This is a genomic window from Paraburkholderia mimosarum LMG 23256 = NBRC 106338 (genome assembly GCF_000739815.1).
GTDB lineage: Bacteria > Pseudomonadota > Gammaproteobacteria > Burkholderiales > Burkholderiaceae > Paraburkholderia > Paraburkholderia mimosarum.
Genome location: NZ_BBJJ01000024.1, coordinates 1 through 111916 on the forward strand (window position 1 = coordinate 1; position 111916 = coordinate 111916).

107 protein-coding genes, 1 pseudogene and 1 riboswitch (1 of these 109 cut by a window edge) are annotated in these 111916 nt (G+C 66.1%); of the genes and pseudogenes, 42 read left to right on the forward strand and 66 right to left on the reverse strand.

What is annotated here, in order from left to right; all coding sequences use genetic code 11:
• The 4 genes from BMI01S_RS43975 to BMI01S_RS18665 all read right to left on the reverse strand — a co-directional run.
• The coding region (locus BMI01S_RS43975) for a 2-C-methyl-D-erythritol 4-phosphate cytidylyltransferase (protein ID WP_174480112.1) at positions 1-86 on the reverse strand (86 nt) is incomplete at its 3' end.
• Between the two features lie 190 nt (positions 87-276).
• Positions 277-1272, reverse strand: coding sequence for a tRNA 2-thiocytidine(32) synthetase TtcA (ttcA, locus tag BMI01S_RS18655; RefSeq protein WP_028231384.1), 996 nt, complete (start codon positions 1270-1272; stop codon positions 277-279).
• Between the two features lie 3 nt (positions 1273-1275).
• Positions 1276-1671, reverse strand: coding sequence for a dihydroneopterin aldolase (locus tag BMI01S_RS18660; RefSeq protein ID WP_028212085.1), 396 nt, complete (start codon positions 1669-1671; stop codon positions 1276-1278).
• A gap of 210 nt (positions 1672-1881) precedes the next feature.
• Positions 1882-2706, reverse strand: coding sequence for an SDR family oxidoreductase (locus BMI01S_RS18665; protein WP_028231383.1), 825 nt, complete (start codon positions 2704-2706; stop codon positions 1882-1884).
• 52 nt (positions 2707-2758) lie between these two features.
• Between BMI01S_RS18665 and BMI01S_RS18670 the strand changes: the two genes are divergently transcribed.
• Both BMI01S_RS18670 and BMI01S_RS18675 read left to right on the forward strand, forming a co-directional pair.
• Positions 2759-3961 (forward strand): class I SAM-dependent methyltransferase, encoded by a 1203-nt coding sequence (locus tag BMI01S_RS18670; protein ID WP_028231382.1) that lies wholly within the window; start codon positions 2759-2761, stop codon positions 3959-3961.
• 19 nt (positions 3962-3980) lie between these two features.
• The gene (locus tag BMI01S_RS18675; protein WP_028212082.1) at positions 3981-4175 is read left to right on the forward strand and encodes a DUF2905 domain-containing protein; all 195 of its coding nucleotides are present in this window, start codon (positions 3981-3983) and stop codon (positions 4173-4175) included.
• A 39-nt stretch (positions 4176-4214) separates the two neighbouring features.
• Here BMI01S_RS18675 and BMI01S_RS18680 read toward each other — a convergent pair whose 3' ends face one another.
• From BMI01S_RS18680 to BMI01S_RS18695, 4 genes are all read right to left on the reverse strand, one after another.
• Complete coding sequence (locus BMI01S_RS18680; protein ID WP_028231381.1) at positions 4215-5468, reverse strand: multifunctional CCA addition/repair protein; 1254 nt, start codon at positions 5466-5468, stop codon at positions 4215-4217.
• A complete protein-coding gene (locus BMI01S_RS18685; RefSeq protein WP_028212080.1) occupies positions 5465-6115 on the reverse strand; it encodes a glutathione S-transferase family protein in 651 nt (216 codons plus the stop codon). Before BMI01S_RS18685 ends, BMI01S_RS18680 begins: the two co-directional genes overlap by 4 nt.
• Positions 6116-6162: 47 nt before the next feature.
• A complete protein-coding gene (locus BMI01S_RS18690; protein WP_028212079.1) occupies positions 6163-7119 on the reverse strand; it encodes a complex I NDUFA9 subunit family protein in 957 nt (318 codons plus the stop codon).
• 147 nt (positions 7120-7266) lie between these two features.
• A complete protein-coding gene (locus BMI01S_RS18695) occupies positions 7267-9240 on the reverse strand; it encodes a lytic transglycosylase domain-containing protein (protein WP_028212078.1) in 1974 nt (657 codons plus the stop codon).
• A 20-nt stretch (positions 9241-9260) separates the two neighbouring features.
• On the opposite strand from BMI01S_RS18695, the gene BMI01S_RS18700 reads away from it, so the two are divergent.
• Positions 9261-9875, forward strand: a complete 615-nt coding sequence (locus BMI01S_RS18700; protein WP_028212077.1) for a 5-formyltetrahydrofolate cyclo-ligase — start codon at positions 9261-9263, stop codon at positions 9873-9875.
• A 29-nt stretch (positions 9876-9904) separates the two neighbouring features.
• Here the strand turns inward: BMI01S_RS18700 and BMI01S_RS18705 are convergent, their stop codons facing one another.
• Complete coding sequence (locus tag BMI01S_RS18705; RefSeq protein ID WP_028212076.1) at positions 9905-10417, reverse strand: winged helix DNA-binding protein; 513 nt, start codon at positions 10415-10417, stop codon at positions 9905-9907.
• A 209-nt stretch (positions 10418-10626) separates the two neighbouring features.
• Between BMI01S_RS18705 and pxpB the strand changes: the two genes are divergently transcribed.
• From pxpB to BMI01S_RS18730, 5 genes are all read left to right on the forward strand, one after another.
• On the forward strand, positions 10627-11286 hold the full coding sequence (gene pxpB / locus BMI01S_RS18710; RefSeq protein WP_036019022.1) for a 5-oxoprolinase subunit PxpB: 660 nt from the start codon (positions 10627-10629) through the stop codon (positions 11284-11286).
• Positions 11283-12350: a 5-oxoprolinase subunit C family protein gene (locus BMI01S_RS18715; RefSeq protein ID WP_028212074.1), complete on the forward strand. Its 1068-nt coding sequence runs from the start codon at positions 11283-11285 to the stop codon at positions 12348-12350. The genes pxpB and BMI01S_RS18715 overlap by 4 nt, the downstream gene beginning before the upstream one ends.
• Before the next feature lie 40 nt (positions 12351-12390).
• Positions 12391-13146, forward strand: a complete 756-nt coding sequence (pxpA, locus tag BMI01S_RS18720) for a 5-oxoprolinase subunit PxpA (protein WP_028212073.1) — start codon at positions 12391-12393, stop codon at positions 13144-13146.
• 219 nt (positions 13147-13365) lie between these two features.
• Positions 13366-14118: a DUF969 domain-containing protein gene (locus BMI01S_RS18725; protein WP_028212072.1), complete on the forward strand. Its 753-nt coding sequence runs from the start codon at positions 13366-13368 to the stop codon at positions 14116-14118.
• Positions 14115-15068: a DUF979 domain-containing protein gene (locus BMI01S_RS18730; protein ID WP_028231380.1), complete on the forward strand. Its 954-nt coding sequence runs from the start codon at positions 14115-14117 to the stop codon at positions 15066-15068. Before BMI01S_RS18725 ends, BMI01S_RS18730 begins: the two co-directional genes overlap by 4 nt.
• A gap of 177 nt (positions 15069-15245) precedes the next feature.
• On the opposite strand, the gene BMI01S_RS18735 is transcribed toward BMI01S_RS18730, so the two are convergent.
• The 11 genes from BMI01S_RS18735 to BMI01S_RS18790 form a co-directional block, all read right to left on the reverse strand.
• Positions 15246-16547 carry a TraB/GumN family protein gene (locus BMI01S_RS18735; protein WP_028212070.1) on the reverse strand — a complete coding sequence of 434 codons (1302 nt, stop codon included), beginning with the start codon at positions 16545-16547 and terminating at the stop codon, positions 15246-15248.
• Entirely contained in the window at positions 16525-17559 is a 1035-nt protein-coding gene (locus tag BMI01S_RS18740) for a peptide ABC transporter ATP-binding protein (RefSeq protein ID WP_028212069.1), read from the reverse strand. Before BMI01S_RS18740 ends, BMI01S_RS18735 begins: the two co-directional genes overlap by 23 nt.
• Positions 17556-18554 (reverse strand): ABC transporter ATP-binding protein, encoded by a 999-nt coding sequence (locus tag BMI01S_RS18745; protein WP_028231379.1) that lies wholly within the window; start codon positions 18552-18554, stop codon positions 17556-17558. Before BMI01S_RS18745 ends, BMI01S_RS18740 begins: the two co-directional genes overlap by 4 nt.
• Positions 18555-18556: 2 nt before the next feature.
• Positions 18557-19474 (reverse strand): ABC transporter permease subunit, encoded by a 918-nt coding sequence (locus tag BMI01S_RS18750; RefSeq protein ID WP_028212067.1) that lies wholly within the window; start codon positions 19472-19474, stop codon positions 18557-18559.
• 54 nt (positions 19475-19528) lie between these two features.
• Positions 19529-20542 carry an ABC transporter permease subunit gene (locus tag BMI01S_RS18755; protein WP_028212066.1) on the reverse strand — a complete coding sequence of 338 codons (1014 nt, stop codon included), beginning with the start codon at positions 20540-20542 and terminating at the stop codon, positions 19529-19531.
• 130 nt (positions 20543-20672) lie between these two features.
• Positions 20673-22307 carry an ABC transporter substrate-binding protein gene (locus BMI01S_RS18760; RefSeq protein WP_028231378.1) on the reverse strand — a complete coding sequence of 545 codons (1635 nt, stop codon included), beginning with the start codon at positions 22305-22307 and terminating at the stop codon, positions 20673-20675.
• Between the two features lie 314 nt (positions 22308-22621).
• A complete protein-coding gene (gene metF, locus BMI01S_RS18765) occupies positions 22622-23452 on the reverse strand; it encodes a methylenetetrahydrofolate reductase [NAD(P)H] (RefSeq protein ID WP_028212064.1) in 831 nt (276 codons plus the stop codon).
• A gap of 31 nt (positions 23453-23483) precedes the next feature.
• Positions 23484-23837, reverse strand: coding sequence for a phage holin family protein (locus tag BMI01S_RS18770; protein ID WP_028203399.1), 354 nt, complete (start codon positions 23835-23837; stop codon positions 23484-23486).
• 134 nt (positions 23838-23971) lie between these two features.
• Positions 23972-25390 (reverse strand): adenosylhomocysteinase, encoded by a 1419-nt coding sequence (gene ahcY / locus BMI01S_RS18775; protein WP_028231377.1) that lies wholly within the window; start codon positions 25388-25390, stop codon positions 23972-23974.
• A 33-nt stretch (positions 25391-25423) separates the two neighbouring features.
• A riboswitch (S-adenosyl-L-homocysteine riboswitch) is annotated at positions 25424-25542 on the reverse strand.
• A gap of 293 nt (positions 25543-25835) precedes the next feature.
• On the reverse strand, positions 25836-26558 hold the full coding sequence (locus BMI01S_RS18785; protein WP_028212062.1) for an LrgB family protein: 723 nt from the start codon (positions 26556-26558) through the stop codon (positions 25836-25838).
• Positions 26559-26598: 40 nt separating this feature from the next.
• On the reverse strand, positions 26599-27078 hold the full coding sequence (locus tag BMI01S_RS18790) for a CidA/LrgA family protein (protein ID WP_028212061.1): 480 nt from the start codon (positions 27076-27078) through the stop codon (positions 26599-26601).
• A 154-nt stretch (positions 27079-27232) separates the two neighbouring features.
• Between BMI01S_RS18790 and BMI01S_RS18795 the strand changes: the two genes are divergently transcribed.
• Entirely contained in the window at positions 27233-28180 is a 948-nt protein-coding gene (locus tag BMI01S_RS18795; RefSeq protein ID WP_028231376.1) for a LysR family transcriptional regulator, read from the forward strand.
• Between the two features lie 40 nt (positions 28181-28220).
• On the opposite strand, the gene BMI01S_RS18800 is transcribed toward BMI01S_RS18795, so the two are convergent.
• Positions 28221-29861: a GMC family oxidoreductase gene (locus tag BMI01S_RS18800; RefSeq protein WP_028231375.1), complete on the reverse strand. Its 1641-nt coding sequence runs from the start codon at positions 29859-29861 to the stop codon at positions 28221-28223.
• 385 nt (positions 29862-30246) lie between these two features.
• Here BMI01S_RS18800 and BMI01S_RS18805 point away from each other — a divergent pair, with 385 nt between their 5' ends.
• Positions 30247-31995, forward strand: a complete 1749-nt coding sequence (locus tag BMI01S_RS18805) for an isovaleryl-CoA dehydrogenase (protein WP_028231374.1) — start codon at positions 30247-30249, stop codon at positions 31993-31995.
• Between the two features lie 83 nt (positions 31996-32078).
• Positions 32079-33569, forward strand: coding sequence for a coniferyl aldehyde dehydrogenase (locus tag BMI01S_RS18810; protein WP_081723450.1), 1491 nt, complete (start codon positions 32079-32081; stop codon positions 33567-33569).
• Here BMI01S_RS18810 and BMI01S_RS18815 read toward each other — a convergent pair.
• The 5 genes from BMI01S_RS18815 to fliE form a co-directional block, all read right to left on the reverse strand.
• Complete coding sequence (locus BMI01S_RS18815) at positions 33547-33978, reverse strand: EscU/YscU/HrcU family type III secretion system export apparatus switch protein (RefSeq protein WP_042290146.1); 432 nt, start codon at positions 33976-33978, stop codon at positions 33547-33549. The two genes, BMI01S_RS18810 and BMI01S_RS18815, sit on opposite strands and share 23 nt — an antisense overlap.
• A complete protein-coding gene (gene fliK / locus BMI01S_RS18820; protein ID WP_028231372.1) occupies positions 33975-35513 on the reverse strand; it encodes a flagellar hook-length control protein FliK in 1539 nt (512 codons plus the stop codon). The genes BMI01S_RS18815 and fliK overlap by 4 nt, the downstream gene beginning before the upstream one ends.
• 144 nt (positions 35514-35657) lie before the next feature.
• Positions 35658-35990 carry a flagellar protein FliT gene (locus BMI01S_RS18825; RefSeq protein ID WP_028231371.1) on the reverse strand — a complete coding sequence of 111 codons (333 nt, stop codon included), beginning with the start codon at positions 35988-35990 and terminating at the stop codon, positions 35658-35660.
• Positions 35987-36433: a flagellar export chaperone FliS gene (fliS, locus tag BMI01S_RS18830; protein WP_028212054.1), complete on the reverse strand. Its 447-nt coding sequence runs from the start codon at positions 36431-36433 to the stop codon at positions 35987-35989. Before fliS ends, BMI01S_RS18825 begins: the two co-directional genes overlap by 4 nt.
• Before the next feature lie 144 nt (positions 36434-36577).
• On the reverse strand, positions 36578-36913 hold the full coding sequence (gene fliE, locus BMI01S_RS18835; RefSeq protein WP_028212053.1) for a flagellar hook-basal body complex protein FliE: 336 nt from the start codon (positions 36911-36913) through the stop codon (positions 36578-36580).
• Between the two features lie 296 nt (positions 36914-37209).
• Here fliE and fliF point away from each other — a divergent pair, with 296 nt between their 5' ends.
• The 13 genes from fliF (at position 37210) to fliR (ending at position 49413) form a co-directional block, all read left to right on the forward strand.
• Positions 37210-39015, forward strand: a complete 1806-nt coding sequence (gene fliF, locus BMI01S_RS18840) for a flagellar basal-body MS-ring/collar protein FliF (RefSeq protein ID WP_028212052.1) — start codon at positions 37210-37212, stop codon at positions 39013-39015.
• A complete protein-coding gene (gene fliG / locus BMI01S_RS18845) occupies positions 39005-40000 on the forward strand; it encodes a flagellar motor switch protein FliG (RefSeq protein WP_028212051.1) in 996 nt (331 codons plus the stop codon). Before fliF ends, fliG begins: the two co-directional genes overlap by 11 nt.
• Positions 39993-40670 (forward strand): flagellar assembly protein FliH, encoded by a 678-nt coding sequence (fliH, locus tag BMI01S_RS18850; protein ID WP_028212050.1) that lies wholly within the window; start codon positions 39993-39995, stop codon positions 40668-40670. Before fliG ends, fliH begins: the two co-directional genes overlap by 8 nt.
• Positions 40664-42364 (forward strand): flagellar protein export ATPase FliI, encoded by a 1701-nt coding sequence (gene fliI, locus BMI01S_RS18855; protein ID WP_081716003.1) that lies wholly within the window; start codon positions 40664-40666, stop codon positions 42362-42364. The genes fliH and fliI overlap by 7 nt, the downstream gene beginning before the upstream one ends.
• Positions 42361-42813, forward strand: coding sequence for a flagellar export protein FliJ (fliJ, locus tag BMI01S_RS18860; protein ID WP_028212048.1), 453 nt, complete (start codon positions 42361-42363; stop codon positions 42811-42813). The genes fliI and fliJ overlap by 4 nt, the downstream gene beginning before the upstream one ends.
• A 21-nt stretch (positions 42814-42834) precedes the next feature.
• The gene (locus BMI01S_RS18865) at positions 42835-44460 is read left to right on the forward strand and encodes a flagellar hook-length control protein FliK (protein ID WP_028231370.1); all 1626 of its coding nucleotides are present in this window, start codon (positions 42835-42837) and stop codon (positions 44458-44460) included.
• 352 nt (positions 44461-44812) lie between these two features.
• A complete protein-coding gene (fliL, locus tag BMI01S_RS18870) occupies positions 44813-45325 on the forward strand; it encodes a flagellar basal body-associated protein FliL (RefSeq protein ID WP_028212046.1) in 513 nt (170 codons plus the stop codon).
• A 46-nt stretch (positions 45326-45371) separates the two neighbouring features.
• On the forward strand, positions 45372-46370 hold the full coding sequence (gene fliM, locus BMI01S_RS18875) for a flagellar motor switch protein FliM (RefSeq protein ID WP_028212045.1): 999 nt from the start codon (positions 45372-45374) through the stop codon (positions 46368-46370).
• Positions 46363-46821: a flagellar motor switch protein FliN gene (gene fliN, locus BMI01S_RS18880; RefSeq protein WP_028212044.1), complete on the forward strand. Its 459-nt coding sequence runs from the start codon at positions 46363-46365 to the stop codon at positions 46819-46821. Before fliM ends, fliN begins: the two co-directional genes overlap by 8 nt.
• A gap of 161 nt (positions 46822-46982) precedes the next feature.
• A complete protein-coding gene (gene fliO, locus BMI01S_RS18885; RefSeq protein ID WP_042290169.1) occupies positions 46983-47477 on the forward strand; it encodes a flagellar biosynthetic protein FliO in 495 nt (164 codons plus the stop codon).
• Between the two features lie 102 nt (positions 47478-47579).
• Entirely contained in the window at positions 47580-48323 is a 744-nt protein-coding gene (fliP, locus tag BMI01S_RS18890) for a flagellar type III secretion system pore protein FliP (protein WP_244145366.1), read from the forward strand.
• 10 nt (positions 48324-48333) lie between these two features.
• Positions 48334-48603 (forward strand): flagellar biosynthesis protein FliQ, encoded by a 270-nt coding sequence (gene fliQ / locus BMI01S_RS18895; protein WP_028212041.1) that lies wholly within the window; start codon positions 48334-48336, stop codon positions 48601-48603.
• An 18-nt stretch (positions 48604-48621) separates the two neighbouring features.
• Positions 48622-49413 carry a flagellar biosynthetic protein FliR gene (gene fliR / locus BMI01S_RS18900; protein ID WP_028231367.1) on the forward strand — a complete coding sequence of 264 codons (792 nt, stop codon included), beginning with the start codon at positions 48622-48624 and terminating at the stop codon, positions 49411-49413.
• 78 nt (positions 49414-49491) lie between these two features.
• Here fliR and BMI01S_RS18905 read toward each other — a convergent pair whose 3' ends face one another.
• The 14 genes from BMI01S_RS18905 to BMI01S_RS18970 all read right to left on the reverse strand — a co-directional run bounded on the left by BMI01S_RS18905 (position 49492) and on the right by BMI01S_RS18970 (position 63410).
• The gene (locus tag BMI01S_RS18905) at positions 49492-49917 is read right to left on the reverse strand and encodes a hypothetical protein (protein ID WP_028231366.1); all 426 of its coding nucleotides are present in this window, start codon (positions 49915-49917) and stop codon (positions 49492-49494) included.
• Positions 49918-49928: 11 nt separating this feature from the next.
• Positions 49929-50915 carry a hypothetical protein gene (locus tag BMI01S_RS18910; protein ID WP_154671292.1) on the reverse strand — a complete coding sequence of 329 codons (987 nt, stop codon included), beginning with the start codon at positions 50913-50915 and terminating at the stop codon, positions 49929-49931.
• 241 nt (positions 50916-51156) lie between these two features.
• Positions 51157-52401 (reverse strand): flagellar hook-associated protein FlgL, encoded by a 1245-nt coding sequence (flgL, locus tag BMI01S_RS18915; protein WP_028212039.1) that lies wholly within the window; start codon positions 52399-52401, stop codon positions 51157-51159.
• Positions 52402-52412: 11 nt separating this feature from the next.
• Entirely contained in the window at positions 52413-54440 is a 2028-nt protein-coding gene (gene flgK / locus BMI01S_RS18920) for a flagellar hook-associated protein FlgK (RefSeq protein WP_028231365.1), read from the reverse strand.
• A 212-nt stretch (positions 54441-54652) separates the two neighbouring features.
• Positions 54653-55414 carry a flagellar brake protein gene (locus BMI01S_RS18925; RefSeq protein ID WP_028212037.1) on the reverse strand — a complete coding sequence of 254 codons (762 nt, stop codon included), beginning with the start codon at positions 55412-55414 and terminating at the stop codon, positions 54653-54655.
• Between the two features lie 238 nt (positions 55415-55652).
• A complete protein-coding gene (flgJ, locus tag BMI01S_RS18930) occupies positions 55653-56651 on the reverse strand; it encodes a flagellar assembly peptidoglycan hydrolase FlgJ (RefSeq protein ID WP_028212036.1) in 999 nt (332 codons plus the stop codon).
• Between the two features lie 10 nt (positions 56652-56661).
• Positions 56662-57861 (reverse strand): flagellar basal body P-ring protein FlgI, encoded by a 1200-nt coding sequence (locus BMI01S_RS18935; RefSeq protein ID WP_028231364.1) that lies wholly within the window; start codon positions 57859-57861, stop codon positions 56662-56664.
• Positions 57855-58568: a flagellar basal body L-ring protein FlgH gene (locus tag BMI01S_RS18940; protein ID WP_028212034.1), complete on the reverse strand. Its 714-nt coding sequence runs from the start codon at positions 58566-58568 to the stop codon at positions 57855-57857. The genes BMI01S_RS18935 and BMI01S_RS18940 overlap by 7 nt, the downstream gene beginning before the upstream one ends.
• A 35-nt stretch (positions 58569-58603) precedes the next feature.
• Positions 58604-59392, reverse strand: a complete 789-nt coding sequence (flgG, locus tag BMI01S_RS18945; protein ID WP_028231363.1) for a flagellar basal-body rod protein FlgG — start codon at positions 59390-59392, stop codon at positions 58604-58606.
• A 64-nt stretch (positions 59393-59456) separates the two neighbouring features.
• Positions 59457-60215, reverse strand: coding sequence for a flagellar basal-body rod protein FlgF (gene flgF, locus BMI01S_RS18950; protein WP_028212032.1), 759 nt, complete (start codon positions 60213-60215; stop codon positions 59457-59459).
• A 27-nt stretch (positions 60216-60242) separates the two neighbouring features.
• Positions 60243-61481 carry a flagellar hook protein FlgE gene (gene flgE, locus BMI01S_RS18955; RefSeq protein ID WP_028231362.1) on the reverse strand — a complete coding sequence of 413 codons (1239 nt, stop codon included), beginning with the start codon at positions 61479-61481 and terminating at the stop codon, positions 60243-60245.
• A 26-nt stretch (positions 61482-61507) separates the two neighbouring features.
• Entirely contained in the window at positions 61508-62164 is a 657-nt protein-coding gene (locus tag BMI01S_RS18960; protein WP_081716005.1) for a flagellar hook assembly protein FlgD, read from the reverse strand.
• A 199-nt stretch (positions 62165-62363) separates the two neighbouring features.
• Entirely contained in the window at positions 62364-62789 is a 426-nt protein-coding gene (gene flgC / locus BMI01S_RS18965) for a flagellar basal body rod protein FlgC (RefSeq protein ID WP_028212029.1), read from the reverse strand.
• 99 nt (positions 62790-62888) lie between these two features.
• Entirely contained in the window at positions 62889-63410 is a 522-nt protein-coding gene (locus BMI01S_RS18970) for a flagellar basal body protein (RefSeq protein ID WP_028212028.1), read from the reverse strand.
• 246 nt (positions 63411-63656) lie between these two features.
• Between BMI01S_RS18970 and flgA the strand changes: the two genes are divergently transcribed.
• The 3 genes from flgA (at position 63657) to BMI01S_RS18985 (ending at position 66103) form a co-directional block, all read left to right on the forward strand.
• Positions 63657-65054, forward strand: coding sequence for a flagellar basal body P-ring formation chaperone FlgA (gene flgA / locus BMI01S_RS18975; protein WP_051381438.1), 1398 nt, complete (start codon positions 63657-63659; stop codon positions 65052-65054).
• 193 nt (positions 65055-65247) lie between these two features.
• Positions 65248-65610: a flagellar biosynthesis anti-sigma factor FlgM gene (flgM, locus tag BMI01S_RS18980; RefSeq protein WP_028231360.1), complete on the forward strand. Its 363-nt coding sequence runs from the start codon at positions 65248-65250 to the stop codon at positions 65608-65610.
• Between the two features lie 49 nt (positions 65611-65659).
• Positions 65660-66103 (forward strand): flagella synthesis protein FlgN, encoded by a 444-nt coding sequence (locus BMI01S_RS18985; RefSeq protein WP_028212025.1) that lies wholly within the window; start codon positions 65660-65662, stop codon positions 66101-66103.
• 165 nt (positions 66104-66268) lie between these two features.
• On the opposite strand, the gene BMI01S_RS18990 is transcribed toward BMI01S_RS18985, so the two are convergent.
• The 3 genes and pseudogenes from BMI01S_RS18990 to flhF all read right to left on the reverse strand — a co-directional run bounded on the left by BMI01S_RS18990 (position 66269) and on the right by flhF (position 70281).
• A complete protein-coding gene (locus BMI01S_RS18990; protein ID WP_028212024.1) occupies positions 66269-67000 on the reverse strand; it encodes an RNA polymerase sigma factor FliA in 732 nt (243 codons plus the stop codon).
• A 424-nt stretch (positions 67001-67424) separates the two neighbouring features.
• Positions 67425-68207 (reverse strand): annotated as a pseudogene (locus tag BMI01S_RS18995) (MinD/ParA family ATP-binding protein); the annotation flags it as partial.
• Positions 68200-70281: a flagellar biosynthesis protein FlhF gene (gene flhF, locus BMI01S_RS19000; RefSeq protein ID WP_028231359.1), complete on the reverse strand. Its 2082-nt coding sequence runs from the start codon at positions 70279-70281 to the stop codon at positions 68200-68202. The pseudogene BMI01S_RS18995 and the gene flhF, both read right to left, overlap by 8 nt.
• A 440-nt stretch (positions 70282-70721) precedes the next feature.
• Here flhF and BMI01S_RS19005 point away from each other — a divergent pair, with 440 nt between their 5' ends.
• Positions 70722-71066, forward strand: coding sequence for a type II toxin-antitoxin system RelE/ParE family toxin (locus BMI01S_RS19005; RefSeq protein ID WP_028231358.1), 345 nt, complete (start codon positions 70722-70724; stop codon positions 71064-71066).
• The gene (locus BMI01S_RS19010; RefSeq protein ID WP_028231357.1) at positions 71063-71377 is read left to right on the forward strand and encodes a helix-turn-helix domain-containing protein; all 315 of its coding nucleotides are present in this window, start codon (positions 71063-71065) and stop codon (positions 71375-71377) included. The genes BMI01S_RS19005 and BMI01S_RS19010 overlap by 4 nt, the downstream gene beginning before the upstream one ends.
• Positions 71378-71419: 42 nt before the next feature.
• Here BMI01S_RS19010 and flhA read toward each other — a convergent pair whose 3' ends face one another.
• From flhA to flhD, 17 genes are all read right to left on the reverse strand, one after another.
• On the reverse strand, positions 71420-73519 hold the full coding sequence (gene flhA / locus BMI01S_RS19015) for a flagellar biosynthesis protein FlhA (RefSeq protein WP_028231356.1): 2100 nt from the start codon (positions 73517-73519) through the stop codon (positions 71420-71422).
• Positions 73516-74901, reverse strand: coding sequence for a flagellar biosynthesis protein FlhB (flhB, locus tag BMI01S_RS19020; protein ID WP_081716002.1), 1386 nt, complete (start codon positions 74899-74901; stop codon positions 73516-73518). The genes flhA and flhB overlap by 4 nt, the downstream gene beginning before the upstream one ends.
• Positions 74902-75189: 288 nt before the next feature.
• Positions 75190-76458, reverse strand: a complete 1269-nt coding sequence (locus BMI01S_RS19025) for a DUF3443 domain-containing protein (protein WP_028231355.1) — start codon at positions 76456-76458, stop codon at positions 75190-75192.
• 16 nt (positions 76459-76474) lie between these two features.
• Positions 76475-76975 carry a DUF2844 domain-containing protein gene (locus BMI01S_RS19030; RefSeq protein ID WP_042290177.1) on the reverse strand — a complete coding sequence of 167 codons (501 nt, stop codon included), beginning with the start codon at positions 76973-76975 and terminating at the stop codon, positions 76475-76477.
• 330 nt (positions 76976-77305) lie between these two features.
• Positions 77306-78004: a protein phosphatase CheZ gene (gene cheZ, locus BMI01S_RS19035; RefSeq protein WP_028231354.1), complete on the reverse strand. Its 699-nt coding sequence runs from the start codon at positions 78002-78004 to the stop codon at positions 77306-77308.
• A 76-nt stretch (positions 78005-78080) separates the two neighbouring features.
• Entirely contained in the window at positions 78081-78476 is a 396-nt protein-coding gene (cheY, locus tag BMI01S_RS19040) for a chemotaxis response regulator CheY (RefSeq protein WP_028212018.1), read from the reverse strand.
• Positions 78477-78606: 130 nt separating this feature from the next.
• The gene (locus tag BMI01S_RS19045; RefSeq protein WP_028212017.1) at positions 78607-79740 is read right to left on the reverse strand and encodes a protein-glutamate methylesterase/protein-glutamine glutaminase; all 1134 of its coding nucleotides are present in this window, start codon (positions 79738-79740) and stop codon (positions 78607-78609) included.
• Positions 79737-80567: a chemoreceptor glutamine deamidase CheD gene (gene cheD, locus BMI01S_RS19050; RefSeq protein WP_028212016.1), complete on the reverse strand. Its 831-nt coding sequence runs from the start codon at positions 80565-80567 to the stop codon at positions 79737-79739. Before cheD ends, BMI01S_RS19045 begins: the two co-directional genes overlap by 4 nt.
• Positions 80564-81520 carry a CheR family methyltransferase gene (locus BMI01S_RS19055; protein ID WP_028212015.1) on the reverse strand — a complete coding sequence of 319 codons (957 nt, stop codon included), beginning with the start codon at positions 81518-81520 and terminating at the stop codon, positions 80564-80566. Before BMI01S_RS19055 ends, cheD begins: the two co-directional genes overlap by 4 nt.
• A 230-nt stretch (positions 81521-81750) precedes the next feature.
• Positions 81751-83640, reverse strand: a complete 1890-nt coding sequence (locus BMI01S_RS19060; protein ID WP_028212014.1) for a methyl-accepting chemotaxis protein — start codon at positions 83638-83640, stop codon at positions 81751-81753.
• Between the two features lie 200 nt (positions 83641-83840).
• Positions 83841-84380: a chemotaxis protein CheW gene (gene cheW / locus BMI01S_RS19065; protein ID WP_028212013.1), complete on the reverse strand. Its 540-nt coding sequence runs from the start codon at positions 84378-84380 to the stop codon at positions 83841-83843.
• A gap of 57 nt (positions 84381-84437) precedes the next feature.
• A complete protein-coding gene (cheA, locus tag BMI01S_RS19070) occupies positions 84438-86693 on the reverse strand; it encodes a chemotaxis protein CheA (protein ID WP_028212012.1) in 2256 nt (751 codons plus the stop codon).
• Positions 86694-86747: 54 nt separating this feature from the next.
• Positions 86748-87122, reverse strand: coding sequence for a response regulator (locus tag BMI01S_RS19075; protein WP_028212011.1), 375 nt, complete (start codon positions 87120-87122; stop codon positions 86748-86750).
• A gap of 13 nt (positions 87123-87135) precedes the next feature.
• A complete protein-coding gene (gene motB / locus BMI01S_RS19080; protein WP_028212010.1) occupies positions 87136-88203 on the reverse strand; it encodes a flagellar motor protein MotB in 1068 nt (355 codons plus the stop codon).
• Positions 88204-88213: 10 nt separating this feature from the next.
• Positions 88214-89074: a flagellar motor stator protein MotA gene (motA, locus tag BMI01S_RS19085; protein WP_028212009.1), complete on the reverse strand. Its 861-nt coding sequence runs from the start codon at positions 89072-89074 to the stop codon at positions 88214-88216.
• A gap of 343 nt (positions 89075-89417) precedes the next feature.
• Positions 89418-89960, reverse strand: a complete 543-nt coding sequence (gene flhC / locus BMI01S_RS19090; protein WP_028212008.1) for a flagellar transcriptional regulator FlhC — start codon at positions 89958-89960, stop codon at positions 89418-89420.
• 98 nt (positions 89961-90058) lie between these two features.
• Positions 90059-90376 (reverse strand): flagellar transcriptional regulator FlhD, encoded by a 318-nt coding sequence (flhD, locus tag BMI01S_RS19095; RefSeq protein ID WP_028212007.1) that lies wholly within the window; start codon positions 90374-90376, stop codon positions 90059-90061.
• 575 nt (positions 90377-90951) lie between these two features.
• Here flhD and BMI01S_RS19100 point away from each other — a divergent pair.
• Positions 90952-92019 carry a glycosyltransferase family 4 protein gene (locus BMI01S_RS19100; RefSeq protein ID WP_028212006.1) on the forward strand — a complete coding sequence of 356 codons (1068 nt, stop codon included), beginning with the start codon at positions 90952-90954 and terminating at the stop codon, positions 92017-92019.
• Positions 92020-92215: 196 nt separating this feature from the next.
• Here BMI01S_RS19100 and BMI01S_RS19105 read toward each other — a convergent pair whose 3' ends face one another.
• Entirely contained in the window at positions 92216-92512 is a 297-nt protein-coding gene (locus BMI01S_RS19105; protein WP_028212005.1) for an H-NS histone family protein, read from the reverse strand.
• 288 nt (positions 92513-92800) lie between these two features.
• On the opposite strand from BMI01S_RS19105, the gene aqpZ reads away from it, so the two are divergent.
• Complete coding sequence (aqpZ, locus tag BMI01S_RS19110; RefSeq protein WP_028212004.1) at positions 92801-93547, forward strand: aquaporin Z; 747 nt, start codon at positions 92801-92803, stop codon at positions 93545-93547.
• 166 nt (positions 93548-93713) lie between these two features.
• The gene (locus tag BMI01S_RS19115) at positions 93714-94448 is read left to right on the forward strand and encodes a histidine phosphatase family protein (RefSeq protein WP_238327817.1); all 735 of its coding nucleotides are present in this window, start codon (positions 93714-93716) and stop codon (positions 94446-94448) included.
• 74 nt (positions 94449-94522) lie between these two features.
• Here BMI01S_RS19115 and BMI01S_RS19120 read toward each other — a convergent pair whose 3' ends face one another.
• Together BMI01S_RS19120 and BMI01S_RS19125 are read right to left on the reverse strand one after the other, a co-directional pair.
• Complete coding sequence (locus BMI01S_RS19120) at positions 94523-95344, reverse strand: Cof-type HAD-IIB family hydrolase (protein ID WP_028231353.1); 822 nt, start codon at positions 95342-95344, stop codon at positions 94523-94525.
• A 153-nt stretch (positions 95345-95497) separates the two neighbouring features.
• Positions 95498-96394: a glucosamine kinase nucleotide-binding domain-containing protein gene (locus BMI01S_RS19125; RefSeq protein ID WP_028212002.1), complete on the reverse strand. Its 897-nt coding sequence runs from the start codon at positions 96392-96394 to the stop codon at positions 95498-95500.
• A gap of 179 nt (positions 96395-96573) precedes the next feature.
• On the opposite strand from BMI01S_RS19125, the gene BMI01S_RS19130 reads away from it, so the two are divergent.
• Positions 96574-97170, forward strand: coding sequence for a DNA-3-methyladenine glycosylase I (locus BMI01S_RS19130; RefSeq protein ID WP_028212001.1), 597 nt, complete (start codon positions 96574-96576; stop codon positions 97168-97170).
• A gap of 26 nt (positions 97171-97196) precedes the next feature.
• Complete coding sequence (locus BMI01S_RS43070; RefSeq protein WP_255217813.1) at positions 97197-97322, forward strand: hypothetical protein; 126 nt, start codon at positions 97197-97199, stop codon at positions 97320-97322.
• A 122-nt stretch (positions 97323-97444) separates the two neighbouring features.
• Here the strand turns inward: BMI01S_RS43070 and rpsU are convergent, their stop codons facing one another.
• Positions 97445-97657 (reverse strand): 30S ribosomal protein S21, encoded by a 213-nt coding sequence (gene rpsU / locus BMI01S_RS19135; protein WP_004198205.1) that lies wholly within the window; start codon positions 97655-97657, stop codon positions 97445-97447.
• Positions 97658-98072: 415 nt separating this feature from the next.
• Entirely contained in the window at positions 98073-99014 is a 942-nt protein-coding gene (locus tag BMI01S_RS19140; protein WP_028212000.1) for an aldo/keto reductase, read from the reverse strand.
• A gap of 361 nt (positions 99015-99375) precedes the next feature.
• Between BMI01S_RS19140 and BMI01S_RS19145 the strand changes: the two genes are divergently transcribed.
• From BMI01S_RS19145 to BMI01S_RS19170, 6 genes are all read left to right on the forward strand, one after another.
• A complete protein-coding gene (locus BMI01S_RS19145; RefSeq protein WP_028211999.1) occupies positions 99376-100572 on the forward strand; it encodes a flagellin in 1197 nt (398 codons plus the stop codon).
• Positions 100573-100716: 144 nt separating this feature from the next.
• A complete protein-coding gene (gene fliD, locus BMI01S_RS19150; RefSeq protein ID WP_028211998.1) occupies positions 100717-102294 on the forward strand; it encodes a flagellar filament capping protein FliD in 1578 nt (525 codons plus the stop codon).
• 23 nt (positions 102295-102317) lie between these two features.
• Positions 102318-102617 (forward strand): flagellar protein FliT, encoded by a 300-nt coding sequence (locus BMI01S_RS19155; protein ID WP_028211997.1) that lies wholly within the window; start codon positions 102318-102320, stop codon positions 102615-102617.
• Between the two features lie 270 nt (positions 102618-102887).
• On the forward strand, positions 102888-106010 hold the full coding sequence (locus tag BMI01S_RS19160) for an O-linked N-acetylglucosamine transferase family protein (protein WP_081723447.1): 3123 nt from the start codon (positions 102888-102890) through the stop codon (positions 106008-106010).
• An 82-nt stretch (positions 106011-106092) separates the two neighbouring features.
• Positions 106093-106770: a class I SAM-dependent methyltransferase gene (locus BMI01S_RS19165; protein WP_081715998.1), complete on the forward strand. Its 678-nt coding sequence runs from the start codon at positions 106093-106095 to the stop codon at positions 106768-106770.
• Positions 106771-106800: 30 nt separating this feature from the next.
• Entirely contained in the window at positions 106801-107481 is a 681-nt protein-coding gene (locus tag BMI01S_RS19170; RefSeq protein WP_036019004.1) for a CmcI family methyltransferase, read from the forward strand.
• A gap of 1036 nt (positions 107482-108517) precedes the next feature.
• On the opposite strand, the gene BMI01S_RS19180 is transcribed toward BMI01S_RS19170, so the two are convergent.
• A complete protein-coding gene (locus BMI01S_RS19180; protein ID WP_028231351.1) occupies positions 108518-108790 on the reverse strand; it encodes a helix-turn-helix domain-containing protein in 273 nt (90 codons plus the stop codon).
• A gap of 95 nt (positions 108791-108885) precedes the next feature.
• Between BMI01S_RS19180 and BMI01S_RS19185 the strand changes: the two genes are divergently transcribed.
• The gene (locus BMI01S_RS19185) at positions 108886-109893 is read left to right on the forward strand and encodes an AAA family ATPase (protein WP_028231350.1); all 1008 of its coding nucleotides are present in this window, start codon (positions 108886-108888) and stop codon (positions 109891-109893) included.
• 81 nt (positions 109894-109974) lie between these two features.
• Positions 109975-111916 carry the 5' portion of a S8 family peptidase gene (locus BMI01S_RS19190; protein WP_028231349.1) on the forward strand. It continues 605 nt past the right edge of the window, so the window shows 1942 of its 2547 coding nt (coding positions 1-1942); it begins with the start codon at positions 109975-109977; its stop codon lies off the right edge, out of view.

Consider the following 111916-nt stretch of genomic DNA (forward strand, 5'->3'; position numbering starts at 1 on the left):
GGCCTGCCGGCGAGCGGATGCAGGACCTTGGGCAGCGCGGAGTGCATGCGTTTGCCCATGCCTGCCGCGAGGATCACGATGTTCATTGCATCGGTGAGCGAATGGGGAATGAAGCGGCCGATTTTAGCATGCGGGGTATGCCCGACACGCCCGCAGGACGGGCCGCCAAGTCCTCAATAAACACTCTTTTACAACGGCTTTTCAAAACTGTCCGGCGCAAAGCAAAACGCTCCGATGCAGGGTCGGAGCGTTTCAGGCAAACCGCAGCGGCGGCGCTCAAATGTCGTCGAATGGGGTGAACTTGATCGTCGTGCCATCGGCGGGCGCCGGATCGGTCGAACACGGCTCCTCGTCGAAAGCGATATCGCCCGCCGGATCGGCCACGCCCGTCGCGCGCAGCCCTGCGAAGTCGAACAGCTTCGCGTCCATGAGGTGCGAAGGCACGACGTTGCCGAGCGCGTTGAACATGTTCTCGATGCGACCCGGGAAGCGCTTGTCCCACTCGCGGATCAGCGCCTTCATCTCCGCGCGCTTCAGGTTCGGCTGGCTGCCGCACAGGTTGCACGGAATGATCGGGAATTCGCGCAGCACCGCGTACTTCTCGAGATCGGTTTCCTTCACGTAGGCGAGCGGGCGGATCACGACGTTCTTGCCATCATCCGATTGCAGCTTGGGCGGCATACCCTTGAGCTTGCCGCCGTAGAACAGGTTCAGCAGCAGCGTCTGAAGGATGTCGTCGCGGTGGTGACCGAGCGCGATCTTGGTCGCGCCCAGTTCGCCCGCCACGCGGTACAGGATGCCGCGCCGCAGGCGCGAGCACAGCGAGCACGTGGTCTTGCCCTCGGGCACGAGGCGCTTGACGATGCTGTACGTATCCTGATTCTCGATGTGATACGGCACGCCCACGCGGTCGAGGTACTCGGGCAGCACGTGCTCCGGAAAGCCCGGCTGCTTCTGGTCGAGGTTCACGGCGACGATGTCGAAGTCGATCGGCGCGCGCTCGCGCAGGCGCAAGAGCACATCGAGCAGCGCATAGCTGTCCTTGCCGCCCGAGAGGCAGACCATCACCTTGTCGCCGTTCTCGATCATGTTGTAGTCGCCGATCGCCTGGCCGACCTGGCGCACGATGCGCTTGAACAGCTTGTTGTTCTCGTAGGCTTCCTTCTGCTCGCGGCGCGTGAGCGCGCGGCGGCCCGCTTCTTCGTTGTGCGCGTCGTTGTGCGCTTCGCTCGTGGCGTGCTCGCCGACGGGCAGCGTTTCGGGGGCGTTCATGAATCAGTCCTCTTTGATACGAAAGACCTCGACGCCCACCGCGTCGCAGTCCGGATAAACGTCGGGCTTCTCGGTCGAGACGCGCACCGCGCGCACCTGTTCGTGCGAGAGCAGCGCCGCGGCCAGATCGTCGCAGAGCGTTTCCTGCAGATGGATATGGCCTTTGCCCACGCGCTCGGCGACGGTCGAACGCATGAAGTCGTAGTCGACGACTTCGCGCAGCTTGTCCTCGCGCGGCGTGGTCAGCGCGAGCGGCACGAACAGGTCGATGTTGATGACGACACGCTGTTCGCCGCGCTTTTCGAAGTCATGCACGCCGATGTTGATGTGCACTTCGTAGTCGCGCAGGAAAAGCCGGCGGCAGTCGGCGAGCCGGGGGTGAAGCAAAACGGTGGACATGTATCTTCCAGTCGATAAAAGCGTGCGTCTTCTCGCACGTATGCGGGCGCCGGGCGCCCGGCGTCATTGGAGCCGGTCTGCGCAACCGCTCGTGCGCGGCGGTTCGCGTTCCTTCGTGTTCGTCAGTACCGCTGGCTCGCGGTTCTGCGCTCGGCGGCGCTATGCATTTAGTTGCAAATGCGGCGTCGCGCGCGATGCAACCACGGTACTTCAGCCGCCCGTCAAAAACATCACGTCGCGTGGCAGCGGCACGAGGTGCTGGCCGCCGTCCACGACGAGCGTCGTGCCGGTCACGCCGGAAGCCCCGGCGAGATACAGCGCGGCTTCCACGAGATCGGCGGGCCGCGACGCGCGTTTGAGCGGCGTGACCCGGTGCGCGGCGGCGAAGGTTTCCGGTGTCTGGTCGCCAGACTGCATCGTGAGGCCGGGCGCGAGCCCCACCACGCGCACCTTCGGCGCGAGCGCCTGGGCGAGCGCGACGGTGGCGTTCTGCAACGCGGCCTTCGTCAGCGTGTACGACAGATAGTCCGGATTCATGTTGTACAGCTTCTGGTCGAGCACGTTGATCACACAGGCGCGCTGCGTCTCGTCGTCCACTGCCGCTTCGGGCGTGGCCTCGTACAGCGTGCGCGCCAGCACGAGCGGCGCGCCCACGTTGATCGCCATGAGCTGCAGCAGCTTCGCATAGCCTACGTCGCGCGCGGTGTCTTCGTCGAAGCGCGAGGCGTTGTTCAGCACGCACGCCGGCCGGCCGAGCGCCGCGGCGCAGTCCTGCACGAGCCGGGCCACTTCCGCTTCGTTGCCCAGATCGGCGTGCAGCGCCACGGCCTTGCGGCCCAGCGCCGCGATCTGGGCGACCACTTCATCGGCGGCTTCGCGCGACTCGCCGTAATGCACCGCGACGTCCCAGCCGCGCGCCGCGAAGCCGAGCGACAGCTCGCGGCCAATGCGGCGCGCCCCGCCCGTCACCAGCACCACAGGCGCTTGCTGATTGGCGTCTGAATTGGGGTGCGATGCCCGGAGGGTGGCGGACATGCCGGCGTCAGCCGGGCGGATGCCGGGAGTTGCGCTCATTTACAATGCCGGGATGAATCCGAAAGCTCACGAACCCGATAGTTTACCTGTTCCCGAGCCGATCGCGCTCGCGCAGTCCGAAGCGCTCGCGGCCACGCTGCGCGCCGAGAGTGCGGCGGCGGGCGGCTGGCTGCCGTTCGACCGCTACATGGAACGCGCGCTGTACGCGCCGGGACTCGGCTATTACGGCGGCGGCGCGCGCAAGTTCGGCCTCTTTGCCGCCGATGGCAGCGACTTCGTGACCGCGCCCGAGCTTTCGCCGCTCTTCGCCGCGACGCTCGCACGCGCCGTGGCCGAAGCGCTGGCCGCCAGCGGCACGCGCCGCCTGATGGAGTTCGGCGCGGGCACCGGCCGTCTCGCGGCGGGCGTCATGCTCGCCCTCGACGCCGCGGGCGTGCCATTCGATTCCTACGCGATCGTCGATCTGTCGGGCGAGTTGCGCGAACGCCAGCGCGAGGCCCTCGCGAAGCTCGCGCCCGCGCTGCTCCCACGCGTGACCTGGATCGACGCGCTGCCCGCGCAGTTCGAAGGTGTCGTGATCGGCAACGAAGTGCTCGATGCGATGCCGGTGCGCCTCTTCGCTCGCAAGGACGCCGTGTGGCACGAGCGTGGCGTGGGCGTGAACGCCGCAGGCGCGTTCGTCTTCGCCGATCAGCCCGCGAATTCGGGCCGCGACGCCAACTGGCCCGAAGGCGCGCTCGCGGGCGTGGAAGGCAGCGAAGACTACGTGACCGAAACGCACGAAGCGGCGCTCGCGTTCACGCGCACCGTATGCGCGATGCTCCAGCGCGGCGCGGCCTTCTTCATCGACTATGGGTTTCCGCGCCACGAGTACTACCACGCGCAACGCACGCAAGGCACGCTGATGTGCCACTACCGGCACCGCGCGCACGGCGACCCGTTTCTGTACCCCGGCTTGCAGGACATCACCGCGCACGTGGAATTCACGGGCATTGCCGAAGCCGGCGTCGAAGCGGGCGCGGACCTGCTCGGCTACACCACGCAGGCGCGTTTTCTGATGAACGCGGGCATTACCGAAGTGCTCGGCGAAATCGATCCGCGCGATCCGCAGCGCTTCCTGCCCGCCGCGAACGCGGTGCAGAAGCTCGTGTCGGAAAGCGAGATGGGTGAACTCTTCAAGGTGATCGCGTTTTCGCGCGGCATCGACGAAACCATCACGGCGTTCGCGCGCGGCGACCGCAGCCACACGCTATGACGCTTACGCCGAGGCGTTCATGATCCGCTGGTTCCTCACCACCTTCATCGCCGTCGCGATTCTCTCCAGCGCCCAGCCGTGGCTCAGGAAGCTCGGCATCGGGCGCCTGCCCGGCGACATCACGCTGCGCATTTTCGGCCGCGAGTACCCGTTGCCATTCATGTCGACGCTCGTGCTTTCCATGGCGCTCTCGTTGCTCGTACGCGCGCTCTGAGGGCCATCGCACGAACGCCCCGAAGCGGCGCGCCGCGCGTCAGGCACAAGCGAGCGCACCTTCCACGGCCGCGATGCGCGCCTCGTGCACGGCTAGCTTGATCTTCTCGGCGCCGCCCTTCGCGCCCGACTCCGCGATCGAGCGGGCGATCGCCCCTGCATCCACGCCGCGCGCGGCCACGAGCGCCACGCGCAGCCGCTCGGCCTGCGGATAAGGCGCGTTCTCCCAGTTCAGCCGCCCGCGCAAGTCCGACTCGCAGGCCTGCAGCGCCTCGGCGAAACGCGCGGGCTTGCGCAGTGCGTCGCAGCGTTCGAGCATGCGCACGAGCGCGGCCGCGCCCATGTCCATCACGCGATGGATGTTGCCGTGCTCGCGCGCGACGAGCACCGCGAGTTCGCGGCAGTCGTTGGGCACGCGCAGGCGGTCGCAAAGCGGCTTCAGCAGTTCGACGCTGCGCCCTTCGTGGCCGATGTGGCGCGGCAGCACGTCCTCGGGCGTCGTGCCCTTGCCGAGATCGTGCGTGAGCGCCGCGAAGCGCACCGGCAGCGCGTAGCCCTGCGCCGCGGCATGGTCGATCACCATCATCACGTGCACGCCCGTGTCCACTTCCGGGTGATAGTCGGCGCGCTGGGGCACGCCCCACAGCGCATCGACCTCGGGCAGCACGCGCGCGAGCGCGCCGCAATCGCGCAGCACCTCGAACATGCGCGAGGGTTTCGCTTCCATGAGCCCGCGCGAGATTTCCTGCCACACGCGCTCCGGCACGAGCGCATCGACTTCGCCCGAGGCGACCATTTCGCGCATGAGTTCGAGCGTTTCAGGCGCAACGGTGAAGTCGGCGAAACGCGCAGCGAACCGCGCGATGCGCAGGATGCGCACGGGGTCTTCGAGAAACGCTTCGCTCACGTGACGAAACACGCGCGTTTCCAGGTCGCGCGCGCCGCCGAACGGATCGACGACCGGCCCCGTGAGCACGCCGCCCGGCTGCACTTCGCGCGCCATCGCGTTGATCGTCAGGTCGCGGCGCGCAAGATCTTCTTCGAGCGTCACGTCGGGCGCGTAGAAGAACTGGAAGCCGTGATAGCCCGCGGCCGTCTTGCGCTCGGTGCGCGCCAGCGCGTACTCCTCCTGGGTCTCGGGATGCAGGAACACCGGAAAATCCTTGCCCACCGGACGATAACCCTGCGCAGCCATCTGCTCGGGCGTCGCGCCCACCACGACATAGTCGCGGTCGCGCACGGGCAGCCCGAGCATCTCGTCGCGGATCGCACCGCCTACGACATAGATCTTCATTCGTCGTCGCGTTCGTCGTCGGCGACGATGTGCGTTTCGCGGCGCGCGGCTGCGACCCACTCGGCCACGGCGGGCAGCGCGCTCACGCGCTGCGCGTAAGCCGCCGCTTCCGGCGAGAGCTTCGGCGCATAGCTATTGAAGCGCATGACGACCGGCGCATACATGGCATCGGCAATGCCGAATTCGCCGAACAGGAAGGGGCCGCCGCTCGCTGCAAGACACTCGCGCCAGAGCGCGTCGATGCGGGCGATATCGGCGAGCGCGCCAGGCGTCGCGCCGGCGCCTGGCTTCACCTTGCGGATGTTCATCGGCATGTGGTTGCGCAATTCGCCGAAGCCCGCATGCATTTCGGCGCTCACGCTGCGCGCGCGGGCGCGGGCGTTCGCATCGCGCGGCCACAGCGCATGCTGCGGGAAGCGCTCGGCGAGCGTCTCGGCAATCGCGAGCGAATCCCACACGGCAAAGCCGTCTTCGGAGACGAGGCACGGCACCTTGCCCGAGGCCGAAAACGCGAGGATCGAGGACCTGGTGCCCGGCTCGTCGAGCTCGATCAGCACTTCCTCGAACGCGATGCCGAAGTGCCTGAGCAGCACCCACGGGCGCATCGACCACGACGAATAGTTCTTGTCTCCGATAACGAGCTTCATTGTTCCAATGACCGTAGTGAGTTGAAGGGAAACCAGCCAGCGGCGAATCAGCGGTGCGCGCTGGCGCGAAAGATGTTCAGCCGCGAGCGCAGCGAGGCGTCGGCGAGATAGAGCGGCGCGATCGTCTCGATGCTCGCCGGGTCGATATCGAGTTCGGGTGCGAGCGGCCCGGTCATCACGCTGTCCACCTTCATCGAATCGAGATTATCGCGCGTGAGCACCGGCACGCCGGGCGCCATCTCGAAAGAAAGCGCCTGCAGACGCCCGAAGGCATCGGGCAGCCGCACGATACGCGCGCGCCGGCCGATCACTTCGCCGCAGTACTGCACCAGCTGCTCGAGCGTATAGACCGTCGGGCCGCCGAGTTCGTAAGTGTGCCCGCTCGCGGCATCGAGATCGAGCACGTTGACGATCGCCTTTGACACGTCGCCGACGAACACCGGCTGGAACTTCGCATCGGGCATCGCGAGCGGAATGATCGGAAAGAGCCTTTGCAGGAGCGCGAAGCGGTTGAGGAACGTGTCCTCGGGGCCGAACACCACCGAAGGCCGGAAGATCGTCGTGGCGAGCGACGTGGAGGCGTGCACGGCTTTTTCGCCGTCGCCCTTCGAGCGCAGATACATGCTCGGCCCGCGCGGGTCGGCACCGAGCGAGCTCACGTGGATGAGCCGGTGCACGCCCTTGCCCTCGCAAGCGGCGACGATCTTCGTGGGCAACTCGACGTGCAGCTTCGCGAAGCCCGGGCCGTAGGGATCGCCGCGGCCGCCATTGAGCGTGCCGACGAGATTGATGACCGCGTCCGCGTTCTCGACGAAGGCGGCGAGCGCGACCGGATCGGACACATCGGTCTCGATCACGTCGATGGGCAGCAGGGTGAGATGGCGGGCGTTGTAGCGGCGGCGGGTGGCGATGCGTACGTCCTTGCCCGCCTCGACGAGCGCGTTGACGAGGTGGCTGCCGATGAATCCCGAACCGCCGATGACCGCAATGGCTTGATGTCTCATCTTCGACCTCCTCGGGCAGACGGCGCCGCCGCGTACGAGGTCCGGTTCGTCCCGCAGCGCGCCGGCCAGAAGGCGCAGCACGCCGCGTGCCGTCATGCCGCGCGCGGTCCACAAGTAGGGAAGCGGCGCGGCGTGACGACCCGGCGCTTACGGCGAGATATAGCCGAGACGCGCCTTCAGCGATTGCGGACGGCCCTCGAACAGCGCCGCATAGTAGACCGTGTTCGACAACACGTTTTTCACGTAATCGCGGGTTTCCTGGAACGGGATGGTTTCCGCGAAGATGGCGCCTTCGACGCCGCCCTGCAACGACTGGCGCCACGCGCGCGGGCGCCCCGGCCCGGCGTTGTAGCCCGCGGTGGCGAGCACGGCCGAGCCGTCGAACTGATTGTAGATCATCGACAGATAGTTCGTTCCGAGCAGGATATTGGTGTTCAGATCGTCGAGCTGGTCACGCGAGAGCGGGCCGAGGCCGATCTTCTTCGCCACCATTTGCGCCGTGGCCGGCATGATCTGCATGAGGCCGCTCGCGCCCACGCCCGACTTCGCGTTGAGGATGAAGCGCGATTCCTGGCGGATGAGGCCGTAGGCCCATTCGACGTCGAGCCCGTTGGTCTGCGCGTCGCGCTCCACCACGTCGCGGAACGGCGCGAGGTAGCGCAGCGAGAAGTCGTGCTCGGTTTGCGTGCGATCGGCGGTGTTGACGGTGCGGTCGAGCAGCTGGATGCGTTTCGCGTATTCGGCGACGGCGAGGAGCTGGCGATCGCTCATGCCGCGCAGTGGCCAGTTCCATTCGCGGTTGCCTTCGAGCCGCAGGTTCAGCGCGTAGAAGCGCTGCGCGAGCGCGAAGCCCGGTGTTTGCGCGGCCTGGGCAATTTCCGCGTCGCTCACCGTCGTCCTGGCCGGAATCGTGATCTTCTGGCCGAGTTCTTCGGTGGCGAGCTGGCCGTAGAAGTTATAGCCCTGCGAGATCGACGCGAATTCCTGGTTCGCCTGCCCCGTTTCGCCCGCCTGCTTGAGCGCGCGCGCGTGCCAGTAGACCCACGAGGGTTGCGTGCGCAGCGCCGCCGGCATCTGCTCGATCGACCAGCGCACCATCGTCCAGTCGCCGCCCAGCAGCGCCGCGCGGGTGCGCCATTCGTACGCGGGGCTCGAGAGCGGCGCGTTGACCGAGAGGCGATACCAGCCGAGCGCGGCGGGCAGGCGCTTGAGCGCGCCCTGATAACCGATCGTGCCCCAGCCGATCGCGCGCTCCGGCGAACTGAGCTGTGGCGCGACGGTGGCGAAGGTCGCCGCGGCCATGGCCGGGTCTTTGCTCGCCATCACCGTCACGGCGAGCAGCGCGAGCTGGTGCGATAGCGGATCGGCGGTGACGCCTTGCGCGAGCGTGAGCGGCGGCGTGCTGACGGCCTGGCTGAACGCCGTGGGGTCGGGGCGCTGCGCGAGGCCGTCGAGCAGCTTCGCGCCGGTCGACGTCTGGTTCTGCTCATACGCGATGCGGATCTGCTGCCACACGTCGTCGCCCGAAAACTGGCCCTTGATGGCGAGCGCCGTGATGAGATCCACGCAGCCGTCGCCGTAATAGCGCGGGTCGGTGAGCAGCGCGCGCGCATCGTCCGCGACGCTCTCGCCGCGCGCGGCGCGCGACTCGAGCGCGTAGCACTTCACCTGCGTGTCGTCGTTGAGCACGAAGCGCGCATACTGCCGGTCGAAGTTCGCCCAGTCGTGGCGCGCGCCGAGCACGAGCAGATAGTCGTTGCGCAGGCGGTCGGCGATCGCCTGGCCGTCGTAGCGCTGCAGGAACGACTGCACCGGTGCATCGGGCGCGTCCACGCGCGCATGGCCCTGCGAGTCGAAGAGCTGCGGCTTGAGCTGGAAGTATTCGAGATACGAAGGCGCCGGGTAATCGGGGATCGTCGCAGCGAGTTGCGCGGCGCGCGCGGGATCATTGTTGCGCGCGGCTTCGCGAAGCTGGATGAAGGTCTGATCGTCGTTGGAAAGGACGGCGCCTACGGGCAGTGCGACGGGGCGCACGGCGGACGCCGTGCTGCATGCTACGAGTGCCGCGCCGGTCAGTGCGAGACCGACCACGCGATATACTCGGACGAGGCGTTTGGACATCGTTATTTCTGGAGCGCGAAGTGACCCAAAGGATAGCACGCAACCCCCATGCGGAATCCAAAAAGGACTGGCGTGCAAGGCTCCTTCCCCGGCGAATCGAGGCGGCTTCCAACGCGGCAATCGGTGAGGCATTGACGGTTCGTCTCGAAGCGCTCATCGCGCAATTTGCGCCGCGTTCGATCGGGTTCTATTGGCCCTTGCGCGGCGAGTTCGATGCGCGCGCCTGGATCGCCGCATGGCTCGCACAGGATGCCTCGCGCCGCGCCGCCCTCCCCGCCATTGCCGAGCGCCACGCACCGCTCGTCTTCCACGCATGGACGCCCGATGCGCCGATGCGCGAAGGCCATCACGGCATTCCCGAGCCGCTGGCGCAAGAGGCGCTCACGCCCGAGCTCCTGCTCGTGCCTTGCGTGGGTTTCGATCGCGACGGCTACCGGCTGGGTTACGGCGGCGGCTACTACGACCGCACGCTCGCCGCATGGCCGGGCGCGGCCTTGCCCGTCACGGTTGGCATTGCATATGAAGCGTGCCGCATCGACGACGGCGTGCTCGCGCGCGAGGCGCACGACCTGCCGCTCGACGCCGTGGTGACGGAAGCCGCCACGCACCTTTGTCAACGTTCGCGCGCTCGCTGAAAGCGCGTGCACGCATCAGACGAATCGCATCAAAGCGAAGCCGCCGCGCGTGCGGCCGTGTCGTAGAGCCCAGACGCATTGCGCATGAGCTGCGCGGCGTCGCCGATCTGCTGGTTCGTGAGGCCGCTTTCCTTGAGCGTCGCAATGAGGCAGCTCTCGCGCACGTCGCGATAGCGCAGGCACAGCGCCTGGCCTTCCGGCGTGACCGAAAAGAACACTTCCTTGCCGGTCTTTTCGCTTTTTACATACCCTCTGGAAACAAGCTTCTTCAACGCGTACGTGGCCACGTGCGTGTCCTCGATGTTGAGCACGAAGCAGATATCCGCGAGCTTCTTGCGGCGCTCGCGATGGCCGACGTGATGAAGCAGCGACACCTCGATCGGCGTCATGTCCTTCACGCCCGCCGCCGACATGCAACGCACCATCCAGCGGTTGAACGCGTTGCTCGCCATGATGAGCGCGTACTCGAACTCGGAAAGCTCGGCGCTCGACTCGGAGACGAGATGTTCGGACGAAACGATCTTGGTCGGCTGGCGCGACATGGCAGATAACCCGGTAGTCGGTGGTCGATGAGTCAAAGCGGTGTGCGTGAGTGTAATTGCAGGGCGTTCCGCATGCGCCTGGCGAAAACGCGTATTGATAATTTGTAGATAATTTATCGACAATGTACGCTATAAAGGAACGCCGCCGGCCGGCCACTGCCCTGCGCCGTTCTTTCGACCGGCCGAACCGCCCCCTGATCGATCCCGACATGCCGAATTCCGCTCCCCGCATCTTTCCTCTCGGTGACGAGGCGCTCGTCTGCGAAGCGCCGCCGCCCGCCACGCTCGACGTGCAGCGCCGCGTCTGGGCCGTCGCCGCGCTCGTGCGCGGCTGGGCGCCCGTGCGCGAAGTGGTGCCCGGCATGAACAACCTGACGATCACCTTCGACCCGCTCACCGCCAACGCCGCGGCGCTCGCCGGCGCGCTCAGGGACGCATGGCGCGACGCCGAAGACGCGCCCGAGGCGGGCCGCGAAGTCGAGATACCCGTGGTCTACGGCGGCGAGGAAGGTCCCGATCTGGAAGCGGTCGCGCACCAGTGCGGGCTCGCAGCGGCCGACGTCGCCGCGCGCCATGCCGCAGGCGCTTATACGGTGTTCTTCCTCGGCTTCCAGCCGGGCTTCGCGTATCTCGGCGGCCTCGAACCCGCGCTGCACGCGCCGCGGCGGCGCGAGCCGCGTCTTGCCGTCCCGGCGGGCTCGGTGGGCATCGGCGGGGAGCAGACGGGCATCTACCCGGCCGCCTCGCCGGGCGGCTGGCAACTGATCGGCCGCACCGCGCTCAAGCTTTTCGACCCCGCGCGCAATCCGCCCACGCTGCTCATGCCCGGCGACCGCGTGCGCTTCACCATCGCGGAGCTGCACGCATGATCGAAGTCCTGCGCGCGGGCCTGCTCACCACGGTCCAGGATCTCGGCCGCCCCGGCTACCGGCATCTGGGCGTCGCCAGCGGCGGCGCGCTCGATGCGCTCTCGCTCGAAGTGGGCAATCGCCTCGTCGGCAACCGGCCCGACGCGGCCGGCATCGAAATCACCTTCGGCCCCGTCGCGCTGCGCTTCGCGCGCGCCACGCGCATCGCCATCACCGGCACCGACTTCGGCGCCACGCTGGGCGCGCGCCCCGTCTGGTCGTGGTGGAGCCTGCCCGTGGCCGCGGGCGAGGAACTGGTGCTCAACGGCGCGAAGCGCGGCATGCGCGCCTATGTGTGCGTGGCGGGCGGCATCGACGTGTTGCCCATGCTCGGCTCGCGCAGCACCGATCTCGCAGCGGGCTTCGGCGGCCTCGCGGGCCGTGCGCTCAAGGACGGCGACCGCCTCGCCACGGGCGCCTCGTTCGCGCCGGGCCGCGATCGCGCCGCGCTCGATCCGCGCGCGCCGGCCTTCGGCGTGAAGGCGCCCGTGTGGTGCAACTTCGCGCTGGTGGACGAACCGCATCACCGGCGCGGCCGCCACCCGGACGGCATGGCCTGGGCCGTGCCCCTGCGCGTGCTGCGCGGCCCCGAGTACGACAGCTTCACGGCCGAGGCGCAGCGCACGCTCTGGTCCGACGAATGGCAGGTCACGCCCAACAGCAACCGCATGGGCTTTCGGCTTGCGGGCACGCCGCTCGCGCGCACGAGCGGCGCGGACCTGCTTTCGCACGCCGTGCTGCCCGGCACGATCCAGGTGCCGCCGAGCGGCCAGCCCATCGTCCTGATGGCCGATGCGCAGACCACGGGCGGCTACCCCAAAATCGGCTCCGTGATTCGCGCCGATCTCTGGAAGCTGGCGCAAGTGCGTCTGAGCGCGGGCGTGCGCTTCGTGGAAGCGACGCCAGCCGCCGCGCGCGCCGCGCTGGAAGAGGAACGGGCGTATCTGCGGCAGATCGACGCCGCGATCGCCATGCACGACGAGCGCTACGCGAGCCGCCGCGCGAGCGCGGCCGCCGGCGCGTGATTCATGCCCCATCCGTAGCAAGCGCAGTAAGAGGAACACCATGACCACCATCGATCTGAACGCCGATCTCGGCGAAGGCTGCGGCTCCGACGAGGCGCTGCTCGACCTCGTGAGCTCCGCCAACATCGCGTGCGGCTGGCACGCGGGCGGCGCCAATGCGATGCGCGAATGCGTGCGCTGGGCCGTGGAAAAAGGCGTGTCGATCGGCGCGCACCCGAGCTTCAACGACCCTGAGAACTTCGGCCGCAAGGAGATGAACCTGCCGGCCGAGGAAATCTACGCGGGCGTGCTCTATCAACTGGGCGCGCTCTCCGCGATTGCCCAGGCCGAAGGAGGCCGCATTGCCCACGTGAAGCCGCATGGCGCGCTCTACAACCAGGCCGCGCGCGACCCCCGGATCGCCGAGGCGATCGTTTCCGCCGTGCACGACTTCGATCCCTCGGTGACCGTGTTCGCGCTCGCGGGCAGCGGGCTCGTCACGGCGGCACGCGAGGCGGGGCTCGTGGCGGTGGAAGAAGTGTTCGCGGACCGCGGCTATCGCGCGGACGGCTCGCTCGTGCCGCGCAGCGAGCCCGGCGCGCTGCTCGACGACGAAGACACGGTGCTCGCGCGCACGCTCGCGATGATCCGCGAGCAGCGCGTGCAGGCCGTCGACGGCGCCTGGGTGGCGCTCAATGCGCAGACCATTTGCCTGCACGGCGACGGCCCGCATGCGCTCGCGTTCGCGCGGCGCATCCGCACGGCGCTCGACGAAGCCGGTATCGGCGTGCGCCCCGCGGGGGCGGGCGAAGTCTGACGCGCTCCCGCACCCATACACTGGAACGCGCGGCATGGCCGCGCGTCAGTGGAGCCGCATCGCAGAAGCTTTTCGCAAGGCAAACCTTCGGGTAGCCGAGGCTTGCCAGGCATAGTCATACCAAGCAGGTTCGTAGTAGTACGAACGGCCGTCAGAGCCGCGAAGTCAGAGCCGCGACCCGCGGCAAACCACGACAAGCCAATACGTTTGGAGATCCACATGCAGAGCACCGTCAACCTATGGCCGCTAATCGGCGTGGCCGTCATCATCGCGGGCTTCCTGTTGCGCTTCAATCCGATGCTGATCGTCGCCGCGGCGGCCGTCGTCACCGGTTTCGCCGCGGGCTTCGAGCCCGGCAAGATCCTCGCCGCCATCGGCACCGGCTTCATCAAGACCCGCAACATCCCGCTCATCATCCTGCTGCCGCTCGCCGTGATCGGCCTGCTGGAGCGCCACGGCCTGCGCGAGCGCGCGCAGATCTGGATCGGCAGCATCAAGGCCGCGACCGCGGGGCGCCTTCTCATCGTCTATCTGCTCGTGCGCGAGCTCACGGCGGCAGTCGGCTTGACGGGCCTCGGCGGCCATCCGCAGATGGTGCGTCCGCTCATCGCCCCCATGGCCGAAGGCGCCACCGAAAACCGCTTCGGCAAGATTTCCGACGCCGTGCGCTACAAGCTGCGCGCGTACTCGGCCGCCACCGACAATGTCGGCCTCTTCTTCGGCGAGGACATCTTCGTGGCGTTCGGCGCAATCGTGCTGATGGTCACGCTGCTCAAGGAAGCGGGCGTCTCCGTCGAGCCGATCCACGTGGCGTTCTGGGGCATCCCCACGGCGATCTGCGCGTTCGTGATACACGGCACGCGGCTCTGGCTGCTCGATCGCAAGCTCGAACGCGAGCTGGGCGGCGCGCGCAAGCCAGCCGGCAACGGCAGCGCGGTGGCCTCCGCGACCCGCTCGGGAGACGAAGCATGACGCTCACACTCAACTGGCTCTTCTGGCTGGTCGGCATCGTTCTGCTGATCGTGGGCGGCATGATCGCCGTGGATCGCGCGCATCCGCGCCGCTTCACGGCGGGTGGCTTCTGGCTGCTCTACGCGCTCATCTTTCTGACTGGCGACCGGCTGCCCGCCCAAGTCGTGGGCGTACTCGTGCTGGCCATGGCGCTCATTGCGGGCTGCTGCGGTGTGACGGCCGCGAAACCCAAGGTGCTCGCGCTCGAGACGCGCATGGCGAGCGCGAAGCGGCTGGGCAACAAGCTCTTCGTCCCGGCACTCACGATTCCCGTCATCACCGTCGCACTCACGCTCGCGGCGAGCCATCTCGTCTTCGGCGGCACGCCGCTCATCGACCCCAAGAACGTCACGCTGATCGGCTTCGGCGCTGGCTGCGTGATCGCGCTCGTGATCGCGTGCATCATCACGCGCGACGGCGTCGGCCAGTCGATGCAGGAAACGCGCCGCCTCGTCGACGCGCTCTCGTGGGCCGCCGTGCTGCCGCAAATGCTCGGCATGCTCGGCCTCGTGTTCTCGGACGCGGGCGTGGGCAAGGCGGTCGCGCACATCACGACGTCCTGGATCAACATGGACGTGCGCTTCGTCGCCGTGGTGGTGTATTGCGTCGGGATGGCGCTCTTCACCATCATCATGGGCAACGGCTTTGCGGCGTTTCCGGTAATGACGGGCGGCGTGGGCGTGCCGGTGCTGGTGGGCGTGTTCCACGTCAATCCGGCGATGATGGCGGCCATCGGCATGTTTTCGGGCTACTGCGGCACGCTCATGACGCCGATGGCCGCGAACTTCAACATGGTGCCCGCGGCGCTGCTGGAACTGCCCGACAAGAACGCGGTGATCCGCGTGCAGGTGCCCACGGCGCTGGGCATACTCGCGGCCAATATCGTGCTGCTGAACGTGTTCGGGTTTTGACGCGCGCGCCCGGTCGCGAAACAGGACGAAAAAGCCGGTGCGAGCCGGCTTTTTTACTGCAATCAAGGCAACGGTGATTGGGCAACGAAGCCGCGTCGAGCGTCCCTGCCGAGGCTCGACCAAGCGTGTTCGCGCCAGCGCGAACGCCTCGCGTCAGGAACGCAGGGTATCTGCCCTTCAGCCCGGCTCGACCGTGAAGCCGCGCTGGCGCAGCAGTTCGAGCACGCCCCTCGGGCCGCCCAGGTGAAGCGCGCCGACCGCCACGAAGAGCGGCTTGTTGGGCGCCACGTATTGCTGCATGCGCGAAACGAAGCGCCGGTTGCGCTCGTAGACGATGCGGTTGTCGACCGATGCCGCCACGCGCGCATCGTGCGAGAGCTTTTCGGTACGCGCCGAATCCCACGCGGCGATCGCGTCGGCGTCGCCCACGCGCCACAGGTGCAGGAGCGTCTGGACGTCGGCGACGTTTTGCGCCGGCGTCTGCGCCAGATCCTGCGCGAGCATTTCGCGTTGCTGCGCGAGGCTCAGGTTCGTGAAGGTGCGCATCTGCTCGGCGAGCGTCTCCAGTCCGACGATGCGGCGGTCCTTCCAGCGCAGGAACACGTTCTGCAATTGCGCCTCGGTGCCGTACTCGGTCTGCAGGCCGGCGCTCAGCGAATCGTAGGTCTCCACGAGCAGCGAGGCGAGCCACGGCCGCATCTTGCGGATCTCGGCAAGCGCTTCGGGATTGCCGCGCATGCGCGCCGCCAGTTTCTGCCAGAGCGGATCGGGCAAGAGACCGGGCAGGCAGGGCCGCCGGCAGACGCCATATTTCGAGACGTCGTCCTGGGAAACGAGCAGATCGTCGGGGGAAAGCTCCAGCGCGAGAATGGGCGAGGCGGCCAGCGCCGCGAGAATCTGCGGACGAAACGGCTGGCCCGGCGGATAGTCGGCGGGGTCGCCCACGTGCAGCGTGCCGAGCAGATAGAGGGTGAGATTGCCGCGCGTGGCGACGTAGAACGGCATGCGCGCCGGTTGCGTGCGCACCGGGCCGCCAGCCGTCGTGCCCGAGGCATAGCTCGGCACGGCGGGCGCGGCGTGAAAGCCGGGAATGCCGCCGCTCGAGCCACGCGGTACGGGCACGGCAGGGCGCACGCCCGGCGTATGGGCGGCGGCACCCGCGGCTAAGGCGACGCCAGGCAATGCCGCCAGGGCGCTGCATGCGAGCGCCAGCACGAGCGCCGCGCTCGGCGCCATCCTCAGCAACGCACGGAACGCCACACTAAAAGGCACGCCACAAGCCAAACCGAATGTCACCCGACGAGCCGCGCACCGCCCCGCAAACACGGCGAGAGCAGCCAGCGCGACGGTAGATAAAGCGGTGAAAAAAACGGTGGAAAAAACAACGAAAAAGGCGGCGCGACGGCCGCCCCACAGCAGGCGGCGCGCAAACATAAAACGACGCGCCGCCGTCGCTTCAGGCCGGCATGGGCCGCCCATCCTCTTCCCCCACCTCCTCTGCACGATGGCAGGATACCTGACGGCCATCGACTTCGCGAAGTGCGGGGACTTCCTTACGACATCTCTCGATCGCGTATGGACACCGTTGATGGAACGTGCAACCAGATGGCGGATTGAGCGGCGAAGGCAATTCGCCCTCGAGCTTGATCTTCACGCGGCGATCCTCTTCGAAGATCGCGGGCGTGGCCGAGAGCAGCGAGCGCGTGTACGGATGGCGCGGACGCGAGATCACCGTGTGCTTGTCGCCGAGTTCCGCCACGCCGCCCAGGTACATGACCATCACGTCGTCGGCGATGTGCTCGACCACGGCCAGGTTGTGCGAAATGAACACGTAGCTCGTGCGGAACTGCTCCTGCAAGTCCATGAACAGATTGAGGATCTGCGCCTGGATCGAGACATCGAGCGCGGAGACCGGCTCGTCGGCCACGACGATCTGCGGGTCGAGGATCATCGCGCGCGCGATCGCCACGCGCTGGCGCTGGCCGCCCGAAAACATGTGCGGGTAGCGCTTGGCGTGCTCGGGACGCAGGCCCACGATGCGCATCATGTGCGCGATGCGGTCCGCGCGCTCGCTGGCCGTGAGCCGCGTGTTGATCGCGAGCGGCTCGCCGAGCGTCTGCTCCACGGTCTTGCGCGGGTTGAGCGAGGCGAACGGGTTCTGGAACACCATCTGTACGCGGCGGCGCAGCGCGGCGATCTTCGCGGTGTTGGCGTGCGCAACGTCTTCGCCGTCGATGGTGAGCTTGCCCGAGGTGGGCGGCTCGATCATCGTGAGCTGGCGCGCGAGCGTCGATTTGCCGCAACCCGACTCGCCCACCACGGCGAGGGTGCGCCCGCGCGTGAGCGAAAACGATACGCCGTTGAGCGCCTTCACGGTGCCCGAGCCGAACATGCCGCGCTTGACGGTGTAGTGCTTCTTGAGATCTTCCGCGACGAGAACCTTGTCTTCCTTGTGGTCCTCATGAGCCGCGTGTTGCTGGACTGCGTTCATCGCGCGCCTCCTTGGGAAAGATTCACCGCCGCGTTCAGCGGCTTGATGCAGCGCACTTGCGCGTAGCCGCTCTCATCCGCCACCGCGTCGAGCGCGGGGCGCGCCTTCATGCAGTCGTCCACCACGTATTTGCAGCGCGGCGCGAAAAGACAACCGCCCGGCCGGTCGTCGCGTCCGGGCACCATGCCGGGCAGCGCGGCAAGCCGCATCGCCCCCTTGTTGTGCTCGGGAATGGCGGCGAGCAGCGCCTCCGTGTACGGATGATGCGGACGCGAGAAGATATCGGGCACGCGGTTCGTTTCGATGATCTCGCCCGCGTACATCACGGCCACGCGCTGCGCGACTTCCGAAACCACGGCCAGATCGTGCGAAATCAGCACGAGCGCCATGCCGCGCTCCTTCTGCAGGCGCACGAGCAGCTCCATGATCTGCGCCTGGATCGTCACGTCGAGCGCCGTGGTGGGCTCGTCGGCGATCAGCAGCTTCGGGTTGCAGGCCACGGCCATCGCGATCATCACGCGCTGGTTCATGCCGCCCGACATCTGGTGCGGAAAGTTGTCGATGCGGTTCTTCGCGTCGGGAATGCCGACCTGATCGAGCAGCTCCAGGGCGCGCGCGTGCAGCGCGGCGCCGCGCAAGCCTTCGTGCAGCTTCAGCACTTCCTTGATCTGATAGCCGACCGTGTAGCTCGGGTTCAGGCTCGTGAGCGCGTCCTGGAACACCATCGCGATGTCCTTGCCGACGATGCCGCGGCGCTCCTTGCCCGTGGCGTTGAGCAGATCCCGTCCGTCGAACGTGATCGAGTCGGCGCTCACCTTGCCGGGGGCGTCGATGAGGCCCATGAGCGCCATCATCGTCACGCTCTTGCCCGAGCCCGATTCGCCGACGATGCCGAGCACTTCGCCCGGCCCCACCGAGAGATTCACGCGGTCCACGGCAGGCAGGCCGTTGAAGTCCACCGCCAGGTTGCGGATAGTTAGCAGTTCTGTGGTCATGTTCATGCCATCCGCTTGAGCTTGGGATCGAGTGCGTCGCGCAGCCCGTCGCCGAGCAGGTTGATCGCGAGCACCGAAATGAGGATGGACAGACCAGGCATCGTGACGATCCACCATGCGCTGTCGATATAGTCGCGCGCCGAGGCGAGCATGGCGCCCCACTCCGCCCTCGGCGGCTGCACGCCGAGGCCGAGGAAGCCGAGCGCGGCGGCGTCGAGAATCGCCGAGGAAAAGCCGAGCGTCGCCTGCACGATGAGCGGCGCCGTGCAGTTGGGCAGCACCTGCGAGAACATCAGGCGCAGCGTGCCGGCGCCGGCCACGCGCGAGGCGGTCACGTATTCCTTGTGCAGTTCGCCCAAAGCCGAGCCGCGCGTGAGACGCACGTAGCCGGGCAGCGCCACGATCGCGATCGCGAGCATGGTGTTCGTGAGACCCGGGCCGATGATCGCGACCACGGCCACGGCGAGCAGCAGCGAAGGCAGCGCGAGCAGCACGTCCATGAGACGCATGATCGGCGTGTCGGCCCACTTCTCGAAGAACGCGGCCACGAGCCCGAGCACGATGCCCGGAATCAGCGCGAGCACGACCGAAACGCAGCCGATCCACAGCGAGAGCCGCGCGCCGTACATGAGACGCGAGAGGATGTCGCGGCCCGCTTCGTCGGTGCCGAGAATGAACTTCCAGTTGCCGCCGTCGAGCCACGCGGGCGGAATCTTCACGGAATCGCGGTATTGCTCGATGGGGCTGTGCGGCGCGATCAGCGGCGCGAAGATCGCGACGAAGATGAGCACGAGCACGATCACGCCGGCGCTCACGGCGCCCTTGTTGCGCGAGAAGTTCGCCCAGAATTCGCGCAGCACGAGCGCGCGGCCCGAAGGCGGCGTGACGGCGCGAGGCACGGTGTTCTGAATGTCAGCCATCATGCCTCCTGGTCGCGGTTGGGGTGTTGGGGGGTGTGCATGTTCATGGCTCGCTTACCTCGTATGTCGAATGCGCGGGTTGAGCACGCCGTACAGCAGATCGACGAACAGGTTCACGACGATCACGAGCGTCGCGATCATGAGAATGCCGCCTTGCACCACTGGATAATCGCGCCGGCTGATCGCGTCGATCAGCCATTTGCCGATGCCGGGCCAGGAGAACAACGTTTCGGTGAGCACCGCGCCGGCGAGCAGCGTGCCGACCTGCAGACCGATCACGGTCACCACGGGAATGAGCGCATTGCGCAGCGCGTGCACGACGATCACGCGCAGGGGCGAGAGGCCCTTGGCGCGCGCGGTGCGGATGTAGTCCTCGCGCAGCACTTCGAGCATCGACGAGCGCGTCATGCGCGCGACCACGGCGAGCGGAATCGTGCCGAGCACGATCGCGGGCAGGATCAGATGGCTCAACGCGGACCGGAACGCGCCTTCGTCGGTGCCGGGCAGGAGCGAGTCGATCAGCATGAAGCCCGTGACGTGCGGAATGTCGAATTCCACGGCGATGCGCCCCGACACAGGCGTCCAGCCGAGCTTCGACGAGAACACCATGATGAGGATGAGCCCCCACCAGAAGATCGGCATGGAGTAGCCGGTGAGCGCGGTGCCCATTACGCCATGGTCGACGGCGGTGCCGCGCCTCAACGCCGCGAACACGCCGGCGGGCAAGCCGATCGCGAGCGCGAAGATGAGCGCGCAGATCGAGAGCTCGACGGTGGCGGGAAAGCGCGCGAGAAACTCGCCCATCACGCTCGTGTTGGTGATGATCGAGGTGCCGAGATTGCCGTGCACCGCGTGCCAGACGTAGTGCAGGTACTGCATCGGCAGGGGCTCGTCGAGCCCCAGGCGGTGCATCGCCTCGGCGTGCATTTGCGGATCGACGCCGCGCTCGCCCATCATCACTTCGATGGGATCGCCCGGAATCAGGTGAATGAGTGCGAACGCCAGAATGGTGATGCCGATGAACGTCGGAATCACCATGCCGATGCGGCGCAATACGAAGCGGAACATATGATGTTCCCCCAAAAAGCTTGAAATGAAACGCAACCGGCGACAGGGGCTCGTGACCCCGGTCGCCGGACCATTTTCCGCCGGTCCGGGCTGATCAGCGGACCGAGCGAAAAGTCTTACCCGATTATCCTTACTGCATGCCCACGCCGTCGAAGCGCGCGTAGCCGAGCGGTTCGATGCGCATGTCGGTCACCTTCTTGCTGACCGGCTGATAGACGGTCGAGTGGGCGATCGGCGAGAACGGCAGTTGCTGGGCGAAGATATGCTGCGCATCCTGGTAGAACTTCGTGCGCTGCGCGACTTCCGACGTCTGGCGGCCCTTCTGGACCAGTTCGTCGAAGGGCTTGTAGCACCACTTGCCGAAGTTGTTGCCGTTCACGGCCTCGCAGCCGAGCAGCGTGCCGAGCCAGTTGTCGGGGTCGCCGTTGTCGCCCGTCCAGCCGATCAGCATCGAGTCGTCCTCGCCCGCGTGTGCACGCTTGATGTATTCGCCCCACTCATACGTGACGATCTTCGCCTTCACGCCGATCTTGGCCCAGTCGGCCTGGATCATCTCGGCCATCAGGCGTGCGTTCGGGTTGTAGGCGCGCTGCACGGGCATCGCCCACAGCGTGATCTCGAAGCCGTTCGACTGGCCGGCCTTGGCGAGCAGCGCCTTGGCCTTCTCCGGATCGTACGCATTCGCCGGCAGGTTCTTCACGAAGGACCACTGCGTGGGGGGCATCGGGTTGGTCGCGAGCTGGCCAGCGCCCTGGTACACCGAGTCGATGATCGCCTTCTTGTTGATCGCCATGTCGAGCGCGTGGCGCACATCGACGTTGTCGAGCGGCTTGTGCGTGACGTTGTACGACAGGTAGCCCAGGTTGAAGCCCGGCTGCGACGGCATCGCGATGTTCGGCTCGGCCTTCAGCGGCGCGATGTCGGCGGGACGCGGATAGCTCATCACCTGGCACTCGTCGCGCTTGATCTTCTGCACGCGCACGCTCGCGTCCGGCGTGATCGAGAAGATCAGCTTCGCGAGCTTCACGGCGCCCGGCTTCCAGTAGTCGGGATTGCCGTCGTAGCGGATCGTCGCGTCCTTCGTGTAGCTCTTGAAGATGAACGGACCCGTGCCGACCGGGTTCTGGTTGATGTCGGCGGCCTTGCCCGCCTTCAGCAGTTGATCGGCGTATTCAGCCGACAGGATCGAGGCGAATTCCATCGCCATGTTCTGGATGAACGGCGCGTTCGGCTCGTTCAGCGTGAACTTGACCGTGTACGGGTCGACCTTCTCGATCTTCGCGATCAGCTTGTCGAGGCCCATGTCGGTGAAGTACGGGAACGACACCGGATACGCCTTGCGGAACGCGTTGTTCGGATCGAGCATGCGCTCGAACGAGAACACGACGTCGTCGGCGTTGAATTCGCGCGTGGGCTTGAAGAACGACGTGGTCTGGAACTTCACGCCATGGCGCAGATGGAACGTGTAGGTCTTGCCATCCGCGGAAACGTCCCACGATTGCGCGAGGCCCGGCTCGACCTTGGTGCCGCCGCGCTCGAATTCGACGAGGCGGTTATAGACGGTGAACGTGTTCGCGGTGAAGTCGGTGCCGGTCGTGTATTGGGCCGGGTCGAAGCCAGCGGGGCTGCCTTCCGAGCAGTAGACGAGCGTCTTGTTCGGAATGCTTTGCGCCGCGTGAGCGAGCGGCGCGCCGCCAATCGATGCCGCTGCGAGCGCCACGAGAGACGTCATTCGTGCCGCACGCAACAGTTTGTTTTGTTTCATGTTTCCTCCGGTTCAATGCCGGCTTGCGCCAGCGTAGCGCGATCTTACTTGAGCACGTGCCGCAGTCAAGCAACCAAAAGTCCCGTCGCTTGCGGAAAACGCCGGGTTGACAGGAGCAGCCGTTGCCGCATGCTGCGATGCAGCGTGCATTTGCCTGGTTTGGCTTGCTGGAACAGGACAATACCGCGCCGAATTGCCACGCGCTGCGCCGTCATGTACCCCGCTCGAATCGCGCTCTCAATAAAAAACCGCGCGGCCCGTTCGGGAACCGCGCGGTTTTTTGCCGCCTGGCGACTTGCGCCGCCGGCGAGAGATCAAAACCCGAGCCGCTCGCAGATGGCCTTGGTCGCCGACGCCGCATTGAGCGTGTAGAAGTGCAGGCCCGGCACGCCCGCATCGACGAGACGGCGGCACAGGTCCGTCACCACGTCGAGGCCGAACGCGCGGATCGACTCGCGGTCGTCGCCAAAGCTTTCGAGGCGCTTGGCCACCCAGCGCGGCACTTCGGCGCCGCACATCTCGGAAAAACGCATCAGCTGCGTGTAGTTCGTGATCGGCATGATGCCGGGCACGACCGGAATATCCACGCCCAGCTTCTTCGCGTCTTCGACGAAGCGGAAATACGCGTCGGCATTGAAGAAGTACTGCGTGATCGCCGAATTGGCGCCCGCCTTCACCTTCTGGGCGAACGCTTCGAGGTCGTGGCGCGGCGAGCGCGCCTGCGGGTGGTACTCGGGATACGCGGCCACTTCGATATGGAAAGCGTCGCCGGTTTCCTCGCGGATGAAGGCGACGAGTTCCGACGCGTAGCGCAGTTCGCCCACCGCGCCCATGCCCGAGGGCAGGTCGCCGCGCAGCGCCACGATATGGCGGATGCCGTGCGAGCGGTATTCGCCGAGAATCGCGCGCAGGCTCTCTTTCGAGGAGCCGATGCACGAGAGGTGGGGCGCCGCTTCGATGCCGTCCTTCGCGATATCGACGACGGTATCGAGCGTGCCCTGCTGGGTCGAGCCGCCCGCGCCGAACGTCACCGAGAAGAACTTCGGCTTGAGCGTCGCGAGCTGGGCGCGCGTGGCGCGCAGCTTCTCGACGCCGTCCGGCGTCTTCGGCGGGAAGAATTCGAATGAAAGTTCGATCGGTTTCATGTTGATGAGGCCGTAAAGGCCTTGGCTAGCGTCAGCCGAGGCTGCGGTTGCCGAAAATCAGCGCCGAGAGCAGCCACGACACGATGCTGTACAGGATCGAGCCGAAGAATGCCGACCAGAAGCCCGATACCTCGAAGCCCTTCAGGAGCGATGCGGCGAGCCAAAAGCACAGCGCGTTCACCACGAGGATGAAGAGGCCGAGCGTGAGGATCGTCACGGGCAGCGTGAGCACGATCAGGAGCGGGCGCAGCACGGCGTTGATGAGGCCGAGCACGATCGCGACGATGAGCGCGGTGCCGAAGCTGCGAATGTGGATCGACGGAACGAGCCAGGTGATGATCAGGAGCGCGAGCGCGTTGATCAGCCAGGTCAGCAGCACGGTCATAAGGACTCCTTTTGCATCGTTGCTTTTATGTCGGCAGGGCCGGCGGCGGATGCCGCCCGCGGTCCGCACGCACGTTGCGTGCGCAGGGATTGGGGTCAGCATCCGCCCGATCGCTTAAACGGTCCTTAAGCCTGTTAATAGCGATAGTGGTTCGGCTTGAACGGACCGTTCTTGTCGACGCCGATGTACGCAGCCTGGTCGTCGGAGAGCACGGTCAGGTTCGCGCCAATGCGCGCGAGGTGCAGGCGCGCGACCTTCTCGTCCAGATGCTTGGGCAGCACGTACACCTTGTTCTCGTACTTCTTGCCTTCCACGAACAGTTCGATCTGCGCGAGCGTCTGGTTCGTGAACGAGTTCGACATCACGAACGACGGGTGGCCCGTGGCGCAGCCCAGGTTCACGAGGCGGCCTTCGGCCAGCAGGATCACGCGCTTGCCGTCCGGGAAAATGATGTGGTCGACTTGCGGCTTGATGTTGTCCCACTGGTACTGGCGCGTGGAAGCGACGTCGATTTCCGAATCGAAGTGGCCGATGTTGCAGACGATGGCGTTGTGGCGCATCGCCTTCATGTGGTCATGGCCGATCACGTGGTAGTTGCCCGTTGCCGTCACGAAGATGTCGGCCTTGTCGGCGGCGTATTCCATCGTCACGACGCGGTAGCCTTCCATCGCCGCCTGCAGCGCGCAGATCGGATCGATTTCCGTGACCCACACGGTCGCGCCGAGACCGCGCAGCGACTGCGCGCAGCCCTTGCCCACGTCGCCGTAGCCGGCAACGACCGCGATCTTGCCCGCGATCATCACGTCGGTCGCGCGCTTGATGCCGTCGACGAGCGACTCGCGGCAGCCGTACAGGTTGTCGAACTTCGACTTCGTGACCGAGTCGTTCACGTTGATGGCCGGGAACGGCAGGCGGCCATCCTTTTCCATCTGGTACAGGCGGTGCACGCCGGTCGTGGTTTCTTCGGTCACGCCCTTGATCTGCGAGAGGCGCTTCGAGTACCACGTCGGGTCGATGTCGAGGTGCGCGGCGATCGACTTGTAGAGCGCGACTTCCTCTTCGTTCGTGGGCTTGGCGATGACCGAACGGTCCTTTTCGGCCTTCGAGCCGAGGATCAGCAGGAGCGTGGCGTCGCCGCCGTCGTCGAGGATCATGTTGGCGAACTCGCCGTTCGGCCATTCGAAGATGCGGTGCGAGAACTCCCAGTATTCGTCGAGCGATTCGCCCTTGAACGCGAACACCGGCGTGCCGCCCTGCGCGATGGCGGCGGCCGCGTGGTCCTGGGTCGAGAAGATGTTGCACGAGGCCCAGCGCACTTCGGCGCCGAGTGCCTTCAGGGTCTCGATCAGCACGCCCGTCTGGATCGTCATATGCAGTGAGCCGGCAATGCGCGCGCCCTTGAGCGGCTGCTGCGCCTTGTACTCTTCGCGAATCTGCACGAGACCGGGCATTTCCGTCTCGGCGATGTCGAGCTCCTTGCGGCCCCAGCCGGCGAGCGACATATCGGCGACGATGAAATCGTTGGCTTGATCTTGCGGAACTGCGGCGTTCATCACGCCCTCCTTTCTAAAAGTGACTAGAAATTAAAGACGTGAGCGCCGTTTCAGTGCGGTCGATTCCGTGGGATTTCCGTGGATTGAACCGGATTGAAGCACTTTCGAGCCTGGCGGGTTAGAGAAAACCCGTCGCAACGCTCCTCGAAAGCGAGCCGAGATTGTAGCAAATCGGAATGGCCTCCGCGCGCAGGCGCATTGGCGACGTGTGTGTTGGCGACCTGTGCTTTGGCGACGTGCGCGTTGGCGACATGCGCGTTGGCGACCTGTGCTTTGGCGACGTGCGCGTTGGCGACATGCGCGTTGGCGACATGCGCGTCGGCGACATGCGCGTAGGCGACATGCGCGTCGGCGTCATGCGCATTGGCGACATGCGCGTCGGCGATACGCGGGTAAGCGACGTCCGGGTACGCGATGAAGCGGGCGCGAGCGCGCCCGCCGCCCATCAAACCGGCAGGAACCCGAGCGCTGGCGCGAGCAGCACCATCACCACGCCCGCGATCATCATCGTGAGGCTCGCGACCACGCCCTCTTCGCTGCCCAGCTCGCGGGCCTTCGCCGTGCCCACGCCGTGGGCCGCCGCGCCAAAGAGCGCGCCCCGCGCGAGCCGCGTGCGCAGTGGCACGAGGCCGAGCACCAGCTCGCCGAACAGCATGCCGCACACGCCCGTGGCGATCACGAAGAGCGCCGTGAGGTCGCGCGGCGCGTGGATCTTGTCGGACACGGCCAGCGCGAACGGCGTGGAGATCGAGCGCGTCATGAGGCTGCGCTGCAACTCGGGAGACAGGTGCAGGAGCTTGGCCAGCGCAAGCGAACCGCCCACCGCCACGACGATGCCGACCGTCACGCCCACCGTGAGCGAGATCCAGTGGCGCCTGATGAGGTCGCGGTATTCGTAGATCGGCACCGCGAAGGCCACCGTGGCCGGGCCGAGCAGCCACATGAGCCAGCGCGTGTCCTGGAAGTAGACGGGGTAGGGAATATGGAGCGCGAGGACGAACACGCCGAGCACCACGGGCACCGCGACGAGCGGCGTGAGCCACGGCGCGCGAAAGCGCGCATAGAGCGCCTTCGAAGCGAAATAGAGCGCGACGGTCAGGATGAAGCAGACGGCGGCGATGAGCCGCGCGGCGTCGTCGGCGAAGAGCGACGAATAGAACGCGTTCATGATGCAGTCACCTTCATTGTCGATTCAGGCGCCTCACGCCTCAAGCCCGCGCCAGGTGGCGCGTGTTGCGCACGCGGCGCAGCGCGAGCCACCGCTCGAGGCGCGCGGCCTGCTCGACGGCGAACGCCACGGCCACCATCACCATCAGCGTGCCGCCCACCACGACGAGCGCGAGACGCCAGCCGTCGGCGCGAAAGAGGCCGCCGTACTTGACCGCCGCGACAGCGGCCGGGATGAAGAACAGCAGCATGTCGGAGAGCAGCCAGTCGGCGCCCGCCTTTACCCAGCGCGGCGTGACGCCGCCGCAGAGAAGCAGCGCTAGCAGCAGCACGAGGCCCACCACGCCGCCCGGCACCGGCAGATGCGTAACGCGCGTGAGCGCGTCGGCGGCATACCAGACGCCCGCCAGCAGCGCAGCCTGCGCCGCGATGCGCCCGATGCGCCGGCCGAGGCCCGCCACGCCATCCCCGTTGCGCGCGGCGCTTGCGGAGACTTTCGCGGTCGTGTTCGGAGTAGTCATGGCAAACCCTAAGTGACACTGGAATGGAAGTCAGTATAGGGTTCCACGCTCCATAAACATAATGACTTAGAATCATCAGTTACATTCCCTATTGGAATGCACCAACTCGGCACACCGCTGAGCGTTCCTCCTGCACATTTGTGGAGTCCCGATCTTGGAACTGCGCGCGCTTCGCTATTTCATCGAGGTGGTGCGGCAACAGAGTTTCACCGCCGCAGCCGAAAAACTGCATGTCACACAGCCGACCATCAGCAAGATGGTCAAGGCGCTCGAAGACGAGACGGGCACGCAGCTGCTCCTGCGCGACGCACGCCAGATGGTGCTGACCGACGCCGGGCGCATCGTCTACCAGCGCGGCCAGGACGTGCTCGCCGCGCAGGCGCAACTGGAGGCCGAGCTTGCCGACCTGGGCACGCTCGGGCGCGGCGAACTCACCATCGGCATTCCGCCGATGGGCGGCTCGCTCTTCACGCCCGCGATCGCGACGTTCCGCCAGCGCTATCCGAGAATCGAACTGAAGCTCTTCGAGCAGGGCTCACGGGCGATCGAGGCCGCGCTGATCTCGGGCGAACTGGAGCTGGGCGGCGTGCTGCTGCCCGTGGATCCCGCGCTCATCGACGTCTTGCCGATCTCGCACGAGCTGCTGTGGCTCGTGGCGCGGCGCGGCTCGCGCTGGGACAACAAGCTCGCGGTGCCGCTCGCGGAGCTGGCCGGCGAGCCGTTCGTGTTCTACGGCGAGAGCCTCGCGCTCAACGACGTCGTGCTCAACGCGTGCCGTACGGCCGGCTTCGTGCCGCAGGTGGTGGGGCGCAGCGGCCACTGGGACCTGATGGCGGCGCTCGTGCTGGCCGGCGTGGGCATCGCGCTGCTGCCCGCGCCGTATGTGCGCCGGCTCGACGCCGAGCGTTTCACCTGCCTGCCCGTGAGCGAGCCGCAGATCACCTGGGACATGGCGATCGGCTGGAAGCGCAGCGGCTATCTATCGCACGCGGCGCGCGCCTGGCTCGAAGTCGCGCGCGCGGAGTACGGCAAGCCATTCACGTTCCTCGATGACTTCGTGCATCCGCCGGGGCTGGAGAAGCGGCCGGGGCAATCGTCCTGAAGCCACGGCCGCGGAAAAGCAGAAAACGCGAGGCGGTGCATCAAACCACCACGCGCTGAAGTCCGGTATCGCTCGCATGTCTCGCGTGCGCGATGAAGTCGGCGGCGCGCTCGCCGATCATCACGGTCGGCGCATTCGTGTTGCCGCCGATGAGCGTCGGCATGACCGAGGCGTCGGCAATGCGCAGGCCCTCCACGCCGCGCACGCGTAATTGCGGATCGACCACCGAGCGTTCGTCGCCTCCCATGCGGCAAGTCGCTACGGGGTGATAGATCGTGTCGGCATGGCGGGCGATCGTCTCGCGCAGTTGCGCGTCGCTCTGGCCGGGATCGGTGTAAAGCTCGCTGCCGCCCAGTTGCGCGAGCGCGGGCGCGTCGAGGATGCGCCGGGCAATGCGTGCGCCATTGGCGAGCGCGTCGAGATCGCGAACATCGGATAGAAAGCGCGGGTCGATCACGGGCGCCACACGCGCGTCGGCGCTCGCGAGCGTGACGGTGCCGCGGCTCGCCGGGCGCAGCACGCACACGTGCAGCGAGTAGCCGTGGCCCCAGTGCAGGCGACGGCTGTGATCGTCGACGAGCGCCGTGCAGAAGTGCAGTTGCAGGTCGGGCCGGTCGAGCTCCGGGCGGCTCTTCAGGAAGCCGCCCGCCTCCGCGACGTTCGTCGTGAGCATGCCGCGCCGCCCGACCAGATAGCGCACGAGGCCCGCGCTCATACGCGCCGCGCCGCGCAACGAGTAGCCCACGGTCTCGCTCGAATGCACGCGCTTGTTGAAGGTGAAATCGATGTGGTCGATCAGGTTGCGCCCGACGTCGGGCGCGTCGTGACGCACGGGTATGCCGAGCGCGCGCAACTCTTCGGCGGGGCCGATGCCCGAGCACATCAGCAGCTGCGGCGAGTTGAAGGCGCCCGCCGCGAGGATCACCTCGGCGCGCGCCTCGAGCGTCTCGATCGCGCCGCCGCGCGCAAGCTCCACGCCGCTCGCGCGCGCCCCATCGAACGTCACGCGCAGCACCGTGGCGTTTGCGATCAGATGCAGGTTCGGCAGCTTGCGTGCGCGTGTCTCGTCGTACAGCCAGGCGCGCGCCACCGTCCAGCGTTCGCCGCCGCGCTGCGTCACCTGATAGAAGCCGACGCCCTCCTGCTCCTCGCCGTTGAAGTCGTCGTTGAGGCGAAAGCCTGCCTCGCACGCGGCGGCGACAAACCGTACCGCCACCGGATTGCGCTCGCGCAGGTCGGCCACGGCGAGCGGCCCGCCCGTGCCATGCCAGGCACTCGCGCCGCGCTCGTTGTCTTCGGCACGCAGGAAGTACGGCAGCACGTCGCGCCACGCCCAGCCCGTGCAGCCCAGTTGCGCCCATTCGTCGTAGTCGAGGGGATGGCCGCGCGTGTAGATCATCGCGTTGATGGCGCTCGAGCCGCCGAAGCCGCGGCCGCGCGGCTGGTAGCCGCGCCGGCCGGCGAGCCCCGGCTGCGGCACGGTCTCGTAGGCGTAGTTGTTTCGCGTGCGAAACGGCACGAGGGCCGCGACCCCGAGCGGCATCTTGACGAGCGGATTGCGCGCCGTGTGCGGCCCCGCTTCGACGAGCGCGATGCTCGCGTCAGGGCAGCGTTCGGCCAGGCGCCCGGCCAGCGAGGCGCCGCCCGAGCCGCCGCCTACGATGATGTAATCGTATTGCATCGTCTCCAGTCTCCTGTCGTGGCATGCTACATGCACGCTCGTTCGTTTCTGGCTTTGCTCGCGCATTGTAGGAATGCGTGCGGGACAGGGGCAGCGTTTATGTCAGAGCGCCACCTCTAATCGTGGCACGGCCTCGCCGCCTATGATGGAAGGCGGCTCAGGCGTCAGCGCCGAAATGGAAAGGTTCCAGCAAGCTGCACAGGAAACGCTGGAGCGCACAGGCATCGATCACTTCGCTAACGCTTCGCGGGGCGAGGACGGTGCGCCAAGCCGCCCCCGGTCACGACAACGAACACAACACGGATGACCGCACGCGAAGCGGGCAGCATGCTTTGCATGGAATCGGAGGAGCAGGCACTCACTCTGGCCGACAGGAGACAAGCAAATGAACTCGACGGACGTCACGCATCGCCCCGGCACGACACACGAAGTCACGAACCAGGCGCCGCCGCTTGCCGACTACAACCTCTTCACCACCGACGCCGCGCTCGGCGAGGCGCTCACGCGCGCGGGCGCGGACTGGCACCGCGAAACCCTGACGCGCCACGGCGAGGCGCTGGGCAAAGCGCAAACGCTCGCACTCGCCGACCTCGCCAACCGCCACGAGCCCGAACTGCACACGCACAGCCCGCGCGGCGAGCGCATCGACGAGATCGAATTCCATCCGGCCTGGCACGAACTGCTCGCGCTGCTGCGCGAGCAAGGGCTGCACGCGCTGCCCTACTCGGACCCGCGCCCAGGCGCGATGGCCGCGCGCTGCGCGGGCTACTTCCTCCATGCGCAGATCGAGTCGGGTTCGCTCTGCCCGCTCACCATGACGTTCGCGAGCATCCCCGTGCTGCAGCGCGAGCCGGCGCTGTTCGAAACGCTGCGCGAGGCGCTTTACACACGCGAGCACGACACGCGCGACGTGCCGCTCGCGCAAAAACGCTCGATGATGATCGGCATGGGCATGACCGAGAAACAGGGCGGCTCCGACGTGCGCAGCAACCGCACCGAGGCGCGGGCGGCGGGCATCGAGACGGGCCGCGGCGCGGCTTATCTGCTCACCGGCCACAAGTGGTTCTTCTCCGCGCCGCAGTGCGACGCGCATCTTGTGCTCGCGCGCACCACGGAGCATGACGGCTCGGGCGCCCCCAGTCTCTCGTGCTTCTTCGTGCCGCGCTATCGCCCCGACGGCACGAAAAACGCGGTGAACGTGCAACGTCTGAAAAACAAGCTCGGCAACCGCTCGAACGCGAGCAGCGAAGTAGAGTTCTTCGACGCGTACGGTGTCATGGTCGGCGACGAAGGCCGCGGGGTGGCGACCATCATCGAGATGGCGAACTACACGCGGCTCGACTGCGTGATCGGGAGCGCGGCGCTCATGCGCGCGGCGCTCGTGCAGGCGATCCATCACGCCCGCCACCGTAGCGCGTTCGGCCGCCCGCTCGCGCAGCAGCCGCTCATGCAGAACGTGCTGGCCGATCTCGCGCTCGAATCGGAGGCGGCGACGGCGCTCTTCATGCGCCTCGCGCGCGCATTCGAGGACAGCGCCGATGCCCGACCCGACGAAGACAGCGTCGACACGACCGCGCTCGAAGCGCGCGCCTGGCGGCGCATCGTCACGCCGGCCGCGAAGTTCTGGGTCTGCAAGCGCGCGCTCGCGTTCACGGGCGAGGCCATGGAGGTGTGGGGCGGCAACGGCTACGTCGAGGAAGGGCCCATGGCGCGCTTTTACCGCGAAGCGCCCGTCAACTCGATCTGGGAGGGCTCGGGCAACGTGATGTGCCTCGACGTGCTGCGCGCGCTGGAGCGCGAGGCCGACGCCGCGCAGGCGCTCTTTCTCGCGTGGCGGCGCGACGCGCAGACTCACCCCGTGCTCGACGCCGCGCTCGACCGCCTCTCGGTGCTGCTCAACGGCGCGCCGGGCACGCGCGAGACAAGCGCGCGGCGCATCGCGCAGCAAATCGTGCTGATCGCGCAGGCCATCCTGCTGCGCGAAGCCGCGCACGAGGGACCGCATGAGACGGCGGATGCGTTCATCGCCACGCGTCTGGACGAGCACGACGCCGACTGCGACCGCGTGTTCGGGACGCTGCCCGCGCGCTTCGATCACGCGGCGATCATCGAGCGTGCCTTTCCATCGCGCTGAGAACCTGCCCCGACCATCCATCTATCGCACACGCACCGTTCGCCCGCGCGCCACAGCGTCGGCGGACCTCACGAGGACCGACCATGAGGCAGGATCTGCCCGAAGCCACCGCCCACGACACGCACGCCACGCACGCCACGCACGACGCGCGCGCTGCACATGATGCCCGCGAGCCAGACCCGCGCGCCGCGCTGGACACGCTGCTCGCCGCGCAACGCGAAGCCTTCCTGCGCGACCCGTTCCCGTCGTGGGAAACGCGCGCGCGCCATCTCAAGACGCTGCGCGACGTGCTGTTCTCGCACCGCGACGCGCTCGCCGAAGCGATGAACGCCGACTTCGGCCAGCGCTCGAAAGCGGAAGTCGCGCTCGCGGAATTCGTGGTCCTCAAGCAGGAGATCGACGCGGCGCTCAGGCACGGCGCGCGCTGGATGAAGCCGCGCCGGCGCCCGGTGGGCAAGTGGCTGCTGCCGGGGCGCGCCAAGGTGGTGCCGCAGCCGCTCGGCGTGGCGGGCATCGTCGTGCCGTGGAACTATCCGCTGCTGCTCGCCGCGAGCCCGCTCGTGTGCGCGCTCGCGGCGGGCAACCGCGCCATGATCAAGATGTCGGAACTCACGCCGCGCACGTCGGCGCTCTTCGAGGCGTTGATCGGCAAGGCCTTCGCGCGCGACCACGTGGCCGTCGTGAACGGCGATGCCGCGGTGGGCGCCGCCTTCAGCGCGCTGCCGTTCGACCATCTGCTGTTCACGGGCTCGACGCGCGTGGGTCACGAGGTCATGCGCGCGGCCGCCGCGAACCTCACGCCCGTCACGCTCGAGCTGGGCGGCAAGTCGCCGGTGATCATCGGCGAAGAGGCGCGCCTGAACTACGCGGTCGACAGCGTGCTGCTAGGCAAGACGCTCAATGCGGGACAGACCTGCATCGCGCCCGACTACGTGCTGCTGCCGCGCGGTCAGGAAGCGGCCTTCATCGCGCGCGCGCGCACGCGCTTCGCGCAGCTCTATCCCGACTTTTCGAACAACCGCGACTACACGTCGATCATCTCGGCGCGCCACTTCGAGCGCCTCCAACGTCTCGCCGGCGAAGCCGAGGCGAGCGGCGCGCAATTGCACGCGCTCGGCCCGCACGACGCCGCGACGCGGCGCTTCGCGCCCGTCATCGTGACGCAGGCGGGCGCACAGACGGCGCTCATGCAGGAAGAAATCTTCGGACCGATCTTGCCGCTCGTGCCTTACGACACGCTCGACGAGGCCCTGCGCTACGTGAACGCGCGCCCGCGCCCGCTCTCGCTCTACGTCTACGCCGACGACTCGCGCACGGTCGAGCGCGTGACCCGCGAAACGGTGGCGGGCGGCATGTCGGTCAACGAGACGCTCCTGCACCTCGCCGCCGAGGGGCTGCCGTTCGGCGGCGTGGGCGCGAGCGGCATGGGGGCATATCACGGCTACGAGGGCTTCGTGACGTTCTCGAAGATGAAGCCGGTGTTCACGCAGGCGCGCCTGAACGCGCGGACACTCATCGCGCCGCCCTACGGCAGACGGATCGCCATGCTGATCAGGTTGATGTTGAAGGCTTGAAGGGCAGCGCGGGGCGGCCGCCGCGGGCGCCGCCGATCTCCCGCATGCCGCGAACGTCGTGGATATCGCGCGGGGCGCCGCCGGCCGCGCTCGCGGCAGGATTGCCGTGGCGCGCCTGCGCCGCCGCTTTGGCCTTCGCGTCGTTCTCCGCTTCGAGCCGGTGCAGCCACGCGAGCAGTTCTGCCACCGCCTGATAAAGCCGCGGCGGGATCTTCGTGTCGAGGTCCACGCGCATCAGCAGCGAAACCATCTCCGGCGCTTCGTGCACGTAGAGGCCGGCCTCCCGCGCGCGCTGCACGATCATCTCGGCGACGAGGCCGTAGCCCTTCGCGACCACGCGCGGCGCGCCGTCGGCTTCGGGGGCATCGTAGGCGAGCGCCGCGGCGCTCTTGCGGTGCGTGCGGCTCATCCCAGCTCCCAGTCTTGATCTCGATCCTCGCGGGCACCGTGCGCATCCGCCGTGGGGCTGACCGGCGCGGCCGGCGCGCCAGACGCGGTTTGCGCGGCGTACGCGCTCGCGGCCCTGGCCGCTTCGGCGGGGCTCGCCCCCGCGCCGCCGCCGATCTCGCGGATCGTGAACCCGGCGAGCGTGAGACCGAGCGCTTCGAGCCGTCCGCGCAGCGCGTCGCTTTGCGCGGTGAGCTGCGCCGCACCGCCCGTGCTCGCCTGCACCCGCACGGCCAGCGTCGAGCCCGTGAGCATCAATTCCGCATCGACGGTACCGAGTTGCGGCAGCGCGAGCGTGAGGCGCGTGCGCCATGGAATGTCGTCGGGGCCCACCCCGCCTGCGCCATGGTGGGGATCGTGGGCGTCATAGTCGTCCTGCTGGATGCTCCAGTCGACTCGCACGCCCGGCCAGGCCTCACCGTTCCAGCGAAACTCGCCGGTCGCGAGCAGGTCGAGCTGCTGGCGAACGAGCGGAATCACCGCCGGATGCACCGATGGGCCGGCAGCCTGCGCGGCGGTGTCGTGCACGGCGGGCAGCAGGGTATCGGCCAGCGTCGCGGCCGCGCGCCCCAGGCCTTGGGTTTGCCCCATGGGCGCCTCGCCGTGCGGATCGGCCAGCGCGGGGAAGGCGCGCGCCAACGCCGCGTTGGGGTTGGCGGCACTGGCGTTGGCCGCCTCGCCGCGCGGGCCGCCTGGCGCGTCGGCGAAGGTTTCGGTCCACTGCACGTCGTCGATCTCGTCCGCGGCTCGGCTCCAGTCGAGCGAAAGCTGCGCGTTCGAGCCGAGCAGGCGGTTCTGCGGCTCGTCGGCAAGCTCGGCGGGCGAGCGCTGGCCGCGCAGCCACTGCGCGAGATGGGCTTCGTAGAAGAGTCCGCTGGCGCTCACGGTCTGCGCGAGCGATGCCGCCAGCGCGGCGACCGGGCCGGCAAGCGCCACGGCGCCAGCCTGGGCGGCCTGGCTCGTTTGTCCGGCCTGGGCGCTTTGCGTGGTCTGCGTGGTTTGTGTGGTTTGTGCGGTTTGAGGAGACGCGGCTTGCGCGTCGGCGCTGCTCGCGGCGTCGGCCGCGCCGGCTAGCGCCTCTGCGGCCACGGCCTGCGCCGCGAGCGCCGTGTCGGCCAGCAGTGCGGCTTCCACCGCCTGGGCTTCGGCGCCTGCGACGCCGGGCAGCGGCAAGGAGGCCGCGCCGTCAGCCGCGCCGGCCGTGCCGCCGGCATCCGGATTCGCCCAGAGCGGCGCACGGCCCACCACGGCGGGCGTCGCCTCGCCGCCCGAGCGGATGATGGCGTCGAGCGCCAGCGCAACCGCCGAAAGGACAGTCTGCGTCGAGTTCTGGGCGCTGCTGGTGCTGGTTTCGCTGTCGGCGAGCGCCGCGGTGCCCGTGGCAAGCGCGGAGACGCCCGTTTGCGCCGCCCCGGCCGCGCCTTGCGGGCCGACCGGCGTGAGCGCCGCGATGCGGCTTGCCTGGAGCGCGGCGGCTCCGGTGTCGATTCCGTTCATGGTGTTCCGGATCTGCGCACGGCGCTTGGCTGCCCGTTCCTGTTGACCTCTGTGCCGATGCCTTGCGCGGCGCTCGTTGCCCGTCACGGCCGAGGCTTCGAGCCGTCGCGCGCCAGACCTGCGCCGGCACGCCGGCGCGCCGCGCTAGCGCGCGCCGTAGATTTCCTGCAAGACCCGCGCAGGCTGCGCGGTGCCGTAAAAGAGTGCCGAAAGCCGCGCCATGCAAGGGCTCGCGAGGTCGCGAATGGCGGCATCGTCCGCGAGAATCTGGCGGATGAGTTCGTACTTGCGCGCCCTTTCGGCAACGTTGAGCCGTACGACCCCTTCGGCATCCTTGAGGCCATCGACGAGGAGCCGGTATTTCTCCTGCAGGCCGATCAGATCGTTCCAGTGCGCATCGCGCGCGGCGCAAAGCATCTGCCCCGAGACAGCCGCGATCGCTTCGTAGCGGGCGAAGTAGTCTGCTTTTGAACTCATCTCGTCAATGAGCCGGGCGCTGACGCAGACGCCCTTTCGGCCATCCGCGCCACTTCCGGCCCTATCCCCAACCAGGCTTCTTCGAGCGTAGCCAGCAGTCCGTCGACCTCGACCAGCATGGTCTCGCTCTGATTGATATTGGCTTCCAGCAAGCGCTTCGTCATGTAGCTGTAGAGCGCATTGAGGCGCTGCGCGATCTCGCCGCCCGCCTCGAGGTTCAACGCGAGCTGGAGCCCGCTTTCGACAATCCGGATCGCCTTGGCGATCGCCTCGCAGCGCGGGCCGACGTTGCCGGCCTGCAAATGCATCCGTGCCTGCGCGATGGCCTGCCGCGCGCCCTGATAGAGCAGCACGATCAGCTTGTGCGGGCTTGCACCCATGACCCCCGTTTCGACGCCCACTCGTGCATAGGCGTTGGCTCCAGACTGGGCAGGGGAAAACATCGGCGCTTCTCCTCGATACGTGTGGCTGTGAATGCGGTCGCCCGGCAGGCGGCGCATGCGCCGCGACGAGCAGTTCTAGCCGGGTTATCGGATCGTAGGGGAAGAAGCTTTAGCGCATCGAGCGGGCGGACGCCTCGGGTGCCGTCAGACCTGGATCTGCATGATGTCGGTGTAGGCCGCGACGAGCTTGTTGCGCACCTGCAAGCCGAACTGGAAGCCGATGTTGGCTTTCTGCATGTCGACCATCACGTCATTGAGCGACACGTTGTTCGCGCCCAGCTCGAACGCCTGCGACTCGCCGACCGCCTTCTTCTGGGCGTCGCTGATCTGGTCGAGCGACGACTTGAGGGCCGCGGCGAACCCGCCGGCCGTCGCCGCGCCCGACTTCTCGTCGGCTGCGGTGGGGCCGCCGGCCGCCTGCGCCGCCATCGACTGCATTTGCGCGAGGGCGGACGTGAGCGGGGATACTGGCACGGTCATGTTTGCTCCACGAAAAAGGACATGCGAAGGGCATGCGAAGGACAACGCGGGGTTTCGGGGACGAGCCCCGAGGCCGGACGTCGAGCCATGCGGCGGCCCGGGCCGGCACGGCGCGCCGACAGGACGCCGAATCTGGAGGAGAGCATAGCAGCGGGCCGTTTTCGACAGCCCCGAAACTAGGGGGAAAACCCGGCTCTATTCGCGCAATCGGCTTGTAAGCGGCTGCGGATAATGCGTCAAGTGAAAGTCTGTGCCGCGCGCGGCGAGACCTGCAAGCCTCCGGAGATACCCGTCGCATGGATTCGACAGCCAACTCGTTGATCAACCCCGATGCCCGCATGGGCCTCGCCACCTCTGGCGCCGGCGCCGCGCCCGGCGCTGGCGCGGGCGCAGGCCTGGGCGCCGCGGAAGACCTCGGCGGCGGCTTTGCGCAGCGCCTCGGCTCGCTTTCGTCGCTGCGCAACGTGCGCGGCAACCCGCGCGCGCCGCTCATTTTTGCCGTGGCACTGCTGGTGGCCGTGGTGGCGGGTCTCGTCCTCTGGTCGCGCGCCCCCGACTACAAGGTGCTCTACAGCAATCTCTCGGACCGCGACGGCGGCGCGATCATTACCGCGCTCCAGGCCGCAAACGTTCCCTACAAGCTCTCGGACGCCGGCGGCGCGATTCTCGTGCCCTCCGAGCAGGTCAACGAAATGCGCCTGCGCCTCGCCTCCCAGGGCCTGCCGAAGAACGGTTCGGTGGGCTTCGAGCTGATGGACAACCAGAAGTTCGGCATCAGCCAGTTCGCCGAACAAATCAATTACCAGCGCGCGCTCGAAGGCGAACTCGAGCAGACCATCCAGTCGATCGCGAGCGTGAAGTCGGCGCGCGTGCATCTCGCCATTCCGAAGCCCTCGGTATTCGTGCGCGAGCGCGAGGCGCCTTCCGCCTCGGTGCTCGTGAACCTGTACCCGGGCCGCATTCTCGACGACGGCCAGGTCGCCGCCATCACGCACATGGTGGCTTCCGCCGTGCCGGACCTGCCGGTGCGCAACGTGACGGTGGTCGACCAGGACGGCAACCTCCTCACGCAGAGCGCCACGGGCGTGGGCCTCGACGCGTCGCAGCTCAAATACGTGCGCCAGGTCGAGCACGATACCCAGTCGCGCATCGACGCGATCCTCGCGCCGCTCTTCGGCGCCGGCAACGCGCGCTCGCAGGTGAGCGCCGACCTCGACTTCTCGAAGCTCGAGCAGACCTCCGAGGCCTACGGTCCGAACGGCAACGCGCAGGCCGCCGCGATCCGCAGCCAGCAGCAGAACATTTCCACGGAGATGCAGCAAAGCGGCGCGGGCGGCGTACCCGGCGCGCTCACGAACCAGCCGCCGCAGCCGGCCTCCGCGCCCATCAGCGCGCCGGCGGGCGCGAGCGGCGCAGCCGCCTCGGTGCCGGTCTCCGATCATCGCGACACCACCACGAACTACGAGCTCGACAAGACCGTGCGCCACTATCAACAGGCGCCGGGCGACATCAAGCGTCTTTCGGTGGCCGTGATCGTGAACTATCAGCCCAAGCTGGACGCCAAGGGCCACGCCACCCTGCAGCCGCTCGACGCGCAGAAGCTCGCGCAGGTGGAGCAGCTCGTGAAGGACGCCATGGGCTACGATGCGAAGCGCGGCGACTCGGTGAACGTGGTGAACGCCGCGTTCCGGACCGAAGTCGATCCGAACGCGAACCTGCCATGGTGGCGCCAACCCGACATCCTCGCCCTTGCCAAACAGATTGCGACGTGGCTTGGCATTGGCGCGGTCGCCCTGTTCCTCTATTTCGTGATGGTGAAGCCGGCGCTGCGCCGCGCGTTCCCGCCGCCCGAACCGGTCGCGCCTGCGCTGCCGGGCATGGCGGACGGCGAGCCGCTGCTGCTCGACGGCATCCCCGAGGCCGTGCGCGTGGGCGCGAGCGGCGAAGGCGAAGAAGGCGCGGATAGCGAAGCCGCCCTGCTCGCCTTCGAAAACGAGAAGAACAAGTTCGAACGCAACCTGGAATACGCGCGCACCATCGCGCGCCAGGATCCGAAAATCGTCGCAACCGTCGTGAAGAGCTGGGTGAACGATGAACGCTGAAGGCGCTAACAAGAGCGCGCTGCTGCTCATGTCGATCGGAGAGCAAGAGGCCGCCGAGGTCTTCAAGTTCCTCGGTCCGCGCGAAGTGCAAAAAATCGGCGCCGCGATGGCGGCGCTCAAGAACGTCAAGCGCGAGGAAATCGAGGCCGTGCTGCAGGACTTCGTCAAGGAAGCCGAGCAGCACACCGCCTTCTCGCTCGACTCGAACGACTACATCCGCAACGTGCTCAACAAGGCGCTGGGCGAGGACAAGGCCGGCGCGATCATCGACCGCATTCTCCAGGGCGGCGACACGAGCGGCATCGAAGGCCTCAAGTGGATGGATTCCGGGTCGGTCGCGGAGCTCATCAAGAACGAGCACCCGCAGATCATCGCGACGATCCTCGTGCACCTCGACCGCGACCAGGCCTCGGAAATCGCCTCGTGCTTCACCGAGCGCCTGCGCAACGACGTGCTGCTGCGTATCGCGACGCTCGACGGCATCCAGCCGCAGGCGCTGCGCGAGCTCGACGACGTGCTCACGAACCTCCTCTCGGGCAGCGACAACCTCAAGCGCAGCCCGATGGGCGGCATTCGCACGGCGGCCGAGATCCTCAACTTCATGACGAGCCAGCACGAGGAAGGCGTGATCGAGAACGTGCGCGCCTACGACGCGGAGCTCGCGCAGAAGATCATCGACCAGATGTTCGTGTTCGAGAACCTGCTCGACCTCGAAGACCGCGCGATCCAGCTGCTGCTCAAGGAAGTCGAGTCGGAATCGCTCATCATTTCGCTCAAGGGCGCGCCGCCCGCGCTGCGCACGAAGTTCCTCTCGAACATGTCGCAGCGCGCGGCCGAACTGCTCGCCGAAGACCTCGACGCGCGCGGTCCGGTGCGCGTGTCGGAAGTCGAGGCGCAGCAGCGCCGCATCCTGCAGATCGTGCGCAACCTCGCCGAGAGCGGCCAGATCGTGCTAGGCGGCAAGGCGGAAGACGCTTATGTCTGAGACGACATCTTCGAACAGCCGTCGCTCGGCGTACCAGCGCTGGGAGATGGCGTCGTTCGATCCGCCGCCTCCCCCGCCGCCGCCGCCCACGCCCGACGAGGCGGCCGCCTTCGAAGCGCAGCTCCAGCATTTGCGCGACACCGCCCACCAGGAAGGGCTCAAGTCGGGCCATGTGGCGGGCCAGGCGCTCGGCTATCAGGCCGGTCACGAACAGGGCCGCCAGCAAGGCTTCGAGCAGGGTCAGGCCGAGGCGCGCGCGCAGGCGGCGCAGCTCGCGGCGCTCGCGAGCCGCTTTAGCGACGCGCTCGAAACGGCTCAGGCCGGCGTAGCCGAGACGCTCGTCGAGCTGGCGCTGGACATCGCGCAGCAAGTCGTGCGCCAGCACGTGCAGCATGACCCGACGGCGCTCGTCGCGGTCGCGCGCGAAGTGCTCGCGGCCGAGCCGCAGCTCGCGGGTTCGCCGCAGCTCGTGGTGAGCCCCGCCGACCTGCCGATCGTCGAGGCCTACCTGATGGAAGATCTGGAGGCGCGCGGCTGGACCGTGCGCACCGACCCGACGATCGAGCGCGGCGGCTGCCGCGCGCAGGCCGCGACGGGCGAAACCGACGCCAGCATCCGCACGCGCTGGGAGCGCGTGACGGCGGCGCTCGGCAAGGCGAGGCCATGGTGAATCATTCGCAGCCGGCGAGCCATCAGGCGATCCACACGGGCGGCCTCACACCGCTCGAACAGGAACTCGCGCTCGCCTCCTTCGGGCCGCTCGCGCACGATCCCGCACAGCTCGGCGCGCTGCTCGTGGGCGACCTCGACATCCCGAACGCGCGCGAGATCGCCGCAAGCGACGCGATCGATGCAATCGACGCCGCGCTGGCCGCCGATGCCGCCGATGCCCCGCCAACCAGCGCGGCCCCCGCGACGACGGACCACGGCGCGCCTCCCGAAGCGCGCCCCGCGCCCTACGTGCCGCCGCCGAACTACGACCCGGCCAACCCGTTCCTGACCGCGTGGAACGCGCAACTGCGCGGCGTGCGTGACCGCAATGCGCTCGCGCTGCCGCTGCGCGGCTGCGGGCGTCTCACGCGCGCAGCTGGCCTCGTGCTCGAAGCGGTGGGGCTGCGCCTCGCCGTGGGTGCGGAGGTGATGATCGAGCTGCCCGCGGGCAGCTCGCTGCCGATGGCCGAAGCCGAAGTGGTCGGCTTTGGCGGCGACAAGCTCTTCCTCATGCCGACGACCCAGGTCGCGGGCCTCTTGCCCGGCGCGCGCGTCTGGCCGCTCGAAACCGCACCGATCGCCGACCCGATGGCGGGCGCCAAGCGCCTGCCGGTGGGCTGGGGCATGCTCGGCCGCGTGGTCGACGCCTCCGGCAAGCCGCTCGACGGTCTCGGTCCGCTGAACACCGAGGCCGATGCGCCGCTCACCGCGCCCGTCATCAATCCGCTGAACCGCGAGCCGATCCACAAGGTGCTCGACGTGGGCGTGCGCGCGATCAACGCGCTGCTCACGGTCGGACGCGGCCAGCGCATGGGCCTCTTCGCGGGCTCGGGCGTGGGCAAGTCGGTGCTGCTCGGCACGATGGCGCGCGCGACCAGCGCCGAAGTCATCGTGATCGGCCTGATCGGCGAGCGGGGCCGCGAAGTGAAGGAATTCATCGAGCAGATCCTCGGCGAGGACGGCCTCGCGCGCTCGGTGGTCGTGGCCGCGCCCGCCGACGTCTCGCCGCTCCTGCGCATGCAGGCCGCCGCGTACAGCACCTCGCTCGCCGAATATTTCCGCGACCAGGGCAAGCACGTGCTGCTGCTCATGGATTCGCTCACGCGCTATGCGATGGCGCAGCGCGAGATCGCGCTCGCGATCGGCGAGCCGCCCGCGACCAAGGGCTATCCGCCCTCGGTGTTCGCGAAGCTGCCGGCGCTCGTCGAGCGCACCGGCAACGGCCCCGAGGGCGGCGGCTCGATCACGGCGTTCTATACCGTCCTCACCGAAGGCGACGACCAGCAGGACCCGATCGCCGATTCGGCGCGCGCGATTCTCGACGGCCATATCGTGCTCTCCCGCGCGCTCGCCGAGGCGGGGCACTATCCGGCCATCGACATCGAGGCTTCGATCAGCCGCGCGATGACCGCGCTGATCGACGACCCGCATCTGAACCAGACGCGTGCATTCAAGCAGATGCTTTCGCGCTACCAGCGCAACCGCGACCTCATCAACGTGGGTGCCTACGTCAGTGGGCGCGACGCCGTGCTCGACCGAGCGATCGCGCTGTATCCGCGCATCGAGGCCTTCCTTCAGCAGGGTTTTCGCGAAACCGCGAATTATGATCAGAGCGTCGAGATGCTCGGCCAACTGATTGGAGCCAGGACATGACGAAACAGACCGCGCTGCAAACCTTGATCGGCCTCGCCCAGGACGACGTCGACGCCGCCACGCAGAAGCTTGGCCGCGTGCAACGCGAGCGCGGCGAGGTCGAGAAGCAGTTGCAGGCGCTCATCACCTACCGCGACGAGTACCACACGCGCTTCACCCAGTCGGCGCGCACCGGCATGGCTGCGGGCAACGTTCGCAACTTTCAGGCTTTCATCGACACGCTCGACTCGGCCATCGAGCAGCAGCGGCGCATTCTCGAGCAGGCCACCGCGCGCGTGGAGGCCGCCAGGCCCGAATGGCAGCGCAGCAAGCAGAAGCTCGGCTCCTACGAGGTCCTGCAGTCGCGCCAGGACGAAGTCGAGGCCCGCAAGGACGCCCGCCGCGAACAGCGCGACGCCGACGAACACGCGGCCCGCGTGCTACGCATGCGAACGTCGCAACACCCGTAACACGTTTTCGAGGCCGCCAGCATGTCGCTCCTCTCCGCCGTTTCCTCGCTGCTCGGCGCCGCCGCCGACGCCGTGACGGGCAATCCCGCATCGAACGCCACATCGAACGCCGTTTCGAACACCATCAGCCAGTCGGACGCATCGGGCCAGACTTTCGCGCAGAGCCTGCAACAGCACATCGACGCGCAGAACGCCCAGCACTCGCAAGCGAGTCAACCCAGTCAGTCCAGTCAGTCCAGTCAGCCCAGTCAGCCCAGTCAGGCCGTGCAGTCGTCGCAAAGCTCGCAGCGCAATGCGGCTGCGCAGTCCAGCTCGAGTGCGCCGACCGGCACCAGCAGCGCGTCGCAAAGCACGAGCAACAGCACGCAGACGACCGGCACGAGTTCGAACCAGGGCTCGCAGCCTGCGTCGGGCACCGATCGCCGCGCCGACGCCGTACGCGCCCAGCAAAAGCAGGCCGAAGCCGCGGGCGCGCAGATCGCCGCCGCCCAGGCGCAGCAAGCCCAGCAGGCGCAGCAGGGCCAACAGACGCAGACCGGCGCGAGCACCGACGCCAGCCAGACGAGCGGCGACAGCACGCTTGCGGGCGTCGCCTCCGCCGCGGCGGCAGCAGCGGCCACGGCCGCCGCAGGCGCGGGCACGTCGAGCACGTCGGGCGCCGCGGGCGCATCAGGCGACGGCACGGGCAGTGCAGGCACCGCGAGCGCCAACCCGAAGTCGGTGCACGATGCCCTGCAAGCCGCGCTCGCGACGCTGCGCGGCGGCGCGGCGGCGCTCTCCACCCATGCGGTCAGCACGGCAGGCGCGGCCAGCACGACGGCGAGCAGCACTGCCACCGGCACGACCGCGGGCGCCGGCTCCAGCATCGCCAGCAGCTTTGCATCGCACCTGAGCGCGCATGCGCAGGACAAGGCGTTCAGCGCGGCGGCCAGCAGCGGGGCGGGTGCCGACGCGGCCAGGAGCGCGACCTCAGCCACGCCCGACGCCGCAAAAGCGGTCACCGATGCGCTCACCACAGCGGCCCAGCAGCAGTCCGGCGGCGTCGCGCCGGCCGCCAGCACGGCCAGCCCCGCCATGACCGACACCCAGGGCGCGACCCAGGCGGCCGCCATCGCCGCGGCAACGGCCGCGCAGGCCCAGGCCGCGCAGGCGGCGAGCGCAACCGCGAATCCGGCGGCCGCGGCCGCTTCCGCGTCGCTCGCGCCGCAGGTCGGCACGAACGATTGGGAGGACGCGCTGAGCCAGAAGGTCGTGTTCCTCTCGAACGCCCACCAGCAGTCGGCGGAACTCACGCTCAATCCAAAGGATCTCGGGCCGCTGCAGGTCGTGTTGCAGGTGACGGAAAGCCACGCGCATGCTCTTTTCGTTTCCCAGCACCAGCAGGTGCGCGAAGCCGTGGAAGCGGCGCTGCCCAAGCTGCGCGAGGCCATGGAGCAGAACGGCATCGGCCTTGGCAGCGCGAGCGTGAGCGACGGCTTCTCGCGCCAGATGAACCAGCAGGCGCAGCAGGACCGCAGCGGCTCGGGCCGCTCCGGCTCGTCGGGTTCGGGCGGCACGCTCGGCACGGTCGCTTCGGGCGAGGATCCCGGCACCCCCACCGCGAGCGTCACGCAGCGCACCGTCGGGCTGATCGACACGTTCGCCTGACCGTTTCCACACGATCTCCCCGACCCCCCGATCCGCCCTCGCTGCCCGACGCCCGTTCGGGCGGTGCGGCGGCGCTCGCAACTGCCAGCGGCCGCACGGCGCGCCGTGAGCCTCCCCGCGCTCCATATCGACCGGCGACCGGCGACCGGGGCACCGCGCCGCTTCGCCCTGCGCTGCGCCACCGCTGCCCACGGCCGGTTCGCAGCTTTCAACAAAACCACGAGATAGCCGGAATTCTCCCGTCTATTCCTCCCATCGCTGAAAGGAAAAAGCCGGAACAATGCAGCATGCCCGGAGTGACCATCGGATCGGTGCTCCGGACCCTCGCACGCATCCTGGCTGACTTTTCGACATGGCGACCACCCCCGCATCCCAGCAAGCCGCGCCTCAGGGCGCGAAACCCGGACCGATGAAGCGCATTCTCGTGATCGCGCTCATTGCGATCCTCGCCGCCGGCGCGGCGGCCGCCGCGACCTGGTTCGTCATGTCGCGCCATCCGGCTGGCGTGCCCGCTGCGTCGGCTGGGCCCGCCGCGGCGGCGCCCGCTCTGCCCGTGTACTACGCGCTCGAGCCGATGACCGTCAACCTGCAGTCCGACGACGGCGAATCGCACTACCTGCGCATCGGCCTCACGCTCAAGCTCGACAACCAGGCCACCCAGGACGCGCTCGTGGCGCGCATGCCCGAGATCCGCAGCCGCCTCTTGCTCGCGCTCTCGAACAAGCATCCGTCCGATCTCGCACCGCTCGACGGCAAGCGCGCGCTCGCCACGGAGCTCGCCGTGCTGATCTCGCAGCCCGTAGGCGGGAACGAAAGGCCAATGCACGTCGACGACGTGCTGTTCACCGAATTCGTCGTCCAGTGAGCGCGGCTGACATGACCACCGCGATGGAGGGCCAGTCATCATGACGATGGGTCACGACGAGTTCATGTCCCAGGAGGAGGTCGATGCCCTCCTCAAAGGCGTCACCGGCGAAGTCGATTCCGACTCGGGTGCGGCCGACAAGCAGGGTGTGCGGCCCTACAACATCGCGACGCAGGAGCGTATCGTTCGCGGCCGCATGCCGGGCCTCGAAATCATCAACGAGCGTTTTGCGCGCCTGTTGCGCGTCGGCATCTTCAATTTCATGCGCCGTACCGCCGAGATCTCGGTCGGTCCGGTGCGCGTGCAGAAGTACAGCGAGTTCACCCGCAACCTGCCGATCCCGACGAACCTGAACCTCGTGCACGTGAAACCGCTGCGCGGCACGTCGCTGTTCGTGTTCGACCCGAACCTCGTGTTCTTCGTCGTGGACAACCTGTTCGGCGGCGACGGGCGCTTCCACACGCGAGTGGAAGGCCGCGACTTCACGCAGACCGAGCAGCGCATCATCGGCAAGCTGCTCAACCTCGTGTTCGAGCACTACACGAGCGCGTGGAAAAGCGTGCGGCCGGTGCAGTTCGAGTTCGTGCGCTCCGAAATGCACACGCAGTTCGCAAACGTTGCCACGCCCAACGAGATCGTGATCGTCACGCAGTTCTCGATCGAATTCGGTCCGACGGGCGGCACGCTGCACATCTGCATGCCCTACTCGATGATCGAGCCGATTCGCGACGTGCTCACCTCGCCGCTGCAAGGCGAAGTGCTCGATGTGGACCGCCGCTGGGTGCGCGTGCTCTCGCAGCAGGTGCAGGCCGCCGAAGTCCAGCTCACGGCCGACCTCGCGCAGGTGCCCGTCACCTTCGAGCAGATCCTGAACATGAAGAAGGGCGACGTGCTGCCCATCAACATCGCGGAGCACATCGTCGCCAAGGTCGACGGCGTGCCGGTGATGGAGTGCGGCTACGGAATTTTCAATGGTCAATACGCGTTGCGGGTCCAGAAGATGATCAGCGCAGCCGACACGATGAAGGAAGGTGGATATGAGTGATGTAAACGGCACGAGCGCAGACGAGCCGGTGCTCGACCCGGGTTTCGACGCCGCTGTGCAGGAAGCGGGCGGCGACTCCATGGACGACTGGGCGAGCGCGCTTGCCGAGCAGAACAGCAACGAAGCGCCGGCCGCGCAGCCGGCAGCCGTGTTCCAGTCGCTCTCGAAGGTCGATTCGACGAAGACGGCCAACGACATCGACATGATTCTGGACATTCCCGTTCAGATGACCGTCGAGCTGGGCCGCACCAAGATCGCCATCCGCAACCTGCTGCAACTCGCGCAGGGCTCGGTGGTGGAACTCGACGGCATGGCCGGCGAGCCGATGGACGTGCTCGTGAACGGCTGCCTCATCGCCCAGGGAGAAGTGGTGGTCGTGAACGACAAGTTCGGCATTCGCCTGACCGACATCATCACGCCGTCCGAGCGGATCCGGAAGCTGAACCGATGAACCGCGAGGCAGTTCGCGGCGCGGCGCACACGCGCGCTTTGCAGCACGCCTCACGCCAGGTCTCGCGGCTGATCCGCCAATCCCGCGGCGCGCGGGCGCTGCGCTTCGCGTCGCGCCTCGCGGTGCACCTCTCGCTCGGGCTCGCTGCGGTTTTCGCCGTGATGAGCGCGCGGGCCGCCGATCTCCAGGCGATCAACGAAGCCGCGCGTGCAGCTTCGGGCGCCTCCGCCGTGATGGCCGGCAGCGCAGTGCCCGCGCTCGGCTTCGGCGCCGTCGTGCAGACGGTGCTGGGCCTCGCGGTCGTGATCGGCGTGGTGTTCTGCTGCGCCTGGCTCGCACGGCGTCTGGGCCTGCAAGGCGGCCCGAGGAACGCGCTCGTGAGGACCATCGGCGGGGCCGCGCTCGGCGGCAAGGAGCGCGTGGCCGTGGTCGAAATCGGCGATACCTGGCTCGTGCTCGGCGCGGCGCCCGGCAACGTGCGGCTGCTGCACACCATGCCCGCGGGCGAACTCCCCGCCGGCGCCATGGCCGCGAGCGGCCACCCGGGCTCCGGCCTCTCAGGCACCTTCGCCCAGCGCTTTCGTGACGCGCTGAAAGGCGAGGCGGACAAACGCTTCAAGACGCGTTTCACACGACACGACGGCGGAGCGCAGTAAATGCAAGGCAGTTCCCCTCACGCGGCGCCCGCAGGCGGCGACGCCCGCGCACGCGCGGATTCCCTCGCGAAGCTCGCCCGAACGGCGCTCCCGTTCGCGCTGATGCTCGGCGCGCTCGCGCTCGCCTTCGCGCTGCCGCACGTCGCGCACGCGCAAGCGGCAGCACAGCCGGCTGGCCTGCCCGCCTTCAACACGAGCCCCGGCCCGAACGGCGGCACGACGTATTCGCTGAGCGTGCAGACGATGCTGCTGCTCACGATGCTGTCGTTCCTGCCCGCGATGGTGCTGATGATGACGAGCTTCACGCGCATCATCATCGTGCTCTCGCTGCTGCGCCAGGCGATCGGCACGACGACCTCGCCGCCCAACCAGGTGCTCGTGGGCCTCGCGCTCTTTCTCACGCTGTTCGTGATGTCGCCGGTGCTCGACAAGGCGTACAACGACGGCTACAAGCCGTTCTCGGCCGGCACGATCTCGATGGACGACGCCGTGGCGCGCGGCGTCGCGCCCTTCAAGACCTTCATGCTGCGCCAGACGCGCGAGTCCGACCTCGCGCTCTTCGCGCGCATCTCGCACGCGGCGCCGATGCAGGGCCCCGAAGAAGTGCCGCTCACGCTGCTCGTGCCCGCGTTCGTCACCAGCGAGCTGAAGACGGGCTTCCAGATCGGCTTCACGATCTTCATTCCGTTTCTCATCATCGACATGGTGGTGGCGAGCGTGCTCATGTCGATGGGTATGATGATGGTCTCGCCCGCGACCATTTCGCTGCCGTTCAAGCTCATGCTGTTCGTGCTCGTGGATGGCTGGCAGCTGCTCATCGGCTCGCTCGCGCAGAGCTTCACCTGAGGATCCGAACATGACGCCCGAAATGGTCATGACGCTCTCCCACGAGGCGATGTACGTCGCGCTGCTGCTCGCCGCGCCGCTGCTGCTCGTCTCGCTCGTCGTGGGTCTCGTGGTGAGCCTTTTCCAGGCCGCTACGCAGATCAACGAACCCACCCTATCGTTCATCCCCAAGCTGATCGCCATCGCGGTCACGCTCGTGATCGCCGGGCCGTGGATGCTCACGACGATGCTCGACTACATGCACCGCATGTTCACGAGCATTCCGCAGCTCGCGGGTTAAACGCGGCCGCGCCGCACGATGTTCACGGTCACCTACGCGCAGCTCAACGCCTGGCTCACGGCGTTCCTCTGGCCGTTCACGCGCATTCTCGCGCTCGTGGCGGTCGCGCCCGTCGTGGGCAACCGCTCTGTGCCCACGCGCGTGAAGATCGGCCTCGCGGGCTTCATCACGCTGATCGTCGCGCCCACGCTCGGGGCCATGCCGCAGGTCACGGTGTTCTCGGCCGAGGGCGTGTGGATTCTCGTCAACCAGTTCCTGATCGGCATCGCGCTCGGCTTCACGATGCAGCTCGTGTTCGCGGTCATCACCATGGCGGGCGACCTCATGAGCCTCGGCATGGGCCTCGGCTTCGCGAGCTTCTTCGACCCGCAGGCCAACACCAGCACGCCCGCGCTGGCCTCCTGGCTGAACATGATGGCGATGCTCGCGTTCCTCGCCTTCGACGGCCATCTGCAGATGATCGCGGCGCTCGTCGCCACCTTCCAGTCGGTGCCGGTCACGGCGAGCGTGCTGGGCGCCTCGGGTTGGCGGCTGATCGCGGGCTATGGCGCGACGGTCCTCTCCTCGGGCCTGCTGCTCGCGCTGCCGGTGGTGGTCGCGCTCCTCATCACCAATCTTTCGCTCGGCATTCTCAACCGCGCGGCCCCGCAAATCGGCATCTTCCAGATCGGCTTTGCGCTCACGATGCTCGTGGGCCTGTTGCTCATCCAGCTCATGATGCCGAACCTGATTCCCTACTTCGCTCGCCTCTTCGACAGCGGCATCGAACAGATGGGACGCGTGGCGGGCGCGCTGCGGCCGCCGGGGTGAAGGGGGTTCCGTTGGCGCAAACAGGTTTCAATCATGCGACTCGCAGGGACTTTTCGGACACGTACGTTGGAACGCTCTCTACCGTTTGATTGACACGGACTCGCACAGCACCGCCATTTCTGCGCCACACGATGGCTCAAGCACGAACAGCGTTAGCCGCCCGGCCCGAAAATCGGACGCGTACTTATCGCCTTCTTCCCCGCTGATCCCCGTACCTTTCGAATCATCGCGACTGTTGATCCACTGCACCCATGTCTGCGCGTCAGCGGACGTAAAGGTGTGTTTTGGTGAGATCAAAAGCCTCGACGCGACATTCTGACCGGCGAAATCGATCAGGCGTTGCGCGACAACCTCGAAGAATTTCAACACTTCAACTTCGCCCCCAACGCGGCGGAAGCGCAGCGTAAGGGAACGCGCTTCGGGATCGTGTTCAATTCCGCGCAATTCGGCATCGTGAAAGCTCGGAAAATCCGCAACGCTTCCGATATCAATGTACGTATCCATAACGAAAACACTCACGGCAATAAAGAAAAGGGAACTCCAGGACCGCGCACGCCACTCTCCCAGTTGTGCGAGTGCGGGACACCCTGCCCATGGTCGTGGTCAAAATCGAAATCTACGACTGCCTTGCCATCGCCTCCATATAGGCGCATCTGGCCACTGCCGGGGTTTGTGTACCACGTACCCGGCTCGCCTTCATTGGGTGTCTTCGCAATATCGAATGCATCGTCGTGACGCAGATCAGGCTGATAATTGAACGGCTGCGCATCACCAAGCCGCGTCGAGGTGTCGCCATTGTCATCGCTGAACACGCGAGACTCACGCGTGTCGCTGCCGAGTTCATTGCCATCTGAATCGTACGCCCCGAGCACGGCTCCCGCAGCCACATCAACCGCGCGAGGCCAACCAGTTCCGCCGCGAGAACCTGCGGCGTTGCTTACGGTCGCGGCTGCCCTGACGGCAAACGGCACGTATGCCGTGCGATCGACAAAGCATCCGTTCTCATCAAGCGGTACGAACTGGCCGTCATGGACCCCGTAGACAGTCGGCTTAGGGTCTGGTGTCCGTTTCGGCCAGCTCTGGGGTGCGTAGAACCGGGCAACCCGCCGACTACCCCGCCACGCCCGGTCGATAGCTGGAACGATCCGGCCATCGCGTACCGCGTCACGGAGAATGCGCGTCACGTCTTCGCCGTCGACTGGTGCAGACAGGCCCGAGATCCGCAGGTGTTCGCCGATAAACGCGGCATAGGCGCTGAAATCACGACAGGCACGCGCGTGGCACCGCCTGATGGAAGTTCGGAAAAACCGGTCGAAGTCCTTCCGATCCTGTTCGATCGTTTCTTCGCATTGCTTACGCGCTTTCTGCCGCTCCTCGAAAGAGAGAGTCCAGCCGCGATCAACGTCCTCCACGTCACTCACGGGCACGAGTGAGCATTGCCAGTCGCTCGTTAAAGGCACGCACAGCGCGTTATACGAATACCCCCATTCGGGAAGCGACATGTTCTCCTCCGCATCGATCTGAGGCCGGTATATCTAGCACGCAGCGAGACGGGAGGCTTTGCGGTGGGATAAAAGGCCGACAACACGAGCGAAACGAGCCGAGCCGGTGTGGACCTCCGGCAAACCGGGACCGGGTGCCCCAGTGTCGAGCCGGTCAGTAGTTTTGCGGCGTCCAACAAAAAAGAAAGCGGACCGAAGTCCGCTTTCCTGGTCAACCGCCCGATCGCCCGACCGCTCGCGGTCAGGGATTGATGTACTGGAACAGCGACAGGTTCTGCGTCGCCGCGAAGCTCTTCTGCGAGGCCGTGAGCGCGTTCGAAAGCTGCTCGTACTGGCTGATCGCGGCCACCGTGTCGGTGCTCGTGAGGTCCGAGAGGTTCGACGTGATCTGCAGCGAGTTGGTGGACGTGACCGTCTGCAAGGCCTTCACCTCCTGCTCGCGGCCGCCCACCGAAGCCTGCACGGTGATGACGTTCGACAGCGAATTGCCGATCTGCGTGAGGCCCGTGTTCAGCGCGTTGTTGAGGCTGGCGACCGCCGCGGTCGAGCCGCTCACGGGCGTGTTCAGCGCGCCGATGATGCTGTCGATGCTGGCGAACACATCGGTGTTCTGCGAAGCCGTGGCGGGCGTGACCCCGAAAGTGTCGCCTGCGGAAGGCGTGCCCGTGATCGTCACGTTCATGCCGCTGCCGAGCGAAATCGCGTTGCCGGACGTGAACGTGGCGGGCGTCGTGGTCGTCGCCGGGCTCGCGCTGTTGTCGGTCACCGTGTAGGTGAGCGCGCCGGTGACGGGGTCGGTGCCGAACGCGATCGAGTAGTTGTCGTTGTTGGTCGCCTGCGTCGGGTCCGTGACCGTCACGCCGCTGATCACGCCCGTGCCCTTGTTCGCCGCGTTGCCCGAGGCCACGATGTCTGAGCCTACCGCCTGCACGCTCTGGAACACCGCCGTACCCGTATCGCCCACGGCGATGTTGCGCGAGCCGGCCACCTGGATCACGCGCTGGCCTGCGTCGCCGTTGTACGTCACGCCGCCGCCCGACTTGTTCGAGAACACCTGCGAGGTGCTCTGGAAGCCCGAGAAAATGTAGTTGCCGGCGCCGTCCGTCGTATTGGCGAGCGTGAGCAGCTGATCGCGATAGCCCTGCATCTGCTGGGCGATGCCCTGGCGCGCCGTGTCGGTGAGCGAGCCGTTCTGCGCTTCGATGATGAGCGAGTGGATGCTCTGCATCGTGCTGGTCACGCTCGTGAGCGTCGTGTCCTCGAGCTGCAGCGCGGTGAGCGCCGTCGTCTGGTTCGCCGAGTACTGCGTGAGCGTCGCGCTGGTCGCGGAAAGCGTCACGGCCTGCGCGGCGCCGAGCGGATTGTCGGCGGGGTTCGAGATCGACACGCCGGTCGAGATCTGCTGCTGGATCTGCAGGAGCTGGGACTGCTGGTTCTCCATCGTCGAGACGTTGGAGGAGAAAATCTGGGAAGTCGCGATACGCATGGGTCAGCGCCTCACTGAATAATGCCGATCAAGGTCTGGAACAGCGTCGCCGCCGTCTGGATCACCTTGCTGTTTGCCTGGTATAGCTGCTGATACTTCATCAGGTTCGCAGCTTCTTCGTCGAGGTTCACGCCCTGCACCGACTGCTGTTGCGAAGTGAGCTGCGTGACGAGCGACTGCTGCGACGTGTTCGATGCCTTGAGATCGCTCGCGGCGTTGCCGATCGTGTTGACGTAATTCGCGTACGCGGTGGTGAGCGTGGCCGATCCGGTGAACGCCGTGCTCGAAGTGAGATTCGCAAGCGCCAGCGCGTTGCGGCCGTCTTGCGTGCCGCTCTTGTTCCCCGCCACCGTGAACGTGTCCTTGTTCGACGGCGTGCCCGTCATCGTGAAGCTCACGTTGGTCGCGACGCCATTGGCGCCGGTCGAGTCCGTGAGGTTCGTGATCGTGTACGTGGCGCCCGTGGCCGGGTTGTAGCTGACACCGGTCACCGGGGGCGTCGCCGCGCTGTTGATCGTCACGCTCGTGCTCGTGGTCGAGCCGGGCGTGGTGATCGTCACCGTCGTGCCGTTGGGCAGGCCGGTCAACATGCCGGTGGTCGAGTCGTAGGTCAGCGTGACCGGCAGGTTGGTCGTCGAATAGCCCGTGCCCACCGCGCCTTGCGTGACGTTGGCCGTGCCGGCGTTCGTGGTGGATGCCGAAACGACTACCGGCGTGGCTGCCGCGATGGCCGCGGGGTCGCTGGTGGCGACCGCGAAGCTCGCGAGCGCGCCGGATGTCGGCTCGATCGTGAACGAATCGCCCGCGCTCAGCGTGCCCGAAGGCGTGATCGAAAAGCCGCCGATCGTGAGCGGCGCCGTGCCGTTCGGCACGGACGCAACCGCCGTGTTCGTCGTCGTGTCGGTCAGGTTCCAGTTCGCGCCGTCGTAACTGAGCTTGAAAGTGTCGGTGGGGGGCTGCGTGGTGTTCGTGAGCGTCGCGCTCACCGAAGCCAACGGGTCGGGGTTCGTCGAACTGGCGGTGACGACCGGATTACCCACGGTGAAGAGCGCGCCACCCTGACCGCCCGAGAGCGTGAGGCCGAGCGCATTCTGCGCGTTCACCTGCGAGGCGAAGCTCGTGACGATCGCGCCCAGTTGCGATTCGGCCGGATCGAGCGTGTTCTGCACGAACGAGACGAGGCCGCCCACGGTGCCGCCTTGCACCGCCGCCGAACCCAGCACCTGCGGCGTACCGAGCGACGCGGGGCTGGCGCCGTTCTGGCCCACCCAGGTCACGTCGAGTTCGGACGGATTCGCGTTCGACGGCTGCGTGCCGAGGTTGTAGCTGTTGCTGCTCACCACGAGCGGCTGGCCGTTGCCGAGGAAGACGCTGTAGCCGCTGCTGCCCTGCACGACCTGCACGCCGACCAGTTGCGAGAGGCTCGCCACGGCTTGATCGCGCTGGTCGAGCAGCTGGTTGGGCTGCTGGCCGCCCGCGCTCGCGGCCGTGATCTGCCCGTTGAGTTTCGCGATCTGCTGCGTGTAGGTGTTGATCTGCGCGACGGCGCTCGTGAGCTGCGTATTCACGCTCTGGCGCATCGAGTCGTACTGCTGGCTCGCGGCGTTGATCTGGGTGGCGAGCGTCTGCGCGTCGGAGAGCACCGTCTGGCGCGCTGCCGTGCTCGAAGGCGAATTCGAGACGTTCTGCAGCCCGGTGAAGAAGTTCGTGATCGCGGTCGAGATGCCCGAGGTGGGACTACCCACGAGGTTCGCGAGCTGCGTGGCGAGGGTGTACGAGGCCGTGTATGCGCTGCTGGTCGACTGTGCGTTGTTCAGTGCCGTCGTGAGGTACTGGCTGTAGGCGCGCTGCACGGTCGCGGTGGTGACGCCGCCGCCGATATAGCCGCTCGACGTGTACTGACCGGCCGATTCCTGATACACCGGCGATTCGACGTTGTATCCCGGGGTCGTCGAATTGCTGATGTTCTCGCCGGTGGTCGAGATACCAATCTGCGCAGCCTGCAGGCCGCTCAGACCGATCGAGAAGATGTTGGACATGCGTGATCCTCGAAAGCGGGCTGCCCCCTGGCAAGCCGCGAAGTGAACTCACGGTATATCGGCAGCGCACTGCGAAAATTAAGCGCTCGATGAGGGCGAAAACGTTAGCGCGAAGATTGCAGCCCGGTGGCTACCCCAGGGTCCTTAGGTATCCATGGGAGTGCGCGCCGGGCGAACCGGCGCGCCGTACGCCGGTTCGGCGACGCCTGCGCTCAGGCGCGCGCGAGCGCGCGGCGTTTCATCTCGAGCTGCGTGATGTAGCGCTGCAGCGTGTTCTCGGCGGAGCCGGGCAGCGCCTCGAAGCGAAAGCCCAGGTGATAGCGGCGGTCGCCATTGGGCAGGTCGATGAAGCGCTGCACGACGAGCGAGAGGTCCACGCGCAGCTTGCCGTGCGCGCGCAGGTCGAGCTCGGCGTCGGGAAGTTGCAGGCCCATGGGGAGATCCGCCACGCGCTCGTCGGTCGTGCGCAGTCCGAGGCCGCCGAGCGAGAGGTCATGGACCTCGTAGGCGAAGCGGGGGCCGCCGCCCGGCAGATCGCCGCGGCAAATGCACGGTTCGAGCACGGGCGTGTCGACGCGGAAGTACTCGCGCCGCTGCACGTAGAACAGCACTTCGGGGAAACTGGCTTCGAACGCGGGGCGTCCTTCGAACTCGGTGCGCCGCGGCGTGGCCGTCCTGAATTCCACGCGCACGCCTTCGGGCGACGCATGGAACAGGCACTCAGGCGCGGCGAGCACGCCCGCGTTCTGCTCGGGCAGCGCGCCCCAGTCGAACACGAAAGTCTGCTCGCGCCCGTTGACGGCCAGAACGCGGGTGACGAGCTGCCCGCCGCGGTACTGGAGGGTCAGGAAGTCGCCGCGGTTGAGGAGATTGCGTAGCTGGACGCCGATCTCGAGCGGATTGCGGCGCCCGAAATCGTGGGAGCCATCCGCGCCCTCGCCTGCTTCCTGTGGATTCGTCTGAACGGTATTCATCGGCCTGCCGGAAATTCGTGAACGTGCCAGCGCGCCAGCGGGACGGGCCCGCGCGCGCCGTTCGGGCGGTCCTACCGCCCGGTTTGCTTTTTCATCTCGCCTGCTTTAGCGGCAAGCCGTTCGAAAAATTTAGGGATTGGGCACAAAAAAAGTGCGCCTGTTTCCGCCACGAAATCCGCTGGCGCGGCTTCTTCCAGCAACTACGCCGAGGCAACGTTTGCGATGGGCGAATTTGCCCTTACGCCATCCGCTGCATGATCGTCAGCAGTTTCTTCGCGTAGTGCGGGTCGGTGGCGTAGCCCGCGCGCTGCATGCCGTGCGCGAAGCTCTCCGCGCTCTTCGAGCCGTTGATCACCGACGCATAGCGCGGGTTTTTCTTGAGCACCGTCGCGTAGTCGGTCATCGCATCCTCGTACGAGTCGTAGGCGCGGAACTTCTCCACCACGCGATGCGGCTGGCCGTCCACATACTCGGTCGTGACCGTCGAGACGGTCTTGCCGGTCCAGTCCTTCGTCGCCTTGATGCCGAACACGTTGTGGCTCGTCGAGCCGTCGGCATTCTTGATCTCGCGCTTGCCCCAGCCCGATTCGAGCGCGGCCTGGCCGAGAATGAAGCGCGCCGGGATGCCTGTGGTCGAGCTGGCCTGCTGCGCCGCGTTGGCGAGCTTGTCGACGAAGGCGTCCACCGAGGCTTCGCCGTTGCCCTTGACGGGCGGCGTGAGCGCGCTGTTGCCGCTGTAGCCCGTGCCCTTGCCGAGCGAGCCGTTGGCCGCTGCATTGCCATAGGCGCGACCCAGCGCGTTGAGCATCGCGAGATTGCCCTCGTTCGCGTCCGAGCCCGAGAGGCCGGAGATCGCACCCGCCACGCCGCCTGCACCACCTGCGCCGCCTGCGCCATTCGCGCCGTCGGCGCCGCCCATGCTGCGCATGAGCTGCTTGATCATCGCGTTCGCCACGCCGATGCCCTTGTTCGACATCTGCTGCGAAAGCTGCTGGTCGAGCATCGAGGTGAACTGCTTGCTGTCGCTGGAATCGAGCGGGCTGTCGTCGGGCGTCGCGTCGCGCATGCTCTTGAGCATCATCTGCGTGAAGACCGCGTCGAACTGCTTCGCGGCCATCTTCACGCCCTGCTGGGGCGAGGCGTTCGCGGCCGCGCGCATCGCGTCGAAACCCTGGACGTCGAGCGCGAAGCGGTTGGTGATGTCGAGACTGCCGCCGACGTTGTTCGTCTTATCCAAGTTACACCTCTTAGATGATCTCGAGGTCGGCGCGCAGTGCGCCCGCCGCCTTCATCGCCTGCAGGATCGACATGAGGTCCGCCGGTGTCGCGCCGAGCGCGTTGAGCGCCTTCACGACCTCGGCGAGATTGGCGCCCGCCGTCACGAGCTTGAGCGATCCGTTGTCCTGCTTCAACTGGATCTGCGACTGGCGCGTCGCCACCGTTTGTCCATTCGAGAACGCGCCGGGCTGGCTCACCGCCGTCTGCGTGTTCACGACGACCGAGAGATTGCCGTGCGCGACCGCGCAGCTCTCGAGCGTCACCATCTGGTTCATCACGATCGAGCCGGTGCGCGCGTTGAGGATCACCTTGGCGGCGGGCTGCGCCGGCGTCACGTTGAGATCCTGGACCTGCGCGATGAAGCCCACCTGAGCCGAAGGGTCGCCGGGGCCGTGCACCTGGATCGTGCGGCCGTCGAGCGGCATGGCCACACCTTCGCCGAACATGTTGTTGATCGCCGAGACGATGCGCTGCGTCGTGTCGTAATCCATGTCGTTGACGGTCATCGTGAGGAGGCCGCCTTGCTGCGAGACCGGCGAAACCACGGCGCGCTCGACGATCGCGCCGCCCGCGATGCGGCCCGCCGCGAGCTGGTTCACCTGCACCCTGCTGCCGTTGGCCGAGGCGCCCGCGCCGCCCACGGCCACGTTGCCCTGGGCGAGCGCATAGACCTGGCCGTCGGCGCCCTTGAGCGGCGTAAGGAGCAGTGTGCCGCCACGAATGCTCTTCGCGTTGGCAAGCGAGGAAACCGTCACGTCGATCTGCTCGCCGGGCCGCACGAACGGCGGCAGCGTGGCGGTCACCATCACCGCGGCGACGTTCTTCAACTGCATGTTGTTGAGTGTCGACGACGAACCCGTCGAGCTCGACGTGTTGTTGATCGAGATGCCGAGGTTCGCGAGCATGTTCGCGAGCGTCTGCGTCGTGAACGGCGCCTGGGTGGTCTGGTCGCCCGTGCCGTCCAGCCCCACCACGAGGCCGTAGCCGATGAGCGGGTTGTCGCGCACGCCCTGGAAGGTCGCGAGATCCTTCACGCGCTCGGCGCGCGCCGGCGTCGCGAAAGCAACGAGTGCGCCGCCGGCCAGCACGAAGCCCAACACCACGCCGATGGCGGCCAGCGCGTCTTTCAGGCGCGAGCGGCGCGAACCATGAAAACGGATCTTCACCATGGCGCGAGATTCAGGAAGAAGCGTTGCAGCCAGCCCATCGTCTCGGCTTCGTCGATCACGCCCTTCGCGGAGTATTCGATCTTCGCGTCGGCGACCTCGGTGGAAAGCACGGAGTTGTCTCCGGCAACGGTGTTCGGATTGACGACGCCTGAGAAGCGCACGAATTCATTGCCCTGGTTGATGAGCATCTGCTTCTCGCCGGACACGACGAGATTGCCGTTGGGCAGCACGTTCGTGACGGTCACGGTGATGACGCCCGTGAACGTGTTCGAGGCGTTGGCGCCGCCCGTGGCGTCGAACTGGTTCGCGCCCGTCGTATTCAGGTTCGCCCGGTTGAAGAAGCCCGGAAGGAAGTTCGCGGTCCCCGCGACGCTCGTGCTGCTGCCGCGCTTGGTGTTCGCGCCCGATGACTTGGTCGCGTTGATGTTTTCGGAGATGACGATCGTGAGGATGTCGCCGATATTGCGCGGACGCTGGTCCTCGAAGAGCGGCCGTCCCGCGTAGCCGGGGTTGTAGATCGCACCCGGCGAGGTGTTGACGGGCGGCTGCGGCGGCACGGCCGTCATGGGCTGCTGGGTGATCGGCTGCCGGTTGGGGAGGTAGGCGCAGCCCGCCAGCAACGCGAGCGCCACGCCCGCCACGAGCGCGCGGCACTCGGCCGTGCGCGGCGCGCGGGTGCGAGGATGGTTTCGAACGGACTGCGACATAGTACTCACCGACTTGTTTAACCAGGGATCCGACCTCAGACCTGCATCTGGCTGAGGGTTTGCAGCATCTGGTCGGATGTGGTGACCGCCTTGCTGTTGATTTCGTAGGCGCGCTGCGTCTGGATCATGTTCACGAGTTCCTGCACCACGTTCACATTCGACGATTCCACATAGCCCTGGCTGAGCGTGCCCGAGGCGTTCTGACCCGGCGTGGAGATCGTGGGCGCGCCCGACGAAGCCGTTTCCGAAAGCAGGTTCTGGCCGTTCGACTGCAGGCCGGCCGGATTGATGAACATGGCGAGCTGCAGCGAACCGATGGTCGTGTTGTTGGCCGAGCCCGGCGTCGTGACCGTGACCACGCCGTCGCTCGCGATGGTGAGCGAAGTGGCGTTGGCCGGCACCGTGATCGCCGGGATCACCTGGTAGCCGCTCGCGGTCACGAGCTGGCCCTGCGCGTTGGTCTGGAACGAACCGTCGCGCGTGTAGGCCGTCGTGCCATCGGGCATCTGCACCTGGAAGAAGCCCGCGCCGTTGATCGCCACGTCCTTCGAGTTGCCCGTTTGCTGCAGATTGCCTTGCGTGAAGATGCGCTCGGTCGCGATCTGCTGCACGCCGGTGCCGACCTGGCTGCCCGAGGGCAGTTCGGTTTCCTGGGTCGAGTTCGCACCCGGCTGGCGCAGCGTCTGGTACATGAGATCCTCGAACACCGCGCGCGAGCCCTTGAAGCCATTGGTGCTCACGTTCGCGAGGTTGTTCGAGATCACGTCCATTTGCGCCTGCTGGGCGTTCATGCCGGTAGCGGCGATGTAGAGCGATCGGTTCACGGTGTCTTTCTCCCGGCCCGTGGTCTGCGATTTTTATCTGCGAGACCGGCGGCCTTGAATGTGCTTAGCTGAAGTTGAGCAGCTGGTTCGCGCTCTGTTCGTTCTGGTCTGCGTTCTGCAGCAGCTTGGTTTGCATCTGGAACTGGCGCGCGTTGGTGATCATCGAGACCATCGCCGCCACGGGGTTCACGTTGCTGCCCTCGAGCGATTCGGTCGCGACCTGCACGGTCCGGTCCGCGTCGGCGGGATTGCCGTCCGCCGTGCGAAAGAGGCCGTCGTCGCCGCGCGTGAGCGAGCCCGCCGGCGGATTGACGAACTTGATCTGGTCGATCATCGCGACCGCGCTGGGCGGGCTGCCCGGCGCGACGACCGAAATCGTGCCGTCCTTGCCGATCGTGACCGCCGAACCGGGCGGCACCGCGATCGGGCCGCCGCCGCCGATCACCTGCAGGTTGGAGGCGGTGACGAGCTGGCCGTTTTCATCGACGTGCAGGTTGCCCGCACGCGTGTACGCCTCGTTGCCGTCGGCCGTCTGCACCGCCATGAAGCCCGCGCCCTGGATCGCGATGTCGAGCGGGTTGCCGGTGCGCGAGATCGCCCCGGGCGTCATGTCCGACCCAGGCGTTGCCGAGAGCACGAAGGTGCGCGTGGTCTGGTCGTTCACCGTCGAGCCGTCGCCGAACGCCATCGGCACGGCGCGAAAGTTGGCGAGCTGCGCGCGAAAGCCCGTAGTCGAGACGTTCGCGAGGTTGTTCGCGACGACGGCCTGCTGCTCGAGCGCCTGGGTCGCGCCCGTCATCGCGGTATAGATCAGTCGGTCCATGATGTGCCCGGTACGTGGTTAGGCGCGTTACATCTGCAGCAGCGTCTGGTCGACGGTCTGCTGGGTCTTGATGGTCTGCGCGTTCGCCTGGTAGTTGCGCTGGGCCGTGATCAGGTCGACGAGCTGGTTGGTCAGGTCGACGTTCGACGCTTCGAGCGCGCCGCCCGTGAGCGTGCCGTGGTTCGTGCTGCCCGGCGTGGAGACCTGCGCGACGCCCGAGGCGTTCGTTTCCTGGTACTGGTTGCCGCCGAGATCGATGAGGCCGTTCGGGTTGTTGAAGTTGGCGAGCACGATCTGGCCGAGCGCCATGGTTTGGCCGTTCGAGTAGTTGCCGGTGATGGTGCCGTCCGAGCCGATCGAAAAGTTCGCGAGCGTGCCGCTCGCGTAGCCGTCCTGCGCGAGACTGTTCACGCCGTTGGCCGAGCCGTACTGCGTCGTGCCCGTGAAGTCGAGCGTCAGCGCCTGCGGCGTCGTGGAGCCGTCCGTCGGGTTGATGCTGAACGAGAACGACGTGGTCCCGTTGGTCGTCGCCGGGGCCGTGGCCGTGATGCTCTGAAGCGCGCCGGCGCTGCTGAACTGCGCCGTGCCGAGCTTCGAAACCGCACCGCTCTGGCCCGCGTACACGTCCCACTGGCCGCTCGTCGCGTCCTTGACGAAGTACATGTTGACCTGCTGCGTGCCGCCTAGCGTGTCGTAGGTCGTGATCGACGTCGAATACGTGTAGCTCGTCGAATCCGTCGCGCTGAACGGCGTGGTGGTCGGCGTCGTCGCCTGGGCGTTCAGGTTCAGCTGCGCGGTGATGTTCTTCGTCGCGAGCGGCGCGATGTTGGTGGTCGGCACCTGGAGCGGCACGGTCTGCGCCGTATTGACCACGCCGGTGGAATTCGCGGCGTAGCCCATCAGGTCGTGGCCCGCCGCATCGGTGATAAAGCCGTTCTTGTTGAGCTGGAACACGCCGTTGCGCGAGTACGTGATCGTGCCGTTGTTCGACATCTGGAAGAAGCCGTTGCCGTTGATCGCCACATTGAGCGCCTGGCCCGTCGTGTTGATCGTGCCTTGCGCGAAGTCCTGCTGCACGGTCGAGAGCGCGGCGCCGAGGCCGATCTGGTTGCCCACGGACGTCGCGATGGTGTTCGCGTAGACGTCGGCGAACTGCGCCGTGCTCTGCTTGAAGCCGGTCGTGTTCGCGTTCGCGATGTTGTTGCCGATCACGTCGAGGTCGTTCGCCGACGCGTGGAGGCCGCTCAATCCTTGCTGGTAGCCCATGTTTGTCTACTCCGCGTTTATCGTGTTCAGAGAATGGCGGCGACGCTCGAAAGCGCGACCGTCTTGCCGTTGGCGAGCTTCAGGCCCGCGCTGCCGTCCGACTGCTGGACCACGCCCTGCACCTGGCTGGCGACGAGCGCCGTCGCCGTGGCGGACTGGCCGTTGGTCGTCGCGGTGGCGGTGACCTTGTAGGTGCCGTCGGCAACCGTGTTGCCCGCGCTGTCCTTGCCGTTCCACGTGACCGGCACGGTGCCGGCCGACTGCGCGCCGAGATCGAACGTGTTGACGACCTGGCCTGCCGCGTTGGTGATCGTGAGCTTCACATCCGAAACGGCCGAAGGCAGCGTGACGCCTAGTTGCGGCGCCGTGCCGCTCGACACCGTGGCGCTGCTGCCCGCCGCGAGCACGTTCGAGCCGATCAGCAGCGCGGCCTGCGCGTTCTGGCCCGCCGACAGCTGCGTGGAGAGCGACGTGAGCGACGTGTTGAGCTGCTGGATCCCCGAAACCGTGTTGATCTGGGCGAGCTGCGAGGTCATCTGCGAGCTGTCCATCGGGTTGGTCGGATCCTGGTTCTGCAGCTGCGCGACGAGCAGCTGCAGGAACGTGGTCTGCAGGTTGCTGGCGCTCGTCGACGAGGACGAACCCGACGAACCCGCCGAGCTCGCCGAGCTCGTGCCGTTCATGGTGTCGAGCAGTTGCTGCGACACAGTGGTGGTGGTCCCACCGATGGTTGTGCTGCTGGAACTCAACGCGTTCTCCTCGATTGCGCTTCGTGCGTGGCGTGTGGTGGCGGGCGGCACAGGGTTTCGCGCCCGCTGGTCTCTGTATTGACTGCGTTCTATGAATTTGCTGCGCAGTGCTTGCGGCGACTCGACTGCCGGCTCAGGTGCCGATCGTCAGCGTCTTGAGCATCAGCTGCTTCGCCGTGTTCAGCGTTTCGACGTTGGCCTGGTACGAGCGCGACGCCGAGATCATGTTCACCATCTCCTGCACCGGATCGACGTTGGGCATCGTCACGTAGCCGTCGGCGTTGGCGGAAGGATTGGCGGGATCGTAGGTCTCTTTCATCGGCGTGGGGTCGTCGACCACGCCCGTCACCCTCACGCCGCCCACCTGCTGGCCCGAGGCCGTGCGCGCGCCGCCGAGCGGATTCACCGCGAACACGACCTGCTTCGCCTTGTAGGGCTGGCCGTCGGGGCCGGTCGTGCTGTCGGCGTTGGCGAGATTGGACGCCGTCACGTTCAGGCGCTGCGATTCCGCCGTCATGGCGGAGCCGGCAACGCTGAAGATGTTCATCAGGGATGGCATGGTTTCATTGACCTCACATCAAGTGCGCGGGACACGCGCGTTGGTCGCTGCTTGCTTGTTGCTTGCTCGTTGTTCGTGCGTTGGTCAGCGCTCGCTCGATCAGCTCGAGCCCGACGTGATCGCGGACAGCATCGTCTTGATCTGCTGCGAGACCACCGTCATGCCCGACTCGAAGTGCAGCGCGTTGTCGGCAAACTGCACGCGCTCGGTGTCGAGATCGACCGTGTTGCCGTCCAGCGCAGGCTGCACCGGCACGCGATACATGAGCTGGCTCTTGTAGGTGTCGGCCGGGCCGCCCGTCGGGATCAGCTTCGCGTCGCCGGCGAGGTGAGCCGACTCCGTGGTCGCCATCTGCATGCCGCTCGTCACGCCTGCCGGCTGCGCCATCGCGAGCGGCTGGGCGTTGCCGCCCGCCGTGCGCGCCAAAGCCCCCGCCGTGCCGCTCACCGCGCCTTGCTGCCTGAGCGCGCCCGCGAGCGAGGCCGAGAAGTCCACGTCGCGCGCCTGGTAACCGGGCGTGTCGGCGTTCGCGATGTTCGAGGAGATCAATGCCTGGCGCGTGGCGCGCACATCGAGCGCTTCGCGCCCAAAGGCGAATTCGGCATCGAGTTTGTCCAGCATCGGGCGTTCTCCGTGAGAAGAAAGGGGTCTCGGCGTGGGCGCGGCGGCTTCGCCATCGGCGGGAAATCCCGCGCAAACGTTAGGCGCGCAGCCCGAAGGCTTTTGCGCATGGAGTGGAATATTAGGCGCGGGTGGCAAGAACCAATCGGACGAATAGCCGGTAAAGCGCCCCTCTATTCGAAGCAAGCGAGCGGGGGCCGCCGCCTAGAATGCGAGGCGTGTCAATGCATTCGATGGAGAACGACGATGCCGCAAACAGCCTCATTCCGCGAGCCGCGCGCCGGCCTGGAACGGCGTGCGCGCGCGCTGTCGTGGGCTGTTTCACGGGCCGCTTCGTGGACCTGCGTGATGGCGTGCGCCCTTGGCGGCGCGCTCGCCCAGGCGCAAACCGCGGCGCAGACACAAGTACCGACCCAGGCACAGGCACAAACGCAGGCACAAACCCAGCCCCAGGGCGCGGGCGGCCAGATCTTCATTGCAGGCAACGGCGAGCGCGCCGGCGCCGACGCCGCGCAGATGAACGCGCTGCTCGCCGCTCCCGCGAAGCCCGCGGCGCGCAGCGCCGGCGCCGGCGTCGGCGCGGCGGCGAATGCTGCAGCCAGTGGGTCCGCGAATGCCGCAAATGGCTCCGCGCCGCTACGCGCGTCGAGCTACGCCGATCTGAACACGCGCGGCGTGCCCGAAGATGCGCGCGCAGGCGTCGACGCGAATGGCATGATCACGATCCCGGGTCCTGGCGAGCGCGCGTCGCAAGGCGATGCGCCGCGCATCGTCACGATTCCCGCGCCGGGGACGAGCGCTCAACCCATGCGCGTGCCGGCCGCCAATGCGTACAACGCGGGCGCGCTCCAGCGCGTGAATGTCGCGGCCGCCGCGAACCGCGTCGCCCCGGTGGTCGTCGATGCAGCGGCAACGAACCCGGCCGCCGGAGCGAGGCCGGTTGCGAACGCCAACGCCAATACAAATGCGAACGCCAACGCCAACGTCAATGGAAGCGCGAACGCCCAGGCCGCGCCGCCCGGCCAGCAGGACGGCGAATCGGTCCGCGCGGCCGTGCTCGCCTATCTTCAGCAACAGTCGGCGGGCCTGCCGGGCCATGTGAGCATCACCGTCAATCCGGTTTTCCCGCGCGGCCTCGCGGCCTGCGCCTCGCTCGAGCCGTTCATGCCGCCTGGCGCGCGCACCTTCGGCCGCACGACGGTGGGCGTGCGCTGCATCGGCGCCAGGCCGTGGACGCTCTACGTAGGCGCGCGCATTGCCATCGAGGTGACGTACTACGTGGCCTCCCGGCAGATCGGCGCGGGCGAGGTGCTCTCCGCCGCCGACTTCACGCCGCGTTCGGGCGACCTCGCGAGCCTGCCGCAAACCATCATCACCGATCCCAACCAGGCGCGCGGCGCCGTCGCGCTCGCGCGCATCTCCGCCGGACTGCCGCTGCGCTCCGATATGCTGCGCAGTGCGGCCTCGGTGATCATCGGACAGACCGTCAAGGTGATCGCCGTGGGCACCAACTTCACGATCTCCGCCGAAGGCAGCGCGCTCAATAACGGCGAGCCCGGCCAGCAGGTGCGCGTGCGCACGAGCGGGGGACAGGTCATCACGGGCGTGGTCAAGGACGCCGGCACCGTGCAGGTGCAGATCTAGGGCCGGTTCAGGCCGGTTTTCAGCGGCCTCTCCGGGCGGCAAGAGCCCCCTCGCCCCCAGGCCTGGCGCTCGCGCGGCGGTACGCCGCTGTGTGCGCAGGCACACGTAACAGCATGTAACGTTGGGACTTTCACGCTAAAGTTCGGCCGGGCCTATGCCGTTATCAAGGTCAAATCGATCAGGAAAGCCCATCGTGAAAGTTGACACTTCCACCCGCAATGAGCCGCGCGCCGTGCAGGATGGCCTCGCGCGTTCGCAAAGCGATTCGACCGGCGCCGTGAGCGCCACGAACACCGGCAATGCCGCCACGTCCAGCGGCGCGAGCGCCGCCGGCACTTCCGGCGCCTCTCAAGGAGACGCGAACGTGAGCCTCTCCTCTCTCTCGTCGACGCTGCGTTCGCTCGCGGCGAGCGGTGCCGCCGACATCGACATGGCCCACGTTCAGTCGATCAAGGATGCGATCCGCAACGGCACGCTGCAGATCGACTCCGGCAAGATCGCCGACGGCGTGATCCAGACCGCGCGCGACCTCCTGAAGCCGACGTCGCTCAACTGACGTTCGACGCACGAGCGCTGCACAAACACTGTTTTCCGGGTGCCTCGCAATGAAAGATGCCTTGTTGGCCACACTGATCGACGAACACGCCGCCGTTGAAGCGTTCGCGTCGCTGCTCGCCTGCGAAGAGAAGGCGCTCGTGTCGGCAGACGGCATGGACACGCTGCCGCAGATCGTCGAGCAGAAGACGACGCTCACGCAGCGTCTCGCGGGTCTCGAAAAGGCGCGCGACGCGCAACTCGCCGGCCTCGGTCTGCCCGGCGGACGCAAGGGCATCGAGATGGCCTGCGACGGCGACACGCGTCTCGCGAGCCAGTGGGCGCTGCTCAAGGGCGCGACCGAGCGCGCGCGCCGCAGGAACCTCACGATCGGCATGATGATCCGCACGCGCATGGAGCATAACCGCCGCGCGCTCGCGATCCTGCGCGGCGACACGGGCAACGGCGCAATGCTGTACGGTCCCGACGGGCGGCTGCCGGCGTTCGGGCTGTAGGCGCTCGCGCGGTTCGTTTGTCGATGTGAAAAAGCCGAAGCGGCCGTGCTTCGGCTTTTTCGTTTCTGCTGTCGTACGCGCCAACAAAAAAGCCGGTGGCTCGCGCACACCGGCTCTTTCACTGCACTGCACCCCGCGCTGATATGCACGCGTCTCCTACTGGCCTCAATTCTCCGTGCCCGCCCACGACATCTCACGCAGCCGCGTGCGCAAGCGCGCCACCGCCTGGCTGTGCAGCTGGCAAACGCGCGACTCGCTCACCTCCATCACCGCGCCGATCTCGCGCAGGTTCATGCCGCGCTCGTAGTAGAGCGACATGAGAAGCTTCTCGCGCTCGGGCAGCCGGTCGATCGCCTCGACGAGCGCGCCGCGCAGGCTGTCGTCGAGCAGCGCCGAAAGCGGGTCCGAATGATCGACGCAGTAGCGGTCGAGGAACGGCTCGTCTTCGGCGGAGCGGTCGAAGTCTTCGTAGTAAATGAGCTGGCTGCCGTGCAGATCCTGCAGCATCGACTGGTACTCGTCGAGCGGCATCTGCAGGTGCTCGGCGATCTCGGTTTCGCTCGCCGAGCGGCCAAGCCGCTGCTCCACCTTGTGCACCGCGCTCTCCACTTCACGCGACGTGCGGCGCAGGCTGCGCGGCAGCCAGTCGTTGCTGCGCAGCTCGTCGAGCATCGCGCCGCGAATGCGCTGGCTCGCGTAGGTCTCGAACTGCGCGCCCTGATCTTCCTTGTAGCGGTTCGCCGCGTCGAGCAGGCCGATCATGCCCGCCTGGATCAGGTCGTCGAGGTCCACGCTCGCCGGCATCTTGGCCACGAGCTGCAAGCCGAGCCGTCTTACGAGCGGCGCGTATTTCGCCAGCACGTCGGCCTGCGAAATCTTTCCTTGAGCGTTGTACATCGTGCTCTCCACTTCTCATCTCCCTTGCGGCAACGTCGTGCGCACGTCAGACGTGCCGCGGCGACGGCCGCTGTGCGGGCGCGTCGGCCCGCCAGCCCACGTGGGCCGCGGACGCGGATGTCGCGTCGGGTGCGGAATGCACACCCGTCACGGCCGCCGCGAACGAATCGGCGTTCGCGGCGAGCGTGCTGTGTGCGGTGTGTCCTGCGTTTGCCTCGGCTGCCGCGTGCGGCGCGCCGTCCAGATCCCCGGCGTCATGCAGCGCATGCGCCGCGAGGGCTTGCAGTCTTGCTCCGTCCCGCGGGTCGACGAGCGTTTCGCCCACCGCTTCGCCCACCGTTTCGCGGTCGTACCAGCGACGCGCGTCCGCGCTCGCGAACGCGGCGTTGGCGCGCGCCGTAGCCGGCGAACATGCCGACACGGCAGGTCGCATCGGCCAGTGCGGCAGCTCGGAAGCCACGTGCCGGAAGTCGCGCGCAGCGGCCGTCGAAGGAAACGCATCGACGATGCAGCGCGCGAGCTTGAGCGCCTGCGCCATGTGCTGATCGGCGGCGACGCAGCCGGCGCTCTCGAGCGACACGCTCAGGTAGCGCCCGGCCACGCCCGCGAGATTCTCGATCGCGGCGTGCGCGTCGCTCGCGTTCGCCACGTGGGTCGCGAGCACGCGGAACTGCGCGATCGCATGCGCGAAGTGCAGCCGTTTCATGCACGCGTAGGCGTCGGTGATCGCCTGCGCGCCAATGCGCATCACGATCAGCACGTCGTGCGCGTGCATCGCGAGCGGCGAGAGCGCGCCTTCGGCGTCGAGCTGCGCGTCGATCAGCACGATGTCGGCGGGTCCGGAAATCACCTTGCGCAGCTGCGCGCTCGTGTACTGGGCGCGGTTGTCGCGCGATGCAGCGAGCACGCCGAAGCCGAGCGCGTGACGGCCGACGGCCTCTTCGAGCGTGAGCTCGCCGCGCATCACCGCGGCGAAATTGCCCGCGCCGCGCACGCCGCCCACGATCGAGCACACCGAGCGCGGCCCGAGGCACTCGTCGATCACGAGCACATCCTTGCCCTGCGCGGTGAGCGCCGCCGCGAGATTGACCACGGCGGTCGTGCGCCCGGGCGAGCCCGAGCCGCCCGTCACCGCGACCACGCGCGAGCCTTCGCGCGCCAGCAGACGTCGCAGCCCTTCGGCCTGATCGATCACAAACTTATCCAAACCGTACCTCGGGAGCCTGCGAGCCCGAACGAATCGACAACGCCGAGAGGAGCGCCGGGATGTCGTCCTCGTGCGGCACGAACGGCGAGCGGTCGCGCGGGATGCAAAAGGCGCTGCGAATCAGGAAACGCCGCGTCGCCACGTAAAGGTTCTCGGGCACTTTCTGGCCCGTCGAGACGTAATGCACGGGCAGCTTGTAGCGCAGCACGGTGTCGAGCGCGCTGCCGAGGTTGGTCGCCTCGTCGAGCTTGGTGAGAATGCAGCCCGTGAGCGGCGCGTTTTCCGGGCCGCTCTGGTAGGCCTGCACGACTTCGTTGAGCGTGTCGCCGTGGTTGGTGGCCGAGAGCAGCAAGAGACGCTGCACCGGGCGCCCCGCGCCGCACAGCATGGCGATCTGGTCGGCCACGGCGCGGTCGCGCTGGCTCATGCCGATCGTGTCGATCAGCACGATGTGCTTGTTCTTGAGTTCGGTGAGCGCGAGCTGGAGGTCCGCGCCGTCGCGCACGGCGTGCACCGAAACGCCGAGGATCTTGCCGAAGATGCGCAGCTGCTCGTGGCCGCCGATACGGTAGCTGTCGGTGGTGAGCAGCGCGACCTTGCTCGCGCCGAAGCGCATCACGCAGCGCGCGGCGAGCTTCGCAGTGGTCGTGGTCTTGCCGACGCCCGTCGGGCCCATCAGCGCGAACACGCCGCCGCGCTCCATGAGCGCTTCTTCGTTTTCGAGCACGGGCAGGTTCGATTCGAGCACCGACTGGAGCCACTCCATGCCGGCCTCTTCGCTCTCCACGTCGGGCAGGCGGTCGATCACCATCTTCACGAGCTGCGCCGAGAAGCCGGCGGCGAAAAGCTGCTTGGTGAGTGCGCCCTGCACGGGGTTGCGACGCTGGCGCTCGCCCCACATCAGACCGGCGAACTGCTCTTCCATCATGCCGCGCATCGAGGCGAGCTCGTTCATCACGGTTTCGTTGACGACCTGCTCGATGCGCGCGCGGATCGCTTCGCTCACGTTTTGCGCCACATTCGCGCCGCCTTCGGCCGCGCCCTGCGTCGTGCGGTTGCCGGGCGTGGGCGCCGGGCCGGCGGCGTCCGGGCTGTGGCCCAGGCGCTGCGCGGCGCGGCGCGCGGCGACATGCGCAGCTTCGAGCGCCCAGTCGGGCGTGGTCGCGTCGACGTCGGGCGGCAACACAGGATCGGCGATATTGCCGAGGCCCCTCGCGGCCGCTGACGCGGGCGTCATGCCCGGGTCGCGCACACCGTTCTGCTGATTCGCAATGCGGCGAGCGTGGTCGATCAGCCAGGGATTGGATTCGGCCATCGTGCGCGGGGCGTCGCTCGTGTACTGGGAAGCGGCCTCTTCGAGCCGCGACGCGGCTTCGCGCGCGAAGGCCGGCCCAGCGGAGGCGGCGGGGTTGGCCACCAGGTCCGCGAGCGGCGCGAAGGCCGGCTTGGCGAGCTGCTCGGTCGCGGCCTGCAGCGCCTTTTGCAGCGGCGTGTGCTGATTCGGCATGCCCGCCTGCGTCTGCGGCAGCGGCGATTGCGCCGCCTGCGGGGCCGCCCCGGCGCGCGAGCCGGCGGAGCCGGACGAAAGCGCGGAACCGGCCTGGGCATCCTGGCCGAGCGAGACCGCGGCGTCGTTGGCGTGGTCGCCTTGTGCGTTGGCGTCGTCGGCGAGCGTGTCGTCGTCTTCGGCGCCCACTTGCGGGCTCGCGCCGAACACCGACGAGAACACGTCCGGCATGCCGCTGGCGTAGGGGTTCGCACCGGCGCCCGCGATCGCAGCGGGTGCCGCAAGCGCTGCGGGCGCCGAGCCGGGCGCAGCGCGAGGCGTGCGAGCCATTTGCGTCATCGCGGCGGACGCCTGCGCGAACGGGGCGCCCGAGCCGCCCTGGCCTTGCACCGCAGCGCCATCGGCCGGCGCGATCGCCGCGAGGTCGCGATCCGCGAGCGCGACGATCTCGACGCTGCCGTCGTCGAGCGTGCGGTTCGACAGAACGACGGCGTCCGCACCCAGCGCTTCGCGTACGAGCCGTAACGCGTCGCGGCTGGTGCCACCGATGAATTTGCGAATGTTCAAGCTGAGCCCCCGATGAGGTGGGCGGCCTATGCCGCCGCCGGTCGTCTTTTGCTGGAATGCCGCGGGATTGCTGCCGGCCGCGCGTCGCACGCAAGGCCTTTTCCGATGTTGGAATTATTTCGAAGGTGGCCCCCCCATGATCGATGGATCAGGGCGGAGAAATGTGGGCAATTCGCGGAATCGGGGGGCGGGGGGGCGCGGTCTTACGGCAAGTCCGTAGAGCGGATTTCGAGGCGGGGCGAAAACGCTGCGCAATGCACGGTAAATGTTGTGGCGGGTCAAAAATCGACGAAAAAAGAGCAAGTGAACGGCGATTTGGTCTGGCTCCAGCCGAACCAATTCGTCGGTTGTGAGCCGTATCTTCTTGCCGAACGCCAGCGTGGCTGTTCAAACACACATCCTGCCCCATACGCAATCTGCGTATAATATTGGCTGCGCCCATGAACGCCATCTTCGTAGAGCTTTCCCTGTTCCGCGACCGCCGGCCCGATTACCTCGATGACGACGAGTACCGGGCGCTCCAGGGCGAGCTACTGGCCGATCCGGCTAAGCGAGATGTCATCAGGCACACGGGCGGCCTGCGCAAACTGCGCTGCAAAGACTCGCGCCGCCAGAAAGGAAAGCGTGGCGGCCTGCGGGTGATCTACTACTACTGGATGGAAGGCGCGCAATTCTGGATGTTTTTCATCTACGGCAAGGACGAGATGGACGATCTCACGCCCCGTGAAGCGAAAGCACTTGGCGCGATGCTCAGTACCGAGGTCGAACAGAGGACCGGCAAATGAAGACAGATCGCCTTTTCGATGCCCTCAAGCAGGGTTTTGATGAACTCGCCGCGGAGCGTGCGGGCAAACTCACGCTGCACAAGGTCACGCTAGACGAACCTGAGCCGATTGACGTCACCGCGGAAGAAATCAAGTCTGTTCGCGAGTCGGTCAACGCGTCGCAGGCCGTCATGGCGAGGCGGCTGCGGGTCAACGTGCGCACCTGGCAAAACTGGGAACAGGGCAAAGCGAAACCCAACGCGCAGGCCGCCGTACTCATCAAGCTGGTCGAGAAGCATCCGGAAACGCTCGAACTCCTCGAAACGCTGTGACTCCTGCAAAGCACGCGCCGCCGACCCAAACGGCGGCGCGTGCTAGTTCGCCCCAATCACATTCACCACCTTCACATTGCGCGTATCCGGCACTTCGGCGTACGAAAGCACCTTGAGCTGCGGCAAGCTGCGGCGCAGGAAGCGCGAGAGCATCGGCCGCAGCGCGTGCTGCACCAGCATCACGGGAGCGAGACCCAGCGCCTGCTGACGCCCCATCGCCTGCTCGGTCTGCGTGAGCAGCGTGTGCGCGAGGCCCGGTTCAAGACCGGGATTCGGGCCCGACGTCAACGTCTGCGACAGCACGCGCTCCAGGTTCGCGTCGAGGCCCATCACCTGCATGTCGGCGTTGCCGGGGAACCACTGCTGCGTGATCGCGCGGCCCAGCGAGATGCGCACCGCCGCCGTGAGATCGTGCGCGTCGGTCAGGCGCGGCGTGTGCTCGGCGAGCGATTCCATGATGCTGCGCATATCGCGAATCGGCACGCCTTCTTCCAGCAGGTTCTGCAGCACCTTCTGCAGCGTCGTGACCGGCAGCACCTTCGGCACGAGATCGTCCACGAGCGAAGGCGTGTCCTTCTGCACCCGCTCGAGTAGCGCCTGCACCTCGCGCCGCCCGAGCAGCTCGGCCGCGTGCATCACGACGAGGTGGTTCAGGTGAGTCGCCACGACCGTGCTCGAATCGACCACCGTGTAGCCGAACACCTGCGCCTGCTCGCGCACGTTCGAATCGATCCACACGGCGGGCAGCCCGAACGCCGGGTCGGTGGTCGGCGTGCCCGGCAGCACCGCGCTCACCTGCCCCGGATTGATCGCGAGCCACTGGCCCGGATAGGCTTCGCCCGTGCCCACCTCCACGCCCTTCAGCGCGATGCGGTACGCGTTTGGACGCAGCTCGAGGTTGTCGCGAATATGGATGACGGGCGGCAGGAAGCCGATTTCCTGCGCGAACTTCTTGCGGATGCTCTTGATGCGCTTGAGCAGCTCGCCGTCGGTGTTCTTGTCGACGAGCGGGATGATGCGGTAGCCCACTTCGAGGCCGAGCGTGTCGATGAGCGCGACGTCGTCCCACGTCGCCTCGGCGTTTTCGACCGGCGCGAGCGCGGCCGGCGCGGCGTCGGCAATCACGGCGCTCGCATTCTTCGCTTCGGCGTTCTTCTTCATCACGCGGCCGAGCTGGATCGCGCCGGCGCCCAGCAGCAAGAAGGCGAAGTGCGGCATGCCCGGAATCAGGCCCATGATGCCGATGATCGTGCCCGTGATCATCAGCACGCGCGGGTTGGTGAAGAGCTGCCCGGTGAGCTGCGTGCCGATGTCCTCGTTGGTCGCCACGCGCGAGACGATCACGCCCGCCGCGGTCGAAATGACGAGCGACGGAATCTGCGCGACGAGGCCGTCACCGATGGTGAGCAGCGTGTACGTCTCGCCCGCCGCGCCGATCGGCATGCCGTGCTGCACGACGCCCACGATCAGGCCGCCCACGATGTTGATCACCATGATGAGCAGGCCGGCAATGGCGTCGCCGCGCACGAACTTGCTCGCACCGTCCATCGAGCCGTAGAACTCGGCTTCCTGGGCGATCTCGCTGCGGCGCTTTCTCGCCGCTTCCTCGTTGATGAGGCCGGCGTTGAGGTCGGCGTCGATCGCCATCTGCTTGCCGGGCATCGCGTCGAGCGTGAAGCGCGCGGCCACTTCGGCGATGCGGCCCGCGCCCTTCGTGATCACCATGAAGTTGATGACCATGAGGATCACGAACACCACGATACCCACGGCGAAGTTGCCGCCCACGAGGAAGTGGCCGAACGACTCGATCACCTTGCCGGCCGCGTCGGGGCCAGTGTGGCCTTCAAGCAGCACGACGCGCGTGGAGGCGACGTTCAGCGAAAGGCGCAGCAGCGTGGAGAACAGCAGCACGCTCGGGAAGGCCGCGAAGTCGAGCGGCTTCATGGTGTACATGCTGACGAGCAGCACCATCACCGAAAGCGCGATGTTGAACGTGAACAGCAGATCCAGCAGGAACGGCGGCAACGGCAGGATCATCATGCCGAGGATCATGCAGATCAGGATCGGTCCCGCCAGCGCGCGCAGATTCGTGCCTTGCAGCATCTCCGGGCGCCGCGCGAGAAAACCGGTGCGGGCGTTCATTCTGTTGCTCCTTCAGTGCCTGCGCGCCTGGTGCCCGGGTTGGCGGCTCCATCGGCGCGGCCGGCGGTGTTCGATGCGTTGCCTGCGTTCGCGGCGTCTGCGGCGTTCGCGGCGTTCGTGCGGTTGGCCGCCTGAGCGGATGACTGCGCAGCTGCCTGCGCGGATGACTGAGCGGATGACTGCCCGGCGGCAGCGCGCTCCTCGGGCGTGAGGGCGTCGTCGGCTTCCTCGGCGGCGGCGTCATCGCTCATTGCGCCCTTGTCCATCTCGGGCGGCACTTCGAGGTCGGTCGGCGCCATCGGCACGTCGCCGCCATGCTCGCGGAAGCGTTTGAGCTGATAGACCCACGCGAGCACCTGCGCGACCGCGCCGTAGAGCGGCCCGGGAATTTCGCGGTTGAGGTCGACGTTGTAATAGAGCGCGCGAGCGAGCGGCGGCGCTTCGAGCAGCGGCACGTTGTGTTCGGCGGCGATCTCGCGGATGCGCGCGGCGACGAGGTTCACCCCCTTCGCCACCACCTTGGGCGCGCGCATCTCGCCATCGGCGTACTTGAGCGCGACGGCGAAGTGCGTCGGGTTCGTCACGACCACGTCGGCCTTGGGCACCTGGGTCATCATGCGGCGGCGCGCGACGGCGCGCTGCTGCTGACGAATGCGTCCCTTCACGTGCGGATCGCCTTCGTTTTCGCGGTGCTCGCGCTTGACCTCTTCCTTCGTCATGCGCAGCTTGCGGTAGTACGACCAGAGCTGGTACGGCACATCGAGCGCGGCCACCACGAACATGCCCGCTACCGTCATACCGCAGCACACCGCGACCAGATGCGTGGCGTCGGCGAAGGCGCGCGGTGCGGGCTGCATGCCGAGCCCGAGGATCTCGTCGCGCCGGCTCCACAGCGCCCAGCCGCCGATCACGCCCACCACGAGCGTCTTCGCGAGCGACATGCCGAGCTGGATCGGCCCGTTCACGGAGAAGATCCGCCCGAGCCCCGACATGGGATTGAGGCGGCCGAAGTTCGGCTCGAGCGACTTCGTGGAGATGAGCCAGCCGCCAAGCGCCATGGGCGCGAGGAGCGCGGCGAGCCCGGTGAGCGCGAGCACCGGCAGGAGGGCCATCAAACCCTCGCGCGCGGCCACGCCGGCGCCGATGAGCATGCGGCGCGTTTCGAACGCGCTCGCATGATTGAACGTGAACGCGCCGCGCATCATGGCCTGCATGTGCTCGCCGATCGTGCCGGAGAGCATCCATACGCCATAGAAGCCCGCCGAGAGCAGCGCGAATGTCGCCAGCTCCCGGGAACGCGGAACCTGCCCCTCCTCCCGCGCCTTTTCGAGGCGCTTGGGAGTGGCGGATTCGGTTTTCTCGAGGTCGCTGTCCTCAGCCACGCATGCTCCGGTCGCGGGCGCGCGCCGCTCGTCGCGGCTGCGCGGCTGGCGCGCGCCCTTTTTCAGTGACAGCGATTATTGCCGCCGCAGGCAAGCACCGATCGACGGAGTAAGGCGGGGAAACCAGGGTATTTCGGGCGATGGAAACGGGGCGCCATCAGTTGCGGGCGCTGACGCGCGGCGCGCCGGGACGTCCTTCGGCGTTGGCGAGGGGGCGAAAGCGCCCGCTCCTACGGGCATGGCCGACGCGGCGCGATGCATCGCCGCCGCGCCAGCCCGCCCAGTGCCTCAGAACGCGACGTACGGCGGCTTTCCGCCGCTCCCGGTCTGGTCCATGCCGTAGTAGACGTAGCGGCCATAGAAGAACGAGAGCCCGAGATCGAGGCTCGCCGACGACCCGAACTGACCGGCCAGGTCGTTCGCCGCGTAGTTCGATCCGCCGCCGAGCAACGCGTTCGCGTTCGCGACATTGAAGACCGCGGTGCCCGAGGCGCCGCCGCCATACGGGGTGAGCGTCGCCGTGAAGGACTGCGTGGCCGACGGGCAGTAGAACGAGCCGAGATTGCCGCCGCACTGCGGGAGGCTGCTGTCGACGAAAAAGATCGCGTTCGAGCCCGAGTCGAGGAAGGTATCGAGCGTGCGGCCGTTCAACGTGCCGCTGAGCCTGCCGAACGAATCTGTAGCGAAGCGTTGCCCAGCGTTCATCGCGTTGTTCGACTGCGTGCCGATGCCGAATACGAGCGTGCCCGTGGCGCTGGGCGCGCCGCTGTCCGAGACGGGCGCCATCTCGAGGATCACGCCGTTGTTGTCGGTGGTGAACTTCCGCACGGGGTTGGTGACGAGCTGGGACGATTGCGTGACCGATGTCGCGCTGCAGTTGGTGTTGCCGGGGCAGGAGTAATAGTCACTTGTGGTGTCATAGGGCGCGACGCCAATGCCGAGAATGCCGTTCGCGCCCAGTTGCGCGACTGTGTCCTGTGCAACGCCGAAGCCCGTGCAGGCCTGCGGCACCGTAGTTGTGAGGTCGCCGATCACCTGGATCGGGATACTGGGCGCGGTTTCGCCGCCGATATTGACGTCGGCGGAGCGGACGCTGCCCCATGTGTAGCCGTCCGCGAAGGCCGCGCATTCGGCGAGATTGCCGCCGTTGTTCGCCTTGACCGGGGGCAGCGCTTGCAGGAACGCCGAGGGCAGCGCCGAGGCGAGCAGGCGCAGCCCGAACGACGCGGTATCCACCTGCACATGGTCGACGGTCTGGCAAGTGCCGGTCACGCAAACCTTCACGCTCACGGTAGGAATGTTCGGCAGCGTGCCGGTCAAGCCCCGGTCCACGGTGACACTCACCGTGTTCGCGGCGTTGACCGCGACAGGCTGCTGCGTGGGACTGGGCGACGCCGAGCTGCTGCTGTTGCTGCCGCTCGAGCCGCTGCTGTTGCCGCCGCCCCCCCCGCCTCCGCACGCGGCGATGAGCGAAATGAGTGATATCACTGCCGCAAGCGAAAGGAACCGGAAAGGGCGCAGCCGGCAGGCGGCGCGCGGGTTTCGTGAAGTCAGCACGGTCGGCCTCCGTTCGTCACTGGATGTCTTCGGCGCTGACGCCCGCAGGCAGCGCCTGCGGCAGCCATGCCTGCCCGGAGAAGTGACCCATGTGGCCGCCCGAGCGCACCACGAGGCCCGGGCTCTCGACCACGCCGGGCCCGCGCACGAGCCCGGCGGCATGGCTCGCCTTCACGCCGGACACGTATTGCGGAAAGTAGCCGCCGAGCAGCGTGGCGAGGTTGGGCGGCTGCGGGCCCATCCAGGCAACGCCGAACACGGTGCCGGCTTGCGAGAGGTACTCGCGCACGACGGTGCCGTTGGCGAGCGTGGTCTGCTGAACGGTGTAAGCGGGCGTCGCTGAGGCACCCGAAGCCGCGTTTTGCACCGCTGCGCGCGCAACGGTCGAAGCGTTACCCGTCGCCGCCGCGGCCGAGGCCGCGCTGAGCGTGCTGACGCTCGCGCCGGCCGGCGTGGGCATGGGCGCGCCGCCTAGTGCGGCGCTAGCGGGCGGCGGGAGGAGCGACGCACAAAACAGGGCGCAAAGGAGCGAAGCATGAAGCGAACACCGGAGCGCTGCGCCGGGCGCGCGGCCCGGCGATGCGCGGCGGGCGGATTTGCCACAGAGCGATGCGTACGGATACAAGGCGGCCCCTCCTCTCTCAATGGCACTTTGCGCCATTGCGCTGTGAGGCCGCGCACGAAAGTCGCGGTGGCGCACAGCAGCGCAACGGGCAGCGTCTGGCTACGCTTCGTTGCACCGGCGCGGCGCTGGCCGCCGCCGCCGGGTACGAAGACACAAGCAGTAGTATGCCCGCCTTGGCCTACGAGATGCAGATTCGCCTGACGGCTAGCGCACCATCCCCTGTCAGAAACCGAGACTTGCGAGCAGGTCGTCGACCTGCGCCTGGTCCTGCACGACGTCGGTCTTGCCTTCGGGATTGATCTGCGGGCCGTTGAGCAGGCCCTCGGGGCTGCCGGTGCTGCTCTGGGTTTCCGCGAGCGCCGCCGCCGTTGCCGCGAACTGCTCGCGCCGCTCCGGCGCAATGTTCTCCACGAGCACGGTGAGCAGTTGCTGCTCGATCAGATAGACCACGTCCATGATTTTCTTGATCACCTGGCCCGTCAGGTCCTGGAAGTCCTGAGCCAGCATGATCTCGAGCAGCTGCTGGCTGGTCGCCGCAGTGGCCTGCGGCACGCCGTCCAGAAAGGCGCGTGTGTCGTCCATCAGCTGGCGCACTTCCTCGCGGCCGATCGGCGCGTCGTACCACGTCGACCAGCGGCTCGACAGCACCTTCGCATCGCGCTCCAGCGTTTCCTGCAGCGGCTTGGCGATGTCGATCGACGTCAGCACGCGCTCGGCGGCCTGCTCGGTCATGTTCGCGACATAGCGCAGCCGGTCGCGCGCGTCGGGCACCGCCTCGGCGGCGCGCTCGACGTGCTTGTCGAGACCGAGCTCGCGCATCGAATCGCGCAGGCTGCGCGTCAGATGGCCGATGCGCGCGAGGATGCGGTCCGTTGCCAGTTCGCCCGCCTCGCCGGAGGCGGGCGCCGCCGTGTCGAACAGGGGCGGCGGCGCCAGCGGCTCGGCGCTCTCGCCTTCCGGCCACTCGCCGAACGGCGCACTGATGGGCTCGTTCACGTCAGCTCCCCGTCTTGGCCATCTTCTCGAGAATCTTGTTGAGCTTCTCGTCGAGCGTCGCGGCCGTGAACGGCTTCACCACGTAGCCGCTCGCGCCCGCCTGCGCCGCCGCGATGATGTTCTCCTTCTTCGATTCCGCCGTCACCATCAGCACGGGCAGATGCGAGAGGTTGGCATCGGCGCGGATCTCCTTGAGCATGGCGAGACCGTCCAGGTTCGGCATGTTCCAGTCGGAGATCACGAACTCGTAGTTGCCGCCGCGCAGGCGCGCGAGGCCCGCTGCGCCGTCTTCGGCTTCGTCGACGTTCGAATAGCCCAGTTCCTTGAGCAGGTTGCGGACGATCCGGCGCATCGTCGGAAAATCGTCCACCACCAGAATCTTCATTCCCTTATCCATCATCTTCCATTCCTCCAGGCGAAAACCCGGGCAATTATCCAGAGAAGCGAAGCGCCTATCCAGATAAATTAATCGCGATCAATCGGGCAAGCGTTTGCGGCCCACACGATCTCTCGATACTGGTTATTCATCAGACGCGCTGGACCCGGTCGCCCATCGAGGCGAGACGGGTCATCACGCGCCGGCTCATGTCGGAGAGCGAGGCGATCTCGTCGGCGCCACCCATCGCAATGGCTTCGCGCGGCATGCCGAACACGATGCAGCTCGCCTCGTCCTGCGCGAGCGTGTACGCACCGGCCTGACGCATTTCGAGCAGCCCGGCCGCACCGTCGCGGCCCATGCCCGTGAGAATCACGCCGATGGCGTTCTTGCCCGCGTTCTGCGCCGCCGAGCGGAACAGCACGTCGACCGACGGACGATGCCGGTTGACCGGCGGGTCGTCGGAGAGATGCGCGATGTAGTTCGCCCCGCTGCGCGCCAGCAAGAGATGCGCGTGGCCCGGCGCGATGTAGGCGTGGCCGGGCAGCACGCGCTCGCCGTGCTCCGCTTCCTTGACGGTGATGCGGCACAGCCCGTTCAGGCGCTGCGCGAACGACTTCGTGAAACCCGGCGGCATATGCTGCGCGATCAGCACCGCTGGCGCGTCGGGCGGCAGCGGCTGGAGCACTTCGCGGATCGCCTCGGTGCCGCCCGTCGATGCCCCGACGATCACGAGTTTTTCCGTCGAAACGAGCGGATTGTTGATCATCGGCGCGGGGCTCGCCGCTTGCGTCCCATGCGCCGCGTGGCCCGCGGCGGCCTGGGCGTGAGCTGCGCCGCCCGGCGCTGCGGGGGCCGCATGATGCGCGCGCACGCGGGCGCGCGAGGCGGCGCGCACCTTGTCGGCGAGCTTTTCCGAGTATTCGAGCATGCCGTCGCGAATGCCGACCTTCGGCTTCGTCACGAAGTCGACCGCCCCCAGTTCCAGCGCGCGCAGCGTGATTTCGTTGCCGCGCTCCGTGAGCGACGACACCATCACGACCGGCATGGGTCGCAGGCGCATCAACTTCTCGAGGAAGTCGAGGCCGTCCATGCGCGGCATTTCCACGTCGAGCGTGAGCACGTCGGGGTTGTGCTGCTTGATCAGCTCGCGCGCGACGAGCGGATCCGGCGCGGTCGCGACGACCGTCATGTCGGGCTGCGAGTTGATGATTTCCGTCATCAGACTGCGGATCAGCGCCGAGTCATCGACGCAGAGAACCTTGATTTTTTGCACAGCGTTCACGCCTCCTCTACTGTCCTGGCGTTGTCTTGACCGGATGCGCGCAGCGCCGACGTCACGCCCGAGCCGAACAGCTCGATGCGAGGACGCCCGGGCTGCGGCTGGGATTGGGAAATCTGGGTGGCGAGCGTTGCCTGCGCTGCCTGGGCCGCATGATTCGCAGTGGTGGCGCCCGGCCCCGCGCGCCCGGCGCTGCCGAGCCCGAACAGCTCCACGCGCGCGCGCGCCCGCGCGAGCCGCTCGGCGCGCGCCTCGGCGGTCTGCGCGGCGAGCTGCTGCTCGCGCTCGGCCACGCTCGCGTCCTGCGAAAGGCGCAGCTTCTTCACCATGACCTGGCCCGTGCGCGGCAGGAACGCGACCTTGCGCGGATGCGAGCCTTGCAGATCCTCGGCCACGATGCGGATGTTCTCGGTCGCGAGATAGCGGCGCACGAACGCGGCGTTGCGGTCGCCGATGTTCATCGTCGTCATGCCCGCCAGCACGGCCGCACCGCCGAACACCTTGGCCTCGAAGCGCTCGCGGCGGCCGCCGGCCTTGATGAGCTCGTTGATGAGCACTTCCATCGCGTACGCGCCGTAGCGCATCGAGTCGGAGGCGGCGGTCAGCGCATGGGCCGAATCTGCGCCGTCGTCGGGCAGCATGAAGTGGTTCATGCCGCCGATGCCGGCCGTGCGATCCTGGATGCACGCCGCCACGCACGAGCCGAGCACGGTGACGAGCACCATGTCCTCGCCCGTCGTGTAGAACTCGTTGGGCAGGAGCTTCACGCCGGGGCGCTGGAAGTGCGAGTCGAAATACCGGTTCGACGCAATCGGGAGGCTGGCGCTCATGCGGGCACTCCGAGAGCGTCGCTCGCACGGCGGGGCGCGGCGCCTGCGGCGTCGCTGCGGCCGCGCGTCAGTTCGTACACGGTCTGGCCGCGCAGACGGAAGGCCTGCGTGACATAGGTGAAGTTCTCCGAGTGACCGGCGAAGAGCAGGCCGTCCGGCTTCATGAGCGGCTCGAAGCGCGCGAGGACCTGCGCCTGGGTCGGCTTGTCGAAGTAGATCATCACGTTGCGGCAGAAGATCGCGTCGAACGTCGTGCGCAAGCCGTAGTCCGCGTCGGTGAGGTTGAGCTGCTCGAACTTGATCATCGCGCGCAGCTCCGGGCGGACCTTCACGAGCCCCGAGTGCGAGCCCGTGCCCTTGAAGAAGAAGCGCTTCAGACGCTCCGGCGACAGGTGCTTCACCTGATCGAACGCGTACACGCCCGCATCGGCCTTGGCGAGCACCTGGGTGTCGAGGTCGGTGGCGAGCACGCGCGCCTCGCGGGCCGCGCGATCGCCGAGCGCTTCGACGAGCGTCATCGCAATCGAGTACGGTTCCTCGCCCGTCGAAGCGGCCGAGCACCAGACCGAAACCGGCTGCGCACCCGCCACCCCCGCCCGGCGTTTCACGAAATCCGCGAGGATCGGGAAGTGATGCGCCTCGCGGAAAAACGCCGTGAGGTTCGTGGTGAGCGCGTTCGTGAACGCCTCCCACTCGGTTGCATCGTTGCGGGCTTCGAGCTGGTCGAGATATTCGCGAAAACTATCGAGACCGAGCGCACGCAGTCGCCGCGCGAGGCGGCTGTACGCCATGTCGCGCTTGTGGTCCGAGAGCGAGATGCCCGCGCGGCGGTGAATGAGCGCGCGAATGCGCTCGAAGTCCGCCGAGGTGAAGTCGAAATCGCGGTTGCTCTCCCCGCCCGCACCGCGCGCCGGTTCGTCGACGTCGTGGCGCGTATTTCGCAGCGCTTTCAAGCTGATGCTCCTTCGCATTGCGCGCTGCCCGCTGCATAGGCCATGCGTGTTGCGCACGACTGCTGCGCCACGCGCCTGCCCGGTTGCAATGCGTGCGGCGCATGGGCGGCCCGCGCAACGCGCGCGGCCCCGGGGGCCTCGCGCGGCAGGTCATGCCGTTGTGTAGCGCTCATGTGCATTGCAGTTGCTCGTCGTGTTCAGTGCTTCACTACTTTCCGTGCCGCGTTCGATCAGAACGTTTCCCAGTCCGAATCGTCCGAGGTGGATGCCGCGCTCACGTGCGTCTCGGTACGCGCCGCCGCCGGTTTGGCCGCGAACTTTGCTGCGGTTTGCGCTGCGGGCTTCGACGCGGGTTTTGCTGCCGGTGCCGCGGTGTCTGCCGATGCCGAAGTCGCTGCCGCCGCCGTGGGCTTCGCCACTGCCGAAGCCGAAGCCGGCGACTGCGCGCTGCGCTTCGCAGTGCCCGCCACGGCCGCAGGGGCGCTCGCCGGCGTCACGCGAGCCGGGCTCACAGCAGGGCTGACTGCAGGGCTAACAGCAGGGCTGACTGCGGCGCCGAAACTCGCGCCGCCCGTGCGCCACGTGCCGAGCACGCTTTGCAACTGGCGCGTCTGCTCCTCGAGCGACGCTGCGGCTGCGGCCGCCTGCTCGACGAGCGCGGCGTTCTGCTGCGTGACCGTATCCATCTGCGTGACCGCGCGGTTGACCTGCTCGATGCCACCCGACTGCTCCTCGGACGCGGCGCTGATCTCACCCATGATGTCGGTCACGCGCCGCACGGCCTGAAGGATCTCTTCCATCGTCGAGCCGGCGCGGCCCACGAGTTGCGAGCCGCTTTGCACCTTCGCGGCCGAGTCGTTGATGAGTTCCTTGATCTCCTTCGCCGCGCTCGCGCTGCGCTGCGCGAGGCTGCGCACTTCGCCCGCCACGACCGCGAAGCCGCGCCCCTGCTCGCCCGCGCGCGCCGCTTCCACGGCCGCGTTGAGCGCAAGGATGTTGGTCTGGAACGCGATGCCTTCGATCACGCTGATGATGTCCACGACCTTCGCCGAACTCACGGCGATGTCCTGCATCGTGTTCACGACTTCGCCGACCACCTCGCCGCCGCGCGTCGCGATGTCCGAGGCGTTCACGGCGAGCTGGCTCGCCTGGCGCGCGTTCTCGGCGTTCTGGCGCACGGTGCCGGTGAGCTGCTCCATGCTCGACGCCGTTTCCTGCAGCGACGCGGCCTGCTGCTCGGTGCGCTGCGAGAGGTCGGTGTTGCCCATCGCGATCTCGCGCGCGCCCACGTCGATCGAGCTCGCGCCCGTGTTCACCGCGCTCACCAGCGTGACGAGGCTCTCCTGCATGCGCTTGATGCTGCCGAACAGACGCCCGATTTCGTTGTCGCTGTACACCACGACCGGCTGCGAGAGGTCGCCGTGTGCAATGCGTTCGAAGCACGAGACAGCGTCCTCGAGCGGCTGCACGATGAGGCCTCGCATCGCGAGGCGGATCGCCACCACGAGCACGAGCGCGATCGCGATCACCACGCCGATCGCAATGCGCATCGTGGCGATCTTCTCGCGCGCGCCCACTTCGCGGGCCTGTGCGCCGTCCTGCAAAGCCTGCGCGAGCGGCCCGGCGACGTTGTCGTAGTCGACGAACATCGGGCTGATCTTCGCGTCGGCGATCGCGTGATAGGCCGCTTGATCGTTTGCGCGAAGGGCCGCGAATTCGGGCTGCACGCCGTCCTGCATGAGCCCGGCGCGTTTGGCCGCGAGCGCGTCGAGCGCGGCGGCGTCGAGACCGCCCTTGGGCGCGCCCTGGAAGGCCTGCCATGCTTCGTTGGACTTGCCGAGCAGTTCCTGCGCGCGATCGAGCACCTTCTTCGCGTCGTCGGCCTGGCCTGCGGCCGTGAGCGCGCTGGCGCGATCGATCGCGAGGCGCGTGCGCAGCAGATACGCCGACGCATCGTTGAGCGCGTGCATCGCGACGAGATCGCCTCGCACGATCTCGCCGAACGCATCGCTCGCGCGGCCGAGCGCGACGAGCCCGAGCCCGCCGACCAGCACGGTCAGCGCAACCAGAATGACCCCGACGCCCGTGAGCGTCGTGCGGATCGACCATCTTTGCAGCATCTCGTTTGCTCCTGTCCTGTGCGAAACGGGGCGGACTATTCAGCGAGGCGTGGCCCGCCAGGCGTGGCAAGGCGCAGCGACACCTCGGACCTCGCGCGAAGGGGCGAGCGAACAGGAAGGCGGCTTGCCGCTCTTCGGCGGCGGCTTTTCCGCTCTCTCTCACGCTGGCCTCGCGGCCCCCCGGTTTTACTCTCGACGCGTCAGACCAGCGCCTCGATCAGAGCCATTTCGCGGCTCGTCATCAGTTTTTCGATGTCCATCAGGATCAGCATGCGGCCTTCCACGGTGCCGAGTCCCGTGAGGTACTCGGTCGTGAGCGTCGCGCCGAACTCGGGCGCGGGCATGATCTGCTCCATCTGCAGCGTGAGCACGTCCGAGACCCCGTCCACCACCATGCCGACCACGCGATGCGCGACGTTCAGGATGATGACGACCGTCTGGTGGTCGTACTCGACACGGCCCAGATGGAACTTGATGCGCATATCGACGATCGGCACGATGATGCCGCGCAAGTTGATCACGCCCTTGATGAAGTCGGGCGCGTTCGCGATGCGCGTCACGCTGTCGTAGCCGCGGATTTCCTGCACCTTGAGGATGTCGATGCCGTACTCTTCCGCGCCGAGGGTGAAGACGAGGAATTCCTGACCGCCTGCCTCGGCCTGCTGCGCGTCGCGGCGTTGCGCGCCGGCAAGCACCGCGCCCTGCGCGCCGCCGCCTTGAATCGATTGGACTTCTGCCACGTTAGCCCCTGAACGGTTGGGAGTTGGTTGATTGAGTGCGTCCGGACTTCACTTCGATCACGCGAATTCGGCGAACGCACCCGAATTTGCGCTGGCGCTCACGCCGTGCGTCGCGCGCGTCTCGCGATTGAGCGCGGCCACGTCGACGATCAGCGCGACGCTGCCGTCGCCGAGAATGGTCGCCGCCGAAATGCCGTGCACCTTGCGGTAGTTCGTTTCGAGGTTCTTCACCACGACCTGCTGCTGGCCGACCAGCTCGTCGATCAGCATGGCGAAGCGCCGTCCCTCGGTTTCCATGATCGTGACGATCCCCTGGGTCGGGTCCGTGCGCGCGCCTTCCACGTTGAACACCTTGTGCAGCGCCACGAGCGGCAGATATTCGCCGCGCACGCGCACCACGCGGTCGCCGTTGGTGACCGTGTAGATATCTTCGTGGCGGGGCTGCAGCGACTCCATCACGAAGTTCAGCGGCAGGATGAAGATCTCCTCGCCGACCTTCACCGACATGCCGTCGAGGATCGCCAGCGTGAGCGGCAGGACGATGCGCGTGGTGCTGCCCTTGCCCGCGTGCGAGGTGATCTCGACGTGGCCGCCCATCGACTGGATGTTGCGCTTCACGACGTCCATGCCGACGCCGCGGCCCGACACGTCGGTCACCTGCTCGGCGGTCGAGAAGCCCGGCAGGAAGATGAGGTTCCAGACCTCGTCGTCGGACATGGACTCGCTGACCTGCATGCCCTGCTTGATCGCCTTGGCGAGAATCTTGTCGCGGCGCAGGCCCGCGCCGTCGTCGCTCACCTCGATCACGATGTTGCCGCCGTGGTGCGCGGCGGAGAGTACGAGCTGGCCCGTGCTGTCCTTGCCCGCGGCGCGGCGCGCTTCCACGGTTTCGATGCCGTGGTCGAGCGAGTTGCGCACGAGGTGGGTGAGCGGGTCGATGATGCGCTCGATCAGGCTCTTGTCGAGTTCGGTCGCCTGACCGAAGGTGACAAGCTCGACCTGCTTTCCGAGCTTCGCCGCGAGATCGCGCACGAGGCGCGGGAAGCGGCTGAAGACGTAGTCCATCGGCATCATGCGGATCGACATCACCGCTTCCTGCAGGTCGCGCGCGTTGCGCTCGAGCTGCGCCATGCCGTTGTAGAGGCGGTCGTGGAGCGCCGGGTCGAACGTGCTCGTGGTCTCCGCGAGCATCGCCTGCGTGATCACCAGTTCGCCCACGAGGTTGATGAGCTGGTCGACCTTTTCCACGCCCACGCGAATCGAGCTGCCTTCCGCCGATGCCGCGGCGGCGCCCGGACGCGCCTTGCGCTCGCCTTCGGCTTGCGCGGGAGCGCGCGGCGTTTCGTGTTCGGCGTGCGGCGCAGACGACGCGGCCGGAACGGCGGCGGGTGCGCTGGCGACCGGCGCAGGCGCGGCGGCGGCCGGTGCTGCCTCTGCGGCCGGTGCTGCCGGCGGTGTGGCCGGTGCCGGCGCGGCGGCTGGCGCTGCCGGTTGCGCGTCGCCTCGGGGTGCCGCGCCGCGGCCGATCGAGATCTGCTTCTCGTCGATCACGAAGCAGCACACGGCGATGATGTCGTCGGCGCTCACGTCGGTTTCGAGCCACAGCGTGAGGTCGTCGCCGGTCTTCACCTGGCCGAGAATGCGGCCAAGGTTGCCGAGCTCCTCGACGAGCAGTTCCTGGTCCTTCGCATCGACGGCGCGCAGCGTGACGCGCAGGTGCGGACCTTCGCTGCCGGCTTCGGCGTTCGACGGCGCGGGGGTGCCTGCCGCATCGATGGCCTCGCTCACGACGTGCTCGGGCGCGCCCGCGACCGTGCTATGCGCTTCGAAGGCGGCTTCGAGATCCGCTTCCGAATCGAGAGCGGGAGCCGGTGCCGGTGCCGGCGTTGGCGCCGGTGCGGGAGCCGGCGGCGGCAGGCCGCGGCTTTCCGCATAGAGATGCTCGAGCTTCGCGCGTACGGCGGCCGCCGCAGCGGCGTCGGGTTCCTCGCTCGCGCGGTAGGCGCCGAGCTGGTCCGAGAGCACGTCCTTGGTTTCGAGGAACGTGTCGATCATGTCCTTGCGCAGCACGAGTTCATTGTTGCGCGCGCGATCGAGCAGCGACTCGAGGATGTGGGTCGTCTCGGTCAAGGCCGTGAAGCCGAACGTCGCCGCGCCGCCCTTGATCGAGTGCGCCGCGCGGAAGATCGCCGCCAGATCCTCGGGATCGGGGCGGCCGACGTTCAGGTTCAGGAGCAGCTGCTCCATCTGCGCGAGCAGTTCGTCCGCCTCGTCGAAAAACGTCTGATAGAACTGAGTGATGTCGAGAGTCATTGCTCTTTCACCGCGTTAAATGCCTGGGGGGATGCTTTGCCGCTGCGCCGCACCTCAAGGGCGGGCCTCGCCGAGCGCGCTCGCCAGATCGACGAGCAGCTCGGGGTCCACCGGTTTTTCGATCCAGCCGGTCGCGCCTGCGTCGCGCACGGCTGCCTTGAAGCCTTCGTCCGATTCCGTGGTCAGCACGAGGATCGGCGTTTCGTGGTACGAAGGATTCGCCCGTAACTGCTTGATCAGGTCGAGTCCTCCCATGCGCGGCATGTACAGGTCGGTGAGCACGAGATCGAAGCGCTGGGCGAGCGCGTGCTCGAGCCCTTCGTCGCCATCGCTCGCCACCGTCACCTCGTAGCCGGCCGCACCGAGCGCCGCACGCAGGATCTCCCGCATGGACACCGAATCGTCGATCGCCAGAATGTGTCTGATCATCCGTTCCTCGTTGTCATTGCGCTGCCGCCGCCGGCTGCATGGGGGCCAACGCCGCCGCTGCCGGCACCACCTTCGGCGCGATCGCCACCGGCGCCGGCGCCACCTTGCCCGGCACGGCCTCCAGCGCGAGCACGGGCAGGCTCTTGCCCGACCCTGCCGCGTCGTCGGAGAGCGTGGTCGTGGTCGAGTCGTCGTGCATGAGCGCGTCTTCGGACTTCCTGTTCAACACGATGATGCTGATGCGGCGGTTCTCCGGATCGAGCGGGTCGGCCTTGTTCAGGTTCTGCGTCGAAGCGAGACCGAGCACGCGCATCACCTTCGACTCGTCCATGCCGCCCGCGATCAGCTCGCGGCGCGAGGCGTTCGCGCGGTCGGCGGAAAGCTCCCAGTTGCTATAGCCCTTGTCGCCGCCCGCGTAGGGCACGGCATCGGTGTGGCCCTGCACGACGATGCGGTTGGGCACGTCGTTCAGCGTCTTGCCGATCGCCTGCAGGATGTCGCGCATGTACGGCTCGACCACGTCGCGCGCCGTGGCGAACATCGGGCGCTTCTGCGAGTCGACGATCTCGATGCGCAGCCCCTGCAGCGTGGAGTCGATGCGGATCTGCTGCTTGAACTGGCGCAGCACCGGGTTCGCCTCGATCGCCGCCATCAGCTTCACCTGCAGGTCGTGCAGGCGCACCTGCTCCTTGCGTTCGAGCGAGCCTTCGAGCTGCTTCGACGCGTCGTCGTCGTTGTGCTTCGACTGCTCGCGCTGGGAGCGTTCGCTCGCGCCGTCGGTGCGGCGCGTGACGCCCTGGTCCTGCGACGAGATGTCGCGTCCGCCGCCCTTGAGGATGCTCGAATCTTCGGCGCTGCGATCGCCGCCCCACAGCGTGATCTTGAGCGGCTGGTTGAAGTAGTCGGCAATGCCGCGCAGCTGCACCGTCGACGCCGACGACAGGAGCCACATCAGCAGGAAGAACGCCATCATCGCGGTCATGAAGTCCGCGTAGGCGAGCTTCCAGGCGCCGCCGTGGTGGCCGCCCTTCTTCGGCGCTGCACGCTTGACGACGATCGCGCGGTCCTTGTTGTTGCTCATGGCCCGTTCCTTACTTCGCCTTCACGCGGCGCACGTGCTCTTCGAGCTCCGTGAACGACGGACGCTCGGTCGAGAACAGCACCTTGCGGCCGAACTCCACGGCGATGGCCGGCGCGTAGCCGTTCAGGCTCGCGAGGATCGTCACCTTGATGCACTGGAACATCTTGGTCGACTCGGTCACGCGCTGCTCCGCGAGGCTCGAGAGCGGCCCGATGAGGCCGTACGAAAGCAGAATGCCGAGGAACGTGCCCACCAGCGCCTGGGCGATCATCTCGCCGAGGATCGCGGGCGGCTTGTCGGCCGAAGCCATGGTGTGCACCACACCCATCACCGCCGCGACGATACCGAACGCCGGCATCGCGTCGCCCACCTTCGCGAGCGCATGCGCGGGCGCTTCGCCTTCGGCGTGGTGCGTTTCGATTTCCTCGTCCATGAGACTTTCGATTTCGAAAGCGTTCATGTTGCCGCCCACCATGAGCCGCAGGTAGTCGGTGAGGAATTCGACGATGTGGTGATCGGCCAGGATCTTGGGGTACTGCGTGAAGATCGGGCTCTTCTGCGGATCGTCGATATCGGCTTCGAGCGTGAGCGTGCCTTCCTTGCGCGCCTTCGCGAGCAGGACATAGAGCAGCGCGAGCAGCTCCATGTACACGTCCTTGTTGTACTTGGCGCCCTTGAAGAGCGTCGGGAGGACGCGCAGCGTGGCCTTGATGGTCTTGATGCCGTTGCCGAGGATGAACGCGCCGACGCCAGCACCGCCGATCATGAGCAACTCCATCGGCTGCATCAGGGCGCCCAGATGGCCACCCTCGAGCGCATAGCCGCCGAAGACGCAAAAGATCGTCACGAGTGTTCCAACGATGATCAGCACAGCGGGGTCCTCACTAGAAATGCGCCGCGAACCGCCGTCGGCCCGCGCCCTTAGCTGGGTTTACGGCAACGGCGCGAAAAACTTTGGGATGGGATGGCCGCGAAGCGGCCTTGGAGCGTCCGCTCGCCGGACGCGGGTCGCCTGCCGCCGGCCGACGTGCAGCAGGAATCTGGGGCCTGATTTCAAACCCCTGCCCGATAAGGCTCTACGGGCTTTTTCTGGGTCCCGCCGGGCACCTGCGCGGTGCCGTTTCCCGCTTGCGGGCGGCGCGACGCCGCGCCGCATCCGGGGCTGGGCCGGGTTTATCCGGGTGCGCGCCCCCGACGGCCCCCGGGGGCTCGCGTCAAGCGGCGATCCCCGACGCGAGCGCGCTGCGGCGCGTGCGGCCCGCCCGAGAAGGCGGCTGGCACAGTCCACAGACGAAACCGCGCTGCGGGTCGTGCGCGTGGGCCACATAGTGGCCGCCGCAGCGGGTGCAGGGTGTCATCTGCAGGAGGCCCGAGGTGAAGTAGCGCACGAGCGTCCAGGCACGCGTGAGGCTCAAAGCGGGCGTCTCGTCGTGCACCCGCAGGTGCTCGAGATAGAGACGGTAGCTCTTCACGATGGCGTGAATCGGCTCGCAGCGCGCATGGCGGCACATGAACACGAACGTGTTGTAGAACAGCGAGGAATGAACGTTGGGCTGCCAGGTCATGAACCAGTCGGTCGAGAACGGCAGCATGCCCTTCGGTGGCGACTCGCCCTTCACTTCCTTGTAAAGCCGGATGAGCCGGTCGCGCGAGAGCGAGGTCTCCGCCTCGAGCAGTTGCAGCCGCGCCCCCAGTTCGATGAGTTCGATCGCCAGCGCGATCTCCTTTACCTCCCGCACCACACTCTTTGTCGCCATAGACATCCGTTGGAAGCCGCAAAGGAATGCACATCGCCGCCGGCGCGCCCCACGGGACGTCCGCTGCAATGCTGCCGCGCGCGGCGGCGCGGGCAGGTTCAGCCGATTTGCTCGACGTCCTGGCCCGCCATGATGATCGCCGAGTGGGTCAGCGCGGTTTTGCCCTTGTCGGCGAGCGCGCTGAGAATGGCGTGGTCGTCGAACCGGAAGCGGCAAAGCAGCTGGTTCGATGCGGCAAGGCGTACGGTCTGTGCGAAAGAGAGGTTGGCAAGCACCTCGGCGGACTGCTCCGAAATGCCCATGCGGAACATCCCCGTCGGCCTGTCTTCGCGCAAGAGACGTTGCGCGAGCAACAGGTACGACAGGTTCACTTCCTTGATCTCATTGAGCATGTCGCTGTGCGTCGTCGCGCTCATGGATTCCCCCGAATCAAAACGCGGCGGCTGGTCAGTCCGCCTATGGAAAACGTTTGCTCGTTCGGCCGCAGTACAAACGCAGCCGAACGGCCTGTTTATGGTCGTGATCGCATTGTGGCCGGGGCGCGAACAAATAGAAATCGGACGGATGCCGCGACGCGTTGCGGGAAAAAGTTTCGCAAGCGTGTAGGAATTTATCTGACAACGAGAGCGGAGCGGCGGCGGGAAGGGGCGCGCGCCATGTCAGCCGCATAGGGCCGCTCGAAAGATGCGCGGATGATACGCCTTTCATTGGCGCGTCACATTCGCGCGCCTGCGCCCTTCGCTCGCGAGCGCGGACGGCCGCTCCGGGCATGTGCCTTGCGGGGTGCGCCCATGGCGCGTCACGTTTTGCAATGCCCTTTTACACCCGCTGTTTCCCGCTGTAACAACATTAAGCGTTTGCAAAACCGCGTGTATCAGGCCGGGCGGCATGACCATAATCGAGTCAGGGATAACCCGAAACCCGCAATTCCGCCGCAGTGCCGCATCACTCGCATTCGTTGCACGCGGCCTTTTGCCCAGGAGATCGAACAATGCGAATCGCACAAATTGCGCCACTTTATGAAGCGGTCCCGCCGAAGCTTTATGGCGGGACAGAGCGGGTCGTCTCGTATCTGACCGAAGCGCTGGTCGAGCTGGGCCACGAGGTGACGCTGTTCGCGAGCGGCGATTCAGTCACGTCGGCCAAACTCGATGCCGCCTGGCCGCGGGCCCTGCGCCTCGACCCGACGATTCGCGACGCCCTCGCGCCTCATATGGTGCTGCTCGAGCGCGTGCGCCGCGTCGCACAGGAGTTCGACGTGCTGCATTTTCACCTCGACTATCTGCCGTTCCCGCTCTTCTCGAACATGGACACGCCGTTCGTCACGACGCTGCATGGCCGCCTCGATCTTCCCGAACTGCAGCCGGTGTTCGAGCAGTTCCCTACCGCACCCGTGATCTCGATCTCGGATTCGCAGCGCCAGCCCCTGCCACACGCCGCATGGCAGAACACGATCTATCACGGCCTGCCACAGGACCTGCTCACCCCGCAAGCCGACCGCAAGCCCGAGTACCTGGCGTTCCTTGGCCGGATCTGCCCGGAAAAGCGCGTGGACACGGCGATCAGGATCGCCGCGCTCTCGGGCCTGCCGCTGAAAATCGCCGCGAAGGTCGACAAGGCCGACCAGGACTACTTCAGGACGGAGATCGAGCCGCTGCTTTCGGAGGCGCATGTCGAATTCATCGGCGAGATCAACGAAGCGCAGAAGCCTGCGTTCCTTTCGGGCGCGAAAGCGCTGCTCTTTCCGATCGACTGGTCCGAGCCATTCGGGCTCGTCATGATCGAGGCGATGGCCTGCGGCACCCCGGTGATCGCCTTCAATCGCGGCTCGGTGCCGGAAGTGATCGATCCGGGCATCACGGGCCACGTCGTCGAGGACGTGCAAGGCGCGGTGGCCGCGCTTCAGAATATCGATTCGTTATCGCGCGAAGCGATTCGCCAGCAGTTCGAACGCCGATTCACATCGCACATCATGGCCAGCAATTACGTCGACACTTATACCGCGCTCATCGAGGCCGCGCAGCGTCCGGTACTGCGCCGTGTGGCGGCGGGTGGCTGAGTACCGCGCATTGCACAATTTTGGGATAAATGCAGACAATTTGACGGCGTGAATCGTTTGCCTGGGTTCGAATAGCGCCAATGAACGTTGCATTTCGCGATATGCAGAAAAAGAGCCGCATGATCCCATGCGGCTCTCTTATTACGTTTGCGATGACGCGGTGCGGGAGCGAAGTGGTAGCCCGCGCGAGGGTGCGTCAGGCGATCAGATAGCGCTCGCGATTCTTGCCGGCGATCCATTTTGGCGGCTTGCCGCGCCCGCTCCATGTCGCGCCGCTCTTCGGATCCTGATAGCGCGGGGGCAGCGGTGCCTTCTTCGGCGGACGACCGCGGCGCGCGGCCTCGGCAAAGCCGAGATCGTGGGCGGAGAGGCCGTACTCTGCGATTCTTTCCTTGATCGTGGCGATGACGTCCGCGATCTCCGCGCGGCGCGCCTCTTCGGCCTGAGCCTGGAGTTTTGCGATCTGCGCCTTTAGTTCTGAATATTGCGACATTGCTTTCCCCCTTCATTGCGCGTTAAACCAACTCGAATGGAGATTAGACGCAAATAACGAAATTCGCAATCGCTACTAATACTTCTTTATCACGTTATATCTCAATTTAACCTTCACCCGCTTGACGCATGTTTTCGCGCGTACACCTATCGCAATAATTCGATCAATTACGTCAAAATTGACAATCCTTGACACCGCCCAAAAGTGCGACTGCCTAGAATCTGGCATTTCCGGATGCCGGTGCTTTTCGCGGCTCGTTCAAAAATCGACCTTTCGAGGTGTCATACAGTGCACTTATCCAAACGACTCATTGCCGAGCTGATCGGCACGTTCTGGCTCGTCCTGGGCGGCTGCGGCAGCGCCGTCCTTGCCGCCAACTTCGCCGGCCCGGCTCACGGTCTCGGCATCGGTTTCGTGGGCGTGTCGCTCGCGTTCGGCCTGACGGTGCTAACCATGGCCTTCGCGATCGGCCACATTTCGGGCTGCCATCTGAACCCGGCCGTGAGCGTGGGCCTCACCGTGGCCGGCCGCTTCCCGGCGCGCGACCTGTTGCCCTATATCGCCGCGCAGGTGGTGGGCGCGGTTATCGGCGCGTTCGTGCTCGCGCTGATCGCCACGGGCAACCCCGGCTTCGACGTCGCCGCGAGCGGCTTCGCGACCAACGGCTACGGCGAGCACTCGCCGGGCCACTACGCCATGGGTGCCGCGTTCGTGTGCGAGGTCGTCATGACGGCGTTCTTCCTGTTCGTCATTCTCGGTGCTACCGACAAGCGCGCGCCTGCCGGCTTCGCGCCGATCGCCATCGGCCTGTGCCTCACGCTGATTCACCTGATCTCGATTCCCGTCACCAATACCTCGGTCAACCCGGCCCGCTCGACCGGTCCCGCGCTCTTCGTAGGCGGCGAGGCGATCGCGCAGCTCTGGCTGTTCTGGGTGGCGCCGATCGTCGGGGCGGTGATCGCGGGCATCGTCTATCCGGCGGTGGCGGGGCGGCGCGAGGCGATCACGGCCGTGGCGGCGCGCGAGACGGCCTGACGGTTCGACACGGCGCAAGGCGGCGCCGCGACCCAGCCATGCCGCAGCAACGCGAACGGGCGCTCAGGTGCCCGTTCGCGTTGCTGCGGCGCGTGCACCGGTGGGCAAGACCATGGCGGCTGCGCTGCTAGAATCGGGCGACCATCCTTCGGAGCACCCGCCCAGCATGAAGCGCTCACGATCCCGGCCGTACCGGCTCGCCCCTACGCTCGCCGCAGGTCTGAGCGCAATGCTCGCTGCCTGCGCGCCGCTGCCACAGGCCGGCGCCCCCAGCGGCGCTGGTGGCACAGCGCAAACGAGCGAGAACGGCGCGGCCAGCTTGCAAGCTGCGCACGATGTGCGCAACATCGAGACGCTCGTATTCGTGAGGCACGGAGAAAAGCCGCCGGAAGGACTCGGGCAGCTCAGCTGCAAGGGGCTGAACCGCGCGCTCGCGCTGCCGGCCGTGATCGCGGCCAGGTACGGCAAGCCCGACGCCATCTACGCGCCCAATCCTGCCGAGCAGAAGGACGACAACGGCCACCCGTACTACTACGTGCGCCCGCTTGCCACCATCGAGCCGACCGCGATCCAGTTCGGCATGCCCATCCAGACCCCGTACGGCTATTCGCAGACCGACGCGCTGCAGACAACCCTCGTCGCTCCGCAATGGCGCGGACGCACCGTCCTCGTCGCCTGGGAGCATCGGGAGATCGAGGCACTCGTGCGACGCGTCGTCGTCGAGCATGGCGGCCAGGCGAACGACGTGCCGCGCTGGGAAAGCGCGGACTTCGACAGCATTTATGTAGTGCGGATCGACTGGACCGGCAACACCGCACGCGCGCGTTTTTCGCACGAGCGCGAAGGGCTCGATGGACGAGCGGACGACTGTCCATGCGCGCAACTGCCTGAAGCGCAGTAACGTTCAGCTGCAATCGTCAAAGAAGTCACCGCCGGCGAACGCGACGTCCGCCACCGGGATCGCGCCAGTCTGGATTACGAAGCGATTTCGTCGTTGATCGTAAAGAGCTTGCGCAGATGGTGCGCGACGCCGGCCTCGAAGTTATTGCCGATGCGTGGCACCGACGGTAGCCGCTTGATGAGATCGGGGTTGGCGTTGTTCATCATGAACGGATAGCCCGCCGTTTCCAGCAGATCGATGTCGTTCATGTTGTCGCCGAACGCGACGCAATTCGCCGCCTCCAACCCGAGGCGGTCGAGCACGACGCGCAGCGCGCGCCCCTTGGAAACACCGGCCACCATCACCTCGAGACAATCGGGCAGCGAGTACGTGACATAGAGCGCGTCGCCAAACTCGCGCGCGAGATTGCGAGCGACGTGCGCGAGATCGTCCGGGTCGCCGATATAGAGCGCCTTGGCGATGCCGGCGCCAGCGTGGGCGCGCAGATCCACCACCTGGTACTCGAAGCCGGAGTCCTGGTGATAGGCGAGCAGTTCGGGAGCGTCGCGGTCGATGAGCCAGGCATCGTCGGTAAAGAGGCTCACGATCACGCGGCCGTGCTCGCCCACGGTGTCGGCAGCAACCAGACGCTCGACCAGGGGGGCGGACAGATCGCTGGCGTGCACAAGTGTGTCGTCGGGGGCGTGCACGCGCGCGCCGTTCGACGTGATCAGATACGGCCGGATGCCCAGCACGTCGCGAATGCCGGCGACGTCGCAATAGTGGCGGCCGGTTGCGATCACGAACGGCAGGCCCTGCGCGTCGAGCGCGCCCAGCGTGGCAACCGTGAACGGATCGACCTGATGGTCGCTGTTGAGGAGCGTTCCGTCGAGATCGGTTGCAATGACCTTGTACATGGTGATCGGACAGCTAGCGGGAAACGGGCAATCGTAGCATTTGCCGCCAGCCCATGCCTTTGATCTACGTGCCGTGCGGGCTGGCGCACCCGTGCACTTTCGCCCCTTAGCGAGGCGCACAGGGGCCGCAAAACCGCCACCGTTCACGCCTTTCTAGTTGCCCGCGGCGGCGCCTTGCAGCCGGCGCGCTTCCTGTTGCGCGAGCCGCAGGGCGCCCGTTGTGGAATCGGCGAGCGGGGCGCGCAGACGATCGCGCACCGCCTGCGGCACCCATTCGCGCAGCGGCTGCCCAAGACCGCCCGAGAGCGCCGCCGGCAGGCTGGCCGCTGGATCGAGCGCGGCAATGAGCTTCGAAATCTCCAGACCGGCCTCGGCCAGCAGCTTCGCGGCAAACGGATGCTCACGATGCGCCAGCACGACCGGCGCGAGGCTCGCATAAGCTGTCTGGTTAGCCGCGGACTGCCACACGATGAGGCTCTCGCGATCGGTTGCGCGCGCCTGCGCGAGCAGCGCACGCGCGAAGTCGTCCATCGCGGCGCGCCCATCGAGCGCCTGCTGCGCCCAGACGATGGCGCGCAGGCCGAACCACGCGCCGCTGGCTTCATCGCCCGAGGGAAAGCCAAAACCACCTGCGATGCGGCACTGCCCGTCCTCACCGAGCGCCGCGGCGATGCTGCCCGTGCCCAAGGCGACCACCACGCCAGGCGCCCCGCCATGCGCGCCGAGCAGCGTCGTGTACGCGTCGCTTTCCACCGCGAGACCTGCCACCGGCGGCTTCGCGGCACGAAACGCCGCGAGCCACTCGGGGTTGTTCACACCGGCGAGCCCGCAGCCAAGCACGCAATGCGACCAGTCGAACACAAGGCCCGCTTGCGCAAACGCAGCGCAGCAGCCTTCCTCGATCGACCGCCAGGCGCGCTCGATGCCGAGCCCGAGGCCCGATGGGCCCGCAGCGGCGCGCGCCAGTTCGTTACCATTCACGTCGCCGAGCGCGACGCGTGTGCCCGTGCCACCGCCGTCCACGCCGATCAACCAGGTGTATTTCTGCATGATGTCTGCCGCGCTTGGCGCGCCCTCGAACCCGGTCCGAACGCCGGAATTGATGTCGTGCCGCAGAGACTAACGGCTTCCCTGTGTTCGCACAATCGGCCATCTGGCCAGGGTGGTGGCGAGGCACCGTTGCGCTATGCTTGCGTGGCCTGAGAAACGTCCCGGAAGGAGAATTCAACGTGGAACACCGCTGCAACTGGGTATCGGCGGGCGCGTCGCCGCAGTATGTGCAATATCACGACGAAGAGTGGGGCGTGCCATCGCGGGACGACCAGCATCTGTTCGAAATGCTCGTGCTCGAAGGCGCACAGGCCGGACTTTCGTGGTCCACGATACTCAACAAGCGCGAAGGCTACCGCCGCGCTTTCGCCAACTTCGACGTCGCCAGGGTCGCACGCTTCACGCCCAGGCACGTGGAAACGCTGTTGCAGGATGCGTCGATCGTGCGCAACCGCGCCAAGATCGAGGCCGCCATCGCCAACGCGCGCGCCGTGCAGCAGATCCAGGCCGAGCATGGCTCGCTCGCAACCTTCGTCTGGTCGTTCGTGAACGACACGCCCATCCAGAACGACTGGGCGTCGTATCGCGATGCGCCGGCCTCCACTGAGGTCTCGGATGCCCTGAGCAAGGCGCTCAAAAAATACGGCTGCAAATTCGTTGGCACGACGATCTGTTATGCGTTCATGCAGGCCGTCGGCATGGTCAACGACCACGAGCGCGACTGCATGTGCCGCGCGGCTTGCGCGGCGCAGGGCAAGAAAAAGCGCCGCGCCTGAGCATAGCGAACGGTGCGGTCAGATACATGCTGAAAAAGGCGCTGCTGCGCGCCCATATCGACGTCTACGATTTGGCCACGGTCAACCTGCTGAGCTGTCTGCAGAATGTCCACGGCGTCTTTGGCGTGTGGGAATGGGGGCGAGCATGCTAGACGCCGCCTGACTGGATCCGGCGCACGCAAACGCACGCGGATGACGCGCAAACGCAAACGGCGGCGCAGCTTCTTGCGAAGCATGCGCCGCCGTCTGGCGGAACACCGAAAAGCGAAAAAGCTTAGTGGAGCTTCTTCGGCAGCATCTGGCTGCGCAGGCGCTTGTGCAGACGCTTCACAGCAGCTGCCTTCTTGCGCTTGCGAACGGCCGTCGGCTTTTCGTAAGCTTGACGCTCACGCAGCTCGGCGATCAGGCCGTTCTTTTCGATTGCACGGCGGAAGCGGCGAATGGCCACTTCGAACGGCTCGTTTTCCTTCAGAAGAATCGTCGTCATGTATTTCCTAACTCAAATCGCTTAATACGGTTCAAAGGCGCGAGCGTCGAAACTGCTCGCGCGCCGGCCCTCCGGTCGTTCGCCACGCTGGGGCTGAACGAGAGGCAAGGCGGCCACGGAGGCCGGAAAAGAGAAGTAGGGGGTTCACAGCGGAACGCGATCAGGTTGACCTTGCTGCAACACACCTGACCGCCGGTTTGCGGCCGCCAACAGTAACGAACACGGCAACAAAACAGGCAAAGATCTCAATTCACTCTCAATGATATCAGGAAAAAATCCGCCAAGCCATACTTTCTTGATTCTACTCAGTGACTTGCGCGGCGGGCCGCGGCCTGCGCGCCCGCCTTGTCGCCGCACTGTCGCTTAGGACACCTGGATGAATCGCGCTTTCGCGCCTGTCCGGCGAGGCCCGCCCTCAGGCGCTCGCGTCGTTTAGCGCCTGTATGTCGGCTGGATCGAGCTTCAGCCGCACAGCCGCCGCGAGACTCTCCAGCTGGTCGAGCGAAGTCGCGCTTGCGATCGGTGCCGTGATGCTCGGGCGCGCGATCAACCAGGCGAGCGCCACCGCCGCGAGCGAACTGCCGTGGCGCTCGGCCACGTAGTCGAGGGCCGCGAGAATGCGAATGCCGCGATGATCGAGGTACTTTTCCACGCGCGAACCGCGCGCGCTCTTCGAAAGATCCTCCCGCGACCGGTACTTGCCCGAAAGAAAGCCGCTCGCCAGGCTGTAATAGGGCACGACCGCGAGCCTCTGGGCCATCGCGACCGGCTCGATATCGGCCTCGTAGGGTGCGCGGTCGTACAGGTTGTACTCGGGTTGGATGATCTGATACGCGGGCAACCCCGACCGCTTCGCAACCGCCAGCGCTTCTTCGATGCGCGCGCCCGTGTAATTCGACGCGCCGATCACCCGCACCTTGCCGGCCTCGATCAGGCGCTGGTACGCACCGAGCGTTTCCTCGAGCGGCACCTTCTGGTCGTCTTCGTGCGAGAAGTAGACGTCGATGTAATCGGTCTGCAGGCGGCGCAGCGAATCTTCCACGGCGGCCGCGATGTTTGCGGCGGACAGGCCGGGACGGCGCGAGTCCTTCGCGACCTTCGTTGCGATCACCACCTTGTCGCGCTTGCCGCTCTTCGCGATCCACTTGCCGATGATCGTCTCGGATTCGCCTCCGTGGTTGCCGGGCACCCAGGCGGAGTAGACATCCGCCGTGTCGATGAAGTTCAGGCCGGCGTCGGTGAAGGCGTCGAGGATCGAGAACGAGGTGGCTTCATCGGCGGTCCAGCCGAAGACGTTGCCGCCGAACATGAGCGGGGCGACCTGCAATGACGAAGTGCCGATCCTGCGCAGTTCCATGGGACCTCCTGTAAAGGGCGAGCGGGAACCGTTGAGGATACGCCGCCGCGCGCCGGGATGCAGCGGGCCATACGGACCGCCGAGCGCGCCGGCCGAAGTGCACCGCTAAACCGCAAGCACGGGCTGCCGTAAACACGCTTGCAAACGGCATTACGCAGTCGCAGGTGCAAGAAAGGCGGGAAGCATTCTGCGGGGGGCGTTTTATGCACCGCGCAAATGAGGTCTCGATTGTTGGTGCGTCCCCTCAAGTTTTTTTTACCGACGCCGACAACCTTCACTGAGGCGGCCAGCAATGAAAGATTGCTTCCGCCGCGGCCATAGTGGCTTGTAACGGGCTCACAGCCCGCTTAGGAGAATTTCCATGCTCGGAATCAACAGCAACATCAACTCGCTCGTCGCGCAACAGAACCTGACGGGCTCGGGTAGCGCGCTGTCGCAAGCGATCACGCGTCTGTCGTCGGGTAAGCGCATCAACAGCGCAGCTGACGATGCGGCAGGCCTCGCGATCTCGAACATCATGCAGACCCAGATCAACGGTCTGAACCAGGGTGTGTCGAACTCGAACGATGGCGTTTCGCTGGTCCAGACGGCATCGAGCGGTCTGTCGTCGCTGACGAACAGCCTGCAGCGTATCCGCCAGCTCGCCACGCAAGCGGCCAACGGCTCGATGACCAGCAACGACCGCGCAGCACTGCAGCAGGAAGTCAGCCAGCAAGTTTCGGAAATCAACCGTGTCGCATCGCAAACGACGTACAACGGCATGAACGTGCTGAACGGCACGCTCGGTACCGTGTCGTTCCAGGTTGGCGCGAACGTCGGCCAGACGATCAGCCTGAACCTCACGCAAAACATGTCGGCGGCTTCGATCGGCAGCGGCGTGCCGCAAGCTGGCAACACGCTCGGCACGTTCACGGGCCTGAGCCTGACGTCGGCTGGCGCAACGGCAGCAGCATCGGCCGCAACGATCACGTCGATCAATGTTGTCTCCGACGGTAGCGGCGGCTTCTCGTTCACGGACCAGAACAACCAGGCACTGAGCCAGACTGCAGTCGGCAATCTGTTCACCGCCACTGGCAACGCCAGCTCCGGTGGCGGCGCGTTCCAGGGCTCGGGCACGGCGGTCACGCTTACTGACGGCGGCATGTCAGCCGCAGCTGCCGCGGCCGCTGGTGCCGCCGGTTCCGCTGCTGCCGCCGCCGCTGCCGTCGCCATGGAAAACCAGATTGCCAGCTACAACAAGCCGACGACGGTTGCAAGCGTCGACATCAGCACGGCAAGCGGCGCCAGCATGGCCATGGAGTCGATCGACAACGCGCTGACTACGCTGAACAACCTGCAAGCAACGCTTGGCGCAGCGCAAAACCGCTTCACGGCAATCGGCACGACGCAGCAAGCTCAGTCGACCGACCTGTCGACCGCACAGTCGTCGATCCAGGACGCCAACTTCGCGGCAGAAACGGCGAACCTGAGCAAGGCGCAAGTGCTGCAGCAAGCCGGTATCTCGGTGCTCGCACAAGCGAACTCGCAACCGCAGCAGATCCTGAAGCTCCTGCAGTAACAAGCTTCAGTAGCCAAGGCGTTGCGTGCCCGGCCGCCATACCCGGCGCACGCAATGCAAGCCAATCGGGAGGAGCGCCTCCCGATTGGCGTTTTCCAGACCTGAACCGATTCACACTGCAACGCCGACGCACGGAGCCCCTTCATGTCCACCGTAACCAGTTCGACAGCCAGCACGATCGCGAGTACCGTCGCAGCCCAAACCGCCGCGAGCAACGCCGCTCTGCAGCAAGCTGCCCAGTCGATCGTCAGCGGCTCGACGGGCAACTCGTCGATGGATGTGACCTCCCTCGTCACGGCGCTCGTCAACGCCAAGATCGCCGGCCAGGCCGCCACGATCAGCGCTCAGCAGACCCAGGACAACACGGAAATTTCCGCGTACGGCGCGCTCTCCGCCGCACTTTCCGCGCTTCAGGCAGGCCTCGCGCCGCTCTCCAACGGCACGACCCTCAACGCCTACACGGCGACGACCAGCGGCACCGGCATCACGGCCACCGCAGGCAGCGGCGCAGCGGCAGGGTCGTATTCCCTTGACGTGAAGCAGATAGCGCAAGCCCAGGTGCTGACCTCGACGGGCTTCACCGCAACCCAGGCGCTCGCTTCGGGCTCCTCAACGATGACGCTGACCGTCAACGGCGCGAGCACCACCATCTCGCTCAACAGCACGAATAGCACCGTTGCTGGCATCGCATCGGCGATCAATTCGGCCACCAACAATCCCGGTGTGACCGCAACGGTCGTCAATGGCGCCGATGGTGCGCACCTCGTGCTGCACTCGACCTCGACCGGTTCGGCGAACGGCATCAGCATCGCGATCAGCGACTCGAATGCCGGCGACGCGTTGAACAGCCTGGCCGTGACGACGACGGCGGGCACGGCGATCACGAGCGCGAGCGCGACGTCCGCCAACCTCGCCGCGAACCAGTCGACGATCTCCAGCACGACCACGTGGACACAGTCCACGGCCGCTCAGGACGCCTATTTCACGATCGACGGCACGGGCGCCACCAGCTCGAACAACACCGTGACCTCCGCCTTGTCGGGTGTCACGCTGAACCTCACGGCAGCGGCCGTCGATACGTCGACCACGGGCAGCGGCGCACAAACGCTCACGGTCGCGCAGAACACGAGCGCCGAATCGTCGGCCATCAACAATTTCGTCACGCTGTACAACACGCTGGTGACGACGATGGCCGCGCTCACCTCGTTCAGCTCGACTTCGAAGTCGCAGGGCGTGCTGCTCGGCGACTCCACGCTGAACCTGATCCAGAATCAGCTCGCCACGATCGTGGCAACGGGCGTGAAGAGCGGCAACACCACGACGAGCCTCGCGGCGATCGGCATCACGCTGAATTCGGACGGCTCGCTCGCGGTCGATAACACCACGCTGAGCACCGCACTGCAGAATAATCAGTCGACCGTAGCCGCACTGTTCAATTCGACCAACGGCGTTGCCGCGCAGTTGAACACGAACATTACGAGCTACACGTCCAGCACGGGCGTCATCACGACGCGTACCAACGCGATCAACACCGATCTGACGAACCTCTCGACACAGAAGTCGAATCTCGCCAACTATCAGACGCAGCTCACCAGCATGTACACCGCGCAGTTCACCGCGCTCAACACACTGATGGCGACGATGAACAACAACCAGCAGTACCTCACGCAGCTCTTCGGTGGCTCGAATAGCGCCGGCGCGCTGGCGACCAACAAGAGCTAAGCGCATCCGGCAGGAGAAACGACATGGACATCCCCGCGCCCATCGATCGCATCTGGCAGATCACGAAAGACATCGAGCAGGCTGCGGCCGTCGGCGATTGGGAAAGGGCCGCCGAGCTTGCGAGCGAGCGCTCGCCTCTTCTCATGTCGCTGCCCGCGAAACAAACCGACGCGGCGCTCGACGTCCTCAGGCAGGTGCACGCGATCGACATGCGCATCGCTGCGGAGGCAGAGTCGGCGCAATCCGCGTTGAGCGCCGAATACCGAATGGCCATCCAGGCGACTCGCAACATCAACCTGTATCAACGCGTTGCGCAGTTCTGAAGCCCGAACTTCGCAGACGCGCAGCAATAACACTTATTGCGCCCTTTAGGGTGCATCCGTGTACCTCCGCCCGCCTCGTGCGGGCTTTGTTTTGCGCGCTCGCTACGCCCGCGTCTTGCAGCAACGGCCGACGATCCGACCACATCTCCGCGCGTCCCTCGCATCTCCGAATTGGCGGGCGTTTTGACGTCAACTCGGTGATTCGCCCCGGCCAAGCGCGCTCGATAATTACCCTACTTCCGTTACCTGCGGCGCAAGCACGCCTTCGTCATGACCGCTTTCCCAACTCCGATCGAAACCACCGCGCTCGCCCCCCAATCGCAAATGGGGAATGATATCCAGCTCGTCATGGAAGCCGGCATCGAACACCATCGCAAGCAGGAATACGACGAAGCTGAAGCGCTCTACGCCATTGTGCTGAAAGCGGATCGCGATCACGTCGACGCCAACTACCATGTCGGCGTGCTCTATATGCAAACGAACCGGCCAGCCGAGGCCGTGCCGCATTTCGAAGCTGTACTTGGCCATACGCCGAACTTCGCGCAACTCTGGGTCTACTACTTCAACGCCCTCACAGCAAGCAAGCAGTTCGAAGCCGCGCGGATGTCCCTCGACGTGGCGGGTCAATGCGGCGTTCCCGCGGACGCCATCGATACTCTGAAGGCTCGTCTACCGCAGCCTGACGCCGCGCCGGCGCCCACGCCCGAACCTTCGTACGTTGCCGAGGCGGACGCCGAGGCAATCGAAGCTACGCCCAAGCAGGAGGCGTCGGACACCCCTGCGGCGAAAATCGATCCGCGCCGTGCAAGCTCGACGGAGTTGCGCAAGTTTGCGGATCTCTTCAACAGTAGAAAGACCGAGGCTGCGCTGACGCTTGCCCGTCGCTTGACGGAGCAAAACCCGTCTCATGGCGAATGCTGGATTATGCTCACGCACGCCCTGCAGCGTGCAGGCAAGTACGCAGAATCCGTGGCGTCGGCTGAGCGTGCGACCAACCTGCTGCCCGAAAGTCTCCCCGCCCAGATAATGCTGGCCGACGCGCTGCATATTACGCGCCAGCACCAGAGAGCCGTAGCACACTGCCGCCAGGCTCTCGAAAAGCACCCCGGAAGCGCAGCACTGCACCGCACATTGGGTGCCTCCCTGCAGGCAACCGGTCGAGCCGGCGAGGGCATAGCCCAGATGCGCCGCGCGGTGGAACTGGCACCGGATAACGCAATCGAACTGGACGCGCTCGCTAACGCGCTGAACGACGATGGCCAGTACGATGAAGCGGAACGTGCCTTCCGCAAGGCGCTCGAACTCGCACCAATGCAGGCGGCAACGCATAGCAACTTGTTGTTCTGCCTGATGCATAAGACCGATCTCGATGCAACAAGCGCGTTCGCAGAATTCAGCGAGTTCGGGAAGCGCCAGGAAGCTCCCCTGCGTGCGCAGCGGTTGGAGCACACGAATGATCGTGATCCGTCGCGGCGCCTGCGGATCGGCTTCGTTTCGGGCGATCTGATCAATCACCCAGTCGCCTACTTCTTCCAGTCGATCGTGGAGCATCTGGCCAGTGACACAAGCCTGTCACTGCACGTCTATTCGAACTACGTGGTCACTGACGCTTTCACGACGACGATCCGGGAGCACGCGCAAGAGTGGCACGAAGTCTTCGGCATGACCGACGCCGCGGTTGCACAGCAAATCCGCGACGACGGCATCGATATACTGATCGATCTGTCCGGCCATACCGGGCGCAACCGCCTCGTGACCTTCGCGCACAAGCCCGCGCCCGTCCAGGTGAGCTGGATCGGCAATCCAGCCACGACCGGCCTGACGTCCATTGACTATTACATGTCGGACCGGTTCGTCACACCGCTCGAGCAGTTCGCCAGTTGCTTCTCGGAAAAGCTGGTGTTTCTGCCGGCTCTTGCGCCATTCAAGCCGTACGCGCAAGCGCCGGAAGTGAACGAGTTACCCGCCTTGAAAAACGGCTTCTTGACGTTCGGCAGCTTCAGTCGTCTGGTCAAGATCGGGGCGGAAGTGGTGGCTCTCTGGGCACGCGTGCTGCGCGAGATACCGAATTCGCGGATGCTCATTGGCGCGATCACATCGATCGAACAAATGAACAGACTGGCCAAACTGTTTGCAAGCGAAGGCATCGACGTGAGCCGCATCAGTTTTATGCAGCGCAAGAATACCGAGGGGTACCTGCAACAGCACCAGCAGGTCGATGTGTGCCTTGACGCGTTCCCATTCGCCGGTTCGACCACGACCATGCACGCCCTGTGGATGGGCGTTCCCACCGTGACCCTGCCCGGCGTTTCGATGGCTAGCCGCGGCAGCACGGGGTGGCTCTCGCACCTCGGCCTTGACGAGGCGTTCGTCGCGCGCGACAAGGATGACTTCGTTAGCAAGTGCGTCGCGCTGGCCAACGACCTCGACGCACTCGCCATGGTACGCCGCGAGTTGCGCCAACATTGCAGGCAGTCGCCCCTCATCAGCGCAAGCACGATTGCGAACGCCGTATCGCGTGCGCTGCGTACCATGTGGCAGCGCTGGTGTAACGGGCTTGCGCCTGAGCATTTCGAGGTCCCCGCGCAGCCGCATGAAGCATCGGTGAGCCCACTTCCGGGCCCGGCGCACGAGCCACAAACAGGGATCGCGCCAACAGCCGGATCGATCACGTCGATCGACGCGGTAACTGACATCCCCGTCGCGACGAAACCCATCCGTATTGTCTGCGGTACCCGTTGCACCCGTGAGCAGTTCTCGAATGAAACGGCGCTTGGCCGCTCGCTGAAGCTCTATGCGCACCTGCCCAATGTCGAACTTCAACTATTCGACAACAATACGCGCGGACTGTCCAGCATTTACAACACGGCGATCGAAGAGGCAAAACAGCGTCCGGCCATACTGGTATTCGTTCACGACGACGTCTGGCTCAACGACTTTTTCTGGACCGAGCGCATCCGCGAATCACTCGCCCACTTCGAGGTGGTGGGTCTGGCCGGCAACCTTCGTCGTGTGCCGCGCCAGCCAGCATGGGCCTTCTCCACGCCAGATCTTCAGTGGGACGAACCCAAATATCTGAGTGGAACTGTCGGCCATGGCAAGGGATTCCCGTGCAACATCGCCTCGACCTTCGGGCCTTCTGGACAGGAATGCAAGCTCCTCGACGGCCTTCTGCTGATTGCGGATAGCGATATGCTCGTGCAGAGTGGCCTGCGTTTCGACGAGCAGTTCAAGTTCCACTTTTACGACATGGACTTCTGCCGTCAGGCAGAACTGAAGGGGCTGCGCATGGGTACGTGGCCGCTGAGCGTGGTTCACGAAAGCGGCGGCGCTTTCGGTTCGCCCGGCTGGCGGGAAGGCTACGCGTCCTATTTGGGCAAATATGGGGAATGAGGCGTGGCGGGTGCAATTGTCGAAATATCGCCCTGATCGAACACCTTCACAGCCAGCGTAGCAATATCCTTCGGAGCCTAAATTGGATCAAACTCCTGTCCATCAGAATCACAACCCGGACTTACTTGACCTCATGCCGCCAAATGCCCGGCGCGTGCTGGAAGTGGGCTGCAGTTCCGGCGCACTCGCGCGCGAATACAAAAAAGCGAACCCAAGCGTGCACTACACCGGGATCGAAATTGTCCCGGCTTATGCTGAGATGGCGCGCGAATTCTGCGACCGTGTAGTCGATGTGGACATCGAGAGGGTAGCCGTCGAGCAATTTCGTTCGGACTTTCATGCTGATTGCTGGGTCTTCGGAGACGTGCTCGAACATCTTCACGATCCCTGGGCATTACTGAAGAAAATCCGCGGAACGATGGATCGCGGGGGGTGCGTCGTTGCGTGCATTCCCAATGCGCAGCACTGGAGCGTGCAGGCTCGTTTGAGCTTTGGCGATTTCCGGTATCAGGATTCCGGCTTGTTCGACCGGACACATATCCGTTGGTTCACGCGCGTCACGATGCTGGAAATGTTTCGAGACGCGGGGTTTATCGTCGATGCCGGCAAGGCCCGGATCTTCCATGAACCGCAACGCGAGGCCTTTTTACCCGCCATTCGTGCTATGGCGAGCGCAGCGGGTGCGGATGCAAACGCTGCTGTCGAGGACGCGAAAGCGCTCCAGTACGTGTTCAGGGCGATTGTACCTTCGCAGTCTTAAATATTCCCATTCGATGCACCGATCAAGGCCATGGAAATGACTGACGGCTTTCTCCACAAATACTTTCTTAACAACCCGGATAAACGACTGCACAAGTGGATCCACTACTTTGATATTTATGAGCGCCACTTCACGCGCTTCAGGAATAAAGCTCCCGTGATGATCGAAATCGGCGTATTCGGCGGTGGATCACTGGCAATGTGGAAAGAATTTTTTGGTCCTGAATCGAGGATCATAGGGATCGATATCAATCCTCAGTGCAAGGCCCATGAAGCGGAAGGTATTGAGATTTTCATAGGAAGCCAGGATGACCCTGCTCTAATCGATCAGATCTTCCGGAAATATCCGGAAGTCGACATCGTTCTCGATGACGGAAGCCATGTCATGAATCACATGGTCGCTTCCTTCGAGTTGATGTATGACCGGCTTCACAAGAACGGGATTTATATGGTGGAGGACACCCACACCTGCTACTGGCCTGAATACCAGGGCGGCGTGGGGAGGCCAGGGAGCTTTATCGAATTCGCCAAAACCAAGATCGACGAACTGAATGCGGTTCATTCGAGGGGAAAAATCCCAATTTCAAGCTTTACAAAGACCACGGATTACATCGCCTGCTACGACAGCATCGTTGCGTTCGAACGTCGCCCGCAAGGACATCGGCAAGCACCGATCACCTGCGCCATGGTTGAAAACCCCTCCATGCCGTAATTTTGACACCCTTGCCACGGCGCTCGCATCGACTGCTTGCAGTCGCCAAGCGCCGGCTGCGGCATCTTCGGCCTTGCGCGGCGGAGTGCTAGCGGCTTGCGCCGGTGCGCTGATGATCAGCTTGCTCAGTAGCGCCACGCCGACGGTGCGAGCAACCAGCCAGGAGCGGCGGGTGCCGAGCGCACGCGTTGTGCACAAGTCGGAGAGAAAGGCTCCCATGTAGCCCACGCCGCTTACTCGCCTTGCCCGCGATCTTTGCACCGTCGTGATATTGGAAAGGCTGCGGCTCGCAGACTGTGCCTTAACGCTACCGATGTCGCCGTTTTCACCCTACTCATGTCGCCAGGCGCGACGGCGACTCGAAGTTCGGCACTGTTGCGCACCTTTCTGCACCGCAGACCGGCGGAATTTTCGACGGCAGTGCGCGCAAGTTACCTACACGTGTCGCATTTTTCGTTGACGCACCCTACTGATGTCGCGTGTAAATGACTGATTTTATGTAAAAATCCACAAAATTCTTATTTTGAAGCGCTCCGATGCCTATTGGCTACGGCCTCCGCCGCAACGCACTGACGGTTCGAGACGCCCGTTGCTACTGTCGCAACGCAGAGGCCCTAGTTCTCCTTCTTTGCGCGCAAGAACCAACCTTTCCACAGCGTTGGCCGGATAGTCCTGCGGCCACCTTGCCGCCAGTTCTTCAATAGCGCACCTCGACGCATCGAGCATCCCTGCCGATTGACAGCCGTCCGCCGCACAGCGCATTGCCCGCAAGACAGCCGCGACGCACTCCAACCGGTCGAGCGCTCGCCTCAGCCGCTCGCTCATGGCATCAGTCAGCCCAAGCTCCCTGCTTACAAGCTCGACATCGACCGCTGCGTCTGCCAACAGGACGCCCATGAGTTCCTGCGTCCGTTCCGACGCTTGCGAATGAATTGAAGGCTGTGTCATCTCCTATATAGGTAGGCCTTCTTAAACACGCCGAAAACCATGATGGCACAAATCACCAATACTGTATATATATACAGTATTGGTGGCGCTATTTCTGCGCGAGCCCTTCGAGCAACACAACCGTTCGTCTCGCGTTATCCAGCGCGCCTTCAAGCCCCATCTCAGTATGTGAGTGGTCACTTACATAATCCGCGAGGCGCGCGAGACAGAAGTTGATGAGGTGCGTCGGTGCCCCGAGCTTTTCTGACTCGTATCGGGAGAGGGTCGACTTGTGGACACCGGTCACCGTCGCGAACTCAGCTTGGGTACTTTCGCCGCGCGCCCATCGCAGGAGTTCACCTTGACTTCGAGGTGGGAACATTCGTTGAAAATGCTGTAGTCGCAATCATATTGCTATAATAGCAATATTCGACCCGTTTGAAGTCTATACTTCGTTTCGAGACTTTTGAGGTTCCAATGGCCCGTTCTGACCAAGTGAAAGCACTACTGCGCGCATATGCTGGTGACAACCACGAGCATTTCTACGCGGTTGCTATGCAGATGGCTGCGGACGAAGCTCATCGTGGCCACACAAAGTTGGCGGCAGAACTGCGCGACCTCGTTGATGCCGCTAAGGCAGGCAGAAAGCCTGGGCTGTCCTCAGTTCAAAGCAAGGGCGTGCGGCGTCCGACTCCGCTGGCTCAACCGAAGGGCGAGCTTTCCGAACTGTTAACAGTGCAGTATCCGCAAGAGCATCTGCAGCAGATGGTGCTGTCAGAGGCTGTGCGCGGAAAGTTAAACCGCGTCCTTCGCGAGCAGCGTCACCATGAGCAACTGCACAGCCACGGACTAAGCCCTCGTAGAAAGCTGCTTCTTGTCGGCCCACCAGGCACCGGCAAGACAATGACCGCTGCTGCGTTGGCCGGCGAGCTCCGTTTGCCGCTCTTCACTGCGCGGTTCGACAGCCTCATCACCAAGTTCATGGGGGAAAGCGCCTCCAAGCTCCGGCTGGTTTTCGAAGCGCTGAAATCAACGCGCGGCGTCTACTTTTTCGATGAGTTCGATTCGTTGGGTCTGCAGCGAGGCAGTCAGCATGATGTGGCGGAAATGCGCCGTACATTGAATATGTTCTTACAGCTCATCGAACAGGACGCATCCGATAGCCTTCTGATTGCTGCGACGAACCACGGCAAAGACCTCGACACGGCTCTTTTCCGGCGCTTCGACGACGTCATTAAGTACGAGGCGCCTGACGAGCGCCAAATCGAGACGCTGCTGAGAAACAGCTTAGGTGTCTTCGGAACGTCCGACATCGACTATCGCAAACTCGCGCATGTTGGCAAGGGCGAATCACACGCAGACATCGTCAAGGCGTGTCTCGATGCATTGAAAGACGCGATTATGGAAGGCGAGAAAACCGTAAGTGAAGCGAGCGTCATTCGCCATTTGGAAGAGCGCGCTCAAGGCCACAACGTACATCCGTAAAAACAACATCCCGAACGAATGAATCGGGAAATCTTGCGGTAGACTCTCAGGCGAATAAGACCAAATGAAGAACCTGAGAAAATGGCGGACGAACTTAAGGGTCACCTGTCCATTGAAGGATTCGTGACGTCGCTTGAATTTCGCTCGCCCTTGTCCGTGCAGCGCGAAAATGCGCCGCAGAGGGACCGGGGAGCGCACGGCCAACGCCTGTTGGCTCAACTTCAAGAGATTGCCGGCAGCATTGTCGAGCTGGAGGAGACTCGTGAAGCCTTGGGATTACCCGAGCGACGCGGCATGTCTATCGCCGTCGAGTTCAGCCCGCGCGGCTCATACGATTATCGAAAAGTCGAGTGGAAGTCTGATGGCATTGAACTCCTGACAGTCCTTGCTCACACAAACTCCGACGTCGCCGTATTGCACGTTCCAGATGGCAAGCTGTCTGCGTTCGTAAGACGGGTCAGCGAGTACCTCGAGAAAGACAATCGCAACGGCACCGCTCCCCAACACGCGGCTCTCGTAAATGCCATTGCCAACATTCGCCGCGCCGCCTTTACCGAATTGTGGACCGACGCAGCGGACCCGCCGGTAGATGACGAGCCTCATTGGCTGCAGATTTGGCTGCGACACACGGGTGGCGCACTCACCGACGTCGTGGCGGAATTTCGAGATGAGGCCGCGAAGGTCGGCATCAATGTCGAACCGGGTTTCGTCCGATTTCCCGGTCGGGTGGTCGTTGCAGCGAACGCGACGCGTGCTGCAATTGAACAGGGCGTTGCCCTGCTCGACCTTATCGCCGAAATCCGATTTGTCGAGCCAAACGCAGAGTTCTTTCTTAGTAGCCTTACGCCGGCAGAACAGGCGGACTGGGTCAAGAATCTTCTCGAACGAAGCGCTTTCACTGCCGACGACAGCGCGCCACACATTTGCATCCTCGACACGGGGGTGAACCATGGGCATCCGTTGTTGGCGCCAGCTCTCGATGAAGCGGACCTTCACACCCACAATCCCGACTGGCAGAAACATGACCATGCAGGCCATGGCAGCGAGATGGCGGGCATTGCCCTTTATGGCGACCTGACCGCGGCCTTGCACACGGGAGATGAACTTGAAATCCCGCATCGCCTTGAATCCGTGAAGATTTTGCCGCCCGATGGGGAAACGCCGCCCCGCCTCTGGGGCTCCGTGACTGCGGAATCCGTAGCGCGGGTTGAGGTCGATGCTCCTGACAGGTCGCGGGTCTTCGCGATGATGACGACGTCGGTTGGCCACCTCCTCGGCGCTCCCTCTGAATGGTCCGCGACGGTTGACCAACTGGCGTTTGGTCGCTCGCCTATTGATGTAAGTGGGTCGGCCGAAGAGGAAGACGAGGACGCGCCACGCGTACCCAGGCTCTTCATACTCTCTGCCGGCAATGTCCAGTGGACCGAGTGGGGCACGTATCCGGAAAGCAACGCATTGAGCCCTGTCCAGAATCCAGGGCAGGCCTGGAACGCGCTCACGGTAGGTGCTGCGACATCGTTGACGGATATCGATGCCAAAAAGCATGCAACGCTCAAGGCAATTGCCGAGGCGGGTTTGCTTTCGCCTGCTTCGACCACCTCGGTGTTGTGGAGCAACACGCCTTGGCCATTCAAGCCGGACGTCGTCGCTGAAGGCGGAAATGGGTCGCTCGACGGTGGCATCCATGTGACTGTAGGCCCGGAGTCACTTCGGCTGTTGACGACTTCGAACACCCCAGCGAAGAATCTTTTCGCAGACACAGGCGACACCAGCGCTGCGACGGCAGACGTTGCACGGATTTGCGCACACCTCCGTGCAAGGTATCCGCAATACTGGCCGGAGACGATTCGTGCTCTCGTCGCACATGGTGCCGAGCACACGAAAGGCATGCAGGCAACGCTTCCTGACGAACCTAAAAAACTCGACAAGGACAAGCTTCTCCGGACCTTCGGATACGGGCTGGTGAGCCCGGTCCAGTCCGAATATTCGACTGCACACAGGCCGACTCTCGTGGTTCAGCGGC

What these genes read in the sequence shown, in the direction of transcription:
- BMI01S_RS18755 (WP_028212066.1), bottom strand. Translation starts at nt 20,542, where the DNA reads ATGTTCCGCTTCGTATTGCGCCGCATCGGCATGGTGATTCCGACGTTC.
- BMI01S_RS19120 (WP_028231353.1), bottom strand. Translation starts at nt 95,344, where the DNA reads ATGTACAAGGTCATTGCAACCGATCTCGACGGAACGCTCCTCAACAGC.
- fliM (WP_028212045.1), top strand. Translation starts at nt 45,372, where the DNA reads ATGGGTCACGACGAGTTCATGTCCCAGGAGGAGGTCGATGCCCTCCTC.
- BMI01S_RS19010 (WP_028231357.1), top strand. Translation starts at nt 71,063, where the DNA reads ATGAAGACAGATCGCCTTTTCGATGCCCTCAAGCAGGGTTTTGATGAA.
- flhA (WP_028231356.1), bottom strand. Translation starts at nt 73,519, where the DNA reads ATGAACGCCCGCACCGGTTTTCTCGCGCGGCGCCCGGAGATGCTGCAA.
- BMI01S_RS18760 (WP_028231378.1), bottom strand. Translation starts at nt 22,307, where the DNA reads ATGAAACAAAACAAACTGTTGCGTGCGGCACGAATGACGTCTCTCGTG.
- BMI01S_RS18905 (WP_028231366.1), bottom strand. Translation starts at nt 49,917, where the DNA reads ATGGATACGTACATTGATATCGGAAGCGTTGCGGATTTTCCGAGCTTT.
- BMI01S_RS19005 (WP_028231358.1), top strand. Translation starts at nt 70,722, where the DNA reads ATGAACGCCATCTTCGTAGAGCTTTCCCTGTTCCGCGACCGCCGGCCC.
- fliJ (WP_028212048.1), top strand. Translation starts at nt 42,361, where the DNA reads ATGACGAAACAGACCGCGCTGCAAACCTTGATCGGCCTCGCCCAGGAC.
- BMI01S_RS18825 (WP_028231371.1), bottom strand. Translation starts at nt 35,990, where the DNA reads ATGAGTTCAAAAGCAGACTACTTCGCCCGCTACGAAGCGATCGCGGCT.
- BMI01S_RS18910 (WP_154671292.1), bottom strand. Translation starts at nt 50,915, where the DNA reads ATGTCGCTTCCCGAATGGGGGTATTCGTATAACGCGCTGTGCGTGCCT.
- ttcA (WP_028231384.1), bottom strand. Translation starts at nt 1,272, where the DNA reads ATGAACGCCCCCGAAACGCTGCCCGTCGGCGAGCACGCCACGAGCGAA.
- BMI01S_RS18715 (WP_028212074.1), top strand. Translation starts at nt 11,283, where the DNA reads ATGATCGAAGTCCTGCGCGCGGGCCTGCTCACCACGGTCCAGGATCTC.
- BMI01S_RS18865 (WP_028231370.1), top strand. Translation starts at nt 42,835, where the DNA reads ATGTCGCTCCTCTCCGCCGTTTCCTCGCTGCTCGGCGCCGCCGCCGAC.
- BMI01S_RS18670 (WP_028231382.1), top strand. Translation starts at nt 2,759, where the DNA reads ATGAATCCGAAAGCTCACGAACCCGATAGTTTACCTGTTCCCGAGCCG.
- BMI01S_RS18685 (WP_028212080.1), bottom strand. Translation starts at nt 6,115, where the DNA reads ATGAAGCTCGTTATCGGAGACAAGAACTATTCGTCGTGGTCGATGCGC.
- flgA (WP_051381438.1), top strand. Translation starts at nt 63,657, where the DNA reads ATGCCGCAAACAGCCTCATTCCGCGAGCCGCGCGCCGGCCTGGAACGG.
- flgF (WP_028212032.1), bottom strand. Translation starts at nt 60,215, where the DNA reads ATGGACCGACTGATCTATACCGCGATGACGGGCGCGACCCAGGCGCTC.
- BMI01S_RS19180 (WP_028231351.1), bottom strand. Translation starts at nt 108,790, where the DNA reads ATGTTCCCACCTCGAAGTCAAGGTGAACTCCTGCGATGGGCGCGCGGC.
- fliN (WP_028212044.1), top strand. Translation starts at nt 46,363, where the DNA reads ATGAGTGATGTAAACGGCACGAGCGCAGACGAGCCGGTGCTCGACCCG.
- cheA (WP_028212012.1), bottom strand. Translation starts at nt 86,693, where the DNA reads ATGACTCTCGACATCACTCAGTTCTATCAGACGTTTTTCGACGAGGCG.
- BMI01S_RS18705 (WP_028212076.1), bottom strand. Translation starts at nt 10,417, where the DNA reads ATGTCGCGCCAGCCGACCAAGATCGTTTCGTCCGAACATCTCGTCTCC.
- BMI01S_RS18665 (WP_028231383.1), bottom strand. Translation starts at nt 2,706, where the DNA reads ATGTCCGCCACCCTCCGGGCATCGCACCCCAATTCAGACGCCAATCAG.
- BMI01S_RS18745 (WP_028231379.1), bottom strand. Translation starts at nt 18,554, where the DNA reads ATGACCACAGAACTGCTAACTATCCGCAACCTGGCGGTGGACTTCAAC.
- BMI01S_RS19075 (WP_028212011.1), bottom strand. Translation starts at nt 87,122, where the DNA reads ATGATCAGACACATTCTGGCGATCGACGATTCGGTGTCCATGCGGGAG.
- rpsU (WP_004198205.1), bottom strand. Translation starts at nt 97,657, where the DNA reads ATGACGACGATTCTTCTGAAGGAAAACGAGCCGTTCGAAGTGGCCATT.
- BMI01S_RS18790 (WP_028212061.1), bottom strand. Translation starts at nt 27,078, where the DNA reads ATGACTACTCCGAACACGACCGCGAAAGTCTCCGCAAGCGCCGCGCGC.
- fliS (WP_028212054.1), bottom strand. Translation starts at nt 36,433, where the DNA reads ATGTTTTCCCCTGCCCAGTCTGGAGCCAACGCCTATGCACGAGTGGGC.
- cheY (WP_028212018.1), bottom strand. Translation starts at nt 78,476, where the DNA reads ATGGATAAGGGAATGAAGATTCTGGTGGTGGACGATTTTCCGACGATG.
- BMI01S_RS18730 (WP_028231380.1), top strand. Translation starts at nt 14,115, where the DNA reads ATGACGCTCACACTCAACTGGCTCTTCTGGCTGGTCGGCATCGTTCTG.
- BMI01S_RS18750 (WP_028212067.1), bottom strand. Translation starts at nt 19,474, where the DNA reads ATGGCTGACATTCAGAACACCGTGCCTCGCGCCGTCACGCCGCCTTCG.
- BMI01S_RS19115 (WP_238327817.1), top strand. Translation starts at nt 93,714, where the DNA reads ATGAAGCGCTCACGATCCCGGCCGTACCGGCTCGCCCCTACGCTCGCC.
- BMI01S_RS19140 (WP_028212000.1), bottom strand. Translation starts at nt 99,014, where the DNA reads ATGGAACTGCGCAGGATCGGCACTTCGTCATTGCAGGTCGCCCCGCTC.
- BMI01S_RS18800 (WP_028231375.1), bottom strand. Translation starts at nt 29,861, where the DNA reads ATGCAATACGATTACATCATCGTAGGCGGCGGCTCGGGCGGCGCCTCG.
- BMI01S_RS19100 (WP_028212006.1), top strand. Translation starts at nt 90,952, where the DNA reads ATGCGAATCGCACAAATTGCGCCACTTTATGAAGCGGTCCCGCCGAAG.
- BMI01S_RS18935 (WP_028231364.1), bottom strand. Translation starts at nt 57,861, where the DNA reads ATGGTGAAGATCCGTTTTCATGGTTCGCGCCGCTCGCGCCTGAAAGAC.
- BMI01S_RS18660 (WP_028212085.1), bottom strand. Translation starts at nt 1,671, where the DNA reads ATGTCCACCGTTTTGCTTCACCCCCGGCTCGCCGACTGCCGCCGGCTT.
- BMI01S_RS18735 (WP_028212070.1), bottom strand. Translation starts at nt 16,547, where the DNA reads ATGGGCGGCCCATGCCGGCCTGAAGCGACGGCGGCGCGTCGTTTTATG.
- BMI01S_RS18970 (WP_028212028.1), bottom strand. Translation starts at nt 63,410, where the DNA reads ATGCTGGACAAACTCGATGCCGAATTCGCCTTTGGGCGCGAAGCGCTC.
- BMI01S_RS18740 (WP_028212069.1), bottom strand. Translation starts at nt 17,559, where the DNA reads ATGAACGCAGTCCAGCAACACGCGGCTCATGAGGACCACAAGGAAGAC.
- BMI01S_RS19060 (WP_028212014.1), bottom strand. Translation starts at nt 83,640, where the DNA reads ATGCTGCAAAGATGGTCGATCCGCACGACGCTCACGGGCGTCGGGGTC.
- fliP (WP_244145366.1), top strand. Translation starts at nt 47,580, where the DNA reads ATGCTCGGCGCGCTCGCGCTCGCCTTCGCGCTGCCGCACGTCGCGCAC.
- flgC (WP_028212029.1), bottom strand. Translation starts at nt 62,789, where the DNA reads ATGCCATCCCTGATGAACATCTTCAGCGTTGCCGGCTCCGCCATGACG.
- BMI01S_RS18695 (WP_028212078.1), bottom strand. Translation starts at nt 9,240, where the DNA reads ATGTCCAAACGCCTCGTCCGAGTATATCGCGTGGTCGGTCTCGCACTG.
- BMI01S_RS18810 (WP_081723450.1), top strand. Translation starts at nt 32,079, where the DNA reads ATGAGGCAGGATCTGCCCGAAGCCACCGCCCACGACACGCACGCCACG.
- flgL (WP_028212039.1), bottom strand. Translation starts at nt 52,401, where the DNA reads ATGCGTATCGCGACTTCCCAGATTTTCTCCTCCAACGTCTCGACGATG.
- BMI01S_RS19105 (WP_028212005.1), bottom strand. Translation starts at nt 92,512, where the DNA reads ATGTCGCAATATTCAGAACTAAAGGCGCAGATCGCAAAACTCCAGGCT.
- ahcY (WP_028231377.1), bottom strand. Translation starts at nt 25,390, where the DNA reads ATGAACGCCGCAGTTCCGCAAGATCAAGCCAACGATTTCATCGTCGCC.
- BMI01S_RS43070 (WP_255217813.1), top strand. Translation starts at nt 97,197, where the DNA reads ATGCTGAAAAAGGCGCTGCTGCGCGCCCATATCGACGTCTACGATTTG.
- BMI01S_RS18940 (WP_028212034.1), bottom strand. Translation starts at nt 58,568, where the DNA reads ATGTCGCAGTCCGTTCGAAACCATCCTCGCACCCGCGCGCCGCGCACG.
- fliL (WP_028212046.1), top strand. Translation starts at nt 44,813, where the DNA reads ATGGCGACCACCCCCGCATCCCAGCAAGCCGCGCCTCAGGGCGCGAAA.
- BMI01S_RS18990 (WP_028212024.1), bottom strand. Translation starts at nt 67,000, where the DNA reads ATGTACAACGCTCAAGGAAAGATTTCGCAGGCCGACGTGCTGGCGAAA.
- BMI01S_RS19170 (WP_036019004.1), top strand. Translation starts at nt 106,801, where the DNA reads ATGGAAATGACTGACGGCTTTCTCCACAAATACTTTCTTAACAACCCG.
- BMI01S_RS19145 (WP_028211999.1), top strand. Translation starts at nt 99,376, where the DNA reads ATGCTCGGAATCAACAGCAACATCAACTCGCTCGTCGCGCAACAGAAC.
- metF (WP_028212064.1), bottom strand. Translation starts at nt 23,452, where the DNA reads ATGAAACCGATCGAACTTTCATTCGAATTCTTCCCGCCGAAGACGCCG.
- BMI01S_RS19125 (WP_028212002.1), bottom strand. Translation starts at nt 96,394, where the DNA reads ATGCAGAAATACACCTGGTTGATCGGCGTGGACGGCGGTGGCACGGGC.
- fliG (WP_028212051.1), top strand. Translation starts at nt 39,005, where the DNA reads ATGAACGCTGAAGGCGCTAACAAGAGCGCGCTGCTGCTCATGTCGATC.
- fliD (WP_028211998.1), top strand. Translation starts at nt 100,717, where the DNA reads ATGTCCACCGTAACCAGTTCGACAGCCAGCACGATCGCGAGTACCGTC.
- BMI01S_RS19155 (WP_028211997.1), top strand. Translation starts at nt 102,318, where the DNA reads ATGGACATCCCCGCGCCCATCGATCGCATCTGGCAGATCACGAAAGAC.
- flgK (WP_028231365.1), bottom strand. Translation starts at nt 54,440, where the DNA reads ATGTCCAACATCTTCTCGATCGGTCTGAGCGGCCTGCAGGCTGCGCAG.
- cheD (WP_028212016.1), bottom strand. Translation starts at nt 80,567, where the DNA reads ATGAGCGCCAGCCTCCCGATTGCGTCGAACCGGTATTTCGACTCGCAC.
- fliI (WP_081716003.1), top strand. Translation starts at nt 40,664, where the DNA reads ATGGTGAATCATTCGCAGCCGGCGAGCCATCAGGCGATCCACACGGGC.
- flhD (WP_028212007.1), bottom strand. Translation starts at nt 90,376, where the DNA reads ATGAGCGCGACGACGCACAGCGACATGCTCAATGAGATCAAGGAAGTG.
- fliK (WP_028231372.1), bottom strand. Translation starts at nt 35,513, where the DNA reads ATGAACGGAATCGACACCGGAGCCGCCGCGCTCCAGGCAAGCCGCATC.
- BMI01S_RS19185 (WP_028231350.1), top strand. Translation starts at nt 108,886, where the DNA reads ATGGCCCGTTCTGACCAAGTGAAAGCACTACTGCGCGCATATGCTGGT.
- fliH (WP_028212050.1), top strand. Translation starts at nt 39,993, where the DNA reads ATGTCTGAGACGACATCTTCGAACAGCCGTCGCTCGGCGTACCAGCGC.
- motB (WP_028212010.1), bottom strand. Translation starts at nt 88,203, where the DNA reads ATGAGCAACAACAAGGACCGCGCGATCGTCGTCAAGCGTGCAGCGCCG.
- fliQ (WP_028212041.1), top strand. Translation starts at nt 48,334, where the DNA reads ATGACGCCCGAAATGGTCATGACGCTCTCCCACGAGGCGATGTACGTC.
- BMI01S_RS18770 (WP_028203399.1), bottom strand. Translation starts at nt 23,837, where the DNA reads ATGACCGTGCTGCTGACCTGGCTGATCAACGCGCTCGCGCTCCTGATC.
- BMI01S_RS18785 (WP_028212062.1), bottom strand. Translation starts at nt 26,558, where the DNA reads ATGAACGCGTTCTATTCGTCGCTCTTCGCCGACGACGCCGCGCGGCTC.
- BMI01S_RS18675 (WP_028212082.1), top strand. Translation starts at nt 3,981, where the DNA reads ATGATCCGCTGGTTCCTCACCACCTTCATCGCCGTCGCGATTCTCTCC.
- fliR (WP_028231367.1), top strand. Translation starts at nt 48,622, where the DNA reads ATGTTCACGGTCACCTACGCGCAGCTCAACGCCTGGCTCACGGCGTTC.
- BMI01S_RS18805 (WP_028231374.1), top strand. Translation starts at nt 30,247, where the DNA reads ATGAACTCGACGGACGTCACGCATCGCCCCGGCACGACACACGAAGTC.
- BMI01S_RS18815 (WP_042290146.1), bottom strand. Translation starts at nt 33,978, where the DNA reads ATGAGCCGCACGCACCGCAAGAGCGCCGCGGCGCTCGCCTACGATGCC.
- fliE (WP_028212053.1), bottom strand. Translation starts at nt 36,913, where the DNA reads ATGACCGTGCCAGTATCCCCGCTCACGTCCGCCCTCGCGCAAATGCAG.
- BMI01S_RS18985 (WP_028212025.1), top strand. Translation starts at nt 65,660, where the DNA reads ATGAAAGATGCCTTGTTGGCCACACTGATCGACGAACACGCCGCCGTT.
- BMI01S_RS19160 (WP_081723447.1), top strand. Translation starts at nt 102,888, where the DNA reads ATGACCGCTTTCCCAACTCCGATCGAAACCACCGCGCTCGCCCCCCAA.
- BMI01S_RS18925 (WP_028212037.1), bottom strand. Translation starts at nt 55,414, where the DNA reads ATGAATACCGTTCAGACGAATCCACAGGAAGCAGGCGAGGGCGCGGAT.
- BMI01S_RS18690 (WP_028212079.1), bottom strand. Translation starts at nt 7,119, where the DNA reads ATGAGACATCAAGCCATTGCGGTCATCGGCGGTTCGGGATTCATCGGC.
- BMI01S_RS18680 (WP_028231381.1), bottom strand. Translation starts at nt 5,468, where the DNA reads ATGAAGATCTATGTCGTAGGCGGTGCGATCCGCGACGAGATGCTCGGG.
- flhC (WP_028212008.1), bottom strand. Translation starts at nt 89,960, where the DNA reads ATGGCGACAAAGAGTGTGGTGCGGGAGGTAAAGGAGATCGCGCTGGCG.
- flgE (WP_028231362.1), bottom strand. Translation starts at nt 61,481, where the DNA reads ATGGGCTACCAGCAAGGATTGAGCGGCCTCCACGCGTCGGCGAACGAC.
- BMI01S_RS18725 (WP_028212072.1), top strand. Translation starts at nt 13,366, where the DNA reads ATGCAGAGCACCGTCAACCTATGGCCGCTAATCGGCGTGGCCGTCATC.
- pxpA (WP_028212073.1), top strand. Translation starts at nt 12,391, where the DNA reads ATGACCACCATCGATCTGAACGCCGATCTCGGCGAAGGCTGCGGCTCC.
- fliF (WP_028212052.1), top strand. Translation starts at nt 37,210, where the DNA reads ATGGATTCGACAGCCAACTCGTTGATCAACCCCGATGCCCGCATGGGC.
- fliO (WP_042290169.1), top strand. Translation starts at nt 46,983, where the DNA reads ATGAGCGCGCGGGCCGCCGATCTCCAGGCGATCAACGAAGCCGCGCGT.
- pxpB (WP_036019022.1), top strand. Translation starts at nt 10,627, where the DNA reads ATGCCGAATTCCGCTCCCCGCATCTTTCCTCTCGGTGACGAGGCGCTC.
- BMI01S_RS18960 (WP_081716005.1), bottom strand. Translation starts at nt 62,164, where the DNA reads ATGAACGGCACGAGCTCGGCGAGCTCGGCGGGTTCGTCGGGTTCGTCC.